70 protein-coding genes and 2 pseudogenes (2 of these 72 cut by a window edge) are annotated in these 115,343 nt (G+C 65.2%); 40 read left to right on the top strand and 32 right to left on the bottom strand.

Annotated features, from left to right (window positions below):
- Both ACM9HJ_RS02730 and ACM9HJ_RS02725 read right to left on the bottom strand, forming a co-directional pair.
- Positions 1-1,107, bottom strand: the 5' portion of a protein-coding gene (locus ACM9HJ_RS02730) for an acetate--CoA ligase family protein (protein ID WP_416570140.1). The gene continues 1,026 nt to the left of window position 1, outside the view; 1,107 of the gene's 2,133 nt are visible here — the first part of the coding sequence; it begins with the start codon at positions 1,105-1,107; its stop codon lies off the left edge, out of view.
- A gap of 1 nt (position 1,108) precedes the next feature.
- A complete protein-coding gene (locus ACM9HJ_RS02725; RefSeq protein ID WP_416570139.1) occupies positions 1,109-1,897 on the bottom strand; it encodes an HpcH/HpaI aldolase family protein in 789 nt (262 codons plus the stop codon).
- A gap of 263 nt (positions 1,898-2,160) precedes the next feature.
- Here ACM9HJ_RS02725 and ACM9HJ_RS02720 point away from each other — a divergent pair, with 263 nt between their 5' ends.
- The 6 genes from ACM9HJ_RS02720 (at position 2,161) to ACM9HJ_RS02695 (ending at position 10,153) form a co-directional block, all read left to right on the top strand.
- Complete coding sequence (locus tag ACM9HJ_RS02720) at positions 2,161-3,063, top strand: hypothetical protein (protein WP_416570138.1); 903 nt, start codon at positions 2,161-2,163, stop codon at positions 3,061-3,063.
- Positions 3,064-3,117: 54 nt separating this feature from the next.
- Complete coding sequence (locus ACM9HJ_RS02715; protein WP_416570137.1) at positions 3,118-4,032, top strand: DUF6282 family protein; 915 nt, start codon at positions 3,118-3,120, stop codon at positions 4,030-4,032.
- Between the two features lie 68 nt (positions 4,033-4,100).
- Positions 4,101-5,432, top strand: coding sequence for an MFS transporter (locus ACM9HJ_RS02710; RefSeq protein ID WP_416570136.1), 1,332 nt, complete (start codon positions 4,101-4,103; stop codon positions 5,430-5,432).
- Between the two features lie 11 nt (positions 5,433-5,443).
- A complete protein-coding gene (locus tag ACM9HJ_RS02705) occupies positions 5,444-6,343 on the top strand; it encodes an amidohydrolase family protein (protein ID WP_416570135.1) in 900 nt (299 codons plus the stop codon).
- Positions 6,344-6,347: 4 nt separating this feature from the next.
- The gene (locus tag ACM9HJ_RS02700) at positions 6,348-7,145 is read left to right on the top strand and encodes an amidohydrolase family protein (protein WP_416570134.1); all 798 of its coding nucleotides are present in this window, start codon (positions 6,348-6,350) and stop codon (positions 7,143-7,145) included.
- A 164-nt stretch (positions 7,146-7,309) separates the two neighbouring features.
- Positions 7,310-10,153 carry a TonB-dependent receptor plug domain-containing protein gene (locus tag ACM9HJ_RS02695; protein WP_416570133.1) on the top strand — a complete coding sequence of 948 codons (2,844 nt, stop codon included), beginning with the start codon at positions 7,310-7,312 and terminating at the stop codon, positions 10,151-10,153.
- A 327-nt stretch (positions 10,154-10,480) separates the two neighbouring features.
- Here the strand turns inward: ACM9HJ_RS02695 and ACM9HJ_RS02690 are convergent, their stop codons facing one another.
- On the bottom strand, positions 10,481-12,079 hold the full coding sequence (locus ACM9HJ_RS02690; protein ID WP_416570132.1) for a GMC family oxidoreductase: 1,599 nt from the start codon (positions 12,077-12,079) through the stop codon (positions 10,481-10,483).
- A gap of 142 nt (positions 12,080-12,221) precedes the next feature.
- On the opposite strand from ACM9HJ_RS02690, the gene ACM9HJ_RS02685 reads away from it, so the two are divergent.
- A complete protein-coding gene (locus ACM9HJ_RS02685; protein WP_416570131.1) occupies positions 12,222-13,715 on the top strand; it encodes an aldehyde dehydrogenase family protein in 1,494 nt (497 codons plus the stop codon).
- 194 nt (positions 13,716-13,909) lie between these two features.
- Here the strand turns inward: ACM9HJ_RS02685 and ACM9HJ_RS02680 are convergent, their stop codons facing one another.
- The gene (locus ACM9HJ_RS02680) at positions 13,910-14,680 is read right to left on the bottom strand and encodes an IclR family transcriptional regulator (RefSeq protein WP_416570130.1); all 771 of its coding nucleotides are present in this window, start codon (positions 14,678-14,680) and stop codon (positions 13,910-13,912) included.
- A 146-nt stretch (positions 14,681-14,826) separates the two neighbouring features.
- Here ACM9HJ_RS02680 and ACM9HJ_RS02675 point away from each other — a divergent pair, with 146 nt between their 5' ends.
- Positions 14,827-16,014, top strand: coding sequence for an FAD-dependent monooxygenase (locus ACM9HJ_RS02675; RefSeq protein ID WP_416570129.1), 1,188 nt, complete (start codon positions 14,827-14,829; stop codon positions 16,012-16,014).
- A 49-nt stretch (positions 16,015-16,063) separates the two neighbouring features.
- Entirely contained in the window at positions 16,064-17,236 is a 1,173-nt protein-coding gene (locus ACM9HJ_RS02670; RefSeq protein WP_416570128.1) for an alpha/beta hydrolase family protein, read from the top strand.
- A 175-nt stretch (positions 17,237-17,411) separates the two neighbouring features.
- Here the strand turns inward: ACM9HJ_RS02670 and ACM9HJ_RS02665 are convergent, their stop codons facing one another.
- Positions 17,412-17,936: a VOC family protein gene (locus tag ACM9HJ_RS02665; RefSeq protein WP_416570127.1), complete on the bottom strand. Its 525-nt coding sequence runs from the start codon at positions 17,934-17,936 to the stop codon at positions 17,412-17,414.
- An 88-nt stretch (positions 17,937-18,024) separates the two neighbouring features.
- On the opposite strand from ACM9HJ_RS02665, the gene ACM9HJ_RS02660 reads away from it, so the two are divergent.
- On the top strand, positions 18,025-18,795 hold the full coding sequence (locus ACM9HJ_RS02660; RefSeq protein ID WP_416570126.1) for a helix-turn-helix transcriptional regulator: 771 nt from the start codon (positions 18,025-18,027) through the stop codon (positions 18,793-18,795).
- On the opposite strand, the gene ACM9HJ_RS02655 is transcribed toward ACM9HJ_RS02660, so the two are convergent.
- Positions 18,779-19,681 carry a LysR family transcriptional regulator gene (locus ACM9HJ_RS02655; protein WP_416570125.1) on the bottom strand — a complete coding sequence of 301 codons (903 nt, stop codon included), beginning with the start codon at positions 19,679-19,681 and terminating at the stop codon, positions 18,779-18,781. The genes ACM9HJ_RS02660 and ACM9HJ_RS02655 overlap by 17 nt on opposite strands.
- A 100-nt stretch (positions 19,682-19,781) precedes the next feature.
- Between ACM9HJ_RS02655 and ACM9HJ_RS02650 the strand changes: the two genes are divergently transcribed.
- From ACM9HJ_RS02650 to ACM9HJ_RS02615, 8 genes and pseudogenes are all read left to right on the top strand, one after another.
- Positions 19,782-20,603, top strand: a complete 822-nt coding sequence (locus ACM9HJ_RS02650; protein WP_416570124.1) for an alpha/beta fold hydrolase — start codon at positions 19,782-19,784, stop codon at positions 20,601-20,603.
- 111 nt (positions 20,604-20,714) lie between these two features.
- Entirely contained in the window at positions 20,715-21,905 is a 1,191-nt protein-coding gene (locus ACM9HJ_RS02645; protein WP_416570123.1) for an LLM class flavin-dependent oxidoreductase, read from the top strand.
- 14 nt (positions 21,906-21,919) lie between these two features.
- On the top strand, positions 21,920-22,882 hold the full coding sequence (locus ACM9HJ_RS02640) for an alpha/beta hydrolase (protein WP_416570122.1): 963 nt from the start codon (positions 21,920-21,922) through the stop codon (positions 22,880-22,882).
- On the top strand, positions 22,879-23,268 hold the full coding sequence (locus ACM9HJ_RS02635; protein ID WP_416570121.1) for a carboxymuconolactone decarboxylase family protein: 390 nt from the start codon (positions 22,879-22,881) through the stop codon (positions 23,266-23,268). The genes ACM9HJ_RS02640 and ACM9HJ_RS02635 overlap by 4 nt, the downstream gene beginning before the upstream one ends.
- Positions 23,258-23,779 carry a flavin reductase family protein gene (locus tag ACM9HJ_RS02630; RefSeq protein WP_416570120.1) on the top strand — a complete coding sequence of 174 codons (522 nt, stop codon included), beginning with the start codon at positions 23,258-23,260 and terminating at the stop codon, positions 23,777-23,779. Before ACM9HJ_RS02635 ends, ACM9HJ_RS02630 begins: the two co-directional genes overlap by 11 nt.
- Before the next feature lie 72 nt (positions 23,780-23,851).
- Complete coding sequence (locus tag ACM9HJ_RS02625; RefSeq protein WP_416570119.1) at positions 23,852-24,148, top strand: hypothetical protein; 297 nt, start codon at positions 23,852-23,854, stop codon at positions 24,146-24,148.
- Between the two features lie 241 nt (positions 24,149-24,389).
- Positions 24,390-25,136 (top strand): annotated as a pseudogene (locus ACM9HJ_RS02620) (dienelactone hydrolase family protein).
- A 54-nt stretch (positions 25,137-25,190) separates the two neighbouring features.
- The gene (locus ACM9HJ_RS02615) at positions 25,191-26,309 is read left to right on the top strand and encodes a lactonase family protein (RefSeq protein ID WP_416570118.1); all 1,119 of its coding nucleotides are present in this window, start codon (positions 25,191-25,193) and stop codon (positions 26,307-26,309) included.
- A 20-nt stretch (positions 26,310-26,329) separates the two neighbouring features.
- Here ACM9HJ_RS02615 and ACM9HJ_RS02610 read toward each other — a convergent pair whose 3' ends face one another.
- Positions 26,330-27,565: a LysR family transcriptional regulator gene (locus ACM9HJ_RS02610; protein WP_416570117.1), complete on the bottom strand. Its 1,236-nt coding sequence runs from the start codon at positions 27,563-27,565 to the stop codon at positions 26,330-26,332.
- A gap of 367 nt (positions 27,566-27,932) precedes the next feature.
- On the opposite strand from ACM9HJ_RS02610, the gene ACM9HJ_RS02605 reads away from it, so the two are divergent.
- The 8 genes and pseudogenes from ACM9HJ_RS02605 (at position 27,933) to ACM9HJ_RS02570 (ending at position 35,680) form a co-directional block, all read left to right on the top strand.
- Positions 27,933-29,492 carry an aldehyde dehydrogenase (NADP(+)) gene (locus tag ACM9HJ_RS02605; protein ID WP_416570116.1) on the top strand — a complete coding sequence of 520 codons (1,560 nt, stop codon included), beginning with the start codon at positions 27,933-27,935 and terminating at the stop codon, positions 29,490-29,492.
- A gap of 123 nt (positions 29,493-29,615) precedes the next feature.
- A complete protein-coding gene (locus ACM9HJ_RS02600; protein WP_416570115.1) occupies positions 29,616-30,590 on the top strand; it encodes an ABC transporter substrate-binding protein in 975 nt (324 codons plus the stop codon).
- 123 nt (positions 30,591-30,713) lie between these two features.
- A complete protein-coding gene (locus ACM9HJ_RS02595) occupies positions 30,714-31,739 on the top strand; it encodes an amidohydrolase family protein (RefSeq protein WP_416570114.1) in 1,026 nt (341 codons plus the stop codon).
- Between the two features lie 17 nt (positions 31,740-31,756).
- The gene (locus tag ACM9HJ_RS02590) at positions 31,757-32,605 is read left to right on the top strand and encodes an amidohydrolase family protein (protein ID WP_416570113.1); all 849 of its coding nucleotides are present in this window, start codon (positions 31,757-31,759) and stop codon (positions 32,603-32,605) included.
- A 68-nt stretch (positions 32,606-32,673) separates the two neighbouring features.
- Positions 32,674-33,462, top strand: a complete 789-nt coding sequence (locus tag ACM9HJ_RS02585; RefSeq protein ID WP_416570112.1) for an MFS transporter — start codon at positions 32,674-32,676, stop codon at positions 33,460-33,462.
- Positions 33,363-33,929 (top strand): annotated as a pseudogene (locus ACM9HJ_RS02580) (hypothetical protein); the annotation flags it as partial. The gene ACM9HJ_RS02585 and the pseudogene ACM9HJ_RS02580, both read left to right, overlap by 100 nt.
- A gap of 19 nt (positions 33,930-33,948) precedes the next feature.
- Positions 33,949-35,385, top strand: a complete 1,437-nt coding sequence (locus ACM9HJ_RS02575; protein ID WP_416570111.1) for an acetolactate synthase large subunit — start codon at positions 33,949-33,951, stop codon at positions 35,383-35,385.
- 151 nt (positions 35,386-35,536) lie between these two features.
- Positions 35,537-35,680 (top strand): hypothetical protein, encoded by a 144-nt coding sequence (locus tag ACM9HJ_RS02570; RefSeq protein WP_416570110.1) that lies wholly within the window; start codon positions 35,537-35,539, stop codon positions 35,678-35,680.
- A 40-nt stretch (positions 35,681-35,720) separates the two neighbouring features.
- Here ACM9HJ_RS02570 and ACM9HJ_RS02565 read toward each other — a convergent pair whose 3' ends face one another.
- Complete coding sequence (locus tag ACM9HJ_RS02565; RefSeq protein WP_416570109.1) at positions 35,721-38,693, bottom strand: Tn3 family transposase; 2,973 nt, start codon at positions 38,691-38,693, stop codon at positions 35,721-35,723.
- A gap of 95 nt (positions 38,694-38,788) precedes the next feature.
- Between ACM9HJ_RS02565 and ACM9HJ_RS02560 the strand changes: the two genes are divergently transcribed.
- Positions 38,789-39,364: a recombinase family protein gene (locus tag ACM9HJ_RS02560; protein WP_416570108.1), complete on the top strand. Its 576-nt coding sequence runs from the start codon at positions 38,789-38,791 to the stop codon at positions 39,362-39,364.
- A gap of 488 nt (positions 39,365-39,852) precedes the next feature.
- Here the strand turns inward: ACM9HJ_RS02560 and ACM9HJ_RS02555 are convergent, their stop codons facing one another.
- The 8 genes from ACM9HJ_RS02555 to ACM9HJ_RS02520 all read right to left on the bottom strand — a co-directional run bounded on the left by ACM9HJ_RS02555 (position 39,853) and on the right by ACM9HJ_RS02520 (position 51,346).
- Positions 39,853-41,961 carry an RHS repeat-associated core domain-containing protein gene (locus ACM9HJ_RS02555; RefSeq protein ID WP_416570107.1) on the bottom strand — a complete coding sequence of 703 codons (2,109 nt, stop codon included), beginning with the start codon at positions 41,959-41,961 and terminating at the stop codon, positions 39,853-39,855.
- Between the two features lie 145 nt (positions 41,962-42,106).
- Complete coding sequence (locus ACM9HJ_RS02550; protein WP_416570106.1) at positions 42,107-42,742, bottom strand: hypothetical protein; 636 nt, start codon at positions 42,740-42,742, stop codon at positions 42,107-42,109.
- A complete protein-coding gene (locus tag ACM9HJ_RS02545) occupies positions 42,739-44,421 on the bottom strand; it encodes an RHS repeat-associated core domain-containing protein (RefSeq protein ID WP_416570105.1) in 1,683 nt (560 codons plus the stop codon). The genes ACM9HJ_RS02550 and ACM9HJ_RS02545 overlap by 4 nt, the downstream gene beginning before the upstream one ends.
- Positions 44,422-44,495: 74 nt before the next feature.
- Entirely contained in the window at positions 44,496-44,888 is a 393-nt protein-coding gene (locus tag ACM9HJ_RS02540) for a hypothetical protein (protein ID WP_416570104.1), read from the bottom strand.
- Positions 44,889-44,891: 3 nt separating this feature from the next.
- Positions 44,892-45,371, bottom strand: a complete 480-nt coding sequence (locus ACM9HJ_RS02535) for a hypothetical protein (protein WP_416570103.1) — start codon at positions 45,369-45,371, stop codon at positions 44,892-44,894.
- The gene (locus ACM9HJ_RS02530) at positions 45,343-45,837 is read right to left on the bottom strand and encodes an RHS repeat-associated core domain-containing protein (protein WP_416570102.1); all 495 of its coding nucleotides are present in this window, start codon (positions 45,835-45,837) and stop codon (positions 45,343-45,345) included. The genes ACM9HJ_RS02535 and ACM9HJ_RS02530 overlap by 29 nt, the downstream gene beginning before the upstream one ends.
- Before the next feature lie 131 nt (positions 45,838-45,968).
- Positions 45,969-46,313: a hypothetical protein gene (locus ACM9HJ_RS02525; RefSeq protein ID WP_416570101.1), complete on the bottom strand. Its 345-nt coding sequence runs from the start codon at positions 46,311-46,313 to the stop codon at positions 45,969-45,971.
- Between the two features lie 65 nt (positions 46,314-46,378).
- Positions 46,379-51,346, bottom strand: a complete 4,968-nt coding sequence (locus tag ACM9HJ_RS02520) for an RHS repeat-associated core domain-containing protein (protein WP_416570100.1) — start codon at positions 51,344-51,346, stop codon at positions 46,379-46,381.
- On the opposite strand from ACM9HJ_RS02520, the gene ACM9HJ_RS02515 reads away from it, so the two are divergent.
- The 3 genes from ACM9HJ_RS02515 to ACM9HJ_RS02505 all read left to right on the top strand — a co-directional run bounded on the left by ACM9HJ_RS02515 (position 51,276) and on the right by ACM9HJ_RS02505 (position 56,738).
- A complete protein-coding gene (locus ACM9HJ_RS02515; RefSeq protein ID WP_416570099.1) occupies positions 51,276-51,914 on the top strand; it encodes a hypothetical protein in 639 nt (212 codons plus the stop codon). The two genes, ACM9HJ_RS02520 and ACM9HJ_RS02515, sit on opposite strands and share 71 nt — an antisense overlap.
- Before the next feature lie 277 nt (positions 51,915-52,191).
- The gene (locus tag ACM9HJ_RS02510; RefSeq protein ID WP_416570098.1) at positions 52,192-53,601 is read left to right on the top strand and encodes an efflux RND transporter periplasmic adaptor subunit; all 1,410 of its coding nucleotides are present in this window, start codon (positions 52,192-52,194) and stop codon (positions 53,599-53,601) included.
- A complete protein-coding gene (locus ACM9HJ_RS02505) occupies positions 53,598-56,738 on the top strand; it encodes an efflux RND transporter permease subunit (protein WP_416570097.1) in 3,141 nt (1,046 codons plus the stop codon). Before ACM9HJ_RS02510 ends, ACM9HJ_RS02505 begins: the two co-directional genes overlap by 4 nt.
- A gap of 469 nt (positions 56,739-57,207) precedes the next feature.
- On the opposite strand, the gene ACM9HJ_RS02500 is transcribed toward ACM9HJ_RS02505, so the two are convergent.
- From ACM9HJ_RS02500 to ACM9HJ_RS02460, 9 genes are all read right to left on the bottom strand, one after another.
- Positions 57,208-57,495 carry a helix-turn-helix domain-containing protein gene (locus ACM9HJ_RS02500; protein WP_416570096.1) on the bottom strand — a complete coding sequence of 96 codons (288 nt, stop codon included), beginning with the start codon at positions 57,493-57,495 and terminating at the stop codon, positions 57,208-57,210.
- Complete coding sequence (locus ACM9HJ_RS02495; RefSeq protein ID WP_416570095.1) at positions 57,492-57,851, bottom strand: type II toxin-antitoxin system RelE/ParE family toxin; 360 nt, start codon at positions 57,849-57,851, stop codon at positions 57,492-57,494. The genes ACM9HJ_RS02500 and ACM9HJ_RS02495 overlap by 4 nt, the downstream gene beginning before the upstream one ends.
- Positions 57,852-57,983: 132 nt before the next feature.
- Positions 57,984-58,796: a transglutaminase-like domain-containing protein gene (locus tag ACM9HJ_RS02490; RefSeq protein ID WP_416570094.1), complete on the bottom strand. Its 813-nt coding sequence runs from the start codon at positions 58,794-58,796 to the stop codon at positions 57,984-57,986.
- Positions 58,797-58,930: 134 nt separating this feature from the next.
- A complete protein-coding gene (locus tag ACM9HJ_RS02485) occupies positions 58,931-60,700 on the bottom strand; it encodes a glycoside hydrolase 43 family protein (RefSeq protein ID WP_416570093.1) in 1,770 nt (589 codons plus the stop codon).
- An 81-nt stretch (positions 60,701-60,781) separates the two neighbouring features.
- Positions 60,782-62,209 (bottom strand): glycosyl hydrolase family 28 protein, encoded by a 1,428-nt coding sequence (locus tag ACM9HJ_RS02480; RefSeq protein ID WP_416570092.1) that lies wholly within the window; start codon positions 62,207-62,209, stop codon positions 60,782-60,784.
- A gap of 20 nt (positions 62,210-62,229) precedes the next feature.
- Positions 62,230-63,105: an ROK family protein gene (locus ACM9HJ_RS02475; protein WP_416570091.1), complete on the bottom strand. Its 876-nt coding sequence runs from the start codon at positions 63,103-63,105 to the stop codon at positions 62,230-62,232.
- 2 nt (positions 63,106-63,107) lie between these two features.
- Positions 63,108-65,036 (bottom strand): glycoside hydrolase family 97 catalytic domain-containing protein, encoded by a 1,929-nt coding sequence (locus ACM9HJ_RS02470; protein WP_416570090.1) that lies wholly within the window; start codon positions 65,034-65,036, stop codon positions 63,108-63,110.
- A complete protein-coding gene (locus ACM9HJ_RS02465; RefSeq protein ID WP_416570089.1) occupies positions 65,033-66,217 on the bottom strand; it encodes a glycoside hydrolase family 88 protein in 1,185 nt (394 codons plus the stop codon). The genes ACM9HJ_RS02470 and ACM9HJ_RS02465 overlap by 4 nt, the downstream gene beginning before the upstream one ends.
- A 9-nt stretch (positions 66,218-66,226) precedes the next feature.
- Complete coding sequence (locus ACM9HJ_RS02460) at positions 66,227-67,504, bottom strand: oligosaccharide MFS transporter (RefSeq protein ID WP_416570088.1); 1,278 nt, start codon at positions 67,502-67,504, stop codon at positions 66,227-66,229.
- A gap of 197 nt (positions 67,505-67,701) precedes the next feature.
- Here ACM9HJ_RS02460 and ACM9HJ_RS02455 point away from each other — a divergent pair, with 197 nt between their 5' ends.
- From ACM9HJ_RS02455 to ACM9HJ_RS02445, 3 genes are all read left to right on the top strand, one after another.
- Positions 67,702-68,787, top strand: a complete 1,086-nt coding sequence (locus ACM9HJ_RS02455; RefSeq protein ID WP_416570087.1) for a LacI family DNA-binding transcriptional regulator — start codon at positions 67,702-67,704, stop codon at positions 68,785-68,787.
- A complete protein-coding gene (locus tag ACM9HJ_RS02450) occupies positions 68,784-70,157 on the top strand; it encodes a glycosyl hydrolase family 28 protein (RefSeq protein WP_416570086.1) in 1,374 nt (457 codons plus the stop codon). Before ACM9HJ_RS02455 ends, ACM9HJ_RS02450 begins: the two co-directional genes overlap by 4 nt.
- 276 nt (positions 70,158-70,433) lie before the next feature.
- On the top strand, positions 70,434-73,352 hold the full coding sequence (locus ACM9HJ_RS02445; protein ID WP_416570085.1) for a TonB-dependent receptor: 2,919 nt from the start codon (positions 70,434-70,436) through the stop codon (positions 73,350-73,352).
- 264 nt (positions 73,353-73,616) lie between these two features.
- On the opposite strand, the gene ACM9HJ_RS02440 is transcribed toward ACM9HJ_RS02445, so the two are convergent.
- The 6 genes from ACM9HJ_RS02440 to ACM9HJ_RS02415 form a co-directional block, all read right to left on the bottom strand.
- Positions 73,617-75,473 (bottom strand): tetratricopeptide repeat protein, encoded by a 1,857-nt coding sequence (locus ACM9HJ_RS02440; RefSeq protein WP_416570084.1) that lies wholly within the window; start codon positions 75,471-75,473, stop codon positions 73,617-73,619.
- The gene (locus ACM9HJ_RS02435) at positions 75,470-77,284 is read right to left on the bottom strand and encodes a tetratricopeptide repeat protein (protein ID WP_416570083.1); all 1,815 of its coding nucleotides are present in this window, start codon (positions 77,282-77,284) and stop codon (positions 75,470-75,472) included. The genes ACM9HJ_RS02440 and ACM9HJ_RS02435 overlap by 4 nt, the downstream gene beginning before the upstream one ends.
- Before the next feature lie 5 nt (positions 77,285-77,289).
- Positions 77,290-78,273: an ADP-glyceromanno-heptose 6-epimerase gene (gene rfaD / locus ACM9HJ_RS02430; protein WP_416570536.1), complete on the bottom strand. Its 984-nt coding sequence runs from the start codon at positions 78,271-78,273 to the stop codon at positions 77,290-77,292.
- 27 nt (positions 78,274-78,300) lie between these two features.
- Positions 78,301-79,473: a glycosyltransferase family 4 protein gene (locus tag ACM9HJ_RS02425; RefSeq protein ID WP_416570082.1), complete on the bottom strand. Its 1,173-nt coding sequence runs from the start codon at positions 79,471-79,473 to the stop codon at positions 78,301-78,303.
- An 89-nt stretch (positions 79,474-79,562) separates the two neighbouring features.
- Entirely contained in the window at positions 79,563-99,263 is a 19,701-nt protein-coding gene (locus tag ACM9HJ_RS02420; RefSeq protein WP_416570081.1) for a cadherin domain-containing protein, read from the bottom strand.
- A 372-nt stretch (positions 99,264-99,635) separates the two neighbouring features.
- Positions 99,636-102,299 (bottom strand): glycosyltransferase, encoded by a 2,664-nt coding sequence (locus ACM9HJ_RS02415; RefSeq protein WP_416570080.1) that lies wholly within the window; start codon positions 102,297-102,299, stop codon positions 99,636-99,638.
- A gap of 140 nt (positions 102,300-102,439) precedes the next feature.
- Between ACM9HJ_RS02415 and ACM9HJ_RS02410 the strand changes: the two genes are divergently transcribed.
- A complete protein-coding gene (locus ACM9HJ_RS02410; protein ID WP_416570079.1) occupies positions 102,440-105,529 on the top strand; it encodes a glycosyltransferase in 3,090 nt (1,029 codons plus the stop codon).
- Entirely contained in the window at positions 105,526-107,295 is a 1,770-nt protein-coding gene (locus tag ACM9HJ_RS02405; protein ID WP_416570078.1) for a tetratricopeptide repeat protein, read from the top strand. The genes ACM9HJ_RS02410 and ACM9HJ_RS02405 overlap by 4 nt, the downstream gene beginning before the upstream one ends.
- Here ACM9HJ_RS02405 and ACM9HJ_RS02400 read toward each other — a convergent pair.
- Positions 107,273-109,153, bottom strand: coding sequence for a tetratricopeptide repeat protein (locus ACM9HJ_RS02400; RefSeq protein ID WP_416570077.1), 1,881 nt, complete (start codon positions 109,151-109,153; stop codon positions 107,273-107,275). The two genes, ACM9HJ_RS02405 and ACM9HJ_RS02400, sit on opposite strands and share 23 nt — an antisense overlap.
- A 114-nt stretch (positions 109,154-109,267) precedes the next feature.
- On the opposite strand from ACM9HJ_RS02400, the gene ACM9HJ_RS02395 reads away from it, so the two are divergent.
- The 5 genes from ACM9HJ_RS02395 to ACM9HJ_RS02375 form a co-directional block, all read left to right on the top strand.
- On the top strand, positions 109,268-110,743 hold the full coding sequence (locus tag ACM9HJ_RS02395) for a tetratricopeptide repeat protein (protein ID WP_416570076.1): 1,476 nt from the start codon (positions 109,268-109,270) through the stop codon (positions 110,741-110,743).
- A gap of 151 nt (positions 110,744-110,894) precedes the next feature.
- Positions 110,895-113,519, top strand: a complete 2,625-nt coding sequence (locus ACM9HJ_RS02390) for an autotransporter domain-containing protein (RefSeq protein WP_416570075.1) — start codon at positions 110,895-110,897, stop codon at positions 113,517-113,519.
- A gap of 27 nt (positions 113,520-113,546) precedes the next feature.
- Entirely contained in the window at positions 113,547-114,974 is a 1,428-nt protein-coding gene (locus tag ACM9HJ_RS02385; protein WP_416570074.1) for a tetratricopeptide repeat protein, read from the top strand.
- A 52-nt stretch (positions 114,975-115,026) separates the two neighbouring features.
- Positions 115,027-115,305, top strand: a complete 279-nt coding sequence (locus ACM9HJ_RS02380; protein ID WP_416570073.1) for a hypothetical protein — start codon at positions 115,027-115,029, stop codon at positions 115,303-115,305.
- A protein-coding gene (locus ACM9HJ_RS02375) for a tetratricopeptide repeat protein (RefSeq protein ID WP_416570072.1) crosses the window boundary here: on the top strand, positions 115,289-115,343 show its start. It continues 1,847 nt past the right edge of the window; the window shows 55 of its 1,902 coding nt (coding positions 1-55); its start codon is at positions 115,289-115,291; its stop codon lies beyond the right edge, outside the window. The genes ACM9HJ_RS02380 and ACM9HJ_RS02375 overlap by 17 nt, the downstream gene beginning before the upstream one ends.

Genomic DNA, 115,343 nt, shown 5'->3' with positions numbered 1-115,343 from the left:
GACATCCAGGGGGTTCGACGCCTCGCATTGCGGGGGCAGCATCTGGCGGAAGGCGTCCAGTGTCTCGTCACTCAACGCCGCCACTGGCAGCCCGACCTTCTCACAGAAATCCAGGCTGAGGCCGCGGACGGCACCGGAATTGGTGACGATGCCCATGGCGCCCTTAACCGGGGCGGGGAAGCGGTAGAGGATGGAGGCGGTGTCGAACAGCTCGTCCATCGTTTCCACCAGGACCACGCCCTCATCCTCCACGGCTGTCTTCATGGTGGCGTAATCGCCCAGCATGGCGCCGGTATGGGATTGGGCGGCGGCACGGCCGGACGCGCTGGATCCTGGATGGACCATGACGATGGGGCGACCAGCCTCCCGCGCCATGCGGGCCGCAGCCAGGAAGGCGGCGGGGTCGCGGATCTGTTCGACATAGACGGCGATCAGGTTCGCCCCTTCCTCCACTAGATGGCGGATGACATGGTCGACGCGGACCACCGCCTCGTTCCCCGTCGACACGACATGGGAAATGCGGATGCCACGGGCGAGCAGGGCGGAGCGGATGTTGGAGGCCATGGCGCCGCTCTGCGCGATCACGCCCATATGCGGGCCGGCCGCCGCCGGCTGGAAGGTCAGCGATTCAAAGCTCAGCGCCGCACCACTGGTGTAATTGGCGAAGCCCATGCAGTTGGGGCCCAGCAGCGCCAGACCGCCCTCGCGGCAGAGGCGGGCGATTTCATCCTGCTCCTTGGCACCCTGCTCCCCGGCCTCGCGGAAACCGGCGGCGAAGACGATGGCACCGCCCACGCCGCGTTCGATGCAGACCTCGATCGCTTCCTTCACTGCCTTGCGCGGCACGTTCAGCACGGCCACATCGACGCCATGGGGCAGGGCCTGTAGCGAGGGCAGGCAGGGAACGCCGTTGATCTCGGCCCGCGTCGGGCTGACCAGATGCACGGGGCCGGTGAAGCCGGAACCGGCGATGTTCTTCAGCACCACGCCGCCCACCGACGCCGGCTCCGGCGAGGCACCGGCGATGGCGATGGAGCGGGGACGCAGCAGGCGTGCGAGATCGATACGGGAAGCGGATGCCCCCGTCTGCACATCGGATGTCTGCACTTCAGACCTCTCGTCTGTTGGCGCGGAAGGGCGCGAACCGATCCGCCGCACCTTTCAGCGCGTTCTTGTACATGACCATGTCGGACTGCCAGGCGATGTAGCGCGCACCGCGTTCCACAGCAGCTTTCAGGTTGTCGGGGTTGCTGGCGACCATGCCGAAATGCCGGCCGGCCCGCTTGCAGGCATCGACCACCTTGTCCACGACCTTCAGTACCTCCGGATGGTCGGCCTCTCCGGGATAGCCCAGCGACTGGCTGAGGTCGCCGGTGCCGATGAAGGCCACGTCCAGATGTTCCACTTGGCACAATGCCTCGATATCGGCGGCCATGCGGGCATTTTCGACATGCACGGCGACGGTCGTGTCGCGGTTGGCGCGCTCGATATAGGTCTTGGGCGGGGTGAAGGCATAGTCGCCGGCGCGGCAACCGGGGGCCCAACCGCGTTCCCCGATGGGGTGGTACTTGGCGCGGCGGATGACGGCGCGCGCCTCTGCGGCGGATGACAGCGAAGGCACCTGGATGCCGCTGGCGCCGCTGTCCAGCGCGTGCAGGATATTGGCCTCTCCCGCATCGGCGGTGCGGACGATGGCGGCCATGCCGACCAGCTGGGCGGCGCGGATAAGCTCTTCCATCTCACCATGGGTGAGATTGGCATGCTCGCTGTCGATGATGATGAAGTCGAAACCGGAAAGCCCGATCATCTCGACAAGGTTTGGCGAGGCGAATTTGACGAAGGTGCCGAAGACCGGCTCGTCATTCTCCAGGCGCCGCTTGATTAAGCTGTTGATCACAAGGCACCTCCCGATGGGCGACGTCGCTCTCGCAACGGGGACGTCTGCCGCCCGTCCATCCAATGCAAATGCCGGATGGGAATCAAATGCTGATTGAAGCCTTGTTCGATAACGATGCGGTATCGGAGCGGTTGGCTGGAAAACCGATGCCGTGGCGGCATCGATTGGCGGGTTAAAAAGAATTAGACGCAAGCCTGCATTGCCTTCCTACTGTACCAATCGGCAAGTGCCGGAATGAAATAGAATATTCCCCGGGAGGCGGCGTGTACGGAAAGAACGACTTGCGGGCTGGGTTGGCGCCGATGGCGGTGAAGGCCGCGGCAACGCCCTTCAAACCCGCGTCCTACGCACGGTTCTACGCGGAAACCCCAGCAGAGGCGGGCGAATTGGCCCGTACCTGGCTGGCGCGGGGCCAGAATCTGATCGTGGCCTACAGCCGTGTGTCTGCTGGCGCTGTACTATCGCGGACCGGCCAGATCGACGAATATGCCGTGGTGCTGCCTGATGCCGGCCTGTCGGTGGAGATCACCGCCGGCGATCAGACGGAGACGGCGCATGGTCCCTGCGTGGCTTTCGTGCCGCCTGGCGACAGTGTCGTGAAGGCGCTGGGGGAGGGCAATCTCTATCGGCTGCTCACGGTGCGCTCGGCCGACCTGGCGGCGCGATGTTCCAACGCCGGCGACTATGCCACGCCCGATCCCAATGTCCCGGAATTCCAGGCATGGCCCGACCCCGTGGGCGGCTTCCGTATCCGGGTCTATTCCGGGGACGTGCCGGCGCAGCAGGGGCGTTTCGGCCGGCTTTATCGTTGCTCCACCATCATGGTGAACCTGACCAGCGGTCGGCCCGGGCCCCGCGATCCGGGCGACCTGTCGCCCCACCATCATGATGATTTCGAGCAATATTCCATCGCCACTGCCGGTGACTTCATCCACCATCTGCGCTGGCCCTGGACGGGCAACAGTGCACACTGGCTGGATGACCAGCATGAGTTTTGCGCCAGCCCCTCGGTCGCGGTGATCCCGCCGCCGGCCATCCACACCTCGCAAGGGGTGGCGGACGGTCTGAACCGTCTGCTGGATGTGTTCTGCCCGCCGCGCAAGGACTTCTCCGCACGCGAAGGTTGGGTGCTGAACGCGGCCGATTATCCGGCCCCGGAATTCTGATCAAGAGCCAAGAACCGCCACCAACGCGGCGCTTTACCCCAATGGGAGGAAGAGATGACGGACCCCAGGATCGATGCCCTGCTGATCGGCGCGATTGACCTGCATTGCCACAGCGGCCCCTCGGTGATGCCGCGTAGCCTGAACCATGTGCAGGCCATTCATGAGGCGGAGGCCGCGGGCCTGCGCGCCATCCTGTTCAAGGATCACTATTATTCCGTCACGCCGGTGGCCGAGCTTCTGAAGGAGACGATGAAGCCGAAGATCGAGCTGTTGACGGGCGTGCCGCTGAACAATACCTCGGGCGGCCTGAACCCCTATGCGGTCGAGCATGGGTTCAAGCTGGGGGCTCGGCTGGTCTGGATGCCGACCTTCTCGGCTGCCAACCATATCCGCCATTCCCATCGCCGCCAGTTCCTGCCCACCAAGGAAAAGATGCTGCCGCCCACGGCGCTGAGCGTGGTGGATGCCAAGGGCGCCCTGCTGGACGAGGTCAAGGTGATCCTGGACCAGATCGCCGATTACGACGCCATCCTGTCGGCCGGCCATCTGCATATCAGCGAGATCTGGCCGCTGTTCGCCGAGGCCAAGAAGCGCGGCGTGAAGCGGCTGATGGTCAACCACCCGACCTTCCTGATCGACTGCAACGCGGCCGACATGAAGGAACTGGCTGCCATGGGGGCCTATCTGGAGCATTCCTGCTGCATGTGGGCGGGCGTGCAGGGCAAGCATTACACGCTGGAAAGCCTGGATGTGGTGATCAAGGCCGGTGGCGTGGACAGCACCATCATCGGGTCCGACCTGGGCCAGGTCGGCAATCCCAGCCCCGTCGACGGGTTCCGCCATGTCATCGGCATGTGCATCGAACTGGGTTATTCCGACGATGACATCCGCAAGATGATCAGCCTGAACGCGGCCAGGCTGGTCGGGCTGGACGAGCCCAGGCAGGTACGGTCCGCTGCCGCCGAGTGACGCTATAGGGGCGGTGGCCGCTGTCGCCGCCATAACGACGACAAGTCGGAATTCAGGGAGAAACGAGCATGCCGGCCAGTCCTTTGGACGTCATCGCCAAGATGCCGATGCGCACGCGGCAATATGTGATCATCGCCTTGTGCTGTCTGATCAACATCACCGAAGGCTACGACATGATGTCGGCGGCCTATACGGCGCCGCTGTTCACGGCCGAATGGGGTGCGCCGCGCGCGGCACTGGGTATCCTGTTCTCCATGGGCTCCCTGGGGTTGGCGTTCGGTGCCTTCGCGGCGGCACCGATTGCGGAACGGATCGGGCGTCGCGGCGTGACCTTCCTGGCATTGGCCGGCATCACCATTTCCCATGCCCTGTCGGCCATGGCCAACTCCATGGAGATGCTGACCGTCCTGAAATTTATGATGGGCGTGGGGCTGGGCATGCTGGTGGTCAGCCTGAATGTGCTGGTCTCCGAATTCGCCAATGATGACCGCCGCAACCTGATGCTGTCGCTGCTGCATACCGGCTTCAGCATCGGAATGACCATCAGCGGCGCCGTAACCGGGCTTTTGCTGGAGCCGTTCGGATGGCGGTCGGTGTTCGTGGTCGGTGCGGCCATCAATATCGTGCTGCTGGCGGTGCTGGTGCTGTTCATGTGGGAATCGCCGGCCTATCTTCTGTCGGCGCGGCCGCGCAATGCTCTGCCGCGGCTCAACAAGATCCTGACCGGTCTCGGCCAGCCGACCCTGTCGGAGCTGCCGCCCCCGCCGCCGCGCACCGAGCGCAAGGAGAACCGGGCGATGGCGCTGCTGTCCGGCGATGTGCGGCGGTTGTCACTCCTGATGTGGACGGCGTCCTTCGTCTATGCCGTCGTTGGTTATTTCCTGCTGAACTGGAAGCCGACCGTTCTGGTGGATGCCGGTCTGACGCCGACGCAGGCGAGCTTTGCCGGTGTGGCGCAGGGCATCTGCGGGTCGGTCGGTCATATCGTGGTCGGTATGCTGGCCAAGCGCGTAGGGGAAGGGCGGTTGACCGCGATCTTCTTCCTGGTCATGGGCTGTGTTCTGGTGCTGTTCGGCAATGTGCAGGCCGATCCGCCGGTGATGATCGCGCTGGCCTGTTCGCTGACCTTCTTCACGGTCGGCTCCTATACCGGTGTGTTCCTGACCACCATCGCCCATTATCCGCTGCATCTGCGCAGCTTTGGTGTCGGTTTCGTGGTCGGTATCGGCCGGGCCGGCGCCGTCATCGGCCCGTTCATCGGGGGTCTGCTGCTGGGTGCCGATATCGGCCGTGGCGCCACCTTCGTGTTCTTCGCCGCGCTGAGCGTGATCCCCGCCCTGGCCCTGCTGGTGCTTGGCCGGGCGATCAAGCCCGGCCCGCAAGCCGCCGCATCGGCGTGACGGGGGAAAGCATGGGTCAGGCAACCAGTCGGGAACCGCTCTACGATTCCCACGCACATGTCTTCACCACCGATGAGGCGCGCTATCCCATGGATACGCGCAACGCAAGGGAGGGGGAGGAAAACCTTCGCCGGCGCATCGCCGCCGACCCGATGACCGGGGAACGTCTGCTGCAACGGTGGGAGGCGACGGGGATCGTGGGCGGCACCGCCGTGCAGTACAACACGATCTACAAGAAGGATAACCGCTACCTGCTGGATATGGCGGATGCCTTCCCGGAACAGTTCTCCGCCGTCGTCATGCTGGATGCCCAGGACCCGGAAAGCCCGGCCAAGATCGACCGCATGGTGGCCGATCACGCGATCGTCGGCCTGCGCCTGTTCGGCTCCCCCGACGCCGACGGCAATTATCCCTGGCTGGACAGCGAGGCGGCGCTGAAAAGCTGGCAGGCGGCCGACCGCCATGGGTTGACCATGGTGGTGATGTATGCGCCGGGCGTGCCGTCGGCCGCAGCTTTGCAGCGCATCGCCCATCTGGCCTGCCGCTTCCCGCGCCTGCGCATCGCGCTGGACCATTTCGGATGGCCGGGCGGGGGAGAGCCGGGATCGATGGGGCTGGTGCCGGAAATCGTGGCCATGCGCCAGTTCCGCAATGTCTATTTCAAGCTGACCACGATCAATTTCAACATGTTCGACAAGGCCGGGGTCGATCATGCGGCCTTCGTCCGGCGTGCCGCCGATGTTATGGGCGCCGACCATATCATGTGGGGGTCCGACGTAGGCAACACGCCCGACAGTTACGAGAGCATGGCTGCACAGGCCCGCGCCTCGGCCTTCCTGCTGACCCCGGACGAGCGCCGGCTGTATCTGCGCGCCACGGCCCGCAGCCTGTTCCAGCGGGGAGCGCGGTAGGAAGATGCTGGCCGACCCGCCCATCGTTGACGCGCATGCCCATATCATGACGCGGCGCATGCCGTTCCGAGAGGATGCCTGGACCCGGCCGGATTACGAATATACGGCCGAGCATTTCGTAGCCGACCTGGATCGGCACGGCGTCGCCTTCGGCATCGTCACCGCCGCCAGCCTGTATGGCGACTATAACGACTACACGCTGGCCGCGCTGGCCCGGTACAAGCGCCTGCGCGCCACCGTGATGCTGGAGCCCGACACCGATGCTGTCACCATCCGGTCGCTGGCCGACCAGGGCGTGGTCGGCGTGCGGATGCAGTGGAAGGTGGATGCCGCCCCGCCGGACCTGGCCAGCTTCCGCTACCGCAAATTCCTGAACCGCCTGGCCGATTGCGGCATGCATGTCGAACTGAATGCCAGTGCCGACCAGCAGGCCGTCGTGCTGCCGGTGTTGGTGGCGCACGGCATCGATATCGTCGTCGATCATTTCGGCCTGCTGCGCGCCCCCGACGGCATGGACGGCGAGGGGTTCAAGGCCATCCTGCGCGCCGTGGCGGCGGGGCGGACCTGGGTGAAGATCTCCGCGGGCTTCCGCCTGGACCCCGCCCTGCGGCAGGCGGCGGCGGCACGGCTGCTGGCCGAAGCCGGCGGCGACCGCCTGCTCTGGGGCAGCGACGCGCCGTTCGTGGGCAAGGAAGGGGCTGTGTCCTATGCCGACACCGTTTCCCTGTTCCAGGAACTGGTGCCCGATGCCGCCACGCGCCGCCGCATCTCCGACGCGGCCCTGCGGCTCTGCTTCTTCTGACGAATGATCCCGGGCGAACCGTTCGGGCAGATCAGGGTTTGATACCGGAACGGTATCGGTCATGCCGAGAGTGGCATTGGACTTTCGTCATCGTAGAACTGAATATGAAATTAACAAACAATATGTGAGCCGAATGAAACGTCGTTCGGTCAGGGAGGAAGAAGATGGTCCATGAGCTGCGTCGCGGTTCCGGTGCGCGTGCGTTGAATGTCGGGGCGGTCAGCCTGATCGCGCTCAGTGTCGGTTTGCTGGTTCCGCAGACGGGTGTTGCCCAGGAACTGGAGCTGGAAGAGATCGTTGTCACCGGTACGCGTATTTCGGGCTTCACGGCCCCCACGCCGCTGACATCGGTCGGTGCGGCGGAGCTGGAAGACAAGGCGATCACCACCGTTTCCGACCTTTTGCAGGAAGTGCCGCAGCTGAAGGTCAACCAGAATATCGGCAAGTCGAGCGAGCCGATCGGCGCGTCCAATGCCGACCTGCGCGGCCTGGGCACCCAGCGCACACTGGTGCTGATGAACGGCAACCGCGTCGGCGTGACCGATCCCGGCGGCACCATCGACACCAACATCATCCCCGTCGCCCTGATAAAAAGCGTGGAGATCGTCACGGGCGGCGCTTCGGCCGCCTATGGTTCCGATGCCGTGGCCGGTGTGGTCAACTTCATCCTGGACAAGGAGTTCGAGGGGGCGAAGGCCGATGTCTCCTACGGCGTGTCCGACTATGGCGATTTCCGCCGCCCCACCGTCAATTTCGCCGTGGGCCACGGCTTCCTGGACGGCAAGCTGCACGCGTCCATCGCCGGCGACTATATGCATAATTCCGGGCAGACCAGCCAGGCCAGCCGTCCCTGGGGCGACGACCACACGGTGCAGCTGACCAACCCCGCCTATACGCCCACCAACGGCCAGCCGCGCCTGCTGATCGTCAATGACGGCGTCTTCTCGCAGATGACGCCGGGCGGCGTGGTCGGCCTGCAGGGCGGCAATAATACGCTGGCCCGCAACCTGGCGGCGCGTCTTGGCTTCGCGGCCGGCACCGGTGTGCAGTTCGGGCCCAACGGCGTGCCCATCCCGTTCCAATACGGCACCAATATCGGCACCACCTATATGCAGGGCGGCGGCAATGGCGATCAGGCGGTGGATGGCGGCAACCTGCTGCCGAATATCGAGCGCAAGAGTGCCTATGGCCGTGTCGATTTCGAGCTGACCGAGGATGTCAGCCTGTTCGCGGATGTGCTCTATTCCGAGGTGCATGCCAAGTCGGATCTGGTGCCCAACCCGGATACCGGTACCCTGACCATCCGCAACGACAACGCCTTTCTGCACAGCTCCGTCAAGGCGGCGATGGCATCGCTGGGCCTGACCAGCATCCCGTTCGGTCGCTACAATGTGGAGGATGGCAATTCCATCTTCGAGACGACGACCAAGGCGCGGCGCGCCAGCTTCGGTGCGGAAGGAAGCCTTGGCGGCACCTGGGCCTGGAGTGTCACCGGCCAGCTGGGCCGCAACACCTATGACCAGGCCGCCTATAACAACCGCCTGTCGCAGCGCTGGACCAACGGCATCGACAGCGTCATCAACGCGGCCACGGGCCAGCCGATCTGCCGCGTGCTGCTGAACAACCCGAACCCGACGGCAGCCCAGGACCCGTTTGGCGACATCCGCAACTGCGTGCCGATCAATCCGTTCGGTGCCGGTTCCATCACCCAGCAGGCCCTGAATTATTATCACGGCACCTCGACCACCTATGCCGAGATGAAGCAGCAGGTGTATGCCGCCAATATCTCCGGCTCGCCGTTTGCCACCTGGGCCGGGCCGGTGTCCATCGCGGCGGGTGCGGAATACCGCACGGAGAAGACCACCCAGACGTCGGACGCGGATTCCGCGGCCAGCCGCTGGCGCTCCATCAACGCCCAGCCGTTCAGCGGCCGGTACACGGTGAAGGAAGCCTACACCGAGGTAGCGGTGCCGCTGGCCGAGGGCATGTCCTTCGCCAATAAGCTGGAGTTGAACGCCGCGGCCCGCTACACGGATTATTCGACCAGCGGGTCGGTCTGGACCTGGAAGGTCGGCGGCAATTACGAGCCGATCGAGGATTTGCGCTTCCGCGGCACCGTCTCCCGCGATATCCGCGCACCCAACAATTTCGAGCTGTTCTCCCGCGGCAACCAGGTGATCAACTCGATCATCGACCGGGAGACCAACATCGCCCGGCAGACGACGCTGGTCACCGGCGGCAACCCGGACCTGCTGCCGGAAAAGGCCGACACCTATTCCATCGGTGTCGTGGTGCAGCCGGATTGGCTCAGCGGCTTCCGCGCCTCGCTCGACTATTACAATATCAAGGTCAAGGATGCGATCTCGGTCGTCCCGGGCCAGGATATAGTGAATTTCTGCTTCCAGGGCCAGACGCAGTTCTGCCCCGCCATCATCCGCACCGGCGGCATCATCACCCGCGTCAATATCGTGCCCTTCAATGCCAATGCGCAGGAAGTGGCGGGCCAGGATTTCGAGGCGGTCTATTCCTTCCCGCTGGATCTGGGTGCGGCCAATGGCGACATGCAGCTGCGCCTGCTGGCCAGCCATGCCGACAAGCTGGCCACCACGGCCAATGGTGTCACCAACGATTATGTCGGCCTGGCCGGCATCTCCCCGCCGCCGCAGGGCGTGCCGGAATGGCGTGTCAATCTCAGCGCCAGCTACCGGTTCGATGATTGGCGGCTGGGCGTGGCCTATCGCTATGTCTCTGGCGGCAAGATCGACACGCGCTTCAACCAGACCGTCCTGGACATCGCCGACAACAGCATCGACGGCATCAACTATTTCGACGCCAATGTCGCCTATGACCTGACGGAGAACCTGACGCTGTACGGGTCGGTGGAAAACCTGACGAACGAGGCGCCGCCGATCACCCCCAACGGTATCGTGCAGCCCACCATCGCCAACTCGCCCTTCTTCGACAATCGCGGGCGCTATTGGGTGTTCGGCCTGCGCGCCCGGATGTAATCCCTCCCCCATGCACTGCGCCGGAGCGGGTGACCGCTCCGGCGTTTTTTTGTTTTGGGGGAGTTTCGTGCTCCTACCCATATTTTTCGTCATCCCGGCGGAAGCGCATAGGCGCTAACTTAGGGGATTTGCATTGCCATAGAAGCCCCTTCTACCGTCACCCCGGCGAAGGCCGGGGCCCAAGTCGTAGAGCCAAGCGCTTGTCACTTGGGCCCCGGCCTTCGCCGGGGTGACGGTAGTGAGGGCGGAATTGGTCTGCCCAATCATTTAAGTTAGCGCCTATGCGCAAAAGCCGGGATGACGGTAGAGTGAGGGGAAAGCGGGTGCCTAAACCCGGATCAAATCCGCCGCCTTCTCCGCCACCATGATCACCGGGGCGTTGGTATTGCCGCCGGGCACGGTCGGCATGATCGAGGCATCGACGACCCGCAGGTTCTCCACCCCGATGACGCGCAGGCTCGGGGCGACCACGGCACCCTCGCCCGTGCCCATGCGGCAGGTGCCCACCGGGTGCTGGGTGATGCGCAGGTTGGCGCGGATGAAGGCGTCCAGGTCGGCATCGCTGTCGCGATCGGCCCCCGGTTTCGTCTCCCGTGCCGCCAACGTGGCAAGCGGGCCGGCGGCGAACAGGGTGCGCAGGGCCCGGATGCCGCGGCGCAGCTCGGCATAGTCGCGCTCGTGCGACAGCAGGTTCAGCTGTACGCGCACCTTGTCGGCCGGGTCCTTGCTGCGCAGGGTCACCCGACCGCGGCTTTCCGGATGCAGCTGGATCACCATGATGGAGAACATGTCCGCCAGACGCTTGCTGACGCCCGGCACCCAGATGCGGGCGTCCAGACGTACCGGCATCACCATCAGCTGGATATCCGGCCGCGCCAGTTCCGGCAGGGTCTTGATCAATGCGGCGCAACTGGTCACCTGAGAGGCGAACGGACCGCTGCCCAGGAAGGCCCAGCGCAGCACCGACAGGGCGGCGCGATCGAAACGCAACTGCTGAAGGAACGTATCGCCGGTGGCCGCGAATTCCGCATAGACCATGGGATGTTCGGACAGATTGCCGCCGACACCGGGACTGTCGACCAGGACTTCGATTCCCTGCTCGCGCAGGTGGGCGGCGGGCCCGATGCCCGACAGCATCAGCAGCTGCGGGGAGTTATAGGCGCCACCCGACAGGATCACATCACGGGCCGCCCGCACCTGATGCGCGACGCCGCCCTGGCGATATTCCACGCCCACGGCACGGATGCCCTCGAACAGGATGCGCGTCACCTGGGCGTTGGTGACCAGATGCAGGTTGGGCCGCTTCAGGGCCGGGCGCAGATAGGCGCGCGCCGCACTGGCGCGCCGTCCGCGCCGGTCGATGGTCACTTCGCCGAGCGCGAAGCCCTCCTGCTGGTCGCCGCTGAGATCCTCGCTCATCGGAAAACCCGCGGCGGCAGCCGATTCCATCACCTGGTCGATGCGCAGGGAGGGATGGCGCACGGGGCTGACGGTCAGGGGGCCGTCGCCGCCATGGTGCGGGCCGGCGCCGCGCCAGCTGGTCTCCATTTTGCGGAAATAGGGCAGCACATCGTCATAGCCCCAGCCGGGACAGCCCAGATCGCGCCATTCATCATAATCGCCGGCATGGCCGCGCATATAGATCATGCCATTGGTGGTGGAACAGCCGCCCAGCACCCGCCCGCGCGGCAGCGGTACCTGACGTCCGTCCAGATGCGGCTCCGGTTCCGTGGCATAGCCCCAATCCTTGGCCGGGTCGGCCATGGCGGCCATGAAGCCCAGGGGCATGGCATGGAACGGGCTGGCGTCGGACCCGCCCGCCTCGATCAGCAGCACGCGGCGACTGCCATCCTCGCTGAGGCGATTGGCCAGCACGCATCCCGCCGACCCGGCGCCGACGATGATATGGTCGAATTCCTGCGACAAGGTCCCTCACAATTTCGAAAGGAGCTGTTGCACAATAACGGAAGATGTTCAACAATAGCAAACAAAGAGACGCCCGACGCGGCGTCCGCACGGGCGCATGCGCCCCAACCATCCCACCATCATCATAACCAGGCGGTGAAATATGCCGGATATCGCAAAGGACCAACTCGCCCTGGAGGAGGCCCGGAAATTCGCGGGCAGGGAACATGGGTTGTTCATCGACGGCGCCTGGATGGCGCCGCGCTCCGGCTCGACCTTCGAGACTTTCAATCCCGGTGACGGTTCGCGCATCGGCCATGCGGCGGCGGGCGGGGAGGCGGATGTCGATCTGGCCGTGCGTGCGGCACGCGCTGCCCTGGAGGGACCCTGGGCCGATATGAAGCCGTCGGAGCGGGCCCGCCTGCTGTGGCGGCTGGCCGACGCGATCGAGGCGCATGCCGACGAGTTCGCCCTGCTGGAGACACTGAACAATGGCAAGCCGCTGCGCGACGCCCGCATGTTCGACGTGCCGCACGCGGTGGAGGTGCTGCGCTACAATGCCGGCTGGACCACCAAGCTGAACGGGGAGAGCGTGAACCTGTCCGGCCCCGGTACCTGGCACGCCTATACGGTGCGCGAGCCGGTGGGCGTAGTGGCGGCCATCGTGCCGTGGAACGCGCCGCTGGCCATGGCGGTGGCCAAGACGGCTCCGGCTTTGGCCGCCGGCTGCACCATCATCCTGAAGCCCGCCGAACAGACGCCGCTGACGGCGATCCGGCTGGCGCATCTGGTGGAGCAGGTCGGCTTCCCCAAGGGCGTGTTCAACCTGGTGACCGGGTTGGGGGAGGCGGCGGGTGCGGCCCTGGTGGCCCATGCCGGTGTGGACAAGGTGACCTTCACCGGCTCCACCGAGGTCGGGCGGCTGATCGTCAAGGGCGCGACGGCCAATATGAAGCGCGTCACCCTGGAACTGGGTGGCAAGACGCCGGTGATCGTCATGCCCGATGCCGATATCAACCGCGCCATCGAGGGGGCGGCGCGGTCGATCTTCACCAATGCCGGCCAGATCTGCAATGCCGGTTCCCGCCTGTTCGCGCATGAGAGCGTGTTCGACGCGCTGGTGGAAGGGGTCGCCGACTTCGCCGGCAAGCTGCGCGTCGGTCCTGGCCTGGACCCCAATACCCAGATGGGACCGGTCGTGTCGGCGGAGCAGCGGGAGCGGGTGCTGGGTTATATCGAGGCTGGCCTGCGCGACGGGGCGAAGATCAGCGGGCAGGGCACGGCTGCGTCCGGCCCCGGTTATTTTGTGCCGCCCACGGTGCTGACCGGGACGAACTCGCAGATGTCGGTGGTGCGGGAGGAGATTTTCGGCCCCGTGCTGTGTGCCATGTCGTTCAGCGACCGCGACCTGGACGCCATCGCCGCCCAGGCCAACGACACCGATTATGGCCTGGGCGCGATCGTCTGGACCCAGAACCTCAGTGCCGCGCACAAGCTGGCCCGCAAGATCAAGGCCGGTACGGTGCGGGTGAATGGCGGCGGCCTGGACCCGGCCCTGCCGTTCGGCGGGTTCAAGCAATCCGGCTGGGGCCGGGAGAATGGACGCGAGGGGATCGAGGCCTACACGGAGGTGAAGTCGATCGCGATTGCGCTTTGATGCTGAAGCCTTCCCCGCGAAGGTTTGTGCTGTGAGGCTCACAGCAATATCTACCGTCACCCCGGCGAAGGCCGGGGCCCAAATCGTAGAGCGAAGCGCTTGTCACTTGGGCCCCGGCCTTCGTCGGGGTGACGGTAGAGAGAGTGGCAATGAAGGTGCCCAAGAGTTTCGCGGGGGGGGGGAGGCAGGAAAGGCTAACCAGCCGCCCGCACCCGTCCCCCCATCTTCACCGAAACGCGCCCCGCGGCGGCCAGGACCTGGTCGATGCAGGGCTGCGTGCGGGTGCCGGTCAGGTACTTGTCGGGGCCTAGCAGGGTCAGGGCCGCCGCCATGCCGTCGCTATAGTCGAAGATGGGGGCGGAGACGGCGGCGAAGTTGGCGTTGATCAGGCCGCTGGTCGTCGTATAGCCCTGCTGGCGCACGGTGGCGATCTGGTCGGCGGTGGGCATCTTCTCAGTGTCGGCCTCGGCCAGATAGGTCTGGGCCTGCGGCAGGAAGGCCAGGAACACCAGGCCGGTGGCCGAACTGGTCATGGGCAGCACATGGCCCAGCCGCACGGTGAAGGCGCCCTGGCGGTTGCCGTCCACCTTGGACACGATGGCCGGCCCGTATTCGGTGAAGACGGAGAGATATGTCGCGCAACCGGTCTGCGCCGTCAGTTCCGCCATCTCCGGATTGGCGGCCTCCACCACCGACAGCTGGCGGATGGCCGACAGGCCCAGTTCGGTGGCGTAGGGGCCCAGCGAATAGCGCGCCGACTGCGCGCTTTGCGCCACCAGGCCCTCGCGCATGAAGCTGGTCAGGTAGAGATGCGCCTTGCTGGCGGGCATGTCGGCCGCCTTGGCGATGTCGCGCAGCGCCATGGGCTCGTGCGCCCGTTGCAGGACGCGGATGACGCGGAACCCGACCTCGATCGACTGCACGCGGCGCTTCTGATTCAGGCTGTCGTCGGGCGGTATCGGCATCTCACTCTCGCTGGTTTCCCGTCATGGGTAACAGAGGACCGAGGTTCCGTCATCTGCGCATTGCACGGTGGTCAGGATTTGAGTCTTGTGTTATTGACGAATGATGTTCGACACTAGCAAATAACAAAACATGCAGCGAGGATCACATGCGGATAGCGATTGTCGGGGCGGGGATGGGCGGATTGACGGCGGCCCTGGCGCTTTTGCAGCGTGGGTTCGACGTCACCGTCTATGAACAGGCCGAGGAATTGCGCGAGGTCGGGGCCGGGCTGCAGGTCAGCGCCAACGGCACCCGGGTGTTCGACGCGTTGGGTATCCTGGACAAGGTGCTGGCCCAGTCCTTCTGCCCGGTAGGCAAGGAAATCCGGCTGTGGAGCACGGGCCAGACCTGGAAACTGTTCGATCTGGGGCCGCAGTCGGTGGAGCGCTATGGTGCCCCCTACATCACCATCCACCGCAACGACCTGCATACCGTGCTGGCCGAGGCGGTGCGGGCGCTGAAACCCGACGCGATCCAGCTGGCCTCGCGCTGTGTGGATGTGGAGCAATGGTCGGGCGGGGTGATGCTGTCCTTGGCGGGCAAGCCGTCACAGCGGCATGACCTGCTGGTCGGGGCCGATGGTGTGCATTCCATCATCCGGCAGAAGCTGTTCGGGGAGATGCAGGCGGCATTCACCGGCATCGTCGCCTGGCGCGGCGTCATCCCCATGGAAAAGCTGCCGGCGCATCTGGTGCGCGATGTCGGCATCAACTGGATCGGGCCGGGCGGCCATATCGTCAATTACCCGATCCGGCGCGGCGATTTGATGAATTTCTCCAGCGTGGTGGAAAACCAGGACTGGAAGACCGAGAGCTGGTCCAGCCCGTCGACGGTGGAGGCATGCCTGGCCGATTATCCGGGCTGGCATGAGGATGTGCACACCTATATCCGCGCCATCCCGCAGCCCTTCCGCTGGGCGCTGCTGTCGCGCAAGCCGCTGGAGAACTGGACGGCGGGGCGGGTCACGCTGCTGGGTGATGCGGCGCATCCGATGCTGCCCTTCCTGGCGTCGGGTGCGTCGATGGCGATCGAGGATGGCTTCGTGCTGGCCCGCGCGCTGGAGGCCTATGGTGCCGACCATGCCAAGGCGTTGACCGCCTATCAGACGGCGCGCATCCCGCGCACCACACGGGTGGTGCAGGGGGCGGCCTCCAATGCCGAGCGCTTCCACAATCCGGCCCTGGCCAGCGCCGAGGGCGCCCAGGCCTATGTGGACCGGGAATGGGACCCGCAACGGGTCGCAGAACGCTATGAGTGGCTATTCCGCCACGACGTGACGACGGTGCCGCTGTAACGCCCAAGGGCGTCCGGCACTTTAAAGAAACAAAATTCGGAGAGGGAAAATGTCTCAGACGACAGCCTGGGTGCGACACCCGCAGGTGGTGAGCTTCCCCGATATCAGGGGTTTCAGCGAGACCTACGGGTTTGCGGGCAATTCGGGCAAGGTCAATCTGGAGGGGCAGTTGCTGTGCCCGGCCGGATCGCGGGCCCGCACGGTCTATGTGTTCATGCACCCGACCTCCACGCTGCAATTGCTGCCCATGCCGATGGCGCTGGCCGACCGGGGGCTGCATGTGCTGTGCGCGGCCAGCCGCTATCCGCGCAATGACAGTGCTTTGATCATGGAGAAGGTGGCCATCGATCTGGGCCGCTGGATCGCCCATGCGCGCGAGGTTCTGGGGTACGAGCGGGTGGTGCTGGTCGGCTGGTCGGGCGGCGGGTCGCTGTCGCTGTTCTATCAGGCGCAGGCGGAGAAGCCGACCATCACCCATACGCCGGCCGGTGACGCGGTGGACCTGACGACGGCCGGATTGTCGCCCGCCGACGGGGTGATCTTCATCGCCGCCCATCTGTCACGGGCGGAGACGCTGACCGAATGGCTCGACCCGTCGGTGATCGACGAGCTTGACCCCGACCGGCGCGACATCGAGTTCGACATCTATGCCGACGAATGCCCCAACAAGGCGCCGTTCAGCACGGATTTCATCGCCGCATTCCGCGCCCGGCAGGTGGCCCGCAACCGCCGCATCACCGCCTGGTGCCAGGAACAGCTGGAACGGCTGCGTGCCAGGGGCGGGGCGGAGCAGGAACGGGCCTTCGTCGTCCATCGCACCATGTGCGACGTGCGCTGGCTGGACCCGACCATCGAGCCCAGTGAGCGGCGGCCGGGCTGGTCCTATATGGGTGATCCGCGCACGGTGAATGTCGGCCCGGTGGGGCTGGCCCGCTTCTGCACCTTGCGGTCATGGCTCAGCCAGTGGAGCTATGACCTGTCCAACGCCAAGGGGCCGATGAACGCCGCCAAGATCCACCGCACGCCGGTGCTGCAAATCGAGAACACGGCTGACGATGCCGTCCCGGCGGCGCATAACCCGGCCATCTGGGCGGCACTGGCGACACCGGACAAGGAGTATCACCGCATCGTCGGGGCCACCCATTACTATATCGGCCAGCCCGAGCATCTGGAGACCTGCATGGGGCTGATTTTGGACTGGAGCCGGCGGAAGGGGTTTTAAGCGTAGGTTTGGGCTGTAAGTTTTCCAATCAACATCAACCGTCATCCCGGCGAAAGCCGGGATCCAGCGTCAGCGGCGATAGCCGCGACATGACTCTATCGGCGCTGACCGCGCCTTACGCTGGACCCCGGCTTTCGCCGGGGTGACGGTTGAGAGAGCGTTTATGAGGGGGTGATCACCCTCTTCGCGCCAACCGCGCCGCCTTATCCGCCGTCCACTTGTCCAGATCGCCCCGTGCCGACCGTGCGGCATCGGCCAGATACGTGGGGCTCTCCGTCCGCGTGGTGACCTCCAACCGCAGGCCGTTGGGATCGAAGAAATAGATGGATTTCACGAATTCGTGATCGACCAGGCCCAGGACTTCCACCCCATGCGCCTTCAGCCGGTCGCGCATGGACAGCACATCGTCCACCGACCCGGTCTCCATCGCGAAATGCTGTACCCAGCCGGGCGTGTTGGGTGACGGTTCCGGCATCTGGTTTTCGCCCAGGTCGAAAAACGCGATGTAGGACCCGTCCCGCATGGCGAAGAACATATGGGCATAGGGCTTTTCCTCGCCCGTGCTGGGCACCCGGTCGGCGGTCATGCAATTGACCAGCGGCAGGCCCAGGATATCCTCATAGAAATGCCGCGTCTCCTCCGCATCGCGGCAGGGATAGGCGTAGTGGTAAAGGCCCTTGATCGGCGGTGGCGTGGACATGGCGTCGGCTCCCTGGATTTGGTTCGATCCATCATAGGGCGGATGCGGGCGGGTTTCGTCCCCCCGCCGGGAGGACAGGAGAAGGACAATGCGTGACGATATCGGCATGCTGGCCGGCATGGTGGCCACGGTCGGGGCACCGGAATTCCCGGCCCGCTTCCTGGCGACACTGGAGGGGCTGTGCGGCGCCCGGCTGTTCTCCGCCTTCGGGTATGCGGGGCAGGGGGCGCCCCAGACCCTGTTTGCCGAGGGCGTTTGCCGGGGCGTGCCGGACTTCGCCCGCACGGCCTCCATGGCCTATAGAAGCCGCTACTGGCGCAGCGACAATGCAGTCCGTCGGATGGTTCCCGGCGTCAGCGTGGTCCGGACCCGTGCCGGCGACATCGCCGATCCGGATTACCGCCGTGCCTGTTACGACCGTGGCGGTATCGGGGAGCGGTTGAGCATCCTGTCGGGCGGGTCGCGGCCGCTGGTGGCCAACGGCTATCGCGCGGCATCGGACGGTGCCTTCCGGCCGGGGGACATCGCACGGCTGGAGGCACTGGCGCCGGTCCTGATGGCGTCCCTGTCGCGCCATGTCGAGCTTTCCACCTGCCGGCCCGGTGATGATACGCCGTCAGAGGTGCAACGAGCCCTGCTGGCTGCCGAGGCGGGCCTGAGTGCGCGGGAGGCGGAGGTGGCCGCTGGCTTCATCCTGGGCCGGACACAGGGCGAGATCGGGGCCGAGACGGGCCTGACCCTGTCCAGCATCATCACCTACCGCCGCCGCGCCTATTGCAAGCTGGGCGTGATGGACAAGCAGGAACTGCTGGCGGCGTATAGGGAACTTCGCAGCGCCGAACTCAACCCATCGCGCTGACGAACCGCAGCACGGCCGGCGAGGGATCGGACTTGCGCCAGGCCAGGTGCAGGCGGAAGGATACGTCCAGGTCCTCCACCTCACGCAGCACCACGCCCTGGCGCGGAACACCGCCGGTCTTCTGGGTGAAGCCGATGCCCATGCCCACGGCGACCAGGGAGAGCAGGATGCTGTCCGTGGCCGTTTCCTGCACGATGTTGGGCGAGAAGCCGTGTGCCAGGCAGGCCTGCATCAGCCGGTCGAAATAGCGGGGCTGCGGCTTGCGGGCGGGAAAGATGAAGCGTTCGTCGACCAGATCCTGCAGGCGGATGGTTTTTTGCGCCAGCGGATGGTCCTCATAGAGTGCCAGGACGATGTCGCTGCTGCCCAGCTCGCAGCTATCCAGCACGCCCAGATGCTCATCCGACAGATGGATGTCATAGACGATGGCCACATCGACGGTGCCGTTGCGCAACCCGTCGATCTGGTTCATCGAACTCATCGGCAGCAGGTTCAGTTCCACCATGGGCTCGTCCAGGCGGAATTGCAGCAGCTTGGCCGGGATTTCAGGATGGCGGGACGCGATCTCGCTGAACCCGATCTGGACCGATCCGACATGGCCGGTGGCATAGCTCTTGGCCCGCGCCACGGAGCGCTGCAGCTTCTCCAGGATGGCGTTGGTATCCTCCAGGAACGCCCGGCCCGCCGGTGACAGGCGCACGCCGCGCGGCAGCCGTTCGAACAGCTGCACGCCCAACTCCTCCTCCAGATCGCGGACCTGACGGGTCAGCGCCGGCTGGGCAATACGGATCGCCTGCGCGGCGCGACCGAAGTGCTCCTCGCGTGCAACTGCTTGAAAATAACGGAGATGGCGGAGTTCCATGGGCAATTGATAACGCGCCGGCATCGGTTCTGCAAGACAAAGAATTGGACGGTAAAGCCTTCCCCCGGCCAGTAATTGGGCATCGTCAATCATGCGCAAAAGCGTTCAAGAAAGGTCATGGCGGATGAATAGCGAAGCGGCGGACGCCCTTTCCCCTTCCGGAACGCGGTTCCTGCAAGTGGGTGATGTGCGTCTGGAAATGCTGGTGAAAGGCGAGGGCAGGCCCCTGCTGCTACTGCACGGCATGGATGGGGTCGAAGCGCTCGCCCCCCTGATCGACCGGCTTTCCGCCACCTACACGGTCCATGCCCCGTCCCATCCGGGTTTCGGTGGCTCCGACTTGCCGCGTTCCTTCTCCACGGTCGATGATATCGGCTATTTCTATCTCGACCTGCTGGAGCAACTGGACCTGCGCGATGTCGTGCTTGCCGGTTTTTCCTTCGGCGGCTGGGTCGCGGCGGAGATGCTGGTCAAGAACAATGGCCGCATCGCACTTTCCGTGCTGGGTGCACCGTTCGGGATCGAGACGGCGAACCGCAAGACGCGCAAGGTCGTGGATATCTTCGTGCAGGATGGCGGCACGGTGGAACGCCAGTCGCAGGTGACGCCGGCACCGAAGCTGGACTTGTCCTCCCTGCCCGACCATGTGCTGGAACGCCGGGTGCGCAATGCCGAGGCGACGATGCTGTTCGGCTGGTCGCCCTATATGTGCAATCCCAAACTGCGCTACCGCCTGCACCGGGTCACCACGCCCACCCTGGTGCTGTGGGGTGAGGAAGATGCCATCGCATCCCTGGACTATGGCCGCGACTATGCCGCCCTGATCCCGGGTGCCGGGTTCGAGACCATCCAAGGCTGCGGCCACCGCATCTATGTCGACCGTCCCGACGTGGCGGCCACCGCTATCGAGAATTTCGTTCAACGCGCCGTTGCGACGGCTGCTTAGAGCGGGTTTTCCCGCTCCGGCGGCGATTGCCGCCGCGGCACCTCGTGGTGCCGTAAGCCCGAGCCCACGCATGTGGGCGCCCGGCGCCTGAGGGAACAAAGGAACAAAACCATGAAAGTCTGGCAATTCAGCGAACAGGCCTATCATCCCGCCTTCGAGGTGCCGGGGCCAATGCGCATCACCCTGCCGCAGAACCATTGCGACCCGGTCGAGGCGGGGCGGCTGATCAACCGCTATCTGGATGAATATGTCCTGGCCGACGAGCTGGGCTTCAACATCATGATCAACGAGCATCATGCCGCGGCGACCTGCATGTCGACCTCCTGCATGACCACGCTCGCCATCCTGGCCCGGCAGACGAAGCGCGCCCGCCTGCTGGCGCTCGGCATTCCCATTGGCAACCGCGCCAACCCGGTGCGGGTTGCCGAAGAGATCGCCATGGCCGACGTCATCTCCAACGGCCGGCTGGAGGTCGGGCTGGTCAAGGGTGCGGCGTACGAGGTGTTCATGTCCAACCGCCAGCCGGTCCGCTTCATGGAACGGTTCTGGGAGGCGCATGACCTGATCAGGGAGGCGCTGACCAACCAGGGCGAGAATTTCTCCTGGGATGGGGAGTTCTTCAATTACCGCGCCATCAGTCTGTGGCCGCGCCCCATCCAGCAGCCCACACCGCCGATCTGGATGACGGCGTCCAGCGGGTCCAGTGCCGTGCAGCAGGCCAAGCTGGGCTATGTCTGCGCCACCTTCCTGTCCGGTGCCGTGGCACGGTCGGTGTTCGATGCCTATCGCAAAGCCTATCAGGAGGCGCATGGCAAGCCGGCGTCGGAAGACCGGCTGGGCTATCTGGGCTTGGTCTCCGTGGCCAATGACCGCAAGACGGCGTTCGCGCGGGCGGAGAAGATGAAGGGCTATTTCACCACGGCGGCCCGCCTGGACCCGCAATTCCGCAATCCGCCGGGCTTCGCCTCGGTCAAGGACAATGTGCGCCTGCTGAAAGCGGGGCCCAATGCCATCCGCCCCCGCCTGCGCGACGGCAGCCCGCTGCCGTCCGACCCGACCATCGAGCAATATATTGATGCCGGCCTGATGTTCGTGGGCACGCCCGACGAGGTGTTCGCCCAGATCAGCCGCTTCTATGCCGATGTCGGCGGGTTCGGCAATCTGTTGATGATGGGCCAGGCCGGCACGCTGGAACATGACGAGACGGTGGATAACCTGTCCCTGTTCGCCAGGGAGGTGATGCCCCGGCTGGCCGAACTGTCGGTCAATGCGCCCGACATACGGTACGAGGCATTCGCCTGAGCGCGCAGGCTTCCGTGACAGAGGCGCCGGTTTCCCTGGCGGAGGGGATGGAGGCCTATCTGAAGGCCTTCCGCGCGGCGCAATCCCCGGCCGGCGGCACGCTGGCCGGGGGCCGCCTGGCCTCCGACCTGGGCGCCGATGCCTTTGCACGGCCCCCGGCGGCGGGATTGAGGCGGCATGTCAGCTTCATCGTGGCGCCGGGGCGGGAGATCGCGGTGACGATTCTGCATCCCGGCCGCGGGGTGGAGCGGCCGGGCATCTGCTATTTCCATGGTGGCGGCTTCGCCTTCGGCAGTGTCGAGAGCTTCGACGTCGTGGCCCAGGGGCTGGCGGAGGAGACGGGTGCCGTCGTGGTCGGCGTGCAATATCGCCGCCTGCCGGAGAACAGCTACCGCGCGGCGCAGGAGGATTGTTTCGCCGCGTTCCAGTGGTTCGTTGCCCAGGCCGGGTTGCTGGGTGTCGATGCCGGTCGTATCGCGGTGGCGGGGGACAGCGTCGGGGCCCTGTTCGCCACCGTCACGGCGATGATGGCACGCGATGGCGGCTTGCCCATCCGGCCGGTCTGCCAATTGCTGATGTACGGCGCCTATGCGCTGACGCCCGGCCGGCCTTCGTATCTGCGGGGGCGCGATCCGCTGCTGTCCGCCCAGCGGGTGGAGGATTTCGTCCGGCTTTACCGGTCGTCGCAGGAGGTGGAGCCGTTCCATCCGCCGCCGCTGTCGGTACCGGACCTGGGCCTGTTGCCACCGACCCTGCTGATCGGGGCCGAATACGACCCGCTGCGTGACGAGGGCGACGAATATGCCGACCGTCTGTGCATGGCCGGCGTGGCGGCGGAGGTGCTGACGGCACCCGGCATGATCCATGGCTTCCTGCGCGCGATCGCCATGTCACCCGCTGCCGCCCGCGTCATGAAGGCGGCGGCCCAGGCAATAAGGCCGCATCTGTGGCCCAACGACAAGGAGGAGACAGCATGAGTTCGTCCCACGATACCGAGGCCGCGGAACGCGGCCGGGCGCTGCGCGAACAGATTTTCGGTGCCGAAGGCATGAAAAGCCTGATCGACGCCGATGATTTCACCATGCCCCTGCAGGATGCCGTCACCCGCATCTGCTTTGGTGAGGTGTGGAGCCGGCCGACCCTGTCGCTGAAGCTGCGGTCCATGCTGACCATCGCCATCCTGGTGGGGCAGACCCGCCCGGCCCAGCTGCGCAACCATGTGAAGGGGGCCATCGCCAATGGCGTGACCAAAGAGGAGATCCGCGAGATCCTTCTGCATGCTACGCTCTATGCCGGTCTGCCGGCCGGGGCCGACAGCTGGCGCGAGGCGGCCGCAGCCTTGAGGGAAATCGATGCCTACTGACATCATCACCGCCCATGGCCCGGCCCTGGTCGCCGCAGCATTGCGCAAGGGGTTGCGCAGCCTGGCCAAAGCCGTCGTGGTCATCACCTGCCAGCATGGTGGTCAACGCCACGCCATGACGGCGACGGCGGTCAGCGAACTCAGCATGGACCCGCCCTCCATGCTGATCTGCGTGAACAAGACGGCCAGCCTGTTCGAGCCGCTGTCACAGGGCGCCGATTTCTGCATCAACATCCTGGCCGCGCATCAGGCCGACATCTCCGCCCTGTGTTCAGGCAAGGAGAAGGGGGAGGCACGGTTCGCCATCGGCGACTGGCGGCAATCGGCCCTTGGCCATGCCTATCTGGCGGACGCCCAGGCCAGCTTCTTCTGCCGCAACGTGGCGAACATGACCCATGGCACCCATGGCGTGTTCATCGGGGAGGTGCTGGAGGTGATCGATCTCAGCCCCATCAACCCGCTGGTCTATATGGACGGCCGGTATGGGAGCTTCGTGTCGGGTCAGGGCTGAGCGTGCGGGTCGGGAACGCGGCGGCCCGGCCGGGTGTTCTTCCCTGGTGACTGGCCAGGATGGAGAAGCACCATGCCCCGCGGCGACAAATCCAGCTATACCGACAAGCAGAAGCGCAAGGCCGCCCATATCCGCGATGGTTATGAGGCGCGCGGCGTCAGCCATGAAGAGGCGGAGAGCCGGGCCTGGGCCACCGTGAACAAGGAATCCGGTGGTGGCAACAAGTCCGGCTCCGGCCGCGGCAAGCCGGACAACCATGCCTCCTCCCGCAAGGGCGGACATATCAGCGGTTCCAGCCAGAGCCATGCTACGCGGTCGGCGGCGGCGAAGAAAGGCTGGGAAACCCGCCGCAGGCGGGCGCAGGCGTAATACCATTTCCCGGTGATCGTAGCCGATCACCGGCCTCAATCGCCGGCACCGCCATCCGGCGGTTTGGCTACGCGCCATGTGGCGCGCGGCGGCGGTCGCCGCCGAACCAATTCCCAATGAGCCCAACTCATCGGGAATTGGTATAAACCGGATTCAATCAACCGCAGCCGAACTTCTATGGCCGCCGATGCCATCGCTGAAATAACCTCTGCCCCAATGCAAGCGGCAAAGGTGCCAATGAATGGAAAGCATCGAGATCACGACCAGGGACGGTGTCTGCCCGGTATGGCTGCATCTGCCGGCCGGGCGGCCGGGGCCGTTGCCGGGCGTCATCCTCTATATGGACGGGCCCGGCATCCGCCCGGCCCTGCACCGCATGGCCAAGCGGCTGGCGGCATCGGGCTATGCCGTGCTGCTGCCGGACCTGTTCTACCGTTCCGGTCCCTATGAACCGGTCGATCCCAAGATCACCTTCGCCGATCCCGCCCTGCGCTAGGCGCACCGGGAGAAATACATGGTGCCGGCCACGCCCAAGGCAGTGATGGCGGATACCGAAGCACTGCTGTCCTTCATCGGGACGCGGGCCGAGATCCAGGCCGGGCCGGTGGGCGTGGTCGGCTATTGCATGGGCGGACGGCTGGCGCTGGTTGCGGCGGGAACCTTCCCCGACCAGATCGCGGCCGCCACCTCCTATCATGGCGGCGGGCTGGCGACAGACGCGCCCGGCAGCCCGCATCTGCTGGCGGACAGGATCAAGGCCCGTGTTTATGTGGCCGGCGCCATCGAGGATGCCAATTTCGACGATGCGCAGAAGGCGCTGCTGGAACGGGCACTGTCCAGGGCCGGCGTGCGCCATGTCGTGGAGACCCGTCCGGCCCATCATGGCTGGGTGCCCGATGACACGGCCGTCCATGACCCGGCGGAGGCGGAGCATCATTGGCGGACGCTGCTGGCGCTGTTCGATGGTGAGCTGAAGGCCGGAAAATAAACAACAACAAGGGAGGGCATGATGGGCAACCCAAGGCGCAAGGGCGCGTGGCGGATGGGTCTTCTGTCGCTGCTGGTCCTGGGCGGGCCGGGAATGGCGGGGGCCTGCGAGGGCACGGACTTCTATATCGGCACCCAGGGCAGCGGGCCGGGGCAGGGTGTGTTCACCGCCCGGCTGGATGAGAAGCAGGGCACGCTCTGCCTTGTCGGCCTGGCGGCGGAGCTGGAGCGGCCGACCTGGGTGGAGGCGCACCCGACCAAACCGCTGCTCTATGCCGCCAGCGACGACAAGGCGGGCAACGAGACGCGGGGACGGGTCATCGCCCTGCGCACCGACGGGGCCGATGGACGCCTGACGGCCTTCTCAAGCGCCGATTCTGCCGGTGCGGGGGCCACGCATCTGGCCTTTGATGCCAAGGGCAAGGCCGTGTTCACCGCCAATTTCCGCTCCGGCACGGTGGGGGCGGTGCCTGTGGCGGCCGATGGCACGCTGTCGGCCCCCACCGGCAGCGTGCAGAATGCCGGCACCGGGCCGAAGCCCCGCCTGACATCGCCGCACGCCCATGGCGTGGCGCTGGAGGCGGGCGGCAGATACCTGTTCGTACCGGATCTGGGGGCGGACAAGCTGTTCGTCTATCGCTATGACGCCAAGGCCGGAACCCTGGCCCCGGCGAATGTGCCGTCCGTGTCGCTGCCACCCGGCACGGGGCCGCGTCATGTCGCCCTGCATCCCAAGGGCCGCTTCGTCTATCTGCTGTACGAATTCAGCCCCGTCATCTGGGTCTATAAACAGGGTGCGAAGACGGGCGGGCTGACCCTGCTGCAATCGCTGGCCACCGGCACGGATGACGAGGCCGATGCGGTGAAGGGGGCGGAGATCGCCATCAGCGCCGATGGACGGTTCATCTATACCTCCACCCGTGGGGAGAACATGATCGGCGTCCATGCGGTGAAGCGCGACGGCACCCTGCGGGAGGTGCAGCGCGTGCCCAGCGGCGGCAAGGTGCCGTGGAGCTTCCGCCTGGGCCCGAAGGACAAGTGGCTGCTGGCCACCAACCAGGGCAGCAACAGCATCACCCTGTTCCGCCGCGACGCACGCACGGGCCGGCTGAAACCGTCCGGCCAGCCCCTGTCCGTCACCCTGCCGACCAGCGTGGCGTTTTTGAAGGGTTGAGGGTTTGTGCGCCCTCAGGCTCAAGCGGCGGAACGCGCCGTTGCCATGATGGAGCGGGTGCTGACGCGGGATTTCACCAGATTGATGAAATCCTTGTGCAGGGCGGTGGGCAGCCAGTCGGCGCGCGTCGTGATGCCGATGGTGGGGCAGGGCAAGCGCACATCGATGGGCACCGGCACCAGCATGCTTTCATATTGCAGCTCGTACGCCGTCATCAGCGTCAGCCGGTCGCTGCCGGCCAGCAGATGGCGGATGACGGGCAGGGCGCTGGTGGCGACCGGCGTGCGCGGCTTGGGGCAGTTGGCGAACAGCCCGTCGAAACATTTGCGCCGGCTCGACCCCTGGCTGCCAACCACCCAATCGTACCGGATCAGGTCGTCGCGCGTGACCTGACCCTTTTCCACCAGCGGGTGGCCGCGCCGTCCCACCACCTCGTACGGCGTTTCGGCCAGGGTCTGGCTGACCAGATTGTCGCCCATCGTTTCCTGGGTCAGGCCGATGACCAGATCCACCTTGCCCTCGCGCAGGCGCTGCATCATCTCCGACGCGCCTTCGGTGGCGATGCGCACATCCACCTTGGTCTGGGTCGCCAGGAATTCATCCAGGACGGAGGCCAACAGCACGCTGCCGCCAAAGGGCAGGGCGCCGATGGTGATGCGGCTTTCGCCGATATCGCGGGCCACGTCGATCTCGTTGATGGCCCAGTCGATCTCCTGCAAGGCCAGGCTCATCCGCCGGCCACAGGCGATGCCGGCCGGCGTGACCATCACCCCCTCGGCCGAGCGGTAGAAGATATTCTTGCGCAGATTGCCTTCCAGGTCGCGGGCCGCACGCTGCAATGACGCCTCGGTGATCTGCAGCGCGATGGAGGCGGCGGCGAAGGAGCCATGGTCGATGATCGCCACCAGGCTGCGCACCTGCGACCGGGTCAGGCGATGGACGACGGCATCGGCCCCCACCTGTCCGCCCGGCACCTCCAGGTCGAACAGCGCATCTGCCAGCTGCTTGAACATGCGGATGACACGGGCATAGAGGATGTCGCCGGGCGGTGTCAGATAGGAACCGCTGGCCCGTCGTTCGAACAGGTCGATGCCGATCAGCTGTTCCAGCTTCGCCAGGGCCTGGGTGACCGCCGGCTGGGAGAGATTGCATTCCTCCGACCCGCGCCGCACGCTGTTCAGGCGGCCCACACTTTCGAACAGGCGCAGCTGGCGGAAGCTGATCGCGTCCAGGCGCTGGCCCGGATTGTCTGGCATGTTCTGTCCTCCCTGAATGTCACCATATTGAATTTCTTATAGGGGTGGAACGCATTTTCGATGCTGCGTCGCAGCATGGGAATTTACCGATTCCAGGCCCGCGGAGAGCTTTGGGACGTCCTGGCAAGTGGCGGGATTCTGCGGAATTATCTGTATCAAACCGTTGAAGCTGCCGGGTTTTCTGCGACCCTGCCGAGGCTGGGACGCAATTGGCAGAAATGATCTGTAGCCTTCGATTTTTCCGCATCGCCATATGCGCTCTGCAAAAAACTTATCACCCTTCTCAATCTTCCTGGGGGTCTGTCGGGGCCGGGCGGGCGTAAGTCATGGTTCGTGAACGGGAACGACAAGCCCGAGGGGAGCGAACATGTCCGTATCCGGTGAAATGATCCTGGCGGGCCGTGCCGTGCGGGGCGAGGGCCCGGCCATCCGGGCCGTTGATCCCGCCACCGGGGTGGCGATGGCACCCGATTTCCCCGCCGCGACGCGGGACGACCTGGACCGGGCCTGTGCCGCGGCCGATGACGCCTTCGCCCCCTTCCGTACGTTGGCCCCTTCCGACCGTGCCCTGTTCCTGGAACGGATCGCCGATGAACTGGCGCAGGATGGTGCCGCCATCGTGGAACGGGCCATGGCCGAAACCGGCCTGTCACGCCCCCGGCTGGAAGGGGAACTGGGCCGGACCACCAACCAGCTGCGCCTGTTCGCCCGGACCTTGCGGGAGGGCGCGTATCTGGACCTGCGCATCGATCAGGCCTTGCCGGATCGCACGCCACCGCGGCCCGATATCCGCCTGTCCCTGGTGCCGGTGGGTCCGGTGGCGGTGTTCGGGGCCAGCAACTTCCCGCTGGCCTTCTCCGTCGCCGGCGGTGACACGGCGTCGGCCCTGGCGGCCGGTTGTCCGGTGGTGGTGAAGGCCCATTCCTCGCACCCCGGCACATCGGAGCTGGTGGCCAAGGCGGTGGCGCGGGCCGTTGCGGCTTGCGGCCTGCCGGCAGGTGTCTTCTCCATGCTGTTCGGCAATGGTGCGGAGATCGGTGCCGGGCTGGTGACCGATCCGCGCATCCAGGCCGTGGGCTTCACCGGTTCGCGGGCCGGTGGCACGGCCCTGATGTCGATCGCCCAGGCCAGGAAACAGCCTATCCCCGTCTATGCGGAGATGAGCAGCATCAACCCGGTGATCCTGCTGCCCGGTGCGCTGGGCCGGCGGGGGGAGGCGGTGGCCAAAGCCTTTGTCGGGGCCCTGACCCTGGGGGCCGGGCAGTTCTGCACCAATCCGGGATTGCTGCTGGCCATCGAAGGGCCGGGGTTGGAGGCGTTTGTCGCCGGTGCCGCGCAGGCGATCACAGCATCCGCGCCCGCCACCATGCTGAACCAAGGCATTCACCGCGCCTATTGCACTGGCGTGCAGCGCCTGTTCGCGCATCCCGCCGTAACGAGACTGGCCGAAGGGCCGGTGGGTGACGGCTGGGTCTGCCGGGCCGCTTTGTTTGGCGTGTCGGCGGCGGATTTTCTGGCCCATGCGGAATTGCATGAGGAGGTGTTCGGCGCCTGTTCGCTGCTGGTCCGTTGCCGTGACGCGGTGGAACTGTGGTCGGTGCTGGCAGCCCTGGAAGGGCAGTTGACCATCGCCATCCATGCCGAGGGCACGGATGACCAGGCAATGGCCGCCGACCTGCTGCCGCTGATCGAACGCAAGGCCGGGCGCATCCTGTTCGACGGGTTCGGTACGGGCGTGGAGGTATGCGACGCCATGGTGCATGGCGGGCCGTACCCGGCGACCAGCGATGTGCGCACCACGTCGGTCGGGTCGATGGCCATCGACCGCTTCCTGCGCCCCGTCTGTTACCAGAACACACCCGATGCCCTGCTGCTGGCCGCGTTGCGGGAAGGCAATCCGCTGGGCCTGCCCCGGACCAGCCGCTGATTGAAAACGCGCCCTGCACGACAGGAAGTTCGCCCGGCGAATTGACGCCTGCCCCCCGCCGCGCGCGACAATGTTCCCAAGTGACCCGAAGAGATCAGACCATTCCAAGGGAGTGAACCCCAAGTGACCCAGAAACTGCCGCTCACCTTCGCCGTCGCCGAGATGCCGCACACCTCGGCCGTGCGCAACGGTTCCATCCGGGTCGACGGCGTGGAAGGCAACTTCCTGACCATCCATCCGCAGATCGCCGCCTTCCGCCGCATGGTGCGCGATGTGGAATTCGATGTCTGCGAACTGGCCCCCACCACCTACATCATTGCCCGCGCCTATGGCGCGCCCTTCGTGGCCCCGCCGATCTTCGTGTTGCGCAAGTTCCACCATTCCGGCCTGCTGGTCCGCCCCGATGCCGGCATCCGGGAGCCCAAGGATCTGGAAGGCCGGAAGGTCGGTGTGCGCGCCTATTCCGTCACCACCGGCGCCTGGACGCGCCAGGCGCTGATGGAGGATCTGGGTGTGGATTGCTCCAAGGTCACCTGGGTCGTCGATGACGAGGAACATGTGACGCAGCTGAAGCTGCCGTCGAATGTCGAACATGTGCCGGAAGGAAGCTCGCTTTACGACATGATCCAGGCCGGCGACCTGGCCGCGGGCTTCGGCGGCAATGCCGGCGTGGGCCGCACCGGCAACCCGACCGGCGGCTGGAAGGAAGTCGATGTGGATTTCCCCGATCTGCTGCCCAATGCCGAGGCGCTGGAATGGGATTATTATCGCCGCACCGGTGTCTATCCCATGCACGGCACCATCGTGGTCCGCGAAAGCGTGCTGAAGGAGAACCCCTGGGTGGCCAAGGCCATCTATGAGGCGTTCGATGAGGCCAAGCAGGGCTGGCTTTCCAAGCTGAACAGCGGCGAGGCCAACAGCGCGTCCGACAAGCGGTACGCCAAGCTCCAGCAGCTGGTCGGTAATGACCCGTTGCCTTATGGAATGGATGCCAACATTCAGACCGTCCAGGCACTGGAGGAAACCGCCTTCAAGCAGGGCCTGACCCCGCGCCGCATGTCGCTGGATGAGCTGTTCTTCGATCCGGCCAAGGTGTGATCCCCCTCCCGGGCTGGAACTGGGGTCCGCCGGCCCGTTCGGCGGACCCGTTTTTCCCCGGGGCTTATCTCTTTGATAAGTAATCGACCTTGTCCGGTACCTGCTGAAATCCAAGGAGTTCCCATGATCATCGACTGTCATGGTCATTTCACCACGGTGCCGCAATCCTTCCGCGACTGGCGGTCCAGACAGGTGGAATTCGCCAATGACCCGCTGAACGCGCCCAAGCTGTCGGACTGTATCGTCACCGATGAGCAGATCCATGAGGGCGTGGGCGGTGGGCAGCTGCGGTTGCAGCAGGAGCGCGGCAGCGACCTGACCCTGTTCTCCCCCATCGCCGGTTTGATGAGCCACCATCTGGGCGATGAGCGCACCAGCCTGGAATGGGCGGAGGTGTCGAACAATCTGGTGCGCCGCGTCTGCGACATTTATCCGGACAATTTCGTGCCGGTCTGCCAGCTGCCGCAATCGCCGCTGGCCCCGCCGAGGAATTCCATCCCTGAACTGCGCCGCTGCGTGGAGGAGATGGGGTTCGTGGGCTGCAACCTGAACCCCGATCCCACGGGCGGTTACTGGACCGGCAAGCCCATGATCGACCGGGAATGGTACCCGCTGTACGAGGTGCTGTGCGAGCTGGACGTGCCGGCCATGATCCATGTGGCGGCGTCGTGCAATCCCAACTTCCATGGCACGGGCGCGCATTACCTGAACGCCGACACCTCGGTGTTCATGCAGCTGGTGCAGGGCGACCTGTTCAAGGATTTCCCCAGCCTGCGTTTCATCATCCCGCATGGCGGCGGGGCCGTGCCCTATCACTGGGGCCGCTATCGCGGCATGTCGCTGGAACTGGCCAAGCGCCCGCTGGAAGGGTTGCTGAACAATGTGTTCTTCGACACCTGCGTCTATCACCATCCGGGCGTGCAGCTGCTGACCCATGTCGTGCCGACCAGCAACATCCTGTTCGGTTCCGAAATGATTGGTGCAGTGCGCGGCAAGGACCCGAATACCGACCAGTATTTCGACGATACCAAGCGCTATGTCGATGCCTGCCTGGACCTCAGCGACGCCGACCGGCACGCGATTTTCGAAGGCAATGCGCGCCGCGTCTATCCGCGCCTCGATGCGCTGCTGAAGGCGCGCGGCCAATAATTCCGGGAGGAAAACAAATGGACTATTTCGATATCCACCCACACATCATTTCGGATGACGAGACGCGCTATCCGCCGTCGCCACTGTTCGGCAAGCGCTCCGACTGGTCGCAGGAACGGCCGAACACGGTGGAAAGCCTGATCGCTGCCATGGACGCGGCGGGCGTGGCCAAGGCGGCCGTCGTGCATTCCTCCACCACCTACGGCTTCGATAACAGCTACGTCGTCGATGGCTGCAACCTTTATCCGGATCGCCTCGTGGCCGTCGGGTCGGTCGATATGGTGGCCGATGATGCGCCAGACGTGATCCGGTCATGGACGGCCAGGGGACTGAAGGGCCTGCGCGTCTTCACCGGCGGCTCCACCAAGGATTTCGATCCGGCCGAACTGGAGGATCCCCGCGCCTTCAAGGCCTGGGACCTGCTGGGCGAACTAGGCCTGCCCATGTGCATCCAGACGGGACCGATCGGGCTGCCGCAGATGACGATGCTGGCCAAGCGCTTCGCCAACGTCGCCATCATCATGGACCATCTGGGCCGGCCCGACGTGCTGGACGGCCCGCCCTATGCCAATGCCGATAGCCTGTTCGAGCTGGCAGCCCTGCCCAACATCTACCTGAAGCTGACCCCGCGCATCTTCGGAGATGTGAAGAAGGGCAAGGCCAGTGCCGAGACCTTTTTCCCCAAGCTGGTGGCGTCGTTCGGTGCCGACCGTCTGGCCTGGGGCTCCAACTTCCCCACCTCTCCCGGCACGCTGGCGGAGATCAAGGCCGATGCCGAGGCCGGTCTGGCCAGCCTGTCGGACGCCGACCGCGCCTGGGTGTTCGGCGGTACGGCCGCGAAGCTCTACCCGACTTTGGCGGGCTGAATCCGTAGGTCAGGGCTCGCTGCGCTCGACCTGACCTACGGTTTGAACAAGAATTTGTTGGAGGAAACATGGCCAGCACGGATACGGGCACCCTCAGTCCCGGCAGTGCCGACCCGCAGGCGGTGAAGCGCTGGACGGTGCTGCTGCTGGCGCTTGGGGTGCTGATCGCCTTTGTCGACCGGACCAGCATTTCCTCCGCCGTCGCCGACGCCGAATTCGTCAGGCATTTCGATCTGTCGGACACGGGGCGCGGCTGGGTGAATGCCGCCTTCTTCTGGTCCTACGGGCTGGTGCAGATCCCCATGGGATGGATCGTCGACCGGTACGGGGTGAAGACGCCCTATATGCTGTGCTTCGTGCTCTGGTGCGTGGCCACGGACGTGACCGGGATGATGACGGCCTTTGCCGGGCTGATGCTGATGCGCGTCATCGTGGGTGCTGCGGAGGCCATCGTGATGCCCGCCAGCTATCGCTGGATCCGCGATAATTTCAAGGAGGGGCAGAACGGCACCGCCGTCGGCATCTTCGCCATGGGCAACAAGTTCGGCCCCGCCATCGGCGCGCCGGTCGCCGCCTGGCTGATCGTGCATGAAAGCTGGCAGGCGATGTTCATCGTCACCGGCCTGATCGGTCTGGTCTGGCTGGTGCCCTGGATGTTCCTGGTCAAGAACGACCTGCCCCAGGCGCATGAGATGGCGGAGGTGAAGCGCCGGGCCTCTTCGGTGTCGTTTCGCACCATCATCGCCAGCCCGCTGATCTGGGGCACGATGATCGTGAATTTCTGCTACGGCTATTTCACCTTCTACTGCATGAGCTGGATGCCAGCCTATCTGGGGAGGAACGCGGCCTGTCGCTGAAGGAAAGCGGGCTCTACACCTTCTTCAGCTTCGCCGGCATCGCCATCGTGGCCGCCATTGCCGGCTGGGCGGCGGACAGGATCATCGCGCGGGGCCATGACCCGGTATTCGTGCGCAAGGCCTTCGTCATCGCCGGGTTCCTGGGCGCCTGCACGGTTCTGCTGGGGGTAACGACGGACAGCCTGGAGGCGGCCTTGTTCTGGAACGTCACCTCGCTGTCCTTCCTGGGCCTGACCACGGCCAACAATCTGGCGCTGTGCCGCCTGACCCTGATCCCCGCACCCGCCGTGGGCCTGGCCACGGGCGTGCAGCAGGTGGCGACCAGCCTGTCGGGCGGGGTTGCCGCCAGCCTGTCGGGATGGCTGTTGCAGGTCAGCGGCTCCTACGCCCTGCCCATGCAGGTGATCCTGGTTTTCCTGATCATCGGCGCGTTGACGACCATCGTCCTGCTGCGCCCCGAATACGCGCCGAAACTGCCGGCATCCAATGCGCAGCGTGCTCTGCCTGTTCGAAGGCGTGGCCACCGGTGCCGCCGACGGCTGGTACCGCATGCGTCACAAGCCCGCCGCCACGCTGCTGCATCTGGGGCCGGGCCTGGCGAACGGTCTGGCCAATATCCACAATGCCAAGCGCGCCGGCAGCGGCATGGTCAACATCATCGGTGAGCATGCCACGGCGCATCTGAAGTACGATGCGCCGCTGGCATCGGATATCGAGGGGCTGGCGCGGCCGCTCAGCCATTGGGTCCGCCGCACCATCTCCTCCAACACCCTGGCCGGCGATGCGGTCGCCGCCGTGGAACAGGCCAGTGCCCATCCGGGCAGGATCGCCACCCTGATCCTGCCGGGCGACACCTCCTGGGGCCCGGTCACGGCGCCCCCCGGTTGCTTCGCGCGTAGCGGCGTGGCCCCGGCGGGTGTGCCCGATGCCGCGGCCGTGGACCGTATCGCCGCCGTGCTGTGCTCGGGCGAGCCCGCCTTCATCATCCTGGCCGGCACCGCCAGTTTCGGCCCGGCGCTGGACTGGGCGGGCAAGGTGGCGGCCAAGACCGGCGCCCGCATCGGCACGCAATTCTTCACCTCGCGCATCGAACATGGGGCGGGACGGGTGCCGCTGGAACGGCTGCCCTATGCCGTGCCGCAGGCCGTGGAGTTCCTGAAGGGTTTCAAGCACATCATCACGGTGGAGACGGGCGAGCCCGTCGCCTTCTTCAGCTATCCGGGCAAGCCCAGCCTGCTGAAGCAGCCGGATTGCCAGGTGCATCGCCTGGCCGCCGCCGATGATGACAGCGCCTTGGCGCTGGAGATGCTGGCCGATGCCGTCGGTGCGCGCGATATCAAACCGGCGCGCCAGCCCTTCATCGATAAGGGCACGCCGTCGGGTGCCTTGAACCCGCTCTCCATCGCCCATGCGCTGGCATCCGCCATGCCGGAAAACGCCATCCTGGTGGATGAAAGCCTGACCACAGGGCGGGAGACGATAGGGCATACGGCGGGTGCGGTGCCGCATGACACGATCCAGAACATGGGCGGGTCCATCGGCTATGGCACGCCGGTGGCCACCGGCGCGGCGCTGGCCTGTCCCGACCGGCGGGTGGTGTGCATGGTGGGCGATGGGTCGGCCATGTACACGATCCAGTCGCTGTGGACCCAGGCGCGTGAGCAGCTGAACGTCACCACCATCATCTTCGCCAACAATTCCTATCAGATCCTGAAGGCCGAATACGCCAACATGGGCTTCGGCGCGCCAGGCCCGCAGGCGCTGGCCATGATCGATATCGACAAGCCCGCCATCGACTGGCGCGCCATGGCCAAAAGCATGGGCGTGCCGTCGGTCAGTGTCGGCACGGCCGAGGAGTTCTTCCAGGCCATGGGGCGCTGCAACGCCACGCCCGGCCCGTCGCTGATCGAAGTGCGCCTTTGATGTTAAGCGCCCTCAGGCGCCGGGCGCCGCCATCCGGCGGCTTGTCTTACGCGACCACGCGGTCGCGGGCCGGCGGTCGCCGGCCTCCATCGGCATGAGCTGGAAACTAACGCCGATGGCTGCAAAACAATTGCCTTTAGGGAGAGCCATCATGGCTGCCAAGAAGATCACCCTGCGCACCAACCTTGCCGATTATCCGCAGACGCTGGCCATGAAGGATGGCCGCGTCACGTCGGACATCGTGAACCTGGATTATTGCGGGCCGGAACAGGCCCATAACGGGGTCACGACATAGAACGGACGAAAAACCACGCTAAGCGGACAAAAGGAGAACATCAAGTTTTGAGGCGTTCGGTTGGGGTCCTCAGCATCCTGTAGCCGTCCTTGTCGAGCTTTACGGATTCAGCCCAAAGGTAGTCACCGGTGAGGTTGATGTGCTGCCAGCCCAAGGGTGCCAGATAGGGCAGCAGGTTGTCGGGGATATCCTCCCCCTGTCCGCGCAGGAACCGGATAACGCGGTCTATGTATACCGTGTTCCACAGGATGATGGAGGCCACGACCAGGTTCAGGCCGCTGGCCCGGTGCTGCCGGCTTTCCAGGGTCCGGTCCCGCAGGCGGCCGAGCCGGTGGAAGCAGACGGCGCGGGCCAAGGCGTTGCGGGATTCGCCCTTGTTCAGCTCCGCCGTCGCCTGCCGGCGCAGCATCGGATCGTCCAGCCAATCGAGGGTGAAGAGCGTGCGCTCGATCCGGCCCACCTCGCGCAGCGCCAGGGCCAACCCGTTCTGGCGCGGATAGGAACCGAGGCGGCGCAACATCAGTGACGCGGGCACGGTGCCCATCCGCACCGAGGTTGCCAGCCGGAGCAGATCGTCCCAATGGGTCGAGATCATGGCCTCGTCGATGCGGGCCGTGATGAAGGGTTCCAGCGCCGGCCAGGTCGATGCCGGGCCGAATGTGTGGAGCCGGCGGTTCGCGATGTTGGGGATGCGCGGCGCAAAGCGGAAACCCAGCAGGTGGCAAAGGCCAAAAACATGGTCGGAGACACCACCACCATCCGTATGGTGGACGGAGATGTGGACCTCGCCGCCATGATAGAGCAGCCCGTCGATAACATGAGCAGCCTCCCCCTCCGAGACCGAAATCACCTTGGTGTGGAAGGGCGCATAACGGCCGGAAATCCAGGTGTAGAAGGATATGGCCGGTCCCGACCCCTTGTGCGGATTGATGGCGCCCGCGACCTCCCCCTGGCCACCCAGCGGGAAATGCTGGCCGTCTGAGCTGGACACCGACGCATCGCCGAACCAGGCGGACAGGGGGTGTGCATGCTGGGCGGCGGTGACGCGGGCCAGGGCACGGCCGTAATTCTCCTCGCTGAGATGCCAGCCGGCCGCCCAAGCCAGTTGCCGGTAGGTGGCGACGTTGCAGGCCTCGGCCATGCGCGTCAGGCCCAGGTTTGTGGCGTCGGCCAGCACCGCTGTCAGGGTGACACGTGGGTCGTCTCCTGGTTGGTGCGAGCGCGGATGGGTGAAGCACTCCATCATGCCGGTCCAGCGGTTCACCTCAGCCAGCAGTTCGGTGATACGCACCCGCGGCATCACCGCCTGGACACGGTCGGCCAGTTGCTCGGCCGCCTCCGGGGTTACGGCTTGTAGCGGCGAGATTTTCAATGCCGTCCCGTTGACCTTAACATCCGGAAGCAACTGCTTGGCGGCCTGCCCGTCCACTTGCCGCAACCGCTCCTCCAATAGCTCCCGCCGCTCGCGCAGATATCCGATGGCCTCCTCCTGCACAGCAACCGGCAGCGGCCCGGCCAGCTTCATGGTCGAGAATAGGGTCTTGGGCACGAGTTGATCTTCCACGGCCCTGTATTGTCGGCTGCCAGCCACCCAGACGTCCCCGGCGCGCAGCCGGTCACGCAGTTCCACGAACAGGCAGAGTTCATAGGCGGGTGCATTGATCCCATCTCGCAGCACCGCCGCCCGCCAGGTGCGTCGGATGAAGCCAGTCGGCAGACCCTTGGGCAGATTCCGCCGGGATCCGGCATAGAAGGTTCGCATCAGAGCCAATGCGTTCAGCAGAGCCCCGACGCCGGCGATACCGTGAAAGCTGAAACTGTCCAGGAACATTGGCCCCACCCGGCGCAGCAGAGCGTGGTTGGTGGCGGCCAGCGCTGTATAGTCGGTACCGTCATCGCGGGTCAGTTCGCCGGCCTCAGCCACGGCGGCCTTGAATTTCTCCCAGGGAATGACCGCCTCGATGGCGGCGAAGGCATCCGTGCCCTTGCCGCGCGCATCGATCAACGCCTCCCCCACCCTGGCCAGCAACCGCACCTTGTCATTCATGGCGCGGCTGTTGGCATGGATCGTCTCGACCGCACGGCGTTCCGCTCGTCGGAACAGACCGCCGATGAGACGATCAAACATGCCGATGATGTCGTCGGTGAGCCGGGTAATGGTTTCCAGCACGGTCATCGTCAGGATGGACTGCCGGCGCAGCGGTGCCAGGGCTGACAGATGCTGGGATGACAGCCGGCTGCCTTCCCGGATCAGGAGATGGACACGGTCCGCATGGATGCTTTCCCGGATCGCCGGATCGATGCCGAGGGTGCGCAAGACGGACAATTGTTCAATCAGTCGGGTCATGGCGCGGTGGCCCGTGGCGCCGGGCGGCTGGCGGGCCCAGGCCAACAGGCTCATACCTGTATCCGGGCGTTCCACCAGCAACCCGTCAATGCCCTCGCGCTGCTCCACCGTCAGGGCGGCATCGATCTGCCTTTCGACATGGCGCTCGGCCTGCAACAGGGCCGTGGCCACCAGACGTTCGATTGTGGAGGCAGCAGGAGCCGCGACCGTCCGCCGCCGCAGTTCTTCCATCAGCAGGCCCGCCAGAACCATGCCGCTGGTGGTGACCAGCGCGACCGGGAGCAGCCATTTGGCGATCTCACGCCGGATCGGTTGCGAGAAGGTGGTGTAGCCATAGATGGCATACAGGGCTTCGAGCTGGTCATAGCGTGTCTGCGACCGGGTGGCATATTCGGCCAGGGCGTCGGGCGGCAGGTCCAACTGATCGGCAACGAAGGACAGTACCTGGGGAGGCACCAGTTCCCCGGGTCGCAGCAGCCGGCCCGGATAGCGGAGCGCACAGAGCTGGACGGCAAAGCCCAGTTGGTTGTGCGGTCGCCTCCGCCGAGCAACGACAGCAATGTCGGCGGGGCTGAGCGTGTAATAGCGGATCAGGTCGGCCTCCGTCGTCGGCAGCGCGAACAGCGCCTCGGCCTGGGCATCGGTGAGCACGCTGCGGCGCGGCATGGCGGTTCCGTCCCAGTTGGAGCAATGTCTGTCCGATACGCGACAAGGCCCAGACGTTCTGCCGCCGACAGGGCGGTGCCGCCGGGAGGGTTCAATTGGGACACCGTGTGGTCCTCTACTGCCGCGTGTCCACGGCTGATCAATCCTGCGAGCGGCCGGAGCGGGATCTGCTGACCCTGGCCATGCGGGCGGGATACGAGGTTGTCGGTATCTATAAGGAAACCGGGTCGGGCGCCCGGCTCGACCGGGCGGAGCGGAAGAAGGTGATGGCGCCGGCCCAGGCGCGGCAGATCGATGCCGTGCTGGTGACGGCACTGTCACGCTGGGGCCGCAGTACCATGGACCTGCTGCACATGCTGCGGGAACTGGAGGCCCGCCGCGTGTCGCTGATCGCGATGAGCGGCATGGCGCTCGACCTGGGCACGGCCACCGGCCGCATGCTGGCCACGGTCCTGGCTGGGATCGCGGAGTTCGAGCGCGACCTGTTGCGTGAACGGGTGCGGTCGGGCCTGGTCGCCGCCAGGGCGCGGGGCAAGGTGCTGGCCCTGGTCGCGATGGGCAGCTATGGCCTGATCGGCAGGGAACTCGGGCTCAGCAAGAACACGGTGGCGGGGATCGTCAAGCGGGACAGGGAGGCGAAAGCGCGGGTCGTTACCGGGATGCCAGCTTAACGTGGTTTTTCGCCCTTTCTATGTCGTGACCTCAATGCGCGGCATACCAGCGGGTCGGTGCGCACGCCACACAGCCCGGCCGCGTACACTACGGCCCCACGCGGCTTGGTCACACCGGTCAGGTTGCTTTGCGCGTCGTAGGTGAAACCCGTCGTCAGGTTCAGGCTTACTTTGGGCTATGGCCGTCGATGGGTAGTCATTAGATAGTGTAAAATTAAAAAAAGCCTTAGTTAGCAGTAATAATATAAATGAAGACAGAAGAACTATAATTTCTGGCGATAAAAAATACACCAATTTACGTAATTGGCTAGTAATAAATACAAGTGGACACCCAATAATCCAATAAAAAATTAAAGAAGGGTGTTCATATGGCAGGTGACTAAAGAAAAATATCAAAATTTCCGCATAAAGAAAAATACAAAATATGTACATGTATATTAAAGTTTTGACGTTAATTTTAGGAATTTTCATTCCAGCCTCCTATTTGGTTATTTGCTGCACTTACTTGTATCCACGCAAGTATTTATACTGCGAGGTATGCGCGTTCTAGTAGTTGCGCGTGTTTGTTGTGCGCGTAAAATGCCGCTATTTGGGTCAAGCGTACCCCGGATATCACCAACACGAAAATGCTCTATTCCAACAGGCTTTTCGTATCCCGGAACAGATTCAACCGCTGGAGGTGTGGCTCCTGTAGCCCTCAATAGACCAGCCGCATAGGAATTAGAGTTATGATTATCATCGTCCTGACCAGGAAATGCCTCGTAATTTACATTATCTTGGTAGTTATTGTCTGCACTAAACAACGCATTTATCCATGAATTCTCATTTTCAAACATTCCGGGCATCGGAACGTCTACAGAACCCGTCTGTGGCCCAACATCAGTATCTCGATTAATGTTGCTGATTAAATTCCCCCAAATTCCGGGTACATTGTACTGAGGTCCAGCGCTCAAAACTGAATAACTATTCCCATTTTCATCTATATTGGCGAATCGTGGATCGGATACATAGGTTTCTTGGTCAATTGGAGTGATCCTAATAGCCGCATGATTATTGCCAAAAAGAACATGATGCCATGTTACAGCAACTCTTTTACCAGATGGATCAATAAAATTAACAGGATTGTTTCTAACATAGGCATATCTGTTCAGCCCATCCTCGATGCCAATCGGGTCAAGCTGCATCCATCGTCCATCGACTGGATCGTACGCCCGGAACGGCGTGTGGTACAGGCCTGTTTCTGCATCGTTGCGCATCCCAGCATACCGGAAAGCCGGTCCGGCCGCTCCTGCCTGCGGGCTGTTTCCATAAGCGTCGTAAGTATACGCCCCGCCCAGCTTGCCATCCGGGCGCAGCCAGCCGATCACGCTGCCCTGCCGGTTGGGCAGCAGGCGGATCAGGCCCCCGGTGTGGCTGTGTACCGCCGCCACGGCACCGCCATTGCCCGAGGCCCGGATGGTGCGTTCCTTCAGGGTGCCTGATGCGTCGTAGGTACCCCACTCGATCCCGTCCAGTTCCAGATACAGCGTCGTGACGTTGTTCACCTGCTTCCAGGCACGCCCGCCCTCCGGGTAATAGCCATAGGTCACGGCCATGCCCGGCGCGTTCGCCCCCACCAGCATGTTGCGGCTGTCATAGCGCCAGGTGCGGGTGGCCGCCCCCGTGCGGTTGCCGCGCGCGTCATGCACCTGCGCCACCCCGTCCACGCTGGTCAGGGCGTTGATCGGCGAGGCCGGGGCGTAGCTCACCGTCTTGGACAGCGTTGGCGCCGGTTCCCACCGGAAGGCACTGTTGTCCAACGCCTCCGATACCAGCGCACCGGCATCGTCATAGCGATAGGATGCCTTCAGGCTGCCTCCCGACCAGCTGTGCCTCAGCTCCTTCAACTGGCCCGCAATGTCATATTCATAGCTGCTCTTGGCATCACCATGGGCAATGTCCGTGCGCGTGGTGCCGGTGCGCCGTCCCAGCAGGTCGTAGGCGTGCCGCGTCACCGCCTCCGCGCCCAGGTCGATACCCGTCACCCGCCCCAGGCCGTCATAGTGCCAGCCCACCGTCGCGCCCGACCAAGTGGCTCCCGTGCGGTTGCCGTCATCGTCGTAGGTGAAGCCCATTGCCACCGTCGGGGCCGAACCCGTCACGCCCGTGGCGGGCCGGGGCAGGGTCACGTTGGCCGAGACCTTGCGCCCGGCACTGTCATAGCCATGGGTGCGCACCAGCACCGTGCCGGCCTTCTCCGCCACCACACGGCCCATTATGTCCAACCCGTAGGATGTGTCCGGCAGGCCGGGACGCTTCACCTTCTCAGGCCGGTTCAGCGCGTCATAGGTCGTCGTGCTCAGCGTCCCGTCGCGCTGGGTGAAGCCCGTGCGGTTGTCATTGGCGTCATAGGCATAGCTCTCCGACTGTTCGTCCGGATAGGAGAGCACGGACAGTCGGCCGAAACCGTCATAGGCATGGGTCAGCACATTGCCGCGCGGATCGGTGATGGTGCGGACGGTATCGTCGTCGTAATAGGTGTAGGTGGCGCTGTCCTGCTGCACTTCCGTGCCCACCGCCGACCGCTCGATCCGCTTGCGGCCGGCAATGTCGTACACCACCTCCGACACGCGCGTCCGACCGGCTTCCCACGGCGCCGTCACCCGGATCGCACGGTCCAGCGGATCATAGACCCACTCCGTCCGGTTCTCGTAAAATGAGAGACGTTATTATCAAATGGTTTTATAAACTTTATGGGGAAACTTACCTAAATCCCTCACTTAGGAAGCCATTTTTAGTTAATGCCTCATGTTCTTTGATTAAATTCAAATCATAATCTTCAAATTTGCTCGAGTATCCAAATGCCAATACCCCCATTTCGAGATCATACACCATATGAATTGATCTAATTTCAATAATATTTTGTTCTTGATGTTGGGCATTAGAGCATTTATATTCAGCATTGTACGCAAGGCATTTTGATACAATGTAGAATCTTCTACATTTGTTCTCGAAATTTAAACATGACTTCACCTCTAATTTAACCGGGCCGCTTTTCAACGTCTGGCCAACTTGTATCTCACCGGCAGGAACAGCCATGCCGTCAAAGTCGAAAAATACACAGTATATGCTTTCGTTTGTGCAGCTTGCGAAACTAATATTCACATCGCTTGATGTGTTGGTTTGACCAACGTATGATTTTACTTTTAGACCGTCCTTTTTTTCCTCTATTCTATCGACATACAAATTGGCTCCAAATTTCGTGTTACGATATATTATTCTATCTTCCGCTCCTGGATAAGGGGGAACTTGCGTCGCCCCTGGATAGGGAGGCGCAGCTTCGTAAGCCAAGAATACTGAACTGACAAAAGTCAGGAAATAAAATATATGGCGTTTCATTTAAAGCCCAACAGCTTTATTGCGGCGTTGTCGAAGGGGGATTGGTGTGAAGTTGCGAACGGTTCATAACCCATGTGTCCTCTCGCCAACCTTATGTCGGTGGCAGTTCCATTTCCATGAAAATTCTCGTGAACGTATGTAATTTGTTGATCTCTATCGCTCATGGCGTTTGTGTGATTGAAAAATGTTATTGTATCATCTTTTATGACTGCTGGAATATTGTAGATTTTTCCATCTTTATCTACTTTTCGATCTTGGAATGCGAAAACATGGGTCCTGCGTCCCATGAGTTGGGCAATTTGTTTTGCGTTCACGGGAACCTCTACGCCTGGAGTCTCTGGAATGGAGAGCTTTGCTTCCCTATTCGGATGAGCCGAAAGATTTCTATGAGCTTCTGTCATATTGCCTTCCAGCCTTATGATTGAGTCTCTTTGTTTCGGTGAAAGATCGCTACGAGACACTTCACGCAAACCATTCTTGCCGTTTTTATCTTCGACGTAGAATTTATCAACCGTGCACTGAATGCCGTTCACTGTAGGTTGGCACTTAAGCCCGCTTGGATCGACCCCCATGACCGGCGAGTTTTTCACGTAGGCATACCGGTTGAGCCCATCCTTGATGCCGATGGGATCGAGCTGCATCCACCTCCCGTCAGCCGGATCGTACGCCCGGTTGGGCGTGTGGTACAGGCCCGTTTCGGCGTCGAACCGCATCCCGGCGTACCGGAAAGACGGCCCGGCCGCAGCGGCTTGTGGGGAATTGCCATAGGCGTCGTAGGTGTAGGCCCCGCCCAGCTTGCCGTCCGGCCGCAGCCAGCCGATGACGCTGCCCTGGCGGTTCGGCAGCAGCCGGATCAACCCGCCAGCCGAGGCTTGCACCGCCACGGCCGCACCGCCGGTGCCACTGGCCCGGATCGTGCGTTCCTTCAGCGTGCCGTTTGCCTCGTAGGCACCCCACTCCACCCCGTCCAGTTCCAGATACAGCGTCGTGACCCCGTTCACTTGCTTCCAGGCCCGGCCGCCCTCGGGGTAGTAGCCATAGGTCGTGGCCATGCCGGGCGCGTTGGCGCCGGTGAGCATGTTGCGGCTGTCATAGCGCCAGGTGCGGGTGGCGGCCCCCGTGCGGTTGCCGCGCCCATCATGCACCTGCGCCACCCCATCCACCTTGGTCAGGGCGTTGATCGGCGAGGCCGGGTCGTAATTCGTGGTCTTCGAAAGCGTCGGGGCCGGCTGCCACAGGAAGGCGCTGTTGTCCAACGCCTCCGACACCAGCGCACCGGCATCGTCATAGCCATAGCTGGCCTTCAGGCTGCCGCCCGACCAGCTATGCTTCAGCTCCTTCAGCTGGCCCGCGATGTCATATTCATAGGTGCTGCCGGCGCCGCCATGGGCGATGTCCGTGCGCATGGTGGCCGTGCGGCGGCCCAGCAGGTCGTAGGCGTGCCGCGTCACCGCCTCGGCCCCCAGGTCGATACCCGTTACCCGGTTCAAGCCGTCGTAGCGCCAGCCAACCGTGGCTCCTGACCAGGTCGCCCCCGTGCGGTTGCCGGCCTCGTCATAGGTGAAGCTCATCGCCACCGTCGGCGCCGAACCCGTCACCCCCGTGGCCGGGCGCGGCAGGGCGATCGTCGAGGTCAGGCGCCGGCCCGCCCCGTCATAGCTGTGGCGGCGCACCGGCACGGCGCCCGCACATTACGGCGGTGGTAGGATGGCGCGGCTCCAGTTATTATCGCAGGGTGTTTTGTGAATATAAATCACGCACCCCTGGTATCATTTAATACACGTTCAAAAAATCTTAATACCTCCATTACATCAAAGAAATTCCCTCTTCTCCCATTGATTGGAACATAAACATTGTTCCCATTAATAAGATGCAATACTAATGCTTTGCTATCTTTTTTATTTTCCAAATCGATAGATAGAATCTCTCTGTACTTAACATTATACAGTTTATTTCCCGTTTTCCAACGAATGCCATCGGAAAATACATGAACATCTTCACCATCTAAATCTGTATTATGATACACTCCAATTATCACGCCAAGATCGATATCTCTATCTGAGATAAAGCAATTTTCATCCGATTGTATTCTCTCAAAGTTGGGTAGCTTTGAGAGAATACGGTGAGCTCGTATCTGCGCGTACATATCTCACCTTATCGGAATATCAATTGAATCTACAGAGCCGCTTGATGTGAGGCCGTATCTCTGCTCCAATACACCATATAGCCGTTCATTTGCTATAGTTCCCTCGATGCGAAGACTATTCGCCCCATTTGCCTTAGCAGTTTCCATCATATTCCCAACAACATTAAGGGGGTTTCTTATTTCTCCTCTAATCATATCGACTTTAATTGTTGCGGCTCCTTCATTCATCGTAAATGCACCTCTGAGTTCTTGAAGTGTGCCTTTGACCCCAAGGTCAGCCGCTTCAAGATTGCGGGTGAAATTCCCAACATTTCCCGCCATAGATGCTGCTTCATCAGCAACCCCCGCCAACTTCCCAACGGCGCCGGCAGCGAGCGTACCCGCGCCCAGGAGCATACCTGTATTTGCCCCAGGCGCTACGATTTCACCCGCGATGGCAGCGGCGGCGGTAATTTTATCCGCATTCCCAAGAACCAACGCCATCGCGCCTGGGCCGCCCGCTGCGATCAGGGGGGGCTGCCATCATGGCGCCCGTGGCGACGGGATGCTCCAGCGGATTGTAGTCAAACCCCCGTTCGACCTCGCCCCATGGATACCAGTTGCCCATCGGATCGACATACAGCCCTGTCGGGTCCACGCCCATATAGGGCGAGTTCCTCACATAGGCATACCGGTTCAGCCCATCCTTGATGCCGATGGGATCGAGCTGCATCCACCTCCCGTCCTGGGGATCGTACGCGCGGTTTGGGGTGTGGTACAGGCCTGTTTCCGCATCGTACCGCATCCCGGCATAGCGGAAAGACGGGCCGGCAGCCGCCGCCTGCGGGGAGTTGCCATAAGCGTCGTAGGTATAGGCCCCGCCCAGCTTGCCATCCGGCCGCAGCCAGCCGACCACGCTGCCCTGGCGGTTGAGCAGTTGCCGGATGAGACCGCCCGCAGGGGACTGCACCGCGATGGTGATGGCGCCACCGGCCCGGATGGTGCGTTCCTTCAGCGCTGATGATTGCGTTTGGTGATCAATTTCTACTAATCAGACTTAATATGTGCTCTGATTTCAATAATTTCGCAATAAAATTGATTTCATCCCTTATCGAATATCATTACACCCAAAAGTTTCTTTGTTTCAGAAAATGTTAACATAATAATATTACGATCTGTTAAAATATAAATGGAATTTACATTTACATTTTCTTTTTTCATAGACTGTATGGATTCATCCAGTCCAATTACATTCTTGGCGCCACCTCGGCTTTTTCTACCTTCATAAAGGCTTACTATAGAAAATGAGGTGGAGTATCCTTCGGGTGGTGGATCCATTTCCAGATGAGAAGTCTCTCTGACAATATTAATGGCGCACCTGATGACAGATGAAAAGACCTCATCGTTTATGTGTGCTAACAGTAAATCCTCAGCCTCATTCACCATGCCGGCACCTTCATTGTATCAGCCCCAGTGACAGCCCCCTCAACTAAGAACTCTGCGTCTTCCATTCAAGCAGAATTGCCGGGAGATGTTATCAAATTCCCCCTGTTAAAAGAACTTGAAAGAACAACCCCCGAGCCGCTTTCCTTCGTAGCAAAATACTCAGCCGTTGAAAAGTCGCTAGTCCAAGATGTAAATCCAGAAGCCGTTCTGTTACCAAAGACGTGCTGAGTTATTGAAGCATTTCCGCTTCTGGGTTCCGCTATACCCTTAAGTGCGTTTGCAAATCCAGGATGAGTAGAATCAATACCTCTATAAAGCACAACGCTTTCAGAAGCTGCCGCGCCTATTCGTTCAGCTGTAGCCACAGCACCAGCACCGAGGACGCCACCCGCCCCAGGAGCAATACCTTCAGCCGCACCTGCTGTGAGCACCATCGCTTTGTCTGCATTCGTCAAAGCCCAGAGACGGACAGCGATAGCCGTTTCCAGTATAACCGGAGCCGCCATAACAGCGACAGTGCCTAGAGCGATAGCGTCATCCACTTTGGTTTCGGATCGGGCAATATAAACGCCAACCTGTATGCCGGTTGCGGCCATGCGGTCGTCTTGCGACGTCCCGCAGAAACACGCCAAACCGCTTGGATCGACACCCATGCCGGGCGAATTCCGGACGTATGCATACCGGTTGAGCCCGTCCTTGGTGCCGATGGGGTCGAGCTGCATCCACCTCCCGTACTGGGGATCGTACGCCCGGTTGGGCGTGTGGTACAGGCCGGTTTCCGCATCATACCGCATCCCGGCATACCGGAAGGACGGCCCCGCCGCCCCCGCCTGGGGTGAGTTGCCATAGGCATCATACGTATACGCCCCGCCCAGCTTGCCGTCCGGCCGCAGCCAGCCGATGACGCTGCCCTGGCGGTTGGGCAGCAGGCGGATCAGGCCGCCGGTGGGGCTGTGCACCGCCACCACCGCACCGCCAGTGCCAGAGGCGCGGATGGTGCGTTCCTTGAGCGGGCCAGCGGGGTCGTAGCTGCCCCACTCGATGCCGTCCAGCTCCAGATACAGCGTCGTGACCCCGTTCACCTGTTTCCAGGCCCGCCCGCCCTCGGGGTAATAGCCGTAGCTCACCGCCATGCCGGGCGCGTTGGCGCCGGTCAGCATGTTGCGGCTGTCATAGCGCCAGGTGCGGGTGGCGGCGCCGGTGCGGTTGCCGCGCCCGTCATGGCTCTGCGCCACCCCGTCCACCTTGGTCAGGGCGTTGATCGAAGAGGCCGGGTCGTAGGTGGTGGTCTTGGACAGGGTCGGCGGCGGTTCCCGCCGGAAGGCCGCGTTGTCCAGCCGTTCCCAGTCCAGCTGCCCGGCCGCGTCGTAATGGTAGGTGGCCGCCAGCCCGCCGCCCGGCCAGCCATGCGACAGGGCCGTCAGCTGGTCGGCAAGGTCGTAGTCGTAGTGGCTGCTCGCCCCACCCCGTACCGTGTCCGTCCGCCGGCCCAGCACGTCGTATACATGGCTGGCCACCTCGACCGGCAGCGGATCCGGGCCCAGGCGCACCGCCGTCACCCGGTTCAAGCCATCATGCTCCCACGGCACCTGGCTCCCGGACCAGGTCGCCTTCGTCCGGTTGCCAGACTTGTCATGCTCGAACGCCATCACCACGCTGGGTGCGGCTCCCGCCACACCCGTCGCCGGACGCGGCAGGGTGATGGTTGAGCTCAGGCGACGGCCCGCCCCGTCATAGGTGTGGCGGCGCACCGGCACGGCGCCCGCACTCTCCAGAACCACCCGGCCCATCCGGTCATAGCCATAACCCGCGACGGCCAAGCCGGGACGCGTCACGCCGGTCGGCCGGTTCAGCTTGTCATAGGCGGTCGTGCTCACCGTCCCGTCGCGCTGTGTCAGGCTGGTCCGGTTGTCGTTCGCGTCGTAGCCGTAGAGTTCCTTCGGGCCATCGGGATGGGTCAGCGCCGACAGCCGCCCGAACCCGTCATAGCCATGGCGCAGGACATGGCCGCGCGGGTCGGTGATCGTCGACACCTGACCGTCGGCATAGCGCGTGTAGCGCGCACTCTCCTGCGCCAGGTCGGTCCCGACCGCCGCCTTCTCCGCCTCCACCTGGCCGGCCGCGTCGTAGACCGTCTCGCTCACCCGCCCCAACGGGTCCGTCAGGCGCTTGGGCCGGCCCGCAAGGTCATACTCGGTCACCGTCATACGGTTCAGCGGGTCGGTCACGGCGGTGACGCGGCCGTCATCGTCATAGCCGAAGCCCGTATCGGCCCAGGTCGTGTGGGCCGCGTCCACCGCCCGGCGCACATGCTCCACCCAGCCCTTGGCGTTGCGATCCCATTCGATCCGCCCGCCGCCCGGCAGGGACATGGCCTTCAGCCGCCGCGCGGCATCATATTCCGCACCGCGCTCAAACAGGCGCGGGTCGGTCAGCCGCTCCAGATCGCCGGACGGGGTCCAGGCATAGGAGGTGGTCAGGTTCAGACCGCCCGCATCCTGCACCGACGCGGTCATCACTTCCAATGCGGGGGCGTAGCTGTAGGTGTCGACCCGACCGTCCGGATGCACCAGGCGCCGCACCCGGCCGAACGCGTCGTAATCCTCCAGCCGCGTCACCGCCGACACCATGGGCGTGCCAACGGCGCTCGCATCCACCGCCGCCGGTGCCGTCACCTGCTTCAGCACGCCCGTGTCGTCATCATAGACAAAGGTGGTGACGGCATCGAGCGCGTCCGTCACCGTCACGGGCTTGTTCCATTTCAGATGCCAGGTGGTCCGCTCCACCGTCGCGCGGGTCTTGTCGTCGGCCGCCAGGGCCGAGTTGGGACGGGCCACGCGCCGGCGCACCGCCACGTTGCCGCGTGCGTCATACTCGGTCTCCACGGCGCCGCCCGCGGCATCCACCTGCCGCACCGCCCGGCCCAGCCCGTCATAGACCGTGCGTGTCTCCCGGCCCAGCGGGTCGACATTGCGCTCCGGCCGGCCGCGCTCGTCGAACCAGGTCTCCCGCACCGATCCCACCGCATCCTTCCAGGATCCGGCCCGCGGTCCCGGCGCATAGCGGCTGAGGCCCCCCGTCGCGTTGGCCAGGGTGGCCACCCGCCGCCAGGGATCGTAGGTCACGGTGAGCGCCGCGAAGGCGTCACCGTCGCGCGTCACCGACAGCAACGGCAACCCGTGCAGCAGGTCCTCGGCGATGGTTTGCGCATCGTCGCGCTGCGCGTAATGGATCTTCTCGCCGGCGGGGTTCGTCACCTCGACCAGCCGGCGCGCGTGCCGCAGCGCACGGAAATCCTGCGCGCCCTGCGACGTCGCGTAGTCGTTGCGCAAGCCCACATGGCGGCCGTTGCCGTCCGTCACGCTGATGATCGTCTGGTCGGACGCGGGAACGCTGTAGGTGAAGTCCAGCCCACGGCCCAGATTGTTGGCCACCCGCTTCAGCTGGTTGCTGGTGCTGTCATAGGTCCAGAAGACCTTCATGCCGTGCTTGAAGATCCAGTCCTTGATGTAGAGCCCGTCCGGCCATTCCAGCGTGCAATGGCCGGACGTTGCCAGGGCGAAGGGACAGCTGTCCTTCCAGGTGAAGGTCTGTTCCGACCCGTCGGCCAGGGTCCGCCTGTAGGACAGGTTGTCGTTGCGGTAGCGCCAGAAGGTGGGCAAGTTGTCGGTAGGCCCGCGATCGGCCAGGAAGCGCTGGCCCGTCTGCTCCAGCTTGTCGCCGCCGCCGGCATTGGGGAAGAAACCGCCCCCATCCGACCGGCGCACGAAACTGACGCCGCTGCCGTCGCCGCCGACCACCGTCACCAGGTTGGTCTCCATGCGGCGCAGCCACCAGTCGCCCGCCACGGCGCCGGCCAGCAGCCGGTCCGGCGTCACGCCGCCCCGGAACATTTCCAGCAGCGCCGTCAGATAGGCCAGGCCCGCCGAGCCGTGCACGGGTGCGGTCCGGCCCAGCCCGGCCATGCCGCTGCTGCCTTCCGACAGGCGGATATCCAGGCCGTGCGACCAGCCCGGCGCCAGGCCGGGGCTGCCGCCATGGCCGCCCCGCCAAGTCCGCCGAAACTCGAGCCCGTAGGGGAAGCTGCCGCCGACGCTGATATCGGCGGGCGGGCTGAAGCTCAGATCGCCACTGCGCAGGTCGACATCGGTCTTCAGCAGGCTTTCCTCGGCCTGTTTGCGCACATGGTCGGCCGAGGCGTCGGCCGGATCCAGCCGACCCAGGGTCGGGCCGACATTGACGCCGCTGCCGCCCTTCAGGCCCCCTGACGATGGACCCAGGGTCAGGTAGGAGATCGCATCGTCGCGCACCGCGATCAGTGTGCCGCCGATGGTCTGCACCCAGCAGCAATTGAAGGAGCTCTGCGGCGGCATCCCCTCCGACCCCGGCGTCGCCGGGTTGGGATAGCGGGTCTTGTCCCGGCCCGGCCCCAGATCCGCCGCCGTCGGGGTCAGGACGCGGTACCCTTGGGCCACCCAGGGCGCCACCCGGTCGCGCACGGCCTGGGGGGCGGCGGCCAGGTTGGACGCATCGATCCAGTGGAAATTCTCCGGGGCGCGGGTCGCCACCGTCTGCCCATGCGGCGGGGGCGGGGAATTGGCCCAGGCCAGCCGGCTGGTGGCTGCGGCCACGTCGGGCTGCGGGTTCAGCTCATACAGCGCCTGTGCCTCCAGCGTGCTGGACGCGCTGGCGATGGTATGGATGATGGCGGTGCGCGTGGCGGCGGCATTGTCGCGGGCCACGACACTGAAGGCCGGCTCCGCATCCACCGTCAGGACCGTATCGTTCAGTACGGCGTAGCTGTTCAATCCGAACGATGCCGCCACCAGCCCGAACGTGCCATGAGATTGGTGAACCGCCTTGCCGATCGTGGCCACGGTCTCGGCCATGCGGCTGTGCAGCGCCAGCCAGTTGGCGGCCAGCAGGGTCTTCGACTTCTCCCCGCGGTCGAGCCAGGGTTGATTGAATTCCGCTTCTGTACATTGCCCGCCGGCGGAGGGGACGCTGACGGGCAGCCCCCAGATCGGGTGCAATGCCGTCACCCGCTGGCTGACCAGGAACATCAACCTGTCGGAGATCGAGACCTGGGGCATCGACACAGAGCTGAACTACACGGCGGAGTTGTTCGAGCGGCCGACCTTGTTCCGCATCCTGGCCGCCTGGCCGCCGCATGTCTATTACCGCCAGCCAGATGTGGCGACGCTGGACCAGGGTGGGGCCGCCTTCGGCCCGCTGGGCATGGCGGCGACCCCGTCGGTACGCATCTCCGCCTTCCTGCGGTTCCAGCCGGTGGAGAATGTCACCATCGACATCATGGAACGCCGGCGCAATGCCATGAAGCTGGGCGGCGATCCCAGCCAGGTCTGGGTGAAGAACCGCATCGGTTCCTTCGCGACGACCAGCATCAATATCGCCTGGGACACCAAGACCGAGTTCGGCAATCTGCAGGTCTATGGCAATGTCCAGAACCTGTTCGATGCCACGCCGCCAATCGGCGCCTTCTCCGGTAACGGCACCCGCGCCGGCCTGCGTGACGGTTTCGCGCTGGGTGATGATCCGCGTGGCCGTTACTTCACGGCGGGGGCGAAGGTCCGGTTCTGATATCACCGACTGGCAAGCTGCACGGGCCGGAGGGGAAGACCCTTCCGGCCCGTTTTGCATCCACACCATCCTTGCGGCGAATTTGGCGATCAATCGTCAAAGCGGCGAAAATGTGTCGATCCAAACCATTGCTTCTCCATGACTCCGAACATCATCCCCAGCATTTCCGCCATTCCGTGCGCTGGCACGCCGGCTGCAATTGGCCCCCGCAATGGCAGGACCGGCACCGGGGAAGGTGCGGCCCGCCGATGCGATGGTACGAAGACGGGGGACGGGTATGGAAAAGGTCGCGGTGATGCAGATGGGGCGGCACTGGGCGCTGCGCGGCTGGACGGACCGGCTGCGGAGCGCACGGCTGCCGAAATGGTCGGCCCTGGGTCCGCGCACCAAGCGTGCGGCGGCCATCGGCGGTGTGCTGCTGCTCGGCGTCAGCGGCTTCACCCTGATGGTGGCCAGCAAGCCGGAAGTGGCGCGGGAGGATCGGCCCGAACGGGTCTGGGCCGTGGATGCGGTCAGCGTCGCCCGCGCCGACCACCGGCCGGAGATGAGCCTGATGGGCACGCTGGTCGCCGGCCGGTCGGCGGAACTGCGGCCGCTGGTGGCGGGCACGGTAAAGAGCGTTTCCCCGGCCCTGCGCGATGGCGGCCTGGTCAAGGCCGGCGAGACCCTGCTGGAGATCGACCCCTGGGATTACGAGCTGAATGTGCGCGAGACCCGCGCCCAGCTGGCCGAGGCCCGCGCCCGCCTGGACGAACTGCGCGCCAGTGCCGCGGCGGAGAAGTCGCGGGCCGAACTGGCCCGGCAGCAGCTGGCGATCAAGGAGCGCGAGCAGGAGCGCGCCCAGGCCCTCTATGACAAGGGCACCATTTCCATCGCCCGGCTGGAACAGACGCAAGGCGCTCTGGCCGCCGAGCGCCAGACCCTGGCGGCCATGGAGAACGGGTCCCAGGCCGGCGGTGCGCGCGTGCGCCAGCAGGAAGCGGCGATCGACCGGCTGAAGGCAGCCCTGGACCGGGCGGAAACCGATCTGGCCCGCACCAAGCTGACCGCGCCCTTCGACGCCTTCGTCGGCCAGACGGCGGCGGAGACGGGGATGCGCATATCGGCTGGCGACCGCGTGGCCCTGCTGTCGGGCACGGAGGGGCTGGAGGCCCGCGTCACCCTGTCCACCGAAGCCTATGGCCGCCTGGCCGCCGATGGCGAGGGCGTGGTGGGCCGGCAGGCATTGGTGACCTGGAAGCTGGGTGAACAGCGGATGACCTATCCGGCCAAGGTCGAACGCGTCATCGACCGGATCGACACGGCCACGGGGGGCGTCACCATCTTCGTGCGGCTGGAAGCGCAGAGCCTGGATCAGCCGCTGCGCCCCGGCGCCTTTGTGGAGGTCGGGTTGCCCGACCGTGCCTATGCCGGCGTGCATCGCCTGCCGGTGACGGCGGTGCATGGCAATGACACGGTCTATGTCGCCAATGCCGACGGACGGCTGGAAAGCACCAAGGTGCATGTCGTGGCCCGGACCAGCGATGCCGTGTTCATCGACAAGGGGCTGAGCGACGGGGCCAAGGTGGTGACCACCAGGTTCCAGGAGATCGGGCCCGGCCTGAAGGTCTCCTTCCGCGAGGAGAAACCGGCTGCCCAGGTCGCCACCAAGGAAGACAAGGCCCAGGCCGGGGAGAAGAGCGAATGAGCAGCGCCGGCGTGATCCGCACCTTCATCCGCCACAAGGTGGCGGCCAATATCCTGATGATCATGATGATGATCGCCGGCTTCTGGGCGTTGCAGAAGCTGGAACGGCAGATGGAACCGGACTTCGACGTGCCGGGCATCTATGTCGGTGTCGTCTGGCAGGGTGCATCGGCCGACGATATCGACCGCTCCATCATCGAGGCCATGGAGCGCGAGGTGCGCTTCCTGGAAGGGGTGGACGAGGTCACCGGCCGGTCGCGCGAAGGCATCGGCCAGATGTTCATCAATTTCAAGCATGGCACCGACATGGCCAAGGCCCTGTCGGAAACCGAAAGCGCCATCAACAATATCACCACCCTGCCGCAGAGTGCCGAACGGCCCGTCATCAACCGCTTCACCATCACCGATGAGCTGATGGAACTGGCCATTTCCGGGCCGTTGCCGGAACCGGCATTGCGCGCCCTGGCCAAGCAGGTGCGCGACGGCGTCACCGGCCAGGGCGTGGACCGGGTCTATATGACCGGCATGCGCGGGGCGGAGATCTGGGTGGAGGTGCCGGCGGCGGAGCTGGAGCGACTGGACACCACGCTGGGCAGCGTAGCCCAGCGCCTGGCCCAGGCATCGACCGACGTGCCGTCGGGCACCTTGTCGGGCAATATCGAGAAACAGATGCGGTCCATGGGCCGCCAGGATGATGCCGCCGGCGTGTCTGGCCTGACCCTGCGCACCGATGCCGATGGCCGCCGCGTCACCATGGGGCAGGTGGCCCAGGTCAGCGATGCCTTCGATGATCGCGGCGTCACCGGCCGGCGCAACGGCAACCCGGCCATCAACCTGTCGCTCCAGACCTCCAAGAACGGCAACCTGATCGAGATCACCCAGCGGGTGGATGCCTATCTGGAGAAGCTGCGCCCGACCCTGCCGCCCGGCGTCACGGTGGAAAGCTATGACCGCAATTCCGACGCGCTGGAAGACCGCATCGGCATGCTGATGGACAATGCCGTGGGCGGCATGGTGCTGGTCATGGCGGTGCTGGTGGTGTTCCTGCGGCCCTGGGTGACCTTCTGGATCGCCATCGACATCCTGGTCAGCTTCCTGGTCACCTTCGCCATCATGGTGCTGATCGGGCAGTCCATCAATGTGATGAGCCTGTTCGCCCTGATCATGATGACCGGCATCATCTGCGACGATGCCATCGTCGTGGCCGAATATGGCCAGACCCTGATGGACAAGGGGATGGAGCCGGCCAAGGCCGTGGAACGCGCCGCCCAGCGCATGTTCTGGCCCGTCACCGCCGCCGCCATCACCACCATCGCCGCCTTCGGCCCCATGCTGATGATGAGCGGGACGACGGGGCAGTATGTGATGCCGCTGCCCGCCATCTCCATCGCCGTCATCATCGCCTCGCTGCTGGGCTGCTTCCTGATGCTGCCCTCGCACATGCGCCACGCGCTGGAGAAGGGGAAGAAGTCGCCGCCGTCGAAGCTGCGCGTTTCGTTCGAGGAAAAGTTCAACCGGTTCCGCGACGGCCCTTTCACCCAGGCCATCGCCTGGGCCACGCATAATCGCGGCCTGACCGTGGCGGCGGCCGTCACCATCATGGCGCTGGCCATCGGGTTGCAGGCCGGCGGCCATGTGAAGTTCGCCTTCTTCCCGCAGCCGGAGGGCCATCAGGCCCAGCTGAACCTGCTGTTCAGCCCCGGCACGCCGCGGGAGGTGGTGGCCCGGCAGATCGACGAGGCGGAAGCCGCCCTCTATCGCGTCGAAGCCGCCTATGGTCTGACGCGGGGCGCGCTGGTCAAGATGACCTTCGGCAAGCTGGGCGTCACCACCGGCAACAATCTGCCCGAACAGGTGGGCGATTATATCGGCTCGATGAATGTCGAATTCTCGGTCGCCGACGACCGCGACCAGCGCCTGCCCGACATCATGAAGAAGTGGGAGGCGGAGACCAAGCTGCAGCCCGGCATCGACCAGGTGATCTTCTCCACCGAGCAGGACGGTTTCGGCGGCGACGGCTTCGGCTTCCGCCTGGTCCATGACGATCCGTATGTGCTGAAGGCCGCGTCGGAGGAGCTGAAGAAGATCATCATGACCTATGGCGGCGTCAGCGGGGCCCGCGACAACCTGCCGGCCGGCAAGCCGGAACTGGTGGTCAAGGTCACCCCGCGCGGCGAGGCCCTGGGCTTCACCACGGAGAATGTCGGCCGCCAGCTGCGCGATGCCATGGACGGGGCCATCGCCATGCGTTTCGCCCATGGGGACGAGGAGGTGACGGTGCGCGTCCGCCTGCCGGATGCGGACCAGACGGAGGCGCTGCTGGCCAACCTGAAGCTGCGGTCGCCGGCCGGCATGCAGGTGCCGCTGGCCGATGTGGTGGAACTGTCGGAACGGCCGGGCCTGTCGCGCATCCTGCGCTCCAAGGGCCGCCGCACCGTCTCCATCTTCGCCGAGGTCGACCATCTGAAGGGCAATGGCGGCGAAATCCGCAGCGATATCGAGAAGAACCACCTGCCCGCCATCATGGAGAAGTACGGCGTCAAGAAGGATCAGAATGACGGGTCGCGTCAGGAGGACGAGTTCTGGTCGGATTTCATGATGGGCATGGGTGTCTCCTTCCTGTCCATCTACCTCGTCCTGGCCTGGATCATGGGCAGCTTCGCCCGGCCCTTCGCCGTGCTGATGATCATTCCCTTCTCCATCGCCGGCACCATCTTCGGCCATTGGGTGATGGGGGCGGACATGACCATCTGGTCTTACATCGCCATCATGGGTATGGCCGGCGTGTTGGTGAATGACAGCATCCAGGTGGTCAGCAGCATCGATGACCGCATCAAGGACGGGGAGGCGGTGGAGAGCGCCGTGGTGCATGGGGCGGCCGAACGGCTGCGCCAAGTGCTGCTGACCTCGCTGACCACCATCTTCGGCCTGCTGCCGCTCTTGACCGAAACGGACTTCCAGGCCGCCTTCCTGGTGCCCATGGCCATCACCTTCGTCTTCGGCATCGGCACGGCCACGGTGCTGGTCCTGCTGCTGATGCCGGCCCTGCTGATGCTGGTGGAGGATGCCAAGCGGGGGATCGGGCGGGTAAGGGGGTGGTTTGGGCGGAGGGAGGTGGCGGTGGGTGAGGTGGCGTGAGTTGACGGACGCCTTCCATGCGATGCCCTGTCCCGGTGGGATGGTGGCGTCGTAGGGAAGGCGGTGACGGATCGGGAGCGTTCGGAGCGGGTAGGGTGATTGCTCCGAAAAGTCGGGCGTTGTGAAACGGAATGCAACGTTGAAGGGGGATGTTTCAGAGTACGGCGGCTGCCTGCTCCGAATGAACAGGTCCCGTGAAACGCTGTGCAAAACAAAAATGGAGTGTTTCGGAGTGGGTGGATGGCCTGCTCCGAGTACACAAAGGGTTTGCTTCAGGCGCGGATTTCACACGGCCGGATTGAAGACGTGAATGTGATGTTGATGCAGGTAGCATAACACATTCTTTATGGAAAAGTCAGCAGACGGTTCTGGTGGCGGTCGCCTTTGCGCCCATCCCATCGGTAAAGAACGAATTTATCGTTGGGATGACTTCCTCATGCCGGGCAGTCCCCATTCTCCACATTGCAGCTCAGGTCAGCGTTTCCTCCACGATCCGCGGATTGCGGTCAAGCAAGGCCAGAAGGACGCGCGCCGGGCCTTCCGGTGAACGACGACCTTGTTCCCAATTCCGCAACGTCGCCGGCGACACCCCGATGCGGCGGGAGAATGCGTCCTGGGACAAACCTGTCCGCCGGCGCACGGAGGCAACGTCCACAATTGTGGGCACATGCACCACCAGACCAGGGACATCCTCTCCCTTGGCATGGTCAAGAGCCTCCCGGAGTCCCTGGAAGATACGGTCAGCGCTGCTGCTCATTTCCTGTTCCTGTCCCGCCAATGTCTGGCGATAAGCGTTGTCAGGGCCTTGAACCCGGCGATTTCAGCATCGGAGAAATTGGCTCTATCCCCTTTTGCCAAAAGCGCCAGGAGATAGACCGGTACATCGACACCAAAATAGGCGGCGATCACCCGGTAACCACCGCTCTTGCCCTTGCCTCGACCAGCGATCCGAATCTTCCGGACCCCACCCGATCCCTGGATCTCGACACCCTGTCGCGGAGATGCCGCAACAAGATCGACGATGCTCTTTCGCTCCGCCTCCGACATGCCGGTGGCCGCAGCATCCCGAAGAAACTGCGGCGTCTCAACGACAGTATGGAGTGCGTCGGCCATGAAGAGGATATACGCCATTGACGTATATACGTCAATGGCGCAGCTGGTGATGCGCCGGGAAAGGCTGACCCATCCCCGCACGGGCAAGTGCGCGCCGTTGAACCCCCAGGCGAGAGGTGCCGCCGGCGTCCGTCACCCGTCCACCGGCGCCGTCCATACCCGGAACCCGGCGAGAGTGTTCGGCCCGAACGTATGGGTCAGCGGCACGTCGGCGGCGTCGCGGCCGGTGGCGATCAGGATGCGGCCGATGCGGGGCTGGTTGTTGCGCGGGTCGAACACATGCCAGCGGCCACCCAGATAGACCTCCATCCAGGCGGCGAAATCCATCTCCGCATAGGGCGGGGGCTGGCCGATATCGCTGATATAGCCGGTGCAGTAGCGGGCGGGAATGTTCAGGGCGCGGCAGAAGGCGACGGCCAGATGGGCATAGTCGCGGCACACCCCCCGCCGCTCCGCATAGGCCTCGGCAGCAGTACGGGTGGGCCTGGAATGCTCGTACCCGAACTTTATGTGACCGTGCACGAAGTCGCAGATGGCTTGCACCCGTCCCCATCCGGTGGGGGCCTGCCCGAACAGGCGCCAGGCTTCCGCCGACAAATTGTCGGTCTCGCAATAGCGGCTGGGCAGCAGGTACAGCAAGGTTTCCGCCGGCAGGTCCTGTACCGCATGCTGCACCGCGTCGGGTGCCGACGGGTCGGTCAGGCCTTCGTCGCGGATGATGCTGTCGGTGCCCAGGGTCAGGCGGCCGGCCGGCGCCACCAGCCGGCAGCACCAGTTGCCGAAACTGTCGCGGTAGCTTTCGATGGGCACGGCCGGACTGGTGATCAGGTGGTCCGGCCGCTCCAGCTGCGCCACGCGCGAATAATGCACGTTCAGCATGACGATCATGGCGGTGGCTTGCGGGAAATCATAAATGAGCTGACAGCCCAGATGAATGCGGACCATGCCGTCTCCGACGTTCGAAGGTTGACGCCGGACAAGGGCAGCGAGGATCCCCCCGGATGCGACCGGCGGCCGGCGCATCCCACAAAGTCATGCTAACCTTCTGAACGCGCGGGAGCCAGGAATGGTTGGGATTATTATTCCCCCACCGTGAACGCCCCGAACTCCGCAAACCCCACCCGCGTTGCGGCGAACGCCGGCGTTCCGCTCGGTGCCTGCGCGAACAGCCCCACCTGCGTCCCGACCCAGCGCCCCGGCAGTGTCTGGAATTCCTTCCCGATATTGGTGAACGTCCCCCCGTCCAGGCTGTAGCTGAACTGCACCCTGGCATGGGTGGAGCGGCGCATGGAGGGCCAGGAATGGGGGAAGTTGGGTTCGGGTTCGGCCACCGTCACCGGCTCGAACCGGGCGCGGACATGGATGGGGCCGGTGACGGCAACGGGGGCGGTCAGCACGGTTTCGCTGCTGGCCTGGAACTTGCCCTCGCGCCCGCCATGGTCGGCCTTCAGCCGCGTCACCTGCACCAGCCGCACGCCATCGGCGGTATTCTCCAGCCCGATCCAGGCATAATCATAGCCCAGGACCAGCAGGCCGGCGCGCTCGCCCAACTGCGCCGGCGACAGGGTCAGGCTGGTGGTAGCGGCAAAGCGCATGCCGGGCAGTTTCTGGGTCAGCAGGTTGCCCGCCTCCCACAGGTTCGCCGATGACGAGGCGGATTTCAGGCGCAGCTTGCCCTTCACCGACCGGTCCACCCAATCCGCCGCCGGATTGGCGCTCCATTGCCAGCCCAGGTGATAACCATCGGCGAAATCATCATTGACCAATGGCACCGCGGCGGGCTGGGGCGGCAGGTCGGGCTTGGCGTGGCGGGTGACGGGCTGGCCATAGGGCTTGTTCTTCTGCCGCTCCCCGATGATGGGCCAGCCGTCGCTGCCCCAGCGCATGGGCTGCAGCAGCACGCGGCGGCCATAGCTGTCGGCATCCTGGAAATGCAGGAACCAGTCCTGGCCCTTCGGCGTGGTGACCCAAGCGCCCTGGTGCGGGCCGTTCCATGGTGTGTCGCCCTGGTCCATCACCGACCGCGCCTCATAGGGGCCGGTGATGGATTTGGACCGGAACACGCCCTGCCAGCCGCCCTTGACCGAGCCGGAAGGGGCGAAGATGTAATAGTAAGCGCCGCGCTTGTAGAGCTTCGGCCCCTCCGTCGTGAACCAGGGCTTGGGGCCCTGGGAGGTGGCGACGGGCGGCAGGGCGTTGCCATCCACGACCAGCACTCCCTCATCCAGCGTACGCGTGCCGTCCGGCGACAGGCGCTTCAGCACGATGCGGTTCTTCTTCTCCTGTCCGGCGCGGGACGCGGCGTAGGCATGGACCAGCCAGGCAGTGCCATCCTCATCCCAGAACGGGGCGGGGTCGATGGCGCCCTTGGTGGCGTCCACCAGGACGGGCGCGCTCCAAGGGCCTTTCGGGTCGGTGGCGGTGACCAGGAAGATGCCGAAATCCGGCTCGGGATAGTAGATATGGAACTTGCCCGCATGGTGGCGGATGGCGGGCGCCCAGACGCCGCCGCCGCGGCGCGGGGTGGCATGATGGGCGTCGGGTATCTGGCGGGGCAGGGCGTGGCCGATCAGGGTCCAGTTCACCAGATCCCTGGAATGCAGGATCGGCAGGCCCGGCACATTGGTGAAGCTGGAGGCCGTCAGATAATAATCATCCCCCACCCGGACCACATCTGGATCGGAATAATCGCCGTTCAGCACGGGGTTGATATAGGTGCCGTCGCCCTGGTCGGGATGCCAGATGCCGGCCGGCATCGCCTTGTCCGGAGAGATCGCCGGCAGCTCCGCCAAGGCAACTGATAGCGGTAACATGGAGAGGGCGGCGGCGATCAGGGCGTGGGGGCGCATGTGGTTTCCTCTCCGGCTTTCGTGTTTAGGCAATGATATAGCGGCAATGCCGGCCGGATTTCCACCGGCCCTGCCGCTGGTTCAGCGAATTGTGATCCCTTGCGTGAAAGAACCGATCTCCAGGTTGGCATCGGCCAACCCCGTGATGCGGCGTCCGCCGATCACCAGATTTTCGATGCTGACCCCGCGCACCCCGCGCTTTTCGTCATATCCCGCGATCAGCGATGCGCTGGGCAAGCCGACGCCGGAATAGCGGATGTCGCGCAGCCGGATATTCTCGATCCCGCGCCCGGGGCTGGTATTGTATTTGGTGTTGTAGCCGACATGGAAGTTGAACAGCTTGCCTTCCTCGATCCGGTCGACGCGGATATTGTTGAACTCCACATCGCGGACCAGGTTGGAATCGCCGGCGGTGATGGCCATGACGCCCTCATATTCCGGGTCATCCTCATCGATGGAGATGACGTCGATATTCTCGAACCGTACCCGTTCGATCACTTCCGGCTTGGGCGTATTGCCATGGATGCCGATGAACATGGCATGCGCGATGTCGGACCAGAGGGTGGAATTGCGGATGGTGATGTCGCGCGCATCGCCGACGATCTCGTTCCGGCTGGTATAGATGGTCAGGCAATCGTCGGATGTGCGCAGGAACAGGCGGTCCAGCGCCACCTTCTCCGAGCTGTAGACATTGATGCCGTCGGTCCATTTACCGCCGGAAATGCCCTTCACGTCGCTGACACGCACATCCCGCGACATGGCGATGCGGCCCACGCCGGAATCCGCCTGGGTGATGATCGGGCCGTCCACGGTGACGTCGCGGGAGCGCAGGACCTGGAATTGTGCCCCGTTCTTGCCCGGCGGGGCCAGGATCAGGCCATGGCCCAGGATGCGGACATCGGACGCATCCTCCACCCGGAAGCTGCCCATCAGGACGGCGCCACCCTCCAGATAGGCGGTTTCGCCGGAGCGCAGGCGGAATGCATCCTCCCCCTCCGGCAGGCGGTGCAGGCCGGGGCCGAAGCGACGGACATTGCTGCCCTCAGGTGCCGCGACGGGGTCGCCGGCAAAGATATGCAGATTGTGCAGCCGGTCATCGTCGAAGAACAGGGCCAGGTTGCGCGGCCGATCCAGCATTAAATGCACCTTGCCATCCTGAACACTGGGCACGGGCGCGTCCGTCTCCGGCCCGACGGTCACGGTCTGGAACCGGCCGTTATTCTTTTGCGCGCGCAGTTCCACCGTGCCGGTGAAATCGAAATAGACCATGGACGCGTCCTGCGGCCGGTCCAGATCCACCCGCACATTCCATTCGTAAAGGTCCTGCCACGCGCCATCCGGCGTGCGGACCTGCACGGTGAAATCATCATTGTGATGCGTGTATTGCAGTTCCTTAGGCGACGGATGCACCCGAAGCCGGTTTTCTGCCGCCTGGGCCGGGCTGGCCCAGGACAGAAGCCCCGTCATGAAAGCAGCACAAAGGGCGCGGCGGCCCGCGTTCATCGGCATGTTCATACTCCCTGTAAGGTTTATTGATCCGCGACCGTTGCGGCCAGCAGATAGGCGCCCACCAGGCCCGGCGGTTCCTGGCTTTGCGGCAGATGGATACGGGTGGTGAAGGCCTCGTGCGTCCAGGGACCGCAATAGCCATTCAACTGCTTTTCCGTGGCCTCCCGCACCAGGGGCAGTAGCCGTTCCTGCGCCATCACCCCGCCGCCCAAAACGATGCGTTCGGGCATGGTAGTCAGGATCAGGGTGCGGCAGAGCTGTCCCAGATAGGTTGCAGTTACGTCCCAGGCCGGGTGATCGGGCGGCAGCCCCTCCAGGCTGTGGCCCCAGGCCGCCTTGATGGCGGGACCGCTGGCCATCCCCTCCAGGCAGTCGCCATGGAACGGGCAGGTGCCGGCGAATATGCCATGGTCGGCATGGCGCCGGACGGGGATATGCCCGGCCTCCGCATGGCCAAAACCGGTCTCCGTCTCGCCATTGCGGGCGAAGCCCACGCCGATACCGGTGCCGACCGTGACATAGGCCAGACGCCGCACGCCTGACAGTCTGGCCTCCGCCAGAGCCGCCACATTGACGTCGGTATCGATGGCCACCGGCACGCCGAAGCGGGCTTTCAGGAAACCCGGCATGTCGGTGCCGGCCCAGCCCGGCTTGGGCGTGGCGGCGATGCTGCCATAGGTCGGCGACGTCCGGTCCAGGTCCAGCGGGCCGAAACTGCCGATGCCGATGGCGGTGAAGGCACCGTGTTCGGCCGCCGCTTCGGCCAGGAACCGCGCGACATCGGCCAGGGTGCTGTCGGGGTCGCGCGTCGGGATGGTCCTGGTCAGGCGGGAGCCGGTGGCATCACCGATGCCGCAGACGAATTTCGTCCCGCCCGCCTCGATCGCCGCCAGCATCCTCAAGTCCTTTCGAAGATCATGGCCTGCCCGCCATGGGGCGACAGCACCATTTCCAGCCGGGCGCCCGCCTTCACAATCTCCGTGGTGACGGTGACCCTGGTGCGGTTGACGGGGGCCGCCGGCGCGCCATCGGCGAAGCGGCGCACCTGCCATTTACCATCGCCCAGGAAGCCAAGATCGATGGTCAGGGTACGGCCCATGCCGTTGGTGATGGCGCCCAGGAACCAGCGCCCATTCCTGGCCCGGCGTGCCACCACTGCATGTTCGCCGATGGTGCCCGACAGGGCGCGGACATCGGTCCAGGTGGTGGGGCATTCGTCGAAGAAGGCCAGTTCCGGCCAGTCGCGCCCGGCATATTTGTCAGGCTTGTCGTACCAGTAAAGGAAGGTCTGCGGATTGTAGTAGATGGCGGCCAAAGCCAGCTGGTGGGCGTTGGTCGTCTGGTTCTTCGGGTTGGCGAAACAGATCGTGTAATCGATGGGGCCGGAAAGCGCCCGGGTGAAGGGCAGGGTGCAATTATGTTCCGATGTCGGGAACTGCTCATTCCCGCGCACCCCCTCCAGCGCCACATAGTTGGGCAGGGTACGTTCCAGCCCGGCCGGGCGCAGATTGTCGTGCAGATTGACCAGCAGCTTATGCTCGCCGCAGACCTTCACCAGATTATGGATGAAATCCACATCCGACTGCCGTCCTTCCCAGATGAAGCCGAACTTGATGCCGGCCACGCCCCAGGATTGATAGGTCTTCACGATCGCGTCCAACTGCCGCATGGCCGGCACCCGGTCGACATAGAGGATCATGCCCAGGCCCTTGGACCGGGCATAGTCGATGACGCGGCGGATATCGATGGCGGGGATGGAATATGTCGCGTCGCTGGGGTCGGTGCCGTCGCCGTACCAGTGCGCGTCCCATTCCACGAAATCCAGCTTGCGCCTTGCTGCGAAATCCACTGTATCCAGGCCGGCCTGGGTGGTGTATTCGCGGATGCGCACGGCGCGGCCCGGCTTGATCCAGCTGACATCGCCCAGGATATTGGGCGTGGCCAGGGTGGCGATCAGGTCCTGGCGTTCGATCAGGCCCTTCGCATCGGGACCGGCCATGATGACACGCCAGGGCGTGTCGAACGGCACGGGCAGGGTGAAACTATCCTCCGGCGGGGTTGTTCCGGGTCCGGAATATCCGGTGGCGCGGCCGGGAAAACGCATCAGATGCGTAACGATCCCGGCATTGCCACTGCGCAGCATGGTGCGCGGGTAATGCAGCCGGTCGGATTCACTGATCAGCAGGCAGGTGCCGTCGGCCAGCTGTGCGGTAATCGGCGTGTCGGCCAGCACCTCCTGATCGCAGCTTTCCGTCAGGTCGGGATGGGGCACGGGCGTGATCAGGTTCTGCACCGTGCGCTGATACTCGCCCTCATCCCGGCTGACATACAGCACGGCATCGGTGGGCAGGCGGAATTCGGTCGCCTCACCCGACAGGGCCAGGCTGTTGCCCGGTGCGTCGAGCAGGCGGAAGCGGATGGCGATGCCGGCATCATAGGCGCGGGCGACGAGGGCGAAGCGGATATTGCGGGCATTGTCGCGCAACTCCATCATCAGTTCGCCGCAGGCTTCCGTGCATTCGCTGCGGATACCATAGGGCGGGGCCCAGGTGCCGGTGATGGTGCGGGTGCTGGCGGTAATGAAGGCTGCATCCGGGCCCAGCAGCTGGCCGTCGGCCAGACGCAGGGCGAGCGGGGAGGGGGCCAGGATAACCTTGCCCCGGTAGGTGGCCGACCAGCGGGGACCGGACGGGTCCAGGGTCAGGCGCAGCTTGCCGTCGGGGGAGGTGACCGCGTGGGTGGCCGGCTGGGCTAGGGTCGGGCCGGTGGCGACAATGGGCAGCGCTACCGCGCCGGCCAGGACACCGCGACGTGTGGGGTTGTTCACCAGTAGGGCCTCCAGACACGGCGCAGACGCACCAGCGCCTCCAGATGGAAATAATCACCCCAGATGCAGCACTCGTTCACGCCGATGCGTTTGGGCATGTGATAGACCCCATGGGCAAGCACGCCGTTCGATCCGTGAAGCGGGGCCAGATGGTCGGCATCCAGCCGACGCACCATGCCCCAGGCGGCGTTTGTGTAGAGATCGCGATCCGGATCGCTGGCCGGCAGGTGCCGTACCAGTTCCAGCAGACCGCAGGCGGCAATGGCGGCGGCGGACGTGTCGGCCGGGGCGTCGCCATCGGTGAAGATCAGGTCCCAGCGGCAGACAAGATCGTCGGGCAGCCGGTTCAGGAAGTAATTGGCCAGCGACGCCGACAGGCCGACCAGCGCCTCGCGCCCCGAATGGGCATAGCCCAGCGCGAAGCCATAGATGCCCCAGGCCTGGCCACGGGCCCAGCAGCTGTCATCCCCATGACCCTGATGGGTGGTGCCGCGCAGGGGCGCACCGGTGGCCGTGTCCATGTGGAAGGTGTGGAAGGTGGAGGCATCCGCGCGCACCAGATACCGGGCCGCCTGGGTCAGGTGGTGTTCGGCGGCGTCGCGGTACTTGGCATCACCGGTCTGTGCCGTCGCCCAATAGAGCAGCGGCAGGTTCAGGTTGCAGTCGATGATCATCCGCCCGGCCTCCGCCGGGTCGTTCAGGTCGCCCCAGGCCTGGATGACGCCCGATACCGGGTCGAACCGTTCCAGCAGCAGGTCGGCGGCCAGCAGGCCGGCACGACGGGCGTCGGCATCACCGGTCAGGCGGAGGGCGGCACAGGCCGAGGGGGTGTAGAGGAAGCCCAGATCATGGTGGGCGACATTGATCCGCTGCTCCGCCCGGTCCAGGAAGGAACGGACCTGGGTTTCGGCGGCTGCGCGATAGCGGGCCTCCCCCGTCAGCTCATAGGCCAGCCACAGCATGCCGGTCCAGAAACCGTTGGTCCATTCGATATTGCCGATGGCTGGATAGACCAGCCCTTCGCTGGAGGGGGCCGGGAACTGGTCGGTGAAGTCCGGCAGGGTGCGGTCGATGCGGGCCAGGACATTGGCGATGGCCAGATCCAGATCGGCGGCGGTCGGCAGGGCCGTGGTGGCCAGCCTTGCCCGGTCGCGGATGGGCTCGTGATTGATGGTGGTCATGGTGTCGGCTCAGTTGGCGGCGGCGGGCCGGGCGGCGGGGGCCTGTTCCCCCTCGTCCAGCGGCCGGCCGCGTGCGTCGGTGCGCGGGGTGGTGGACAGCGCGAAGCAGGACGCGATCCAGAAGGCCAACGCGCCCAGCGCGATGAACATGTAGGTGGTCTTGAACCCGAACAAATCGTAGCCCTTGCCGACGATGGGCGACAGGATGGCCAAGCCCAGCGAATGGCCGAAGCTGACCCCCACCAGATAGACCGTGGCGGCGAAGCGGCTGTCGAAATGATAGGCGATGTAGCGGAAGATGGAGACGGCCAGGATCGGCAGTTCGATCGAATGCAGCATCTTCATCGAGGAGATGCCCAAGGGCGTGTCGACCAGGGCGGACCCGCCGATGCGTACGATCATGATGGCGGCGGCGATCAGCAAGCCGTTCTTCGCACCCGTCCGCATCACGATGAAGGGTGCGACCAGCAGCATCCCCGCCTCCACGAAAATCTGCGCGGAGTTGAGGTAGCCGAACATCACGTTCCCTTCCGCCGGCGTGGCGAACATGGAGGCGAAATAGACCGGGAACTGCTGATCATAGACCAGATACAGGTTGGTCACGCCCAGGATCAGCACCATGAAGCCCCAGAATTTCCGCTGCCCCAGGACGGACAGCGATTCCTTCGGCGTCAGCGCCTGGGCGCGGGCCTGTTCGGCGGCATCGGGTTCGATCTTTGCTGCCAGGATGATGGGGATCAGCAGCAATCCCGCCACCGAGGCCAGCCAGAAATTGATGCCGGGATCGATATTGTAGAGCCGGCCGGAAAACACGGCGGCGCTGGCATAACCCAGCGAACCCCACAGCCGGGCGCGGCTATATTCGAACCCGTAACGCCGGCCGACCCGGTCGACAAAGCTTTCCAGGGCGAAGGAGCCGGCCACGAAGGTCAGGCCCAGATAGAGCCCGCCGACGGCGGCCCCGACCACGACATCGGCATGCAGCAGCGGCGCATAGACGAAGGGGAAGAACAATCCGCACATCACCACCATGCCGGCGATGAACAAAGGCACGCGCGGCTTCAGCCCCACCCGGTCCAGCACATAGCCGTAAAGCGGCTGGCACAGCATGGCGGCGATGAAATTGGCGGAAAAGACGGTGCCCGCCTCCACCCCCGTCAGGCCCATCGGACCCTTCAGCCAGATGGAAAGGAAGGACATGGCGACAGCCTGGGCGAAGAAGAACAGGAACAGGAACGCGCTCAACAGCACGTAATTCCGCCGGGCTCCGGGAGCACCAGTGGGCATTGCATCCTCCCCAATCACCGGCCTCGTACGATCGGGCCGGGTATTTGCAGCTTGTTGTTGGGTATCGTTATCTGATAATCAGATCGCGTTCAAGCCTGAACCCACGGCAATTTCATGCCGATGCCGGCTGTTATCGTGAACATACGAATTCGGTGCGGCCGGGCAGGCCGCTTCCCAAGAAAGATCAAGGGGGAAGGGTGACGACCAAGGACAAGGGCGCTTCCCGTGCCGTCACGGAACCGTCGCCGCGCCGGAAGGCGGCCGTGACGGTGCATGACGTGGCCGAACATGCCGGCGTGTCGCCGATGACCGTGTCGCGGGTGGTAAACGGTACCAGGGTGCGCGAACCGCTGCGCCTGAAGGTGGAGGCCGCGATCCGTGCGCTGAATTATGTACCCAACGTCGCGGCAAGGGTAGCGCGGTCGGGCGGCTTGCGCATCGGCGTGCTGTTCAACAATCCGCGATCCTCCAACCTGGGTGAATTCCTGATGGGCGCCTTCCATCAGGGCGGGCGCGATGGCTGCCAGTTGCTGGTGGAGCCGGTGGCCGCCCATCCCACGCCCGTGGATGCCGTGCGCAAGCTGGTGTCGATGGGGGTGGATGGGGTGACGCTGCCGCCGCCGCTCTGTGATTCGCTGGAGGCATTGGACCTGCTGTGGCAGGCGGATATTCCGGCCTTGAGTTTCGCCACCGCCGACCCAAGGTCCCATTCATCCGCCGTGCTGATCGATGATTTCGAAGGGGCGCGGACCATGACGCGGCACCTTCTGTCGCTGGGCCATCGCGATATCGCCTTTGTGCGCGGCGATGCCCGCCATTCCCCGGCCTTGCGGCGGGAGGAAGGGTTCCGGGCTGCCATGGCCCAGGCGGGACATCCGGTGCGGCCCGACCGGGTGGTGCAGGGCGATTTCAGCTATCGGTCGGGGCTGGAGGCGGGGCGGGTGCTGCTGTCGGCACCGGCATCGCGGCCCAGTGCGGTGTTCGCCAGCAATGACGATATGGCCGCCGCCATCGCCGCCATCGCCTTCGGCCTGGGCCTGCGCGTGCCGGCGGACCTGTCCATCGCCGGGTTCGACGATACGCCCATCGCGTCGCTGCTCTGGCCGCAACTGACCACGGTGCATCAGCCCATCGCCGAGATGGCGTCCACCGCCGTGGAAATCCTCAGCGAATTCATCCGCGACCGGCGCAGCGGCGGCAGTCCGCCCGTGCGCCACCATGTCGTGCCCTTCACCCTGCGCGAACGGGAATCGACGGGCCCCGTGACGGAGACCGGATCATGAAAGCCTGCCTGACCGCCCTGTGCCTGGTCCTGCCATTGACAGCTTTGGCTGGAGAACCGGTGATCCACCCAGTGCCCGCTGGCAAAGCCTTCTGGTCCAGCGCCAATGACGACTTCACTGTCCGCGTGCGCCAGCCCGGCGGGCAATGGCGCGACCTGTATGAATATCGGGTGCGGGTCGATAATGACCAGAAGCGTGATGCGTCCATGGTGCTGTTCGATATGGACGGGCCCGTGGAAGTGTCGGTGCGCAAGAATAATGGCGATGTCCGCCGCGTGCAGGTGCGCCCGGCATCGGCGGGGGTGAAGGCGAAGCTGGAGGGCGATACTGCCTTCTTCACCCTGTCCGATCCGCGCAAGATCTCCGTGGAATTCGATGGCGACCGGCTGTCCAACCTGCATCTGTTCGCGGGCAAGGTGCGGCCGACCCCGCCGGAAGGGGCGGTCATGTTCGGCCCCGGCATCCATCTGCCGCCCGACGGTGCGGACCGGTTCCGTTTCGCGTCCGACACCACAATCTGCTTGGCCCCTGGCGCCATCCTGGAAGGCGGGATCGACCTGCGTGACGTGCAGAATGTGCGCATCATCGGCAACGGCCTGATCACCAAGGCCAAGGATGAGGGCATCGCCCTGATCCGCGCCCGGAATGTGGAGATCGACGGGCCGGTGATGGTCAATCCCGGTCACTACTCGGTGTTCTGCGGACAGTCGACGGGCGTCACCATCCGGGATTTCAAGGCATTCAGCATGGGAAGCTGGACCGACGGCCTGGATTTCATGAGTTGTTCGGACGTGCGCATCGATGACATCTTCATGCGCAATTCCGACGACAACATCGCCATCTATGGCGGGCGGTGGGAGCATAAGGGCGACGCGGCCAACTATCTGGTCACCAACGCCATCCTGTGGGCTGACATCGCGCATCCGATCAATATCGGTCTGCACGGCACCAAGGGGGCGGGGGAGACCATCTCCAACCTGACCTTCCGCAATATCGACATCCTGGAACATGACGAGGATGACCCGGAATATCAGGGAGCGATCGCCATTACCAATGGCGACGGCAACAAGGTCCGCGACGTGCTGTTCGAGGATATCAGGGTGGAGCGGATCGAAGAGGGGATGCCCTTCAATTTCCGCGTCGTGTTCAACGACAAATACAGCCACGAGCCGGGTGGCGGCATCGAGAATGTCACCCTGCGCAATGTCCGCTTTCTGGGCACCGGCACCAACCGCCCGGTGATCGCCGGCCATGCCGATGGCGGCGGGGTCCGCAATGTGCGGATCGAGAATGTCACCCTGGGCGACCGCAAGCTGAAACCATCCGACATTGATGTCGGGATGAAGGTCGAGGATTTGGTGATCCGGTAACATCGTTATCAGATTACGGTGAGACCGATGAGTGTGCGAAAATTATAGGAATTCCGCCATATTTCAAGGCCTCCCGCACACACAGTCGTTTCATCATATGAAAATCGCCGTGGTCTGATAAATGATGATTGCTAACGATACCAGATATCGCTATACCAGTTTTCAACGAACACAAAAAGGTCGTGGGGAGGAATGGGTCCAACATCCGGTTACGGGTGTATGGTAATGACCCATGAAAATCCGCCTTCGACCACCTGAATCAAAAGGGAGGTCCTTATGAGTGCGATTTCAAAGACAATGCTGTCGCGCCTGCTGATCGGGTCGGCCATGGCGGCCCTGACCTTGCCCGCCTGGGCGCAGAGCGCCGGTGTGAACGATACCCAGCCGGCGGTGGAGCTGGAGGAGATCGTGGTGACCGGCCTGCGCGCCAGCCTGGCGAACGCGGCCATGATCAAGAGGAACATGGGCGAGGTGGTAGACAGCATCACCGCCGACGATATCGGCAAGCTGCCCGATCCCAATGTGGCCGAAACCCTGACCCGTATTCCCGGTGTCCAGGCCTATCGCTTCGGTGGTGAGGCGGCGTCGCCCGTGGGTGCGGGTAGCGGCCTGACCATCCGTGGCCTGTCGAACCAGACGGCGGCCCGCGCCGACGGCCGCGCCTATTTCACCGCCGGCAGCCGCGAGTTCAACATTGAAAGCGCCATCCCCGGCATCGTCGCTGGCCTGGACGTCTATAAGAACCCGTCGGCCGAACATATCGAGGGCGCCATCGGCGGCCTGGTCAATATCAAGACCCGCAAGCCCTTGGACTTCAAGGATGATCTGGTGATGGCGGCATCCGTCGCCGGCCGTTACAACGATTTCGCCAAGAAGGCGCAGCCGGAACTGTTCGGCCTGGTGGCCAAGCAGATCGACCTGGAGAATGGCGGGCGCTTGGGCGTCCTGTTGGCCGCCAATTACCAGCGCAGCGTCAATCGCGGCGACAACAATCCCGGCAATGGCGGCACGTCGCTGCGCCGTGCGGTGCGCGCCGACAGTGCCGAATATACGGCCCTCGGCCTGAACCCGGCCTATGCCGGCCGGTCCGACGTGGTCTATCTGGCCGATGTGCCCAACCCGCTGGCCCTGCCGGAGGCGCAGCGCCAGACGCTGATCTCCGCCCTGACCCAGACGACGCCGGTCAATCTCGAGCAATATACCCGCACCCGCAAGGGGGCCAACGCGTCGGTACAGTGGCAGCCGAACGAGGAATTCGAGTTCACGGCCACCGGCCTCTACAACTCCTACCTCTATCATCAGGAATACCGGTTCCTGGCGACCAGCGACAGCCGCTATGTCCGCAACCTGACCACCACGCCCTTCACGGTGGATGAGGCGTTCGCCAACCGCAATTCCAATGGCGGGGCGAACGAGCTGCTGGCCGGCACGCGCCTGGCATCGGGCACCTTCCTGCAGTCCGGCCTGGTCTCCACCGGTGGTGACGAACATCGGAAGTATGAGACGGGCGTCATCGCCGGCAGTGCGAAATGGACCCCGACGGACGCGTTCGAACTGAGCGCCGACCTGTCCTATGTGAAGGCCGACCAGTATCAGGATAACCGCTCGCTCCAGCTGGTGCCGCGCGCCGGTCTGGCCTGGGACATCACCCGCGATCTGACGGCCACGCCGCACACGATCGAACTGGCCGGCCCCGACCTGGGCGATCCCGCCAACTGGGTCTATAACAGCTATACCAACGGCACCAACCAGGTCTGGGACGATGATGGTCTGGCCGCCCAGGTGGATGGCAAATACACGTTCGAGGATAGCCCGCTGAAGGCCCTGAAGGGCGGTCTGCGCTATGCCTACCAGACCGACCGATACCGCAATTACAGCTTCGCCAACCGGCCGCTGACCACCAACGGCCTGGCCCTGACCGCCACGCAAAGCAATGCCATCACCGTGGCGTCGCAGCAGGACATGGTGGAAAAGGCCCCGACCAGCTTCCTGGACGGCAAGGGCGGCTATCGCGGCGGCTTCGTGGTGTTCACGCCGGATGAGCTGCTGGGCGACAATGTCCGTTCCCGCTTCACCCAGGCCGGCATCCTGCCGGAGGATGCGCTGGCGGAAAACCTGCTCCAGCGGCGCTATTTCAAGGAAGAGACGACGGGCGGCTATGTCCAGGGCGACTTCGCCTTCCTGGATGACCGGATCGAAGGCAATGTCGGCGTCCGCGTGGTGCGCACCGACCTGTTCGTGCGCGCCATGGTCACCAATGTGCCGGCCGGTGGTGGTGCCACCACCATCATCGCCAACGAGCGGCGGACGGATTACACCAACGTGCTGCCGGCCTTCAACGTCACGGGGCATCTGACGGACGACACGCTGGTCCGCGCCGGCTATGGCAAGGGCCTGACCCGGCCGGATGTGGGGGCGCTGAACCCGACCATCGTCGCCGACCTGAATACCGGCATCGGCAGCCAGGGCAATGCCAACCTGAAGCCGCAGACGGCCGACAGTTTCGACATCTCGCTGGAACATTATTTCGGCCGCGCCAACTATGTCGCGATCAACCCCTTCTACAAGAAGATCAAGGGCTTCTTCAGCGGGGTGGAGGAATGCATCACCGTCTCCACCGCACCCGCCTATAATGGCGTGACCTCCAACAACTGCCCCACCGGCCAGTATCGCATCACCCGCACGGTCAATGCCGAAAAGGGCAGCGCCAAGGGCGTGGAAATCGCCGGCCAGACCTTCTTCGATTATGATTTCGTGCCGGAGTTCCTGCACGGGTTCGGGGCGTCCGCCTCCTTCACCTATGTGGAGACGAAGAATCCGCTGATCCTGAACGGCGTGCGCACCAATACGCGCCAGCCCTTCAGCTCCAAGTACAATTACTCGCTGACCGGCATGTATGAGGATGACTTCATGCAGGCCCGCCTGGTCTATACCTACCGGTCGGACCAGATCCTGTTCGGCGTATCGGCCAACCCGATCGACGGGCGCTATATCAAGGGTTACGGCCTGCTGGACGCCTCGGTCAGTTTCAATGTGGCCGAAGACCTGTCCGTCGCCTTCAACGCCTCGAACCTGACCAATGCCGCCCCCAACCGCTATGTCGGCGAACCCGGCTATGCCACGGGTGTGGAGCGCCAGCATTTCGCCAATGGCCGCGTGTTCGGCGCGTCCATGCGGTACAGCTTCGGTTCCTGATCGGGTTTTTCTCTTCCCTCCTCTGCGGGAGCGGTCCTACGGCCGCTCCCGTATTTTTTGTTTGGAGGAGAGGGGGCAGAGAGTGCCGGCTCGTAACCTCTTTGCGACACGCATGGGCACCTTTGTTGCCGCCCTCTCTACCGTCACCCCGGCGGAGGCCGGGGTGACGGTAGATATTGTGAAAAACCCTCGCAGCCCAAACTTCCGCGAAAGTTTCTCGCTGAGAGGGAGGACACGTAATTTCAATAGGCTAGGAACAGCCCTCTACACCCAGTCCCGCCACATCTGCCGGAACGCCGCTTCCACCTGTCCCGCGAACCGGTAGGAATCACACAGCGGGCTTGCCTGCATGCGGGCGCGCAAGCCCCGGCGCAGTTCCTCCAGCCGGTCCAGGTCACCGGCCAGGCCGGCGGCGATGTCCAGATAGGCGTCGCCATCCGCCCCCACCAGCTCATCCAGGCCAAGCCGGTGCAGGATGCTGCCGGTGACGCGGGCGACATGGTGGCTGCCCAGTTGCGTCACCACGGGCACGCCCATCCACAGCGCCTCGCAGCTGGTCGTGGTGCCGTTATAGGGGAACGGGTCCAGCGCGATGTCCAGCCGGTCATAGGCGCGCAGATGGTCGCCCTGGTCCGGCGTTTGTGGCAGCATATCGACACGGGCGTCGGCGATCTGCCTTTCCCGGAACAGGCCGCGATAGCGGGCCAGGGTGGCGGGATCGGCGAAGGACCGGCTTTTCAGCATCAGCCGCGATTTGGGCACCCGGTCCAACAGGGCCGACCACAGCGCCACCACCTCCGGCGTGATCTTGGAATTGTTGTTGAACGACCCGAAGGTGACGAAGCCGTTGCGCCGGGCCGGCAGGTCGGGGCAGGGGGCGCTGTCGCGCGGTGGACGGAAGCACAGGAACCCATCCTCCAGCCGCACCAGCTTCTCAAGATGCCAGCGGTCGGTCAGGCCGGACGGGTCCGCCACCTCATCCGTCAGCCGATAATCCATCGCCGCCATGCCGGTGCCGTCGGGATAGCCCAGCCAGGAGACCTGCACCGGGGCAGCACGGCGCGCGAAGATCAGCGGCCGGCAGTCGCAAGTATGGCCCGCCACATCGACCAGGATATCGATACCGTCGGCGCGGATACGCTCCACCGCCTCCTCATCCGTCAGGTCGGTCAGGGGGAACCAGTGACCTGTGATGGATTTGAACCGGTCGGTGACCGCGTCGCTGCGTCTGGAGATGGGATAGCAGAAAATCTCCACCTGTGACCGGTCGTGGCCGCGCAGCAGCGGTTCCAGGAAGCTGGAAACGGCATGGCCGCAGAAATCCGGGGAGACGTAACCGACGCGCAGGCGCCGGCCGGGGCTGCGGTCATTGGTGAAGGCAAAGGGCGGGTTGGGTGCCAGCGGGGCGGCATGGCGTTCGCCCCAATGCTTGTGGGCGCGGAAAATCACCTCCGGCGGCACATGCGGCGTGTAATGCAGGGCGAACAGCAGGTTGGAGTGCAGCAGTGACAGGGCCGGATGCTGTTCCAGCGCGTGCTGCAGCAGGGTAACGGCGTCGGTGACACGGCCCTGTTCCTTCAGCACCTCGCCCAGGTTCACATAAGGCTGCGGCAGGCCCGGCTGCAGCTTCAGCGCCGTGCGGTAGCAGTCCAGGGCCTGGGTCAGTTCCGATGCCGACTTGTACATGTCGCCCAGGTTGGACCAAGCCTCCGCCATATCCGGGCGGATGCGCACGGCGCGGCGATAGGCCTGGCGGGCCTGGTCGGCACCGCCCAGGTTGCGCAGGATATTGCCCAGGTTGAACCACGCCTCGGCATAGTCGGGCTTCAGCGCGACGGCCATCATGGCCACTTTCGCCGCCTGCGCATCCCGGCCCATGTCGGACAGGACGCAGGTCAGGTTGTTCAGGACATGCGGGTCTTCGGGATTGGCCCGGACGGCGCGGTTGTAACAGGCCACCGCCTCCTCCCGTCGCCTCTGGGCGCGCAGCAGGATGGCGTAATTGTTGTTGGCATAGGGATGGTCGGGATTATCGACCAGGATTTCCCGGTACAGCCGTTCCGCCTCGTGCAGATGGCCCTGGCGGTGATGGTCCAGCGCCGTTTCGAACAGGTTGGTCAAATCGTCCCCCCATCACGCAGCAGGCCGGCATCGGCCAGGATGCGGCGCAGCTTGTGCGTCGCCTGGTCCCAGGTGAAATTGCCCAGCAGGTGGCCGCTGGCATCGGGCATTCCCTTGTCACGGCCGGCGATGATGTCGGCGACGATGCCGGCCGCCACCTCTTCGTCCGGTTCCCACCAGTCCAGGCCGAAGAACGGTTCCCATGGGTCGCGGCTATAGGGCAGGTGGGCGGGGCCGATGGTGCAGGGGATCATGCGGGCGAAACGATCATCCAGATAATCCATGTAGGAACTGTGGGCCGGTGCTATCAGCCCCATGCCCATGGCCCCGGCCTTGGACAGCGGCAGGTCCCAGCCCTCACCATGCGACAGGCTGAAATAGTAATTGGCGGTACGGAACAGGCCGGTCATCTCCGCCTCGCTCAACGGTTGATCGACCAGCACGATGGGGGCGGCATCGGCGAAGGAACGGCCGACATGGTCCTGGGTCTGGCGCACCACCGATTGCAGGTGACGACGCGCCGCCTCGTTCCCGCCCTTGCCGGGCTTCAGGATCAGGACGGCATCGTCGTTGCGGTTGGTGGCGCGCAGCCAGACGCGCAGCACCCCGTCCAGGTTCTTGCGGGGAATGGCGTCGGAGACGTTGAGGAAACGGTGGCGGTAGCTGTCGACACGCCTTCCGCTGGCATCGACCAGGGTCAGGGGCGGCGCATCGGCGGCCGAGGGTTCGGCATCCACGCCCAGGGGACAGACACGGATACGGTCGTCGGGATAGCCTGCCGATGCCCAGGCGAGGCGGGAGCTTTGCGTGGGCACGATCACCATGTCGGCGGCCAGGCTCTGCTGCGCCCAGGTCCTGGAAATGCGCGGGCCTTCGAACATGGAATAGAGGATGGTTGTCAGGCCCGGAATGGGTTCAACCGCCAGCGGCACCATGATGTTGATGGCGGCCTTGGCCCCCACGGGCTTGTCCAGCGGCTCGTCCGCCCAGGTCTCATGCCCGAACACGCCGATGGCCTGCAACGGCATCTGCTGCTTGCGCAGGGTCTGGATATAGCGGCGGCCCATATGGGCATAGCCGCTGGCCGTGGAGAAGGGGCCGCGCAGCAGGATACCGGTGCCGGGACCCGGCTCCTGCGTGGCTGCGGACTGGCTGGCCGCATGGTAATGCTGGCAGCGCAAGGCATGCTTGATGGCGTCGTCGTGGTTGGGGTCCAGCTTCAGGGCCCGGCGCAGAGGATGCAGTGCCGGCTGCAGCTGTCCCCGGCGCATCAGGGCACCCGCCTTTTGCACATAGGCATAGGTATTCCGCGGGTTGATGGTGATGGCGGCGTCGAGCGCCAGAATGGTGCGGTCCAGGTCGTGCGGTGCCCAGGCCAGCGACTGGTTGATACGGATGCCTTCATCCTGGGGTGACAGGCGGGCGGCGCGGTCGGCAAGGCGGGCGGCCCCGTTACGATCGCCCCGCCAGGTCATGGACAGCATGGCCAGCCGGTCGATGGCGGTGGCGGATGCCGGGTTCAGCACCAGAAGGTGTCGCAGATAGCGCCAGGCCTCCTTCTGCTCCCCCGCGTTCTGCAGCGCGATGGCCAGATTGGTGACCAGATGCTCATGGCCCGGCCAGCGCGCCACGGCCCGGCGCAGCAGCTGGATACCCTCTGTTGCCGACGGGACGGAGGTCAGGCACACGCCCAGCAGGTTATGGACCAGGGGGTCGTCGGGCGCCTCCACCAATGCCTGACGGGCGGCGGCGATGGCGTCGTCGAAGCGTCCGGCGCGGTGATGGGCGACGGACTGGGTATAGGCGTCCATGGCACTCACCGGTAGGGATCGGGCTGCGACAGGAAATGCCGGACATAATGGGTCACCCCATCCTCCAGCGTGGTCATCGGTGCCCCGTAGCCGGCATTCCGCAACCGGCCCATCTCGCTTTGCGTGAAATACTGGTATTTGGCGCGCAGATGGTGGGGCATGTCGATATAGTCGATGGCGGGTGGCTGTCCCACGGCGTGGTAGAGGGCGGTCATCAGGTCGGCGAAGGACCTTGCTTCGCCGGAGCCGACATTGAAGATGCCGTTGACCTCTCGGTTGTCCAGCAGCCAGGCGATGACATCGACGCAGTCGCGGACATAGACGAAGTCGCGCAACTGCCCGCCATCGGCATAATCGGGGCGGTGCGACTTGAACAGGCGGACACTCCCACCCGCTGCGGCGATGGCGTGGTTCTTGGCCACCACGCTCATCATCTCACCCTTGTGATACTCGTTGGGGCCATAGACGTTGAAGAATTTCAGGCCCGCCCATTGCGGTGGATGGCGGCGGCCGCGGCGCACCTGATCCACCACGAACCGGTCGAAGGCCAGCTTGGACCAGCCATAGGCGTTCAGGGGACGCAGGGCGGCCAGGGCCGCCGGGTCATTATCGTCGCCGAACCCATGGGCGCCATTGCCATAGGTGGCGGCCGACGAGGCATAGACCAGCGGCACGTCATGGGCCGCACACCAGTCCCAGATCAGGGTGGAGAATTTGATATTGGTATCGACGATCAGGTCGGCATCACTTTCCGTGGTGGAAGAGATGGCGCCCATATGGACGACCGCCTTCACCGACCCGGCATGCGTCGCCAGCCAGGCGGGCAGGTCCGCCGGTGCCACGAAGCCGCTGATCAGGTGCTTGGCCAGGTTGCGCCACTTGTCACCGCTGCCCAGATGGTCGCAGACCACGACCTCTTCGCCCCGTTCGGCCAGGGTTGCCGCGATGTTGGAGCCGATGAAGCCGGCGCCGCCGGTGATGATGGTCAAGCCGGTCATGGCCTCATCCCTGCCTGTTCATGCCGAGGCTTCAATAAAGCTTTCGGCGAAATCGCGCCATGTGCGTTGGGTGCGGATGAAGATCTTGCCACGATCGGCGATGGCCTGCGCCGCCTTCCGGTCGACATAGAGCGTTTCCAGATGCGCCACCGCCTCGTCGACCGAACTGTCGCACCAGCCCTGGCGGTTGCCGCGCTTGTCCGGCACCTGGGTCTGCTGCTTCAGGGCCAGGCAATTGCCCTCGCGGATCAGGTCACGATGGCCGGTATTGTCGGACAGGATCGTGGGGATGCCGCAGGCCATGGCCTCCATCGCCACCAGGTTGGTCGCCCCCTCGCACCGGTTGGGGAACAGAGCGGCATGGCATTCGGCCAGGATGGGGGCAATCTGCGCGCGGGTCAGGAAGCCCAGATCGACGAAACCGTCGGCCGGGACGCCGTGGTCGGTGGCCCATTCCGTGATGCACAGCTTGTGCGTGGCGGTATCGATGGTTGGCGCCTTGGGCGTCAGTGGCGATTCCGCGATATCGGCCGATGTGTGCGGCCAGGCATTGTGCCAGGCGGTGACCAGCAGCGCATCGGGATGGCGTTCCCGGAAGATGCGGAAGGCTGCCAGCACCACGTCCTGGGCCTTGCGATATTCGATCTTGCCGCCGGAAAACACCACGAACCGGTCGCCGAATAGCCCGGTCCTGGGCAGCAGCGGCATTTCCGTCGGGTCCACCCCCTGGAACGTCACCCGCACATTAGGCAGGCCGCGGGCCAGCAGCAGGTCGCGGTTGTAATTGGAATGGACGATGATGCGGTCATACTTGCGGGCCCGGTCCAGGGTGGCCCGGTCCAGCATCGTATCCTCGAACGCGATGACGCCGATATTACCGTTCTCACCCTGATACAGGTCCGATGACGCGCCGGGGATGAAGCCGTTGCCCAGGGCGTGCAGCATCGTGCAGTCATGCAGCATCAGCTTCTTCCCGCCATGCTTGGCCGAAAGCGCGCTGATCTGCTCATAGCCCGGCATCAACCCTTCCAGCTTTTCCCGGGTGGACGGGCGCATGGTGATGAAGGCCGGCTTTTCCAGCAGCAGGGGCGGCTGGTGGCGATCCACCAGGCACAGGGCCGTGTGGACACCCACCAGCCCCCAGCCATGGATTTCCGTCAATTGCCAGGTCAATGCCAGATTCTGCGCCAAGCCCGATCCCCGAAACTGTTGCCCCCGAATGACAAAAGGGGCCGACCGATACCTTGGCACCGGTCGGCCCCTTTTGTCAGTAGAAGGGATCATCCCCCGAAGGTGATGTTGCCGGTTCCCAGCTTGGCGTTGGAGAACACACCCAGCAGCTTGATCTCGCCCGATGCGATGCTCTGGTCACCATTGGTCTTGGTCACGACATAGACCCCGGTATCCTTGTCATCGCTGGCCAGCACCAGCACGCTGCCCCCGGCCTGCGGGTTCTTCAGCGCGCCGATGGCGGTGCGGATGGCGATCAGGCTGTCATCGGTCAGGCTGCCGGTCGTGGTGGTCAGGCGCACCACCTCGTCCGTGGCCATGTTGATCTGGCCCGTCCCGCGATCCGCCCCCTGGACCACACCGTCGCCGTTGCGGTCCAACTGGCTGCGCAAGGCACCGGCCAGGACCAGACTGTCCATCGCCGTCTGGAAATTGGTGACGCGGTCGAAGCCGGTCGTAGCCCCCGCCGCCGCACCGTCGCCAGCATCGCGATAGACGATCTGGTCGGCGGCATTGCCGGTACCCAGCGTGATCTGGTCGGCCCCGGCCCCGCCTTCGAAGCGGATGGGTTTGTTGTCGGCCACCGTCACGATGTCGGCACCCGCACCACCGGTCAGGGTCTCGATGGCGCTGACCCGGACCATGCCGCCCTGGCTGCCCAGGGTGATGACATCCTTCGACGCACCACCGATCAAGGTTTCGATGCCACTGACGAACATGGTCGCCCCGCCATTGCCGATGGTGGCGATGTCGGTGCCGGCCCCGCCCAGCAGCGTTTCCAGCCCACGGACGAGCAGGCTGTTGCCGCCATCGGCCAGTTGCACCGCGTCGCTGCCGCTGCCGCCCACCAGCACGTCGATGCCCTTGGCCCAGAGCGAGCCGCCGGCCGTACCGGTGAAGACGAAGTCGGTGCCGGCCCCGCCGATCAGGCTTTCGATGCCTTCGACGGAGATGGTGGCGCCGTTGCCGCCCAGGGTGGCCCGGTCCAGACCGGTGCCGCCGATCAGGGTTTCCAGGCCCGTGACGGTGATGTCGTTGCCGCCATTGCCCAGGGTGATGTGATCGCGCTGCGCACTGCCCACCAGGCTTTCGATGCCCTGCAGCCACATGGTGCTGGCCCCGCCGCCCAGATAGATCAGGTCGGTGGCGGGCGAACCGGTCAGGCTTTCCAGCATCTGCACCGTCATGGTGGAACCGATGGTGCCGGTGCTGGTGATCACTTCGCGTGCCGCACTGCCGATCAGCGTTTCCAGCTGGGTCACCGCCATGGTGGTCCCGGCGGTGCGGGCCAGCGTGATGATGTCCTGGCCGACATTGCCGATGATGGTGGCATAGCGGTCGACGGTGAGCGTGGCGCCCGACGCCGGCAGGCGCAGGACGTCGTCCACGGCAGTGATGGTCAGGACCTTTTCACTGTCCGCCGTGCGGGCATCCAGGTCGGAGGTCTGCACCAGCAGCGTCGCCGTGCTGACATTCTCCCGCGAGGTGAACAGCAAACTCGCCAATGTGGCGTTGACGTCGGCCAGGCTGCCGGTGATGCGGATCACCGTGTCGCTGACCTGGGTCAGGGTGGCACCGCCGGCCAGGGTCACGGCAACCGTGCCGTCGGTCGGCGTCAGGGTGACGGACAGCACGGGGCTGTCGGCGTCGGCGACGCTGATGCCGGCGATGGAAGCCGCCGCACCGCGCGGGATGGTCACCCCGTCCGGCACGATGGTTTCCGGCTGCTGCAGCACCTCGATCGTGATCAGGTCGCTGTCGTTCGGCGTGACGGCGTCATGATCGTCGGTTTCGATGCGCAGCGTGGCCACCGGCTTGCCCAGGAGCCCTGTGAACTCCACGCTGGCCAGCGACAGCCGGATGTCGGCGGTGGAGCCGTTCAGGATCAGCACGCCATTGGCCCCTTCCGTCACCGTCACATCGCCGAAGCGGGTGACACCGACGATGCCGTCGGTGGGTGTCAGGGTGACGGTCAGCGTGGCGCTGTCGGTGTCGGACACGCTGATACCGATGATCTCCCCGGCGATACCGGCGACCACGGTCGGCTTGACCGGCAGGATATTCTCCGGCGCCACGGCGACGCGCAGGTTGATGGTACGGTCATCGCTGAGCGGCACCGTGCCGTCGCCGGCGATGATGCGCAGCGAACCCGCCGCCCCGCTGCCATCGGGCGTGAAGTACAGGCCGGCCAGCGTGGCATTCACATCGGCCAGCGTACCGGTCAGCGTGACGGCACCGCTGCCACGGCTCTGGGTGGCGGGGCCGACCAGGGTGATGGAACCGGCGGTGGCGGTCAGGGTGACCGTCACCGTGCCGCTGCGGGCGGCCTGGATGGCGATGCCGCCGACCAGGCTGCTGCGGCCCGCCAGCACGGCGCTGGTGTCGGGTACGCTGATACGCGGGGTGGCCGGATCCTCGTTCAGGATGGTGGCATGGGCCTGGGCGCCGGCCACATCCATGCCGGACGACGGGTTGGTGAGGGTGATGGTGAACCGTTCATCCGCCTCGATATCCAGATCGCCGCTGACCTGGATGGTGATGGTCTTCGTGGTCTCGCCGGCCGCGAAGCTGACCGTGCCCGTGGGCAGGGTGCCGCCGAAATCGGCCGCATCCAGGCCGGAATTGCCGCTGACGCGGTAATCCACGGTGGCGGCGCGCAGATCGCCGCCCTGGCGGGTGACCTGGAAGGTGAAGGCGGTGAAGCCGCTGTCGCCTTCCGCCTTGGCGCTGTCCAGGGCGGTGATCGTCAGGCGGGTTGGGATGATGGTCCCCACACTCGCCCCGGCGATGGCCGCATCCAGGTTGGCACCGGTATAGGCGGCCAGGGCCGCGTCCAGGTTGCCGGCGGTGACGCCGTCGCGCAGGGCAGTGGTGGCACCCGTCTGGGCGACGACCTGCACCTGGGCGATGGCGGTGAGGGCCGCCAGCGGATCGGTGTTGAGGGAGGCGGCTTCCACCTTGCTGTTGCCGGCGGCGATGATGGTCGCGGCGGCAACGGACAGGCTGGTGACCTTGGCGACATCGACGCCGGGCAGCTTGGCGGCGGCCCCGCGCAGGATGGCGGCCAGCGTGGCGCTGTCGGCCAAGTCCAGCGTGGACCCGGCGGGCAGGGCGCGGATGCCGTCGGCCAGGGCCTCCAGAATGGCGCGGCCGGCCTGACCGGCGGCCAGGGCGGTGCCGCCGGCACCGGCCATGACGGCCGAGCCTTCGACGATCAGGTTGGCGATCTTCACCGCCTCCGCCTGGGCCTCGACGGCCTTGGCGACCTGTGCCGGGGTGGCGCCGGCGGCCGTGGCCGCCTGCAACGGATCGATATTCATCAGATCCAGGGCGGCATCGATGCCCAGTGCCGCCTTCAGCTGCGCCGCCGCGGCCAGGTTGGCCGCATTGGTCGCCTGAGAACCGGCCAAGCCGACGATGGCGCTGGTCAGCGGGTTGATGACCGTGGCGCGGGCCGGTGCCTCATAGACACCGTCGAAGCGCTGGCCGGTGGAGATGTCGGTACCGCCCACCATGACATAGGGGCCGCTACCGCCGGCGATGGTGTAGTTGCCGGCGGCGTCGGTGACGGAATTCGCCTCGCCCGCATCCAGCACGCCATTGCCGTTGGCGTCGGCGAAGACCTGGGCACCGCTGATATAGCCGTCCACGGTCTTGCCGCGGACGACATTGACCAGCACATCGCCGAAATCGGCACCCGACAGGCCGAAGCCGGGCAGCGCGGCGTTGCCGGCCGCATCACGGATGCCATCGGCGCCGGCGATGGTGCCGGAGACGGAGATGCCGTCGCCATCCACATCACCCGTACCCACCACATAGCGGAAGGTCAAGGTGGTGCCGCCCGACCCGCCGACATAGACGGCCTGACGGGCGGTATCGCCGACCAGCAGGTCCAGCGCCGGGGTGCCGGTGACGGTCACCGCCTCGCTGAAGGTCAGGGTGATCTCGACATTGTCGCCGGGGAAGTAGGTACCGTCGGCCGGGGCGGCCACACCGGTGACCTGCGGCGGCAGGCGGTCGCGGTCATTGTCCAGGATGGTGCCGGATGCCGTGGACGGATCGTTGATCCGCGGCGGCAGCACCAGGCCGGAAGAGGTCAGGCCGTCCAGCGAAACCGTGAAGGTCTCGTCGCCTTCCAGCAGGGCGTCGTCGCGCACCAGGATGGTGATCACCTGGGTGGACTGGCCCGGATTGAAGGTGACGGTACCCGACGGCAACGTGTCGCCGGCGAAATCGAACCGGTCGATGCCGTTGCCTTCGTCGATACGCCAGTTGACGCTGACGGTACCGTCGGTGGCCTCACTCAGGCCCGCCTTGCGGCTGATGGTGAAGCTGTAGGACGACAGGCCGTTGCCCACCGGTTCCACCTGCACGGACGGGGTACCGTCGGTGACCGCGATGGAGATCAGCTGTTCCTCGGCGATGGTGATGTTCACCGCGCTGGCAATGTCCTTTTGCCCGTCGCTGACGGAATAGGTGACGCGGCCGGCCGAGCCGGAGAAGCCGGGATCGACACGGAAGGTCAGGCCCGCCAGTTCCACCGCCGACAGGGTGGCGCCGGCCGAGACGACGCGGCCATCGGCATAGAGCAGGGTACCATGGCTGGGCAGTTCGCCGATGACCACGGACAGGACATTGCCATCCGGATCGGTCGGCATGTCGATGGACAGGCCGATGGGACCGGAATTCTTGGCGATCATCACCTGCTTGGGCGCCTGGATGACCGGGTCGTTGTTCTCACCATCGATGGTGATGGTGACCGTGGCCGTGGAGGTCAGGCCGCCCTTGTCGGCGATGGTGTAGCTGAAGCTGTCCTGGCCCTGGGCGCCGGCCGGCAGATACCTGAAGGCGCCGTTGGGATCATAGACATAGGTGCCGTCGGCATTGACCTGCACCTTGGCACCCGATGCCAGGGTGATGGTGGACCCCACGGCCCCGCCGCCATTGACGGCGACGATAGTGCGGGTGTCGCCCAGGTCGATATCGGTGTCGTTGTCCAGCAGGCCGGAGCCCGACAGAACGCCCGTCTCATGGGTGCGGCCGCTGTCATCATGGGCCACGGGGGCCTGGTTGACGTCGGCGATGGTCAGGGTGAAGGTCTGCGACGCCGTGGCACCGGCCCTGTCGGTCGCCGTGACGGTGACGTTCAGCGCACCGGCATCCTGGAAGCCCGGCGTGCCGCTGAAGCTACCCGTGGCGGCATCGAAGGACAGCCAGGCGGGCAGGCCGCTCGCCGACAGGGTCCGCGTGTCGCCCGTATCGGGATCGGTGAAGGCATTGGCCGGCACGGTGAAGGCAAAGGCCACACCCTCGCTGCCCGTCTGGGCACCGATGATGCTCCCGACCAGCGGCGCATCGTTCACCGGCGTCACGGCCAGATGGATGGTGCCACCCACCGGGGCGTTGCCGGGGACATTGTCGGTGACCAGCAGGAAGACGCTGGTCGACTTGTCGTTGTTGGCGACCGCCACGAAGCTGGCGGAAGACAGGGCGGCGTTGATCTGCGCCATGGTGCCGCTGACCGTCCACACGCCGGTGGCCGCGTCGTAGGAACCACCGCCGTCGATCCGGCCGAGCGCCGGGTCGGCCAGCGTCAGGGTAGCGGTCAGGGTGGCGTTGGCGGGCGCCTGGCTGAGGCTGGCACCGGCCAGCGACACCGCACCGCTATCCTCCACATAGGCCAGGTCCTGCGACAGTCCGGTGGCCGTGATCTGCGTCTGGCCCATGATGAAGGGGGCACCGGACAGGGAGCCGGACAGGTTGTTGCCGGCGATGTCGGTGATGCCCGTGCCGTTGACGGTCAGGGTGGCCGTGCCGCCGCCGGTCAGGCCCGTGGCGGTGACCTCCACAATGTTCGTGCCGACCTGGGTGACGCCGCCGATGCCGCCGGTGGCGGTCCCGGTGGTGGTCAGGCCGAAGGCCGAAGCGGTGATGTTGCCCACCGCTTCGGAGAAGGTGATGCGCCAGGTGATGCTGGCGGCGTTGGTGGCCGGATTGCCCACCAGTTCCACGCCCGTCACGGTCGGTGCCGTGCCGTCCAGGGTGATGGTGGTGGCGGTGCTGGCCTCGCTGACCAGGCCCGACATGCCGGTGGCCGTGGCGCTGAACAGCATGGTGCCGGCCGTGCTTGCATCGACCGTGAAGCTGTAATTGCCGTTGGCGTCGGCCACGGTGGTCAGGCCGCTGGCGGCCCCGCCGATCAGCAGGTTGACGGTCGCGCCGGCTTCCGCCGTGCCGGTCAGCAGCAGGCTGCCCGGCTTGGTGATGCCGTCACTGGCGGACGTGCCCAGGTCACTGCCGGCCGCCAGGGTCGGGGCGGACGGGGCCTTGGTCTGGGCCATGATGGAGAAGGTGAAGTTCTGCTGGCTGAGACCGCCCTTGCCGTCGCTGGCCTGGACCGTGACGGTCCGTTCACCGGTGATGGCGGGCGTCCAGGTGACACCGTCCTTAATGGTGACCACACCGGTCTTGCCGTCGATGGCCACCAGGCCGCCCGCGTCGTTCAGCAGGCTATAGGTGACGGGGCTGTTGCCGGGGTCGGTGGCGGCGGCGGTGATGCCCACCGCCGTGCCGGCCGTGGCCCCGTACTTGACCAGGTTGGCCGCACTGTCGCTATCCACCGGTGCCGTGGGGGCGACGTTGGTGACGGCGATGGTGAAGGTCTGGTTGCTGAGCCCGCCCTTGCCGTCGCTGGCCTGGACGGTGACGGCATGGCTGGTCGCCGTCTCGTAATCCAGCTTGCTGGCGTCCTTCACCGTCACGACACCGGTGGTGGCGTTGATGGCGAAACGGCCGCCGGCATCGTCGGTCAGGCTGTAGGTGACGGGCGTGGCGCCCGGGTCCGTGGCCTTGACGGTCAGGCCCGTGGCCGTGCCGGCCGCCGCGCCTTCGGCCACCGTGTTGATGGCGCTGTCGGTGTCCACCGGATCGGTGGGGGCGACGTTGGTGACGGCGATGGTGAAGGTCTGGCTGCTGAGGCCGCCCTTGCCGTCGCTGGCCTGGACGGTGATGGCATGGCTTGCCGCCGCCTCATGATCCAGCTTGGCAGCGTCCTTCACCGTCACGACGCCGGTGGTGGCGTCGATGGCGAAGCGGCCGCCGGCGTCGTTGGTCAGGCTGTAGGTGACGGGCGACTTGCCCGGGTCGATGGCCAGCGCGGTGACGCCGACCACCGTGCCGGCGGCAGCACCCTCGGCCACGGCGTCGATGGTGCTGTCGCTGTCCGTCGGCGCGGACGGGGGCGCGTTGGTGACGGCGATGGTGAAGCTCTGGCTGTTGACGCCGCCCTTGCCGGCACTGACCTGCGCCGTGATCGTGTGGCTGGTCGCCGTCTCATAATCCAGCTTGCTGGCGTCCTTGACCGAGACCACGCCGGTGGCGCTGTCGATTTGGAACCGGCCGCCGGCATCGTCGGACAGGCTGTATGTCAGGGCCGTGCTGCCCGGATGGGTGGCATTGACGGTGATGCCGACCAGGCTGCCGGTCGCCATCCCTTCCATGACGGCATTGGTGGCGGTGTCGGTATCGGTCGGGGTGGGGAGCGGAACGTTGGTGATGTTGATGTCCAGCGTCTGCTCGCTGCTCAGCCGCCCGTCGGAAACCGACACGGTGATGGAATAGCTGGTCCCGTCGGCGGAACTGATCAGCTTGCCGTCGGCGACGGTGACCAGACCATTATTGCGGTCGATCTGGAACCGGCCGCCGGCACTGTCGGACAGGCTGTAGGTCACGGTGCTGACGTCGTAGGAGGTCACATAACCCACGGTCGTACCGTTCGCGGCCCCTTCCACCACGGCATTGAACTGGCCCGCGATGGAGGTCGGGGCCTTGGTGTCGACGAAATGCACGCCGTTGCCGGTGGCGGCCGTCGTCAGGATGTTGCCAGCCAGATCCCTGATGCCGCCGGAGAGCACGTCCAGGCGCAACTGCCCCTCGCCCTCGATCTGGTCCAGGGTGACGAAATAGCTGTCACCGCTGCCGGTGACGGAGACCATGTTGTAGGACAGCGGCCGGCCATAGCTGGACGCGTCGGTGATCACGAAGTCCGACAGGTCGACCCCCGTCACCGCCTCTGAGAACTTCACCTCGAAGGACATCGAGGTAACCGTCGGCGTGTGGGTGTTGAACGGCTTGGACAGGGTGACGGTGGGCTTGACCGTGTCGACCTGGATCAGCGTCGAACCACCGCTTTCCGTGGTATAGAGATTGTCGAGCGTCAGACCGGCGCGGCCCAGCAGGGTCACCTGCATGCTGCCGATGGTCAGCACGGCATTGGCGCCGCTATCGACAATCGACATCTGGTTCTCGGCATAGACGGAGCCGCTGACACGCAGATACTCCGTCTCCGCGATATCGGTCACGGTGTCGCCATCGCCCACATCGAACAGGTCGATGCCGGCGCCGCCGGTCAGACGGTCGTTGCCGGCGCCGCCGATCAGCGTGTCGTTGCCGTCGCCACCGGCCAGCGTATCGTTGCCGGCCCCACCATCCAGGATGGCGTTGATGCTGCCCGACACCGTGAAGGTGCCCTTGTCTTCCAGGGCCACGGTGATGATATCGGCGCTGGTGCTGCCGATGACGGTTTCCAGCAGCCAGGTGGTGATGGTCGATCCCGTGGACAGGGTGGCGACATCCGTGCCCGCACCGCCGACCAGGGTTTCGATCTGCGACACCAGCATGGTGGCGCCGCCGGAACCCAGCGAGGTCACGATGTTGGTGGCGTTGTTGCCGACCAGGGTTTCGATCTGCGACACGGCCATGGTGAAGCCGAGGCTGCCATTGGCGCGCAGGACATCCGTCCCGGACCCGCCGATGATCTGGTCCAGCTGCGCGATGGCCATCGTGGTGCCGTCGCTGGCCAGGGTCGCGACGTCGCGGCCGCTATTGCCGGTCAGCGTCTCCAGCAGCGACACCAGCATGGAGGTGCCGCTGGTGCTGGCGACGGTGACATTCTCGATATAGGAGCTGCCGGCCAGCGTCTCCAGCAGTTCCACGGCAACCTTGGAGCCCCGGGTGCTGTTCAGCGTGACGACATCATGGCCCACGTCGCCGACGATGGTCTGGTAGGCATCGACGCTGACCGTGGCGCCGGCCGAGGGCAGGTACAGGATGGTGGCGGGCACGAAGATGGTGACCGTGGTCAGTGCGCCGGCCAGATTCAGGGTTTCAGTGGGGGTGTAGACGGTCTCCAGACCCGACACCAGGATGGTGGCGCCGACATCGGTGAAGGTGACGACGTCGTTGCCGCTGTTGCCGATGACCGTTTCCAGGCCGACGGCGCTCAGCGTGTTGCCACCGGCACTGGCAAGATGGACGATGTCGACCGCCCCGGCGGAACCGACAACGCTTTCGACATTGGAGACGGAAATCAGGGATTCCAGCAGCGTCACGGTCACGGTCGTGCCGCCATCCAGTTCATCCCGGTCGACCGAGGTGCCCTTCAGCACCACCACTTCGTTGCCGTCGCCGCCGGTCAGCGTATCGATCAGCGAAACGGTGAGCGTGCTGCTGGTGGTCGCGGCACTGGTCAGCGTCACGATGTCGGTACCGGCGCCGCCGGCCAGTTCCTCCAGCGCACTCACAATCATGGTGCTGCCGGCGGTGCCGCCCAGGGTGACGGCGTCGTAACCGCTGCCGCCGCTCAGCGTCTCCAGATTGGAAACAGTGAGGGTGGCGCTACCGCTCATCAGGATATGGTCGTTACCGGCGCCCGCGTCGATCGCCTCCATCATCGACACCAGGACGGTGTCGTTGCCGCCGCTCAGGACGGCCATGTCCATACCCTTGCCGCCGATCAGGGTTTCGACGCCGGTTACGGCGACGCTGCTCAGCAGGGTGGGGACATTATCGACAAGGGTGAGCGTGGCCTGCAGCGTCACGACGTCGATGCCGATGCCGCCGGTGATGGTCTCGAACTGCGACACCAGGATCTGGTTGCCGCTGCTGCCCAGCGTCACGCTGTCAATACCGGTATTGCCGATCAGCGTTTCGATCTGCGTGACCGTGATGTTGTTGGCGCCGGTGCCGGTCAGGCTGACGGCATCGATGCCGGAGCCGCCCAGCAGCGTTTCGATGCCATCGGCCGCCAGCGTGATGCCGGAGGTTCCCGTGCTGGTGACGATATCGACACCGCCACCGCCGATCAGGGTTTCCAGCAGCGCGATGGCCATCGTGCCGCTGGCCGCAGCGGTGACGACATCCGTGCCGGCACCGCCGGTCAAGGTCTCCAGCGCCGTAAACAGCAGCGTGTTGCCGGCGCTGCCCAGGGTGATGTTGTCCAGACCGCTGCCGCCGGTGATGGTCTCGAAATCGACCAGCCTGGTATTATTGGTCCCGAACAGGGTGACCGCGTCGGTCCCGCTGCCACCGACAAGCGCCTCCAGCGCCGATGCCGTCACGGTGTTGCCGTTGGTCGACAGCACGGCCGCGGCGGTGCTGTTGTTGCCGATCAGGGTTTCCACCAGCGTGGCGACCAGGGTGCTGCCTGCCAGTTGGATGACGTCGGTGCCGCTGCTGCCGGTGACGGCTTCGAACCCGGCCAGATAGATGCTGTTGCCGACATTGGTCAGAAGGGCGACATCATTGCTGCCGCTGCCGATCAGCGTCTCGACCAGGGATACCGACAGCGTGCCGCCGCCGGTATCCTGGTTGGTGATGACGTCAACGCCGCTATCGCCGGTGATCGTTTCCACCTGTGACACGGCCAGGGTGGTGCCGCTGGTCGACAGGATGACGTGGTCGACGTCCGTGCCGCCCTTCAGCGTTTCCAGGGCCTGCACGAAGATCGTTGCACTGCTGGATAGGGTGACGGCATCCGTTCCGCTTCCACCGATCAGGGTCTCGAACGACGAGACCAGCATGGTGGACCCGTTTGTCCCCATGGAGCTGACGACGTCCGTGCCGCTGGTGCCGATCAGCGTTTCCAGCAAGGTGATGCCCAAGGTGCTGGCGGCGGCCAGGGTGACCACATCGTTTCCGCTGCCGGTACCCAGCAGGCGCTCGATAGCGCTGACGGTCAGCGTATTGCCGCTGCTGTCCAGGGTGACGGCATCCGTTCCGATATTGCCGATCAGTGTTTCGGCGAGAAGGACGGTGGTCGTGTTGCCTAACGTTCCGAAGGAGATGACATCCACGCCGCTGCCGGCCGTCAGGGTCTCCAGACGTTCGACGATCGTTGTGTTGCCGCTGCTGGCCAGGGTAACGACGTCGTTACCGCTGTTGCCCACCACAGTCTCCAGGCCGGACGCGCTGATGGTGATGCCGCTCGCGCTGACCCGGATGACGTCCGTGCCGCTGCCACCGGTCAGCGTCTCCAGGGCCGAGACGAGCAGGGTGGTGCCGCCGCTGCCCAGGGTCACCACATCGGTGCCCGAGCCGCCGATCAAGCTCTCGAAATTGTCGAGCAACATCGTGTTGCCGCCGCTGCGCAGCGTCGCGACATCGGTGCCACTGTTGCCGATCACTGTTTCGACATTGGTGATCGAGATTGTGCCGCCGTTGGTTTGGAACAGCACCACATCCGTGCCGATGCCGCCAATGATCGTTTCCAGCCGGAACATGGCCATGGTCGTGCCGGTCGATGCCAGGGTGACCATGTCAGTTCCGGAGCCACCGGTCAGCGTTTCGATATTGCCGACCAGCAGGCTGTTGCCGCCCGTTGCCAGGGTCACCACATCGTTGCCGCTGCCGGCGATCAAGGTCTCCAGCTGGGAGACGGTCAGGGTGTTGCCCTGGTTGCCCAGGGTGATGGCATCCGTGCCAGTGCTGCCCGTCAGCTGTTCCACCTGCGATACCGCCATCGTGGCGCCGTGGGTGGAGAGGGTGACGATGTCGGTGCCGCTGCTGCCGGCCAGGGTCTCGATCTGGCCGACGACATAGGTGCCGGCCGCCGTGGCCGTCAGCACATCGATGCCGGCGCCGGCGCCCAGCAGGGTCTCCACGGCGCCGAAGGCCAGTGTGGCGCCGTTGCTGCCCAGCAGCGCGACGTCCCTGTTCGCGCCGCCGACCAGCGTTTCGACCATGGAGACCAGCATGGTGTTGCCGCCGGACCCGAAGGTGACGACATCCTTGCCCACGCTGCCGGTCAGGCTTTCCAGGTTGCTGACGGTGATGGAATTGCCGGTGTCGGTCAGGATGACGGCATCGCTGCCGGCGCCGCCGACCAGGCTTTCCACGCCCGTGACCGCCAGGGTGGCGCCCTGGCTGGTGAAGCCGACGACGTCCAGGCCACTGCTGCCGATCAGGGTGTCCAGCAAGCCGACGACGACGGTGTTGCCATTGTCGGTCAGGGTCACGACGTCGGCGCTGCCGCCGCCGATGATGGTTTCGACCTTGCTGACCGCCAGGGTGGCGCCGGCCGTACCGGTGCCGCTGACGGCGTCGTTGCCGGACGAACCGATCAGCGTCTCGATCTGGGAGATGGCGAGCGTGGTGGCGGCGGCCAGCGCCACCAGGTCGGTGCCGGCCCCGCCCGTCAACTGTTCGATCGCGGCAACGACGGTCGTGGTGCCGGCCGTGGTCAGGATGACGCTATCGCTGCCGCTGCCGCCGATCAGGGTTTCCAGCCCGATGGCATGCAGGGTGGTGTTGCGGCCATCGACGAACCGCACGGCATCCTGGCCGGTGCTGCCCGTCAGGGTCTCCAACAGGGCGACGGCGATGGTGTTGCCGGCATTGCTGGACAGGTTGACGATATCGGTGCCGCTGTCGCCGATCAGCGTGTCGATCAGGTTGACCAGCAGCGTGGTGCCGGTGGTGCCCGTGCTGGTCACCACTTCGGTGCTGCTGCTGCCCGTCAAGGTCTCGATCAGTTCGATGGCGAAGGTGCTGCCGCCCGCCAGGACGGTCACCTCGTCGGTGCCCGCACCGCCGCGCACGGTTTCCACCAGCCGGACGCTCAGCGTGTTGCCGTTGGTGGCCAGGGTGACGTTGTCATCGCCGCTGCCGCCGATCAGGCTTTCCACGCCGGTCACGGCGATATTGTTGCCGCCGTCCAGCAGGGTCACCTCATCGGTGCCCGTGCCGCCCTGCAGCTTCTCGATGCCGCCGACGGTGATGATGTTGCCGCTGGAGGAGGCGAGGGTGATGTCATCCGTGCCGGAACCGCCGGCCAGGGTTTCCACGCCCTGGACCAGCATGGTGGAACCGCTGTTGCCGGTGCTGGTGACGAATTCGGTACCGCCGCCGCCGATCAGGGTTTCGACCAGACTGACCGCGAAGGTGCTGTTGCCGCCGAAATTGGTGACGACATCCTTGCCGGCCCCGCCGGCCACGCTTTCCACCATCGACACGGCGATGGTGTTGCCCGACGCGTCCAGGGTGACAAGATCGGTATCCTGGCCGCCAACCACGGTTTCAATGCCCGACACCGACAGGGTGCCCGCACTGCTGTCCATGGTGACATGGTCGATCGCGTCGCCGCCGTTCAGGCTTTCGATCAGCGACACCAGCATGGTGGAGCCGGACGGGCCGGTGGTGGAGACCAGGTCGGTGCCGCTGGACCCGATCAGGGTCTCCAGCGCCTCGACCGACATGGTGGACGGGTTGGTGAAGGTGACGATATCGGTGCCGTTGCTGCCGACCACCGTGCGGTAGGCATAGATGTCGTTGCCGCTGGGCAGGTTGATGATCTGGTTGTTGATGACGATCTGACGGCCGTTGGTCAGGTCGGAACCGCTGATGGTGATGGTGCCGTTGGGCGTATAGACCGTTTCGATCCCCACCACCCAGATGGTGGCCGACGGATCGGTGAAGGTCACGACATTGCCGCTGCCGCTGCCGATCAGGGTCTCCATGCCGGAAGCGCTGATGCTGGTGCCGGCGGTCAGATAGGCCACGTCGGTGCCCGTGCCGCCGACCAGCTTCTCGATGCCCGAGACGGTGGTGGTGTTGCCCCCGGTGCCGAAGACGGCCGCGTCCGTGCCGCTGTCGCCGGTCAGGCTTTCCAGCATGCTGATGGCGATGGTGCTGCCGGCGGTTCCGGCGATGGTCAGATTGTCGGTACCGGCGGTGCCGGTGAAGGCCTCGATCCCGCTGACGGTCAGCGTCGTGCCGGCGGAATAGGCGAACAGCTCGTCCCGGCCCGTACCGCCGAAGATCGTCTCCACACCCGCGACGAAGAAGGTGTTGCCGTCACTGCCCAGGGTGAAGAGGTCGCCACCATTGCCGCCCAGCAGGGTTTCAAGCTGGGAGACGGCCATGGTCACGCCGGTGCTGTCGCGCACGGTGACCTGGTCATGGCCGCTGCCGCCGATGACGGCTTCGATGCCGGTGACCGACAGCGTGCTGTCGTGGCTGGTCAGAGCGATGATGTCGGTGCCGGTGCCGCCGGTCAGCGTGCTGAACTGGCCGACCATCAGGGTGGTGCCGCCATCGCCCAGCAGGGCCACGTCGGTACCGGCGCCGATGGCGCCGATCAGGGTTTCCAGGCCGCTGACCGCCAGGGTGGTGCCCGCGGTGCCCGTGTCGGTGATGACGTTGGTCGCGGCATTGCCGATGATCGTGTCCAGCAGTTCCACCGCCATGGTGAAGCCGCCGGTGCCGTGGGCGCTGACGACATCGGTGCCGGCACCGCCCAGCAGGCTTTCCAGGCCGGCCACGGCCATGGTGGCGCCGCCGGAGGACAGGTAGGCGAGGTCGCCGCCCGAACCGCCGACCAGGGTTTCCAGGTCAAGGACGGCCATGGTGGACCCGGCGGTGCCGGTGTCGGCGACGACATCGCGGCCGCTGCTGCCGATCAGGGTTTCCAGCAGTTGTGTGGCGAGCGTGGAGGCCTGGGTGAAGGTGGCCACGTCATTGCCGGACTGGCCGATGATGGTCTGGTAATGATCGACGCTGACGCTGTTGCCGCCGTTGCTGGGCACGGTCAGGATGGCGGCCGGGGGATTGAGGACGATGAAGGTGGTGGCGCCGGCCAGCGCCAGGGTGGCGCTGGCGGTGATCACGGTCTCAAGACCGCTGACATAGACGGTGCCGGTGGCGTCGCCGAAGGTCGCCACGTCGGTGCCGCTGCCGCCGATCAGGCTTTCCAGCCCGATGGCGGTGATCGTGTTGCCGCCGCTGCCCAGTTCCACCACATCCAGGCCGGTACTGCCGACAATGGTTTCCACCAGGCTGGTGGCGATCGTGTTGCCGCCGGTGGCGGCCAGAATCGCGATGTCGGTGCCGGCCCCGCCGGTCAGGCTCTCCAGCAGGCTGACGGACAGGGTGGCGGTGGTGCCGTTGGACGTGGCTATCGTCACCGTGTCGGTGCCGCTGCTGCCGATGACGCTTTCCACCTGGGTCACGGTCACCGTGCCGCCGAAGCCGCCCAGTGTCACGCTGTCGGCGCCGCTGCCGCCCGTCACCGATTCAATGGCGGAGATGGTGATGCTGGCACCGCTGCTGCCGCCCAGGGTGATGGTTTCGGTGCCGGACCCGCCGGTCAGGCTTTCGATCAGTTCCACACTCATGGTGGCGCCGTTGGTGACGGCGATGGTGGCGATGTCGTTGCCGGCGGTGCCGGTCAGGCTTTCGATGAAGCCGACGGCCAGCGTGCCGCCGCCGGTCGCCATCGTCACATGGTCGACGGTGCTGCTGCCGCTGTCGCCCAGGACGCGTTCCACGGCGCCGACCGTGACGACATTGCCGTCGGTGGTGGCGCCCAGGCGGATGGTGTCGTTGCCGCTGTTGCCGACGACATTTTCCACCAGGCTGACCAGCAGCGTATTGTTGCCGGCCCCAAGGGCCACGGTGTCGCTGCCGCTGCCGCCGCGCACGCTTTCGATCAGGGAGACGGTCAGGGTATTGGCGCTGGACTGGTCGATGGTGACCAGATCGCTGCCACCACCACCGATGACGCCTTCGACATTGGTGACGGACAGGGTTTCGCCGCTGCTGCCGGACAGGACGGCAAGGTCGCTGCCGGCCCCGCCCACCAGGCTTTCGATCAGGGAGACGGCCAGCGTGGCGCCCAGGCTGCCGACATGGGCGATGTCGGTGCCGCTGTTGCCCGTCAGGCTTTCGATCAGGGAGACGGTGACACTGTTGCCCGCCGTACCGCTCAGCGTGGCGAGGTCGCTGCCGCTGCCGCCGATCAGGCTTTCGATCTGGGAGGCGGTGACGGTGTTGCCGTTGGCCCCCAGCACGGCGAGGTCGCTGCCGGCGCCGCCGACCAGGCTTTCCACCTGTGACAGGGTCAGCGTGTTGCCGCCCGTGCCCAGGAAGACCGTGTCATTGCCTGCACCGCCGCTGATGCTTTCGACAAACTGGACGAACAGGCTGTTGCCCGTCGAGCCGAAGAGGGCGACATCGTTGCTGCTGTTGCCCAGCAGCGTCTCGACCAGCGACAGATGGAAGGTCGCGCCGGTAGCAATGGTGGTGACGACGTCGATGCCGCTGTTGCCCGTCAGGGTATCGACCAACGTGACCATGAAGGTGCCGCCCGCCGTGCCGCCCAGGGTGACCCTATCCGGGCCGGCGACGCCGATAATCTGCTCCACATTGGTGACAGTAACATCGCTGCCGTTGCTGCCGAGAAGCTGTACCCGGTCGTTGCCGGCGCCACCGATCACGCTTTCCACGCCCGTGACCGTGATGGTCGCGCCCGCGGAAACCATTTGGATCACGTCCGTACTGGTGCTGCCGGTCAGGGTTTCGATGTTGGAGACCAACAGTGTCGACCCGCCGCTGGCCAGGGTGACGACGTCGCGGCTGGTGCCGCCCAGGATGGTCTCGATACCGGAGACCAGCATGGTGGAGCCGCTGGTGCCGGTACCCGCCACCACGTCGGCGCCGCCCGAAGAGCCGACCAGGGTTTCGATATTGCGGACGACCAGCGTGGTGCCGGCCGTGCTGCCCAGGGCGACGGTGTTGGCGCCGGCATTGCCGACGAGGGTTTCGATCAGGCTGACCGTCACCGTGCCGGCCGTGGTACCGGACATGACGACCGTGTCGTCGGCGGCGCCACCCGTGACGCTTTCCATAAGGGAAACGCTCAGGGTGTTTGCCGCCGTGCTGCCATTGGTGATGCTGTCATTGCCGCTGCCGCCGAACACGGTGTCATAGCCGGCGACCGTCAGGGTCTGGCCGCCGCTGGCCAGGGTGGCGATGCTGGTGGCGTAGGTGCCGATCAGCGTCTCGATACCATCGACCAGCAGGTTGAAGCCGGCGCTGGACACGGTGACGACGTCTGTGGCGCTGCCGACGCCGGTCAGCGTCTCTACGGCGGAGACGGACAGGGTGCTGCCGCCGGAAAGGCGGATGGCGTCGTTGGTGGTCCCGCCCTGGACGGACTCCACCCCTGCAACCAGCAGGGTGTTGCCGGCCGAGCCCAACACGACCATATCGGCACCGATGGAACCGATCAGCGTTTCCAGGAACGATACGGCCAGCGTGCCGCCTTCGGTGGCGGTGCTGCCGGTGGCGGTGATGACGTTGGTGCCGGCATTGCCGACGATGCTTTCCAACTGCGACACCGCGATGGTGAAGCCGGTGGTGTTCAGATGGGTGACGATGTCGGTGCCGCTGCTGCCGATCAGCGTTTCGACCCCGGACACGGCCAGGCTGGTGGTGCCGGTGCCATAGGCGATGGCGTCGGCGCCGCTGCCGCCCAGCACGCGGTCGATCTGCGACACCAGCATGGTGGTGCCGTCGGTGCCGATGATGGCGGCGATTTCGTTGGCGCTGCTGCCGATCAGGGTTTCCAGCAGTTGCACGGCCATCGTCGTGCCCTGGGTCTGTGTCAGGGTGACGATGTCGGTGCTGTTGTTGCCGATGACGGTTTCATAGGGCAGCACGACATTGCTGCTGCCGCCCGTCGCCGGCATGGTCAGGATGTTGGTGACGCCGCCGATGATGACGGTCTGCGCGGCACCGGCCAGCGACAGGGTTTGTGTGGCCGTGACGACGGTGTCGACGCCGGACACAAAGATCGTGGCCTGGGTGTCATCGAATGTGATGGTGTTGGTGCCGCCGCTGCCGATCAGCGTTTCGACGCCCGTCACGCGGGTGGTGTTGCCGGTGGAGGCCAGCGTAACGATGTCCCTGCCGCTGCTGCCCAGCAATGTCTGCAACAGGGCGGCGGTGACGGTCTGGCCGCTGGTACCGGCGAGCGCCACGGCGCTGGCGCCATTGCCAATGAGGGTTTCCACCTGCGAGACGGAAACCGTGCCGCCCTGTGTGCCATCGGCGCCGAAATAGACGCTGTCGGCATAGCTGCTGCCGATCAGCGTTTCGACGCTGCGGACATCAAGGCCACTGGCCCCGGACGTGAGGGTCACGACATCCGTACTGGACGAGCCGACGAGCGTGCCCAGCATATCGATGCTGACGTTGGAGCCACCGCCCAACGTGATGATGTTGTTCAGATTGCCGCCGGTCAGGGATTCGATGCCGTTGATCACGGCTTCCGTGATATTGGCGGACGTGAACTGAACCTTGTCGATGCCGCTGCTGCCGGTCAGCGTCTCGATGCCACCGATGGTGAGGGTGCGGGCGGTGGTGAAGGAGATGACATCGACACCCGTGCTGCCGATCAGGGTTTCGATATCCCTGATCTCCATCTGGTTGGTGATGCTGCCGAACTTCACCATCTGGACGATGTCGGTGCCGGCCGTGCCCTGCAGCGTTTCCAGCAACGCCACGGTGGTCGTGCTGCCGGCGGTGTGCAGGATAGTGGCATAATCGCTGGTGCTGACGGACGAGCCGATCAGGGTCTCGATCAGCCTGATCCTCATCGTGTTGCCGTCGGTGGCGCCAGGGGCAGACATCGCGATGACATCTTCCTGGGCTGTGCCGATCAGCGTTTCGACCAGGGCCACGAACATCGTGCCGGTACCGGTGGCGGCGGCCAGGGCCGTGTCGCCGGCGATCGGTGTGGTCCGCCGTTCTTCCATGGTGACGATGTCGGCGCCACCGCCGGAGCCGATCAGCGTGTCGATGTCGGCGATGGTGATCGTGGTGCTGCTGTCCGCCAGGATCAGCGTGTCTTTGGCCGCGGTGCCACCCGCGAAATACTCGATCCCGGACAAATACAACGTCGAGCCGCCGGTGGCGACATTGATGGTCCCGGACTTGTAGGCGTTGGTGACGATGTCGTAACCGGAACCGCCGACCAGCGTTTCGATGAACGACACACCCATCGTGTTGCCGCCATCGCCCAGCCTGATTACGTCGGTCTTCTGGCCATTGCCCAGGACGTACTCATACCCGCGGACCATCGTGGTCGTGCCGTTTGCGCCGGCGACAGAGGCCATGAGGTCCTTGGCGCCATTACCGATGACGGTTTCGAACAGGCCGATGACGGTGGTGGTACCGGTGGTGTTGGTGGATACGGAAACGTCATTGCCGTCACTGCCCATCAGCGATTCGATGAAGCTGATCGCGACGGTGTTCCCGGCCGTGTTGGACAGGGTGATGAAGTCGGTACCGGTGGCAGCACCGATAAAGGTTTCGATGTTGCTGACCAGGATCGAATTGCCGGTGGACAGGAAGGTCAGCGTGTCGCTGCCCTTATTACCAATAAGGGTATCAATAAAACTAATGCCCAGCGTATTGCCGCTGGTACCACCCAAGGTGACGGTTTTCTTGGAAGCGGCGGCTGTGACCTTCGGGGAGTAAAGATGGTCGATGTTGGTGACGGTCAGGGTTTGACCGCTGGTGTTCAACACCAGCCCCTGCGTGCCGCCGACGCCCTTTACAAAGGAATAGACGGTGCCCGTGGAGAGGGTTACGTCCGAGCCACCCGAAAGGGTCAACGTGCCGCCAGCAGCCATTCCAAATCCCCACTTCTGATCACTAGCGGGTTACCCCGCGGCTTTAACGTGTTTACCCTGGTCATTAGATATAGATGGCCAGAGTCTATTTCATCCTGATGTATTACCTGAATATGAAGCAGTGAGAAATCTAAAAGCAGTTCGACGCGGAGGTCAATTGTGTGTCATTCGGATATATGTCACAGCCGCTCGAGGGAAAAGGGCAGGGAAAACAGGGGTGTTGGGGGTTTCCCTTGATGGATGAACCAAAAGTCTGTGCTTATTCTTAAGTATACGTAGAGTAGTCATGGTTAATGAATGTTAACTGCGATTAATATTTATCTGTTAACATCAGTGCGTTTGAAATGTCGTGGAAACGCAAAGGCAACAGGGTTATCCCAAAAGTACAGGTGACATCCATGGATGGTATAGCGCCAGCCCACCCCAAGCCCGATCAGGACGAAGGAAGGCCGTGGCCCGGCGGTTCACCAGGCTGGCGGTGAAGGAGAAGGTGCTGTTGGAGATGGCCATGATATCGGCCTCGCACAGCGCCTGGAAATCATCCAGGAAACCAGCCCCGGCCAGGGCGGAGACGCCCAGGTCGGTGGCGGTCAGCGGGCTGTAGTGCCGGAAGGCCCGGACGCAGGCCGGGTCGTCGGTCGCCACGTACAGCAGCGGTCTGGTCAGCGTCGGCCACAATCCTTCGAGCCAGCGCAGATACCAGGCTTCCGGCGCCGTCCAGAAGGGACCCCAGCCGAAATCCCCACGCCGCAGATGCAGGGCCACCAGTGTGTTTCCATTGGCGCGCAGGCGCTCGCGGATCTGCTGCATACGGTCGGTCCAAAGGCGCCCCTGTGTAAAGAAACCTCGGAAATCCTCCGCGAACGGCGCCAGCGCCGTCATGTCGCTGCAGAAATAGCCGTCGATATCGTGGCCCGCCGCCCGCGGCGGCGCATCCGGCCCCATGTCCGCCGTCAGCGCCGCCTGTTCCTCCGACAGCCGGGGCAGGGCAGGGCCGGGCAGGGGATCGTCCAGATCGAACAGGTGCCGCCCCAGCCAGGGCGGTGTTTCAAGGGTGAGCCCGTGGCGCTGGGCATAGAGCCGGGCCACGCCATACTGCAGCAACTGGTTGCCGAAGCGGCCATTGCTGCCCAGCCGCGTCACGGCCAGCCGCTTTTCGTCAGTTGCGGCGCGGGGGTGAGGCGCCGGTGGCGGACCATGTTGGGCATCCAGCAGCAGCAGGGCGCGGCGGGTGAACGCCTCCCCATAGCCCTGATTGCAGGCAATGGCGCGGTCCCAGGCGGCCAGCGCCTCCGGCCTCCTGTCCAGCGCCTCCAGTGCCGCGGCCATGGCGGCGTGCGCGTCGTAGAGGCGAGGCGACAGGGATGCCGCCGCCTGTGCGGCCGCCAAGGATGCGGTCGCATCGCCCCCATCCAGCAGCAGGCCCGAGCGTTCGGCATGATATTCCGCCTGGCCCGGCGACAGGGTCAGGGCGCGGTCCAGATGTGCCGCCGCCTCGGCCCGGAGGCCCAGCTTTCGCTCGGTGCGGGCCAGCAGGAACAGGGCGTTGGCGGTGGGGTTCAGGCCGACGGCATGACGCAGATGGGGCAGGGCATCCGCCGCCGTGCCTTCCTCCAGCAGCAACAGGCCCAGATTGACGCGCGCGGCGTAGAGGTCGGGCTGCAGGGCGATGGCGCGGGTGAAGGCGTCCTGGGCCTCCGCCCGTTTTGCCAGGCGATATGCGGCCATGCCCGCCTCGAACCAGACGGCCGGCAGGGTGGGCGCCGTGGCCGCCGCGCGCCGGAGTTTCTCCAGTGCTGCCATGTACTCCCCCTTGCCGGTATCGGCATGGGCCTGGGCCATCAGGGTCTTGGCGAGGTCCGCCTGCGTCGCCGCCATCTCCGCCTGTTCGGCTTTCAGGGCATAGAGCCGGCGGCGGATCAGGATCTCGATGGCCATGAACCGGGCATCAACCACAGCCCCTTCACCCGGCGAGCGGCCGCTGGTCATCTCCTGCTGCAGGTGGTCCAGCACATTGCCGGGCCGCATGCGGTAGAAGACCGTCTTTTCCTGGATGGCCACGCCCTTGAACATTTGCATCAGGGCACGGGAATAGGCCACATCCTCCGCCCGCGCCGGGCAGAACGGGTCCTCTTCCGGAAAGCCGCCGCTGCGGTCATGCGCGGTGCGTCGGATACAGAGATTGCAGGGATATGTCTGGCGCGACGCCTTGCGCCAGACCGGGGATATCTGGTCATCGATGCCGTCGAACAACGTCTCCGTGCGCACATAATCGACCGTCGGGTCGCGGTCCAGCAGGCTGGCCGTGCAGTGGAGATGCGGTTCCAGGAACAGGTCGTCGGAATCCAGGAACCACAGATACGGGCCCCGCGCCGCCGCCGCCCCGGCATTGCGGGCCCGGCCGACCCCGCCATTGCGGTTCTGGGCGATCAGCGCCATGTCCTGGTCCGGATGGGCGCGGCCCCAGCCGCGCACGACCGGTAGCGTATCGTCGGTGGAGGCATCGTCGACGACGACGATATGGATCCTCGCTGTCCCCTTTCCCGTGGCCCGGCGATAATGGGCAAGCGACGCCAGGACGCTGTCCAGGCTTTCGCCGATCGTGTCGGCGGCGTTATAGGCGGGGATGACCACGGTGCCGATGACATCATAGCGCTGCCGGTGGCCATCCAATGCGGCCAGCGCCACCGACAGGCCGCTGTCGCCTGCCGGAATGTCCGGCGCCATGCGGGCCGGCATGGCCGCCGCTTCCGCCTCGCGCCCCTGGATCAACCAGACGGTGCCCAGCAGGCGGGCCAGATGTCCCTCCACCGGTGCGAATCTGGCCAGCCATTCCAGCTGTTCGCCCGCCTCGTCGAAACGGCCGGGGTCCAGCAGGGTGGAGATCTGGTTCAGGGCCACATGCAGGGTTGCCGATACCTGCAGGTCGAACACGGTCTTGTCACCATGCAGCTGCCAGGCACGTCGGAACAGGCGCAGGGCCTGCATCCCGTCGCCATCATCGCGCAGATGGGCGCCAAGGTGCTGCAGAGCCATTGCATTCGCCGGATTGTCCGCCAGAAAGCGACGGCATTCCCCACGCTCCATCCGCATAGAGTTCCCCGTTAAACATTCCATGCTGCATAAACTATGGTAACAGAAAGCGAAACACCGCAGGCGTCCGGGTTCAAACGGTTATGAAGCTCGCCTTCCTCGACACGACATTCGGCGACTATACGCCGCGCACGCCCCTTGCCGCACCGTTGGGCGGCATGCAGTCCGCCGCCTGTCATCTGGCCATGGCCCTGGCGCGGGCCGGAACGGACGTGACCCTGATCAATGGTACCGGCATGCCGGGCGCCGTCGATGGCGTGATGTGCCGCCACCATGCGACCATGCCCGTGGCCCTGCTGGCCCAGCATGACGTGCTGGTGGTCATGGGCGGCTGCGATGGCGACAGCGTGCGCAATCTGCGCGCCGCCATGACCAGCCGCCAGAAACTGGTCCTGTGGACACAACATGCGGGCGACCAGCACAGCGTCGCCAACCTGTCCGACCCCGACATCGCGGGCCTGTGGGATGCATTCATCTTCGTCAGCCGCTGGCAGCGTGACGATTTCATCCGCCGATTCACGCTGGCGCCCGACCGCTGCCATATCCTGCGCAACGCGCCGGCCCCGTGTTTCGCAGGCCTGTTCGCCGAAGATGCCGATATCGCGGCTGCCAAACCCTGGCCGCCGGTCCTGGCCTATACCAGCACGCCGTTCCGGGGGCTGGACGTGCTGCTGGCGGCCATGCCGCGCATCCGCGCCGCCATTCCCGGCACCATTCTGCGGGTCTATTCCTCCCTGGAGCCCTATCAGGTGCCGCTGGCCAGCGATCCCTATGCCGGGCTTTACGAGCAGTGCCGGCAGACCGAGGGCGTGGAATATGTGGGCAGCATGGCGCAGCCGGCCCTGGCCAGGGCCCTGCGCGCGGTGACGGCGCTGGCCTATCCCAACCGCTATGCCGAGACCTCCTGCATCAGCGTCATGGAGGCGATGGCGGCCGGGTGCCTGGTCGTGTCATCACACCTGGGCGCCCTGCCGGAAACCGCCGCCGGCTTTGCCCGCCTGCTGCCCGTGCCGCCGGACCCCGCCGACCATGCCGTCCGCTTCGCCGATGCGATGGTGACGGAACTGCGCCGCCGCCGGGACGATCCGGCCGGCACGGGGCGCCACCTGCGCGCCCAGCTGGACCAAGCGGGTGTAGCCGGCGGCTGGGACCGGCGGGCGGCGCAATGGCTGTCCTGGCTGGCGGGGGGAGAGGATGAGGGGAAATCCGACATCCCAAGCCTGATGGCCCGCCTGCGCCGACCGTCTTTGGTGGGCGACCATGATGCCATGGCGGATCTGTGCGAGCGGGTGCTGGCCCTGGACCCGGCCCATGCCGGCGCCTGGCGCATCCTGATGCAGGTGCAGGCGACCCAGGCGCGGCCCACCGACGCGCTGCTGTCGCTGGGCCGCGCCATCCAGTTGCATGATGGACCGCAGCCGGCGGAATGGGCGGGCTGGATGGCGTCGCTGCTGTCGGGTGTGGCGGCGGGGGAGGATGGAAGCCCGCTGGCGCAGCGCGTGGCGGCGGTACAGGGTGTGTGGCCGCTGCTGTCGGCGGGGGAATGGGCGGGGCCGCTGGTGGCCGCCACCCGCCACATTGCCGGTCAGGCACGGGCGGCGGGCGACATGCCCAGCCTGCTGGCGGCCTGCCTGCTGGTGGCGGCAGCGGCACCGCAGGATGCCGGCATCCGGCTGGTCGCCGCTATGGCGGCGCAGGGGCTGGGTGACGGCGCCCAGGCGCTGGAACTGGCGGGCGATGCCCTGCGCATCGACAGCGCCACGGTGCTGGGCGCGCGCAGCACGCGGTCCATGCTGGCCGGATGGCTGGCGGCGGCGGAGCAGACGGCCCTGGAACGCGTGGAAACGGTGGATGCCGGTCGCCTGTTCCCCGCCATGGCGCTGGTCGCCGGCGCCCTGGGGGAGGATGCCAGCCTGGCCCGGCAGGCGGCGGCGGCCAGCGACGGACGCCTGCGCAAAGCCCTGCTGCTGCGCATGATCGCCGCCCGTCACCGGCTGGCGGGGCGGCGGGACCAGCAGGTGGAATTGCTGCGTCAGGCGGCCGGGTTGGGGGTGGAGGCCGGTGCCAACCTGCGTCTGAACCAGGCGCGGCTGGCCTTGTCGCAGCGGCTGCTGCTTGAAAACCTGGGCATGGTGCTGAATGACGGCGCCAATGGCCGGATGGGGGAGGACTGGCGGGATGAGGCCAAGGCGCTGATCGGCCATATCGAGCAATCGCTCCATCTGAAGGGCAATGACGAGGGCGAACGCTCCGTCATGTGGGGCACCTTGCGCGGCTATGATGCCTTCCTGGCTTGGTTCGATGCCACCGGCCCGCAGGCCCCGCCGCTGCCGGCACCGCCACCGCAGGGGCGCAAGGTCTATGATTGCTTCCAGTTCTACAACGAGCTGGACCTGCTGGAATTGCGACTGGCCGAACTGTCACCGGTGGTCGATCATTTCGTGCTAGTGGAGGCCGCCTATACCCATGCCGGCGCGCCCAAGCCGCTGTATTTCGCCGAGAACCGTGAGCGTTTCGCCGCCTATGCCGACAAGATCATCCATGTCGTGGTCGATGATGATCCCGGCGGCTTCGCCTGGGTGCGGGAGGCGCACCAGCGTCAAGCCATCCTGCGCGGACTGGACGGCGCCGGTCCGGCCGATCTGGTGATCGTCAGCGATGCGGACGAGATTTTGCGGCCGGACGTGGTGCGCCGCCTGCGCGATGCCGGGCCGGAGGGGCCCAGCCTGTTCACGCCGCACCTGGACATCCATCTCTATTTCCTGAACCTGCGCGCACCCGAACCCTGGATATCGGTGGCGGCGGCGCCGTATGAGCTGGTCCGGCGGGTGGGGGCGAACAATATGCGCTATCTGGCCAAGCAGAATCTCGGCCAGGCCATCCCGGCCGCCGGCTGGCACTTCACCTGGATGGGTGGCATCGAGCGGTTCCTGGCCAAGCTGGACGCGTTTGCGCATCGGGAGATGATCGGCAGCTTCGGCCATGATGATGCCGTCAACCGGGCACGGCTGGAGAGGTTCTTCGCCACCGGCCGGTTCGAGGAGGGGGCCGTGCCCGGCATGTGGACGGCCCTGACCCGCGTGCCCATCGATGGGACATTCCCCGCCAGCCTGCGCGCCCTGCTGCCGGACTTCACCGCCAAGGGCTGGATCGCCCCCGGGACGGATACATGAGCGGCGGCGACCTGCTGGCCCAAGGCATCGCGGCGCAGAATGCGGGCCGGATGGAGGAAGCGGAGACGGCTTTCCGCGCCCTTCTGCAGACCAGACCGGAGGACCCGTCGGCCCTGCACGCGCTGGGGGTGCTGGCGCTGGTGCGCGGTGATGCGGAAGCCGCGGTGCCACTGCTGGCCCGGTCGCTGCGCCAGCGGCACGGGGATGCGGCGGCCTTCGCCAACCTGTGCGCGGCGCTGCGGCAGCTGGGGCGGCTGGACCAGGCGGCGATCGCGGGGCGGGAGGCGGTGCTGATCGATCCCAACCTGGACATGGCGCACCATAACCTGGCCAGCGTGCTGCTGGACCTGAAGGATCATGAGGGCGCGCTGGAACCGCTGCGCCGCTATATCGAACTGGCGCCCGACAGTACCTTCCAGCGCTTCCTGCTGGGCACGTCGCTGATGGTGCTGAACCGGGAGGCGGAGGCGGAAACGGTCTGGCGCGACCTGCTGCGCCTGACGCCCGACGATGGCCGCGTCCATGCCAATCTGGGCGTGGTGCTGAAGCATCTGCGCCGGTTCGAGGAAGCGGTTGCCAGCTATCACCGCGCCCTGGTGCTGATGCCCACCGAATCGGCAGTGCTGAATAATCTGGGCCTGTCCCTGTCGCAGACGGGGGAGAGCGACGACGAGGCCCTGTTGTGGCTGCGCCGGGCCATCCGGTTGAAGCCCGACTTCGCCGATGCCTGGCTGAACATCGCCCTGGTGCTGCGCAACCAGAACCGCATCGACGAGGCGCTCGATTATTGCCGCAGGGCCCTGGCCGCCGATCCCGAGCATGCGGAGGCCAATACGCTGCTGGGCAATTGCCTGCTGCTGAAGGGACAGATGCGCGCCGGTTTCGCCGCCTATGAATGGCGCACGAAGCTGCGGGAATTCCAGGCGCCCAAGCATATGTATCCCTCGCCCAGCTGGCCGGGGGGCGATCCGGCGGGGTTGACCCTGCTGCTGCATGATGAACAGGGGCTGGGCGACGGTATCCAGTTCGCGCGCTATGCACCGATGCTGGCGGCCCGCGGCGCGAGGATCATCGTGGGATGCGCCAGGCCCCTGGTCCGCCTGTTCGCCAGCCTGCCCGGCGTAGCGGAGGTGGTGGCCACGGGCCAGTCTTCACCCCCGCACGATTTCCATGCGCCGCTGCTGAGCCTGCCGCATCTGCTGGCGGAAGAAACCGTGCCGCCCCTGGCCGCCCCCTACCTGTCGGCGGAGCCGGCACTATCGGCCCGTTGGGCGGACCGGTTTGCCGGTGTCGGCGGGCTGAAGGTCGGGCTGGTCTGGGCCGGCAATCCGGAATTCCGGGATGACCGGCGGCGGTCACCGGGACTGGCCACCATGCTGGGACTGCTGGACGTGCCGGGTGTGCGTTTCTTCGCCCTGCAGAAGGGGGGAGGGCGGGGGGATCTTGAGCGGCTGGCTGGCTGGCCGGGGGATCATTTCACCGACCTGGGGCCGGAGATCGGCGATTTCGCCGATACCGCCGCCATCATGGCCAATCTGGATCTGGTCATCAGTTCCTGCACGGCCCCCGCCCATCTGGCCGGCGCATTGGGTCGGCCAGCCTGGACCATCCTGCCGCTGAATGCCGACTGGCGCTGGCGGGAAAGCGGAACGGACACGCCCTGGTATCCCACCATGACCCTGTTCCGGCAGGAGAGGATCGGCGATTGGGCGCCGGTGATGGGCCGGGTGCGCGAGGCCCTGGTCAGGCTTGCGGCGGCACGCTGAACCCGGCTGGGGCCAGGCCGGCGCTGCGGCGATCCCACATCATGCGGTAGGCGGTTTCCAGATGCCGGGTGAAACGCGGCGTGTCGAACAGGGGGGCGGTGCCCCGCACGGCCTCCAGATGCGCCTTCAGCCCCGCCAGCTTTTGCCGATCACGGGCCAGCGACAGGGCCAGCGCCTCATACCCCGCCAGGTCATCCGTGACCAACTCCCCCAGCCCCACGGCGCGCAGCAGGCTGGCCGACACGCGGGCGGCGAAACCGTCGCCCCGCCGCGTGACCACGGGCACGCCCATCCACAGCGCGTCCGATGTCGTGGTGTGGCCCGTATAGGGGAAACTGTCCAAGCACAGGTCGATGGCGCGATAGCGGGCCAGATGGTCCACCAGCAGGGCCGTGCCCGCGAAAGCCAGCCGGGCGGGATCGATGCCCGCCGCCTGCGCCGCTTGGCGCAGGTTGGTCGCCGCGGCTCCCCACGGATCGTGTAGATACAGGCTGGCATCGGGCACGGCGCGCAACAGCCGCATCCAGCAACCGAACATCTCCGGATTGAGCTTTCTGGGCGGGTGCAGCGCGCCGAAGACGAACCCGGATGCCGGCAGGCCCAGGGCGGCACGGTCCACCGTGGCGGGCAGGGGCCGGTGCCGGTCATTGACCTGATAGCAGTCGGGCAGGATCACGATCTTCTCGTGATAGAGGGGTTGGTCGCAGGCCGGGGTCACCAAAGGGTCGCCGATCAGGTAATCCAGCGGTCCCCCGCCCATCGTGCCGGGATAGCCCAGATAGGCCACCTGCACCGGTGCCATCCGCCGCGACAGCAGGTCCAGCCGTGCGCCAGCCGTGAACCCCTTGAGATCGACCAGGATATCGACACCCTGTGCGGCCACCCAGTCGGCCACCCCGGCCGTGCCCATCCCCCGCAGGGGCTGGAACCCATCCACCGCCCCGCGAATGCGCCGGCGGATGGGGCTGTCATCGTCGCGGCTGTAGCAGCCGGCCAGGATGCGGAAATGCTTTCGATCATGCTGTTCGAACAGTTCGGCGGCCAGATAGGCGGTGGCATGTTCATGGAAGTCGGAAGACAGATAGGCGATGGTCAGCCGGCCATCACCCTGGTCCCTGGCCGGGAAGGCCGTGGCCGGTGCGGGCACGACCTGCTGCCGGAATACAAGCGCTGCCGCCCGCCTTTGCCGCGCCGGATCGATGCCGATCCATTGGGTCAGCAGCGGTAATACGGTCCTGCCCTCGTCGATGTGCCGTTCCACCCGCCGACGGCGCACGTCATAATCGCGCCAGTCGGCGATATCCAGGTGGCTGGCGAATGCCTCCCCATCGGCGAGGTCCAGCATGGGATCGATCCGGAAGGCCCGGTCGAACGCGGTGGCGGCCCCGGCCGGATCGCCGCCCGTCCGGCGCGCCAGACCCAGCCCGCGCCAGGCGGTGGCCGATGCCGGTTCCAGCACCAGGGCGCCTTGGAAATCACCGGCCGCCTGCGCCGGCCTTTCCAGCCGCAGCATGGACCGGCCGATGCGCCATCCGGCATTGTTCGGCGCCAATGCCGCGGCACGGTCGAACAGGGTTTCGGCTTCGGCCAGATCACCCTGCTGCTGCCGGATCATCGCCAGATTGCCATGGGCATCGGCGATGGCGGGGTTCAGGGCCAGGACGGATTGGAACAAATCCGCCGCCATCCCCCCATCGCCGGCCGACATGCGCAGCACCGCCAGAAGGAACAGCCCACCGATATGGGCCGGCTCCGCGTCCAGGAGGGCGCGGCACAAATCCTCGGCCTCCGCCAAACGGCCCTGGCGATAGGCGCCGGTCGCGGCCCGCAACAGGTCGGTGGGGGAAGACGGGGGCAAGGTGGGGGAAGCCTTTCCGGTTGGCATCCCGCGAACATGGCCGGCCGGGCCGGCATTGCCAAGCCGCTTGTCACCCCATATGCATGAAGAATGATCAGGGAAAAGGGACGGACCATGGTCGATGACAGCTTGCGTCGGCAGGTGGAGGCGGGGGCGCAGGCCCACGCCGCCGGTCGCCTGGACGCGGCCATCGACCATTTCGCCAGGGCCGCGCGTATGAGCCCCGGCCATCCGGCCGTGCTGTTCAACCTGGGCATCGCGCTGGAGGATGCGGGGCGGGCGGAGGAGGCGCTGGCCATCCTGACAGAGGCGCACCGGCTACGCCCCGACCATCCGCACACGCTGTTCCGGCTGGGCAGCCTGCTGGCCGGACGGGGCACACATGAGGCGGCGGCGGATATGTTCTCAAGGCTGCTGGTCGTGTGGCCGGACTATCCCGACGCGGCATTCCGGCTGGGCAATGTGCTGATGGCGCTGGAACAATACAAGGCGGCGGAGCGCGCCTATCGCATGGCCGTGGCCTTGGACCCCGGCACCGGGTCAGTCGCCAACAACCTGGGCAGTGCCCTGCGTCGGCAGAATGGTGTGGCCGACGCAGCCTGTTGGTATGGTCGGGCTGTGCGGCTGGCGCCCGGGGTGTCCGAATACCACAAGAACCTTGGGACCTGCCTGATCTTCCAGGGTAATTGGCGGGAGGGCTGGCCGCATTACGACTGGCGCAACCGGCAGGCGGCTTGGCGCTGGCGGCGGGACATTCCCGGCATTCCGCGCTGGGACGGGTCGCCCCTGGCGGGCCGCACCATCCTGGTGCATTTCGAACAGGGTCTGGGTGATACGCTGCAATTCATCCGCTATATGGGCGTGCTGAAGCGGCAGGGGGCGCGGACCCTGTTCGAATGCCAGCCCACGATGCGCGACATCCTGCGATGTGTTCCCGATATCGACCAACTGGTCTGCCATGGGGAGCCGTTGCCGCCCGCCGATTGCCATGCGCCGCTGATGAGCCTGCCGGGCTTGTGCGACAATACGCCGGACAAAGTGCCGGCGGCGCATGCACCCTATCTCCACCCGCCCGCTGATCGCGTGGCGGCCTGGGGGCGGCGGATCGGAACGCGGGGCTTCAAGGTCGGCATCAACTGGCAGGCCGCAGGGCTTGACCGCTCCATCCCGCTTGCGGCCTTTGCTCCCTTATCGACCGTGCCGGGGATCAGGCTGTTCAATCTTCAACAGGATGTGGGCCTGGACCAGCTGGACGCCCTGGCCGGGCCCCTGAACATCACCCGCTTTCCCGATGCCGAGCGTGAACGGGCCCATGGCAGCTTCGTCGACAGTGCCGCCATCATCGCCAACCTGGACCTGGTGGTCAGCTGTGACAGCGCCATGATCCATGTCGCCGGGACCATGGGAAAGACGGCCTTCCTGGCCCTGCCCTGGCTGGCCGACTGGCGCTGGCTGTCCCATCCGGATCGCACATGCTGGTATGATTGCGTGCGTATGTTCCGATCGGAGGTCGAAGGGGATTGGCACGGCATCATGACACGGATTACGCAATCTGCTCTAGCCATGTCTAACCTTAAGATTATGGGCTAACCACTATAGAGTTCATGAAATGATAAGCATTTCCGTGGATTGTGCGGTATAGCTGCGCTTTGCCGGCTATTCGCCGGTCGGTAACAAGATACTCGCTCACCTTTGTGGTTACCCTGTTTAAATGCCGTTAATCTTTGGGAGAGGCAGGATCATGAACGGTTTCACGTGTCGTCCGGCGGCCATTGCCAGCATCAAGGCCGCCCTGCTGATGACCGTGGTAATCCCGGTTGCCACCCTGAAGGCCGATGCCGCCACCTGCAATGGCACCGCCCTGCTGTGCAATGGCGACTTTGAAAGCCTGTCGATGGAGACGGGGTCGGACGCCGCCTCCTTCGCCTATTGGACCAGCAGCGATCCCGCCGGCCTGCGCGCGGGCACGGGCTCCAACGGTGCCGGCCATAGCGCTGAATTCCTGTTCTCCACCAACACGCTGAGCCAGGCGGTGACCACGGGTGTCGGCGCACGCTACAATGTCACCTTCCAGTACAAGAGCGAGGGCGGCCAGGGGCTTACCGCCTATTTCGGCGATGCCAAGATCTTCGACTATATCGGTGACAGCGCCCCGCCCACCGATTGGGTCACCTACAGCTTCAACGTCCAGGCCTTCAGCGGCGAATCCATTCTGCGCTTCGTGGCGGACAGCCTGGGTGCCGCGCAGAATATCGACAATGTCGTCGTGACCCTGTGCCCGACCTGCACACCCAATGTGTCGGGCAATCTGGGCGCGGTGATCGACAAGAACCAAGCCTTCTATACCACCGACGACGCGGCGGGTGCGGGTACCAACCTGTCGGGCACGCGCACGCTGACCTTCGATGGCGGCACGCTGCGCCCCGGTTCGCCCGGTGCCCTGGGCACCCAGCCGGACAAGCCCGTTTCCCTGGCGCTGCATGTCGGCGTGGCCGGCGGTACGCTGGACAATGCCGGCCAGAACATCGCGCTGTCGGGCAGCATCATCAACACGGCGTCCGCGGCCACCCCCTTCACCTTTGCGGGTACCGGCCAGGGGACGCTGACCAACAACATCACCAACCTGGGCGCCATCGTCGTCACCACCAGCGGCCGCACCCTGTTCTCCGGTGCCATCGCCAATACCGGCGGCAGCTTCGCCGTGCGCAGCGGCGGGCAGGCCAACATCACCGGCGGCCTGACGGGCGGCACGGTACAGGTGGAAAATGGCGGCCTCTACGTCAACAGCGTGGTGACGGCACCGATCACGGTCAGCGCGCAGGGCACCCTGCGCGGCAATGGCCGCATCGTCGGTCCCACCACCATTGCCGGCACCCTGCGTCCGGGCAATTCGCCGGGCACGCTGAATTTCCAGGGCCCCGTCACCTTGCAGACCAACAGCGCCTTCGTGGTGGAGATCGATGGGCCGGGCACGGCCAACGGGGCCGGCAATTATTCGCGCGCCATCGTCACGGGTGCGGGCAACACCTTCACCATCGGCACCGGCGTGACCCTGACCCCGGTGCTGCGCGGCCTGACCTATTCGCCCGAGGAAGTGCAGGGCACCAACAGCTATAACCTGACCTTGGGCCAGCGTCTGGCCGGCGTGGTGCAGGCCGAAGGCGGCGTCGTCGGCACGTTTGCCAGCATCGCCCAGCCCACGGCGGGCCTGCCGGCCGGGTCGCGCATCATGGCGCTGTACAGTGCCAATGCCGTCGATCTCTATGTCGGTCCCGCCTCCTATCGCGGGCTGGCCGGTCTGACCATCAACCAGGCGGCGGCCGGTGCTGCCGTGGATGCGCTGGAAGCGGCGCGCAATCCCGGGGTGACGCCAGTGCTGAACGCCCTGCTGCCGCTGGGCATCAGCGCCCTGCCGGCAACATTGGGCGCCATTTCCGGTGAATTCAACGCCAACCTGCCGCTGGCCGCCGTCGATGTCAGCCGCGGCTTCGGCAGCATGATCACCACCCGCCAGGGCGGTCTGCATGATGGCGGCCAGGGCTGGAACGTCTGGGGCCGCGCCTTCGGCAACAAGGCGCGCACCAGCAGCGACGGCAACAATCCCGGCTTCCGCCACCGTGTGGCCGGCGGTCTGGCCGGTATCGATTACGGCATGAGCAATGATGCGCTGCGCGTCGGTGTGGCCGCTGGTTACGCTGACAGCCGCGTGACCGGCCGCAATGACAGCGGCCGCGCCAGCATCGACAGCTATTACATCGGCAATTACCTGGGCTGGACCCAGGATGCGCTGTTCGTGGATGCTCAGGTCGGCGTGACCTTCAGCGATTACGAGACGCGCCGCGCCATCACCATCGGCACCCAGACCCGCACCGCCAGCGGCAAGACCGATGGCAAGACCATCGGGGCCGGGATCGAGGCGGGGTATCGCCTGGACCTGGGCGGTGCGATCCTGACCCCCAGCGCCTTCCTGCGCTATGATGGCAGCGATGCCGATGCGTTTGCGGAGACGGGGGCGGATGCCTTCAACCTGTCGGTGGACAGCGACAAGCATGCCGATCTGCGCGGCGGCTTCGGCGTGCGCTTCACCCATCCGGTGGCGCTGGATGGCGGCGGCACCCTGGTGCCGGAACTGTCGGCGCGCTGGGAACATGATCTGTCCAAGCCGGGCTATCGCACCAGCCAAGCACTGCTGGGCCAGTCCTTCACAATCTTCGCGGCAGAGCCGGGGCGTGACACGGCCGTGCTGGGCGGCGGCCTGACGATGGAAATTGCCGATAACATGCGCGTGTCGGCACGCTATGATGCGGAGTTGAGTGATAACCGTACCCAGCATGCCCTGACCGCCCAGGTCCGTTTCGCCTGGTAAGGTCCTCCGCCCGAGAGCCAGAGCAACGTGACAGTCAAGAAGCGCAAAGCCGCCACCACATCGCCCAAGCCGGCCAACGAGCCGGCTCAGCCGCCGCCAGCCGTGGCCGCCCCCCCGGTCCCGGCCGGCAATGACGATCAGGCATTGCGCACGACGGAAGACCTGCTGCGTGCCAACCCGCAGGATGGCGGGGCGTGGAGCACGCTTGGTATCCTGCTGCGCCGGCTGGGACGCACGGACGAGGCGCTGATCTGCCATTACCGGGGCCTGGAATTCGATCCCGGCAATGCCGGCATCTGGTCCAACCTGGGCAATCTTCTGACCGATGTCGGCCGGCATGAGGAGGCGGGGCAGGCCCATGCCCAGGCCATGCGCCTGATCCCCGGCAATCCGCAATTGTTGTTCAACGCCTTGATCGGCAAGCGCAAGGCGGCCTCATACCGCGAGGCGCTGCTGATGCTGGACAAGGCGCTGGCGGCGGAACCGACCTCCCACGCCCTGCGCTGGGAGCGCGCCCTGACCCTGCTACAGGTCGGCGATTACGAGGAGGGGTTCAAGGATTACGAATCCCGCCGCCACATCGCCAGCTACCGCACGCGGCCGACGCCGGGCACGCCCTGGGATGGCGGCCCGCTGAACGGTCGGCGCATCTTCCTGTCCACCGAACAGGGGTTCGGCGATACGCTGATGGCGGCGCGCTATGTGGAACTGGTCAAGGCCCGCGGCGGGCGCATCCTGTTCGAATGCCACCCGGAACTGCGCCGCGTCCTGGGCGGTCTGCCGGTGGATGAGTTCGTGACGGCGGGGTCCGAATTCCCGGATTTCGATGTCCAGACCTCGCAGATGAGCCTGCCTTACCTGTGCGGCACCCGCTTCGGCACGGTGCCGCCGCCGGTGAGGCTGCATATCCCGCCCGATGCGCGGGCCAAGGCCGCCCGCCTGCTGGGACCGGGGGAGCCGGGGACCCTGCGCGTGGGCATCATCTGGTCCGGCCGCGTCACCTTCGCCGACAATGCGCGCCGCGCCACGGGCCTGTCGCGCTTCCTGCGTTTCGGCACGGTGCCGGGCGTGCGGCTTTACAGTTTGCAGAAGGGCCCGCCGGAGGAACAGCTGGAACAGCTATCCTCGCGCCTGCTGGTCACGCCGCTGGGCCCGCATATCCAGGATTTCGCCGATACGGCGGCCATGCTGGAGAAGCTGGACCTGGTCATCATGACCGACAGTTCCACGGCCCATCTGGCCGGATCGCTGGGCACGCCCATCTGGAACCTGGTGCAGTACATGCCCTATTGGGTCTATGGCGACCGCGCCATGGGCACGCCCTGGTATCCCAGCATGCGGCTGTTCCGCCAGACGGACGACCAGGATTGGGAACCGGTGTTCGAGGCGGCGGTGGAGGCATTGCGGGAACTGGCCCGTGCCAAACGCGCCACCGTCCCATCTTGCGGGGCCTGAGCGGGTTCCGGTATTTGTCAGCCCATCGGGCGGGCTTCGAGGAGGTAAGGTCATGGGCTATTACGATATGGTCGAGAGCAGCTGGCAGCTGAGCGACGCCGCCCTGGACTATGTGAAGAAGGCGGGCCGCGCCGTGGAGCCGGCGGAGATTTGGGAAAAGGTCTTCGCCGCCTCCCCCCTGGTGGACCAGGAACGGACGCTGCGCGAAAGCCCGCAGCGCGACAAGGTGTTCCTGAAGTCGCCCTACGGCCTGCAATACAGGCCCGACCAGAAGGATTGGGTGCCCTTCCGCCACGGCGCCGTCGATCTGTCGAATGAAAACAACATCTGACCTGCTGGCCGCCGCCCTGGCCGATCATCGTGCCGGCC

Source organism: Niveispirillum sp. KHB5.9, from assembly GCF_048066115.1.
Lineage (GTDB): Bacteria > Pseudomonadota > Alphaproteobacteria > Azospirillales > Azospirillaceae > Niveispirillum.
The sequence above is the reverse complement of the archived record's forward strand: the minus strand, read 5'-3'. Positions and strand labels throughout refer to the sequence as shown.

Excerpts from the sequence above, each read along its gene's own strand:
- ACM9HJ_RS02715 (WP_416570137.1), top strand. The coding sequence starts at position 3,118 with ATGACGGACCCCAGGATCGATGCCCTGCTGATCGGCGCGATTGACCTG.
- ACM9HJ_RS02710 (WP_416570136.1), top strand. The coding sequence starts at position 4,101 with ATGCCGGCCAGTCCTTTGGACGTCATCGCCAAGATGCCGATGCGCACG.
- ACM9HJ_RS02705 (WP_416570135.1), top strand. The coding sequence starts at position 5,444 with ATGGGTCAGGCAACCAGTCGGGAACCGCTCTACGATTCCCACGCACAT.
- ACM9HJ_RS02700 (WP_416570134.1), top strand. The coding sequence starts at position 6,348 with ATGCTGGCCGACCCGCCCATCGTTGACGCGCATGCCCATATCATGACG.
- ACM9HJ_RS02695 (WP_416570133.1), top strand. The coding sequence starts at position 7,310 with ATGGTCCATGAGCTGCGTCGCGGTTCCGGTGCGCGTGCGTTGAATGTC.
- ACM9HJ_RS02685 (WP_416570131.1), top strand. The coding sequence starts at position 12,222 with ATGCCGGATATCGCAAAGGACCAACTCGCCCTGGAGGAGGCCCGGAAA.
- ACM9HJ_RS02680 (WP_416570130.1), bottom strand. The coding sequence starts at position 14,680 with ATGCCGATACCGCCCGACGACAGCCTGAATCAGAAGCGCCGCGTGCAG.
- ACM9HJ_RS02675 (WP_416570129.1), top strand. The coding sequence starts at position 14,827 with ATGCGGATAGCGATTGTCGGGGCGGGGATGGGCGGATTGACGGCGGCC.
- ACM9HJ_RS02670 (WP_416570128.1), top strand. The coding sequence starts at position 16,064 with ATGTCTCAGACGACAGCCTGGGTGCGACACCCGCAGGTGGTGAGCTTC.
- ACM9HJ_RS02665 (WP_416570127.1), bottom strand. The coding sequence starts at position 17,936 with ATGTCCACGCCACCGCCGATCAAGGGCCTTTACCACTACGCCTATCCC.
- ACM9HJ_RS02660 (WP_416570126.1), top strand. The coding sequence starts at position 18,025 with ATGCGTGACGATATCGGCATGCTGGCCGGCATGGTGGCCACGGTCGGG.
- ACM9HJ_RS02655 (WP_416570125.1), bottom strand. The coding sequence starts at position 19,681 with ATGCCGGCGCGTTATCAATTGCCCATGGAACTCCGCCATCTCCGTTAT.
- ACM9HJ_RS02650 (WP_416570124.1), top strand. The coding sequence starts at position 19,782 with ATGAATAGCGAAGCGGCGGACGCCCTTTCCCCTTCCGGAACGCGGTTC.
- ACM9HJ_RS02645 (WP_416570123.1), top strand. The coding sequence starts at position 20,715 with ATGAAAGTCTGGCAATTCAGCGAACAGGCCTATCATCCCGCCTTCGAG.
- ACM9HJ_RS02635 (WP_416570121.1), top strand. The coding sequence starts at position 22,879 with ATGAGTTCGTCCCACGATACCGAGGCCGCGGAACGCGGCCGGGCGCTG.
- ACM9HJ_RS02630 (WP_416570120.1), top strand. The coding sequence starts at position 23,258 with ATGCCTACTGACATCATCACCGCCCATGGCCCGGCCCTGGTCGCCGCA.
- ACM9HJ_RS02625 (WP_416570119.1), top strand. The coding sequence starts at position 23,852 with ATGCCCCGCGGCGACAAATCCAGCTATACCGACAAGCAGAAGCGCAAG.
- ACM9HJ_RS02615 (WP_416570118.1), top strand. The coding sequence starts at position 25,191 with ATGGGTCTTCTGTCGCTGCTGGTCCTGGGCGGGCCGGGAATGGCGGGG.
- ACM9HJ_RS02610 (WP_416570117.1), bottom strand. The coding sequence starts at position 27,565 with ATGCCAGACAATCCGGGCCAGCGCCTGGACGCGATCAGCTTCCGCCAG.
- ACM9HJ_RS02605 (WP_416570116.1), top strand. The coding sequence starts at position 27,933 with ATGTCCGTATCCGGTGAAATGATCCTGGCGGGCCGTGCCGTGCGGGGC.
- ACM9HJ_RS02595 (WP_416570114.1), top strand. The coding sequence starts at position 30,714 with ATGATCATCGACTGTCATGGTCATTTCACCACGGTGCCGCAATCCTTC.
- ACM9HJ_RS02590 (WP_416570113.1), top strand. The coding sequence starts at position 31,757 with ATGGACTATTTCGATATCCACCCACACATCATTTCGGATGACGAGACG.
- ACM9HJ_RS02585 (WP_416570112.1), top strand. The coding sequence starts at position 32,674 with ATGGCCAGCACGGATACGGGCACCCTCAGTCCCGGCAGTGCCGACCCG.
- ACM9HJ_RS02575 (WP_416570111.1), top strand. The coding sequence starts at position 33,949 with ATGCGCAGCGTGCTCTGCCTGTTCGAAGGCGTGGCCACCGGTGCCGCC.
- ACM9HJ_RS02570 (WP_416570110.1), top strand. The coding sequence starts at position 35,537 with ATGGCTGCCAAGAAGATCACCCTGCGCACCAACCTTGCCGATTATCCG.
- ACM9HJ_RS02565 (WP_416570109.1), bottom strand. The coding sequence starts at position 38,693 with ATGCCGCGCCGCAGCGTGCTCACCGATGCCCAGGCCGAGGCGCTGTTC.
- ACM9HJ_RS02550 (WP_416570106.1), bottom strand. The coding sequence starts at position 42,742 with ATGAAACGCCATATATTTTATTTCCTGACTTTTGTCAGTTCAGTATTC.
- ACM9HJ_RS02540 (WP_416570104.1), bottom strand. The coding sequence starts at position 44,888 with ATGTACGCGCAGATACGAGCTCACCGTATTCTCTCAAAGCTACCCAAC.
- ACM9HJ_RS02535 (WP_416570103.1), bottom strand. The coding sequence starts at position 45,371 with ATGGCGTTGGTTCTTGGGAATGCGGATAAAATTACCGCCGCCGCTGCC.
- ACM9HJ_RS02525 (WP_416570101.1), bottom strand. The coding sequence starts at position 46,313 with ATGGTGAATGAGGCTGAGGATTTACTGTTAGCACACATAAACGATGAG.
- ACM9HJ_RS02510 (WP_416570098.1), top strand. The coding sequence starts at position 52,192 with ATGGAAAAGGTCGCGGTGATGCAGATGGGGCGGCACTGGGCGCTGCGC.
- ACM9HJ_RS02505 (WP_416570097.1), top strand. The coding sequence starts at position 53,598 with ATGAGCAGCGCCGGCGTGATCCGCACCTTCATCCGCCACAAGGTGGCG.
- ACM9HJ_RS02500 (WP_416570096.1), bottom strand. The coding sequence starts at position 57,495 with ATGAGCAGCAGCGCTGACCGTATCTTCCAGGGACTCCGGGAGGCTCTT.
- ACM9HJ_RS02495 (WP_416570095.1), bottom strand. The coding sequence starts at position 57,851 with ATGGCCGACGCACTCCATACTGTCGTTGAGACGCCGCAGTTTCTTCGG.
- ACM9HJ_RS02490 (WP_416570094.1), bottom strand. The coding sequence starts at position 58,796 with ATGGTCCGCATTCATCTGGGCTGTCAGCTCATTTATGATTTCCCGCAA.
- ACM9HJ_RS02485 (WP_416570093.1), bottom strand. The coding sequence starts at position 60,700 with ATGCGCCCCCACGCCCTGATCGCCGCCGCCCTCTCCATGTTACCGCTA.
- ACM9HJ_RS02480 (WP_416570092.1), bottom strand. The coding sequence starts at position 62,209 with ATGCCGATGAACGCGGGCCGCCGCGCCCTTTGTGCTGCTTTCATGACG.
- ACM9HJ_RS02475 (WP_416570091.1), bottom strand. The coding sequence starts at position 63,105 with ATGCTGGCGGCGATCGAGGCGGGCGGGACGAAATTCGTCTGCGGCATC.
- ACM9HJ_RS02465 (WP_416570089.1), bottom strand. The coding sequence starts at position 66,217 with ATGACCACCATCAATCACGAGCCCATCCGCGACCGGGCAAGGCTGGCC.
- ACM9HJ_RS02460 (WP_416570088.1), bottom strand. The coding sequence starts at position 67,504 with ATGCCCACTGGTGCTCCCGGAGCCCGGCGGAATTACGTGCTGTTGAGC.
- ACM9HJ_RS02450 (WP_416570086.1), top strand. The coding sequence starts at position 68,784 with ATGAAAGCCTGCCTGACCGCCCTGTGCCTGGTCCTGCCATTGACAGCT.
- ACM9HJ_RS02445 (WP_416570085.1), top strand. The coding sequence starts at position 70,434 with ATGAGTGCGATTTCAAAGACAATGCTGTCGCGCCTGCTGATCGGGTCG.
- ACM9HJ_RS02435 (WP_416570083.1), bottom strand. The coding sequence starts at position 77,284 with ATGGACGCCTATACCCAGTCCGTCGCCCATCACCGCGCCGGACGCTTC.
- ACM9HJ_RS02420 (WP_416570081.1), bottom strand. The coding sequence starts at position 99,263 with ATGGCTGCTGGCGGCACGTTGACCCTTTCGGGTGGCTCGGACGTAACC.
- ACM9HJ_RS02415 (WP_416570080.1), bottom strand. The coding sequence starts at position 102,299 with ATGGCTCTGCAGCACCTTGGCGCCCATCTGCGCGATGATGGCGACGGG.
- ACM9HJ_RS02410 (WP_416570079.1), top strand. The coding sequence starts at position 102,440 with ATGAAGCTCGCCTTCCTCGACACGACATTCGGCGACTATACGCCGCGC.
- ACM9HJ_RS02405 (WP_416570078.1), top strand. The coding sequence starts at position 105,526 with ATGAGCGGCGGCGACCTGCTGGCCCAAGGCATCGCGGCGCAGAATGCG.
- ACM9HJ_RS02395 (WP_416570076.1), top strand. The coding sequence starts at position 109,268 with ATGGTCGATGACAGCTTGCGTCGGCAGGTGGAGGCGGGGGCGCAGGCC.
- ACM9HJ_RS02390 (WP_416570075.1), top strand. The coding sequence starts at position 110,895 with ATGAACGGTTTCACGTGTCGTCCGGCGGCCATTGCCAGCATCAAGGCC.
- ACM9HJ_RS02380 (WP_416570073.1), top strand. The coding sequence starts at position 115,027 with ATGGGCTATTACGATATGGTCGAGAGCAGCTGGCAGCTGAGCGACGCC.